At 36.8% G+C, this 115,343-nt stretch carries 116 protein-coding genes and 1 other annotated feature (2 of these 117 running past the window's edge); of the genes, 113 read left to right on the top strand and 3 right to left on the bottom strand.

Annotation, left to right across the window (positions count from 1 at the left end):
• From ftsZ to ACK4M9_RS08950, 28 genes are all read left to right on the top strand, one after another.
• Positions 1–547: the end of a cell division protein FtsZ gene (gene ftsZ, locus ACK4M9_RS09085; protein WP_409849583.1), read on the top strand. The gene continues 602 nt to the left of window position 1, outside the view; the window shows 547 of its 1,149 coding nt (coding positions 603–1,149); its start codon lies beyond the left edge, outside the window; it ends in the stop codon at positions 545–547.
• A 420-nt stretch (positions 548–967) separates the two neighbouring features.
• Entirely contained in the window at positions 968–1,894 is a 927-nt protein-coding gene (spoIIGA, locus tag ACK4M9_RS09080) for a sigma-E processing peptidase SpoIIGA (RefSeq protein ID WP_409849581.1), read from the top strand.
• Between the two features lie 42 nt (positions 1,895–1,936).
• On the top strand, positions 1,937–2,656 hold the full coding sequence (sigE, locus tag ACK4M9_RS09075) for an RNA polymerase sporulation sigma factor SigE (RefSeq protein WP_409849579.1): 720 nt from the start codon (positions 1,937–1,939) through the stop codon (positions 2,654–2,656).
• A gap of 172 nt (positions 2,657–2,828) precedes the next feature.
• Positions 2,829–3,614, top strand: coding sequence for an RNA polymerase sporulation sigma factor SigG (gene sigG / locus ACK4M9_RS09070; RefSeq protein WP_409849577.1), 786 nt, complete (start codon positions 2,829–2,831; stop codon positions 3,612–3,614).
• A gap of 155 nt (positions 3,615–3,769) precedes the next feature.
• The gene (locus tag ACK4M9_RS09065; protein WP_409849575.1) at positions 3,770–4,009 is read left to right on the top strand and encodes a YlmC/YmxH family sporulation protein; all 240 of its coding nucleotides are present in this window, start codon (positions 3,770–3,772) and stop codon (positions 4,007–4,009) included.
• Between the two features lie 206 nt (positions 4,010–4,215).
• A complete protein-coding gene (gene pgeF, locus ACK4M9_RS09060) occupies positions 4,216–5,034 on the top strand; it encodes a peptidoglycan editing factor PgeF (protein WP_409849573.1) in 819 nt (272 codons plus the stop codon).
• Between the two features lie 12 nt (positions 5,035–5,046).
• The gene (locus ACK4M9_RS09055) at positions 5,047–5,730 is read left to right on the top strand and encodes a YggS family pyridoxal phosphate-dependent enzyme (RefSeq protein ID WP_409849571.1); all 684 of its coding nucleotides are present in this window, start codon (positions 5,047–5,049) and stop codon (positions 5,728–5,730) included.
• 91 nt (positions 5,731–5,821) lie between these two features.
• Complete coding sequence (locus ACK4M9_RS09050; RefSeq protein WP_409849569.1) at positions 5,822–6,247, top strand: cell division protein SepF; 426 nt, start codon at positions 5,822–5,824, stop codon at positions 6,245–6,247.
• 25 nt (positions 6,248–6,272) lie between these two features.
• Positions 6,273–6,533 (top strand): YggT family protein, encoded by a 261-nt coding sequence (locus tag ACK4M9_RS09045; RefSeq protein WP_409849567.1) that lies wholly within the window; start codon positions 6,273–6,275, stop codon positions 6,531–6,533.
• Between the two features lie 14 nt (positions 6,534–6,547).
• A complete protein-coding gene (locus tag ACK4M9_RS09040) occupies positions 6,548–7,321 on the top strand; it encodes a YlmH family RNA-binding protein (RefSeq protein ID WP_409849565.1) in 774 nt (257 codons plus the stop codon).
• Positions 7,322–7,406: 85 nt separating this feature from the next.
• Positions 7,407–7,898, top strand: coding sequence for a DivIVA domain-containing protein (locus ACK4M9_RS09035; protein ID WP_409849563.1), 492 nt, complete (start codon positions 7,407–7,409; stop codon positions 7,896–7,898).
• A 58-nt stretch (positions 7,899–7,956) separates the two neighbouring features.
• Positions 7,957–8,171 (top strand) — a binding site (T-box leader).
• Positions 8,172–8,233: 62 nt separating this feature from the next.
• Positions 8,234–10,993 (top strand): isoleucine--tRNA ligase, encoded by a 2,760-nt coding sequence (gene ileS, locus ACK4M9_RS09030; protein ID WP_409849561.1) that lies wholly within the window; start codon positions 8,234–8,236, stop codon positions 10,991–10,993.
• 191 nt (positions 10,994–11,184) lie between these two features.
• Positions 11,185–11,862, top strand: coding sequence for a TraR/DksA C4-type zinc finger protein (locus ACK4M9_RS09025; RefSeq protein WP_409849559.1), 678 nt, complete (start codon positions 11,185–11,187; stop codon positions 11,860–11,862).
• Positions 11,863–12,032: 170 nt separating this feature from the next.
• Complete coding sequence (gene lspA / locus ACK4M9_RS09020; protein WP_409849557.1) at positions 12,033–12,497, top strand: signal peptidase II; 465 nt, start codon at positions 12,033–12,035, stop codon at positions 12,495–12,497.
• Entirely contained in the window at positions 12,497–13,420 is a 924-nt protein-coding gene (locus ACK4M9_RS09015) for an RluA family pseudouridine synthase (RefSeq protein WP_409849555.1), read from the top strand. The genes lspA and ACK4M9_RS09015 overlap by 1 nt, the downstream gene beginning before the upstream one ends.
• A gap of 238 nt (positions 13,421–13,658) precedes the next feature.
• Positions 13,659–14,210: a bifunctional pyr operon transcriptional regulator/uracil phosphoribosyltransferase PyrR gene (gene pyrR, locus ACK4M9_RS09010; protein WP_409849554.1), complete on the top strand. Its 552-nt coding sequence runs from the start codon at positions 13,659–13,661 to the stop codon at positions 14,208–14,210.
• Between the two features lie 143 nt (positions 14,211–14,353).
• On the top strand, positions 14,354–15,679 hold the full coding sequence (locus tag ACK4M9_RS09005; protein ID WP_409849860.1) for a solute carrier family 23 protein: 1,326 nt from the start codon (positions 14,354–14,356) through the stop codon (positions 15,677–15,679).
• 212 nt (positions 15,680–15,891) lie between these two features.
• Positions 15,892–16,797 (top strand): aspartate carbamoyltransferase catalytic subunit, encoded by a 906-nt coding sequence (locus ACK4M9_RS09000; RefSeq protein ID WP_409849552.1) that lies wholly within the window; start codon positions 15,892–15,894, stop codon positions 16,795–16,797.
• Complete coding sequence (locus tag ACK4M9_RS08995; RefSeq protein ID WP_409849550.1) at positions 16,790–18,070, top strand: dihydroorotase; 1,281 nt, start codon at positions 16,790–16,792, stop codon at positions 18,068–18,070. Before ACK4M9_RS09000 ends, ACK4M9_RS08995 begins: the two co-directional genes overlap by 8 nt.
• A 1-nt stretch (position 18,071) precedes the next feature.
• Positions 18,072–19,166, top strand: a complete 1,095-nt coding sequence (locus tag ACK4M9_RS08990; protein ID WP_409849548.1) for a carbamoyl phosphate synthase small subunit — start codon at positions 18,072–18,074, stop codon at positions 19,164–19,166.
• A gap of 4 nt (positions 19,167–19,170) precedes the next feature.
• Positions 19,171–22,386: a carbamoyl-phosphate synthase large subunit gene (gene carB / locus ACK4M9_RS08985; protein WP_409849546.1), complete on the top strand. Its 3,216-nt coding sequence runs from the start codon at positions 19,171–19,173 to the stop codon at positions 22,384–22,386.
• A complete protein-coding gene (locus ACK4M9_RS08980) occupies positions 22,383–23,159 on the top strand; it encodes a dihydroorotate dehydrogenase electron transfer subunit (RefSeq protein ID WP_409849544.1) in 777 nt (258 codons plus the stop codon). Before carB ends, ACK4M9_RS08980 begins: the two co-directional genes overlap by 4 nt.
• Positions 23,156–24,067 carry a dihydroorotate dehydrogenase gene (locus ACK4M9_RS08975; RefSeq protein WP_409849542.1) on the top strand — a complete coding sequence of 304 codons (912 nt, stop codon included), beginning with the start codon at positions 23,156–23,158 and terminating at the stop codon, positions 24,065–24,067. Before ACK4M9_RS08980 ends, ACK4M9_RS08975 begins: the two co-directional genes overlap by 4 nt.
• Positions 24,064–24,780, top strand: coding sequence for an orotidine-5'-phosphate decarboxylase (pyrF, locus tag ACK4M9_RS08970; RefSeq protein WP_409849540.1), 717 nt, complete (start codon positions 24,064–24,066; stop codon positions 24,778–24,780). Before ACK4M9_RS08975 ends, pyrF begins: the two co-directional genes overlap by 4 nt.
• Entirely contained in the window at positions 24,777–25,406 is a 630-nt protein-coding gene (gene pyrE / locus ACK4M9_RS08965; protein WP_409849538.1) for an orotate phosphoribosyltransferase, read from the top strand. Before pyrF ends, pyrE begins: the two co-directional genes overlap by 4 nt.
• A gap of 68 nt (positions 25,407–25,474) precedes the next feature.
• The gene (locus ACK4M9_RS08960) at positions 25,475–26,131 is read left to right on the top strand and encodes a class I SAM-dependent methyltransferase (RefSeq protein ID WP_409849536.1); all 657 of its coding nucleotides are present in this window, start codon (positions 25,475–25,477) and stop codon (positions 26,129–26,131) included.
• Positions 26,132–26,505: 374 nt separating this feature from the next.
• Positions 26,506–28,275 (top strand): ABC transporter ATP-binding protein, encoded by a 1,770-nt coding sequence (locus tag ACK4M9_RS08955; protein WP_409849534.1) that lies wholly within the window; start codon positions 26,506–26,508, stop codon positions 28,273–28,275.
• Positions 28,275–30,086, top strand: a complete 1,812-nt coding sequence (locus tag ACK4M9_RS08950; RefSeq protein ID WP_409849532.1) for an ABC transporter ATP-binding protein — start codon at positions 28,275–28,277, stop codon at positions 30,084–30,086. The genes ACK4M9_RS08955 and ACK4M9_RS08950 overlap by 1 nt, the downstream gene beginning before the upstream one ends.
• A gap of 124 nt (positions 30,087–30,210) precedes the next feature.
• Here the strand turns inward: ACK4M9_RS08950 and ACK4M9_RS08945 are convergent, their stop codons facing one another.
• Positions 30,211–31,920 (bottom strand): Rqc2 family fibronectin-binding protein, encoded by a 1,710-nt coding sequence (locus ACK4M9_RS08945; RefSeq protein WP_409849530.1) that lies wholly within the window; start codon positions 31,918–31,920, stop codon positions 30,211–30,213.
• Positions 31,921–32,129: 209 nt separating this feature from the next.
• Between ACK4M9_RS08945 and ACK4M9_RS08940 the strand changes: the two genes are divergently transcribed.
• The 15 genes from ACK4M9_RS08940 (at position 32,130) to spoVM (ending at position 49,430) form a co-directional block, all read left to right on the top strand.
• Positions 32,130–34,838 (top strand): calcium-translocating P-type ATPase, SERCA-type, encoded by a 2,709-nt coding sequence (locus ACK4M9_RS08940; protein WP_409849528.1) that lies wholly within the window; start codon positions 32,130–32,132, stop codon positions 34,836–34,838.
• A 146-nt stretch (positions 34,839–34,984) separates the two neighbouring features.
• Positions 34,985–35,872, top strand: coding sequence for a YicC/YloC family endoribonuclease (locus ACK4M9_RS08935; protein WP_409849527.1), 888 nt, complete (start codon positions 34,985–34,987; stop codon positions 35,870–35,872).
• Positions 35,873–35,971: 99 nt separating this feature from the next.
• The gene (remA, locus tag ACK4M9_RS08930; RefSeq protein WP_409849525.1) at positions 35,972–36,229 is read left to right on the top strand and encodes an extracellular matrix/biofilm regulator RemA; all 258 of its coding nucleotides are present in this window, start codon (positions 35,972–35,974) and stop codon (positions 36,227–36,229) included.
• Positions 36,230–36,536: 307 nt separating this feature from the next.
• The gene (gene gmk / locus ACK4M9_RS08925; protein WP_409849858.1) at positions 36,537–37,151 is read left to right on the top strand and encodes a guanylate kinase; all 615 of its coding nucleotides are present in this window, start codon (positions 36,537–36,539) and stop codon (positions 37,149–37,151) included.
• Positions 37,152–37,358, top strand: coding sequence for a DNA-directed RNA polymerase subunit omega (rpoZ, locus tag ACK4M9_RS08920; protein ID WP_409849523.1), 207 nt, complete (start codon positions 37,152–37,154; stop codon positions 37,356–37,358).
• A gap of 207 nt (positions 37,359–37,565) precedes the next feature.
• On the top strand, positions 37,566–38,771 hold the full coding sequence (gene coaBC, locus ACK4M9_RS08915) for a bifunctional phosphopantothenoylcysteine decarboxylase/phosphopantothenate--cysteine ligase CoaBC (protein ID WP_409849521.1): 1,206 nt from the start codon (positions 37,566–37,568) through the stop codon (positions 38,769–38,771).
• Entirely contained in the window at positions 38,768–41,182 is a 2,415-nt protein-coding gene (priA, locus tag ACK4M9_RS08910; protein ID WP_409849519.1) for a primosomal protein N', read from the top strand. The genes coaBC and priA overlap by 4 nt, the downstream gene beginning before the upstream one ends.
• Positions 41,183–41,258: 76 nt before the next feature.
• Positions 41,259–42,212 (top strand): methionyl-tRNA formyltransferase, encoded by a 954-nt coding sequence (fmt, locus tag ACK4M9_RS08905; RefSeq protein WP_409849856.1) that lies wholly within the window; start codon positions 41,259–41,261, stop codon positions 42,210–42,212.
• Positions 42,212–43,558, top strand: a complete 1,347-nt coding sequence (rsmB, locus tag ACK4M9_RS08900; protein WP_409849517.1) for a 16S rRNA (cytosine(967)-C(5))-methyltransferase RsmB — start codon at positions 42,212–42,214, stop codon at positions 43,556–43,558. Before fmt ends, rsmB begins: the two co-directional genes overlap by 1 nt.
• Positions 43,559–43,635: 77 nt before the next feature.
• Positions 43,636–44,703, top strand: a complete 1,068-nt coding sequence (gene rlmN, locus ACK4M9_RS08895) for a dual-specificity RNA methyltransferase RlmN (RefSeq protein WP_409849515.1) — start codon at positions 43,636–43,638, stop codon at positions 44,701–44,703.
• Positions 44,704–44,706: 3 nt separating this feature from the next.
• The gene (locus tag ACK4M9_RS08890) at positions 44,707–45,471 is read left to right on the top strand and encodes a Stp1/IreP family PP2C-type Ser/Thr phosphatase (RefSeq protein ID WP_409849513.1); all 765 of its coding nucleotides are present in this window, start codon (positions 44,707–44,709) and stop codon (positions 45,469–45,471) included.
• On the top strand, positions 45,461–47,446 hold the full coding sequence (gene pknB, locus ACK4M9_RS08885; protein WP_409849511.1) for a Stk1 family PASTA domain-containing Ser/Thr kinase: 1,986 nt from the start codon (positions 45,461–45,463) through the stop codon (positions 47,444–47,446). Before ACK4M9_RS08890 ends, pknB begins: the two co-directional genes overlap by 11 nt.
• A 59-nt stretch (positions 47,447–47,505) precedes the next feature.
• The gene (gene rsgA, locus ACK4M9_RS08880; RefSeq protein ID WP_409849509.1) at positions 47,506–48,387 is read left to right on the top strand and encodes a ribosome small subunit-dependent GTPase A; all 882 of its coding nucleotides are present in this window, start codon (positions 47,506–47,508) and stop codon (positions 48,385–48,387) included.
• Position 48,388: 1 nt separating this feature from the next.
• The gene (gene rpe, locus ACK4M9_RS08875; protein ID WP_409849507.1) at positions 48,389–49,036 is read left to right on the top strand and encodes a ribulose-phosphate 3-epimerase; all 648 of its coding nucleotides are present in this window, start codon (positions 48,389–48,391) and stop codon (positions 49,034–49,036) included.
• A gap of 313 nt (positions 49,037–49,349) precedes the next feature.
• The gene (spoVM, locus tag ACK4M9_RS08870; protein WP_071390873.1) at positions 49,350–49,430 is read left to right on the top strand and encodes a stage V sporulation protein SpoVM; all 81 of its coding nucleotides are present in this window, start codon (positions 49,350–49,352) and stop codon (positions 49,428–49,430) included.
• A 152-nt stretch (positions 49,431–49,582) separates the two neighbouring features.
• Here the strand turns inward: spoVM and rpmB are convergent, their stop codons facing one another.
• Positions 49,583–49,771, bottom strand: coding sequence for a 50S ribosomal protein L28 (gene rpmB / locus ACK4M9_RS08865; protein WP_071318688.1), 189 nt, complete (start codon positions 49,769–49,771; stop codon positions 49,583–49,585).
• Between the two features lie 327 nt (positions 49,772–50,098).
• Here rpmB and ACK4M9_RS08860 point away from each other — a divergent pair, with 327 nt between their 5' ends.
• The 12 genes from ACK4M9_RS08860 to rnc all read left to right on the top strand — a co-directional run bounded on the left by ACK4M9_RS08860 (position 50,099) and on the right by rnc (position 61,888).
• Positions 50,099–50,461 carry an Asp23/Gls24 family envelope stress response protein gene (locus ACK4M9_RS08860; protein ID WP_409849505.1) on the top strand — a complete coding sequence of 121 codons (363 nt, stop codon included), beginning with the start codon at positions 50,099–50,101 and terminating at the stop codon, positions 50,459–50,461.
• A gap of 124 nt (positions 50,462–50,585) precedes the next feature.
• On the top strand, positions 50,586–52,256 hold the full coding sequence (locus ACK4M9_RS08855; protein WP_409849503.1) for a DAK2 domain-containing protein: 1,671 nt from the start codon (positions 50,586–50,588) through the stop codon (positions 52,254–52,256).
• A 17-nt stretch (positions 52,257–52,273) separates the two neighbouring features.
• Complete coding sequence (locus ACK4M9_RS08850; protein ID WP_409849501.1) at positions 52,274–53,128, top strand: DegV family protein; 855 nt, start codon at positions 52,274–52,276, stop codon at positions 53,126–53,128.
• Positions 53,129–53,496: 368 nt separating this feature from the next.
• Positions 53,497–54,162: an L-serine ammonia-lyase, iron-sulfur-dependent subunit beta gene (gene sdaAB / locus ACK4M9_RS08845; protein WP_409849499.1), complete on the top strand. Its 666-nt coding sequence runs from the start codon at positions 53,497–53,499 to the stop codon at positions 54,160–54,162.
• Between the two features lie 83 nt (positions 54,163–54,245).
• Positions 54,246–55,130: an L-serine ammonia-lyase, iron-sulfur-dependent, subunit alpha gene (gene sdaAA / locus ACK4M9_RS08840; protein WP_409849497.1), complete on the top strand. Its 885-nt coding sequence runs from the start codon at positions 54,246–54,248 to the stop codon at positions 55,128–55,130.
• 1 nt (position 55,131) lies between these two features.
• Positions 55,132–57,168, top strand: coding sequence for an ATP-dependent DNA helicase RecG (recG, locus tag ACK4M9_RS08835; protein WP_409849495.1), 2,037 nt, complete (start codon positions 55,132–55,134; stop codon positions 57,166–57,168).
• An 85-nt stretch (positions 57,169–57,253) separates the two neighbouring features.
• Positions 57,254–57,847, top strand: coding sequence for a transcription factor FapR (gene fapR / locus ACK4M9_RS08830; RefSeq protein ID WP_409849493.1), 594 nt, complete (start codon positions 57,254–57,256; stop codon positions 57,845–57,847).
• Positions 57,831–58,820, top strand: a complete 990-nt coding sequence (plsX, locus tag ACK4M9_RS08825; protein WP_409849491.1) for a phosphate acyltransferase PlsX — start codon at positions 57,831–57,833, stop codon at positions 58,818–58,820. The genes fapR and plsX overlap by 17 nt, the downstream gene beginning before the upstream one ends.
• A gap of 18 nt (positions 58,821–58,838) precedes the next feature.
• Positions 58,839–59,786, top strand: a complete 948-nt coding sequence (gene fabD / locus ACK4M9_RS08820) for an ACP S-malonyltransferase (protein WP_409849489.1) — start codon at positions 58,839–58,841, stop codon at positions 59,784–59,786.
• The gene (gene fabG, locus ACK4M9_RS08815) at positions 59,786–60,526 is read left to right on the top strand and encodes a 3-oxoacyl-[acyl-carrier-protein] reductase (protein ID WP_409849487.1); all 741 of its coding nucleotides are present in this window, start codon (positions 59,786–59,788) and stop codon (positions 60,524–60,526) included. The genes fabD and fabG overlap by 1 nt, the downstream gene beginning before the upstream one ends.
• Positions 60,527–60,694: 168 nt before the next feature.
• The gene (gene acpP, locus ACK4M9_RS08810) at positions 60,695–60,928 is read left to right on the top strand and encodes an acyl carrier protein (RefSeq protein ID WP_409849485.1); all 234 of its coding nucleotides are present in this window, start codon (positions 60,695–60,697) and stop codon (positions 60,926–60,928) included.
• Between the two features lie 192 nt (positions 60,929–61,120).
• On the top strand, positions 61,121–61,888 hold the full coding sequence (gene rnc / locus ACK4M9_RS08805) for a ribonuclease III (RefSeq protein ID WP_409849483.1): 768 nt from the start codon (positions 61,121–61,123) through the stop codon (positions 61,886–61,888).
• Between the two features lie 125 nt (positions 61,889–62,013).
• Here the strand turns inward: rnc and ACK4M9_RS08800 are convergent, their stop codons facing one another.
• Positions 62,014–62,238, bottom strand: coding sequence for a DUF1128 domain-containing protein (locus ACK4M9_RS08800; protein ID WP_409849481.1), 225 nt, complete (start codon positions 62,236–62,238; stop codon positions 62,014–62,016).
• A 191-nt stretch (positions 62,239–62,429) separates the two neighbouring features.
• Here ACK4M9_RS08800 and smc point away from each other — a divergent pair, with 191 nt between their 5' ends.
• From smc to ACK4M9_RS08510, 58 genes are all read left to right on the top strand, one after another.
• Positions 62,430–65,996 (top strand): chromosome segregation protein SMC, encoded by a 3,567-nt coding sequence (gene smc / locus ACK4M9_RS08795; RefSeq protein WP_409849479.1) that lies wholly within the window; start codon positions 62,430–62,432, stop codon positions 65,994–65,996.
• Between the two features lie 65 nt (positions 65,997–66,061).
• The gene (gene ftsY, locus ACK4M9_RS08790; RefSeq protein ID WP_409849477.1) at positions 66,062–67,057 is read left to right on the top strand and encodes a signal recognition particle-docking protein FtsY; all 996 of its coding nucleotides are present in this window, start codon (positions 66,062–66,064) and stop codon (positions 67,055–67,057) included.
• 357 nt (positions 67,058–67,414) lie between these two features.
• Positions 67,415–67,723 (top strand): putative DNA-binding protein, encoded by a 309-nt coding sequence (locus ACK4M9_RS08785; protein WP_409849854.1) that lies wholly within the window; start codon positions 67,415–67,417, stop codon positions 67,721–67,723.
• 12 nt (positions 67,724–67,735) lie between these two features.
• A complete protein-coding gene (gene ffh, locus ACK4M9_RS08780; protein WP_409849475.1) occupies positions 67,736–69,082 on the top strand; it encodes a signal recognition particle protein in 1,347 nt (448 codons plus the stop codon).
• Between the two features lie 124 nt (positions 69,083–69,206).
• On the top strand, positions 69,207–69,479 hold the full coding sequence (gene rpsP / locus ACK4M9_RS08775) for a 30S ribosomal protein S16 (RefSeq protein ID WP_071318670.1): 273 nt from the start codon (positions 69,207–69,209) through the stop codon (positions 69,477–69,479).
• 88 nt (positions 69,480–69,567) lie between these two features.
• Complete coding sequence (locus ACK4M9_RS08770) at positions 69,568–69,795, top strand: KH domain-containing protein (protein WP_071318669.1); 228 nt, start codon at positions 69,568–69,570, stop codon at positions 69,793–69,795.
• 219 nt (positions 69,796–70,014) lie between these two features.
• Complete coding sequence (locus ACK4M9_RS08765) at positions 70,015–70,431, top strand: YlqD family protein (RefSeq protein ID WP_409849472.1); 417 nt, start codon at positions 70,015–70,017, stop codon at positions 70,429–70,431.
• A complete protein-coding gene (gene rimM / locus ACK4M9_RS08760) occupies positions 70,431–70,949 on the top strand; it encodes a ribosome maturation factor RimM (protein ID WP_409849470.1) in 519 nt (172 codons plus the stop codon). The genes ACK4M9_RS08765 and rimM overlap by 1 nt, the downstream gene beginning before the upstream one ends.
• Positions 70,950–70,951: 2 nt before the next feature.
• Positions 70,952–71,689, top strand: a complete 738-nt coding sequence (trmD, locus tag ACK4M9_RS08755; protein WP_409849468.1) for a tRNA (guanosine(37)-N1)-methyltransferase TrmD — start codon at positions 70,952–70,954, stop codon at positions 71,687–71,689.
• 151 nt (positions 71,690–71,840) lie between these two features.
• Complete coding sequence (gene rplS / locus ACK4M9_RS08750; protein ID WP_409849466.1) at positions 71,841–72,185, top strand: 50S ribosomal protein L19; 345 nt, start codon at positions 71,841–71,843, stop codon at positions 72,183–72,185.
• 224 nt (positions 72,186–72,409) lie between these two features.
• Complete coding sequence (lepB, locus tag ACK4M9_RS08745; RefSeq protein ID WP_409849464.1) at positions 72,410–72,961, top strand: signal peptidase I; 552 nt, start codon at positions 72,410–72,412, stop codon at positions 72,959–72,961.
• A gap of 8 nt (positions 72,962–72,969) precedes the next feature.
• Positions 72,970–73,818: a ribosome biogenesis GTPase YlqF gene (gene ylqF, locus ACK4M9_RS08740; RefSeq protein WP_409849462.1), complete on the top strand. Its 849-nt coding sequence runs from the start codon at positions 72,970–72,972 to the stop codon at positions 73,816–73,818.
• Between the two features lie 325 nt (positions 73,819–74,143).
• A complete protein-coding gene (locus ACK4M9_RS08735; RefSeq protein WP_409849460.1) occupies positions 74,144–74,923 on the top strand; it encodes a ribonuclease HII in 780 nt (259 codons plus the stop codon).
• 62 nt (positions 74,924–74,985) lie between these two features.
• Positions 74,986–76,659: a hypothetical protein gene (locus ACK4M9_RS08730; protein ID WP_409849458.1), complete on the top strand. Its 1,674-nt coding sequence runs from the start codon at positions 74,986–74,988 to the stop codon at positions 76,657–76,659.
• Entirely contained in the window at positions 76,656–76,925 is a 270-nt protein-coding gene (locus ACK4M9_RS08725; protein WP_409849456.1) for an EscU/YscU/HrcU family type III secretion system export apparatus switch protein, read from the top strand. Before ACK4M9_RS08730 ends, ACK4M9_RS08725 begins: the two co-directional genes overlap by 4 nt.
• 87 nt (positions 76,926–77,012) lie before the next feature.
• Complete coding sequence (locus ACK4M9_RS08720) at positions 77,013–77,213, top strand: hypothetical protein (RefSeq protein WP_409849455.1); 201 nt, start codon at positions 77,013–77,015, stop codon at positions 77,211–77,213.
• On the top strand, positions 77,164–77,421 hold the full coding sequence (locus tag ACK4M9_RS08715) for a DUF3905 domain-containing protein (RefSeq protein WP_409849453.1): 258 nt from the start codon (positions 77,164–77,166) through the stop codon (positions 77,419–77,421). The genes ACK4M9_RS08720 and ACK4M9_RS08715 overlap by 50 nt, the downstream gene beginning before the upstream one ends.
• Positions 77,422–77,778: 357 nt before the next feature.
• Positions 77,779–78,939, top strand: coding sequence for an ADP-forming succinate--CoA ligase subunit beta (gene sucC / locus ACK4M9_RS08710; RefSeq protein ID WP_409849451.1), 1,161 nt, complete (start codon positions 77,779–77,781; stop codon positions 78,937–78,939).
• Positions 78,940–78,956: 17 nt separating this feature from the next.
• Positions 78,957–79,862: a succinate--CoA ligase subunit alpha gene (sucD, locus tag ACK4M9_RS08705; protein WP_409849449.1), complete on the top strand. Its 906-nt coding sequence runs from the start codon at positions 78,957–78,959 to the stop codon at positions 79,860–79,862.
• A 56-nt stretch (positions 79,863–79,918) separates the two neighbouring features.
• A complete protein-coding gene (gene dprA, locus ACK4M9_RS08700) occupies positions 79,919–80,779 on the top strand; it encodes a DNA-processing protein DprA (protein ID WP_409849447.1) in 861 nt (286 codons plus the stop codon).
• Between the two features lie 204 nt (positions 80,780–80,983).
• Positions 80,984–83,053, top strand: a complete 2,070-nt coding sequence (gene topA, locus ACK4M9_RS08695; protein ID WP_409849445.1) for a type I DNA topoisomerase — start codon at positions 80,984–80,986, stop codon at positions 83,051–83,053.
• Between the two features lie 288 nt (positions 83,054–83,341).
• A complete protein-coding gene (gene trmFO / locus ACK4M9_RS08690) occupies positions 83,342–84,649 on the top strand; it encodes an FADH(2)-oxidizing methylenetetrahydrofolate--tRNA-(uracil(54)-C(5))-methyltransferase TrmFO (RefSeq protein WP_409849443.1) in 1,308 nt (435 codons plus the stop codon).
• Between the two features lie 65 nt (positions 84,650–84,714).
• Positions 84,715–85,611, top strand: a complete 897-nt coding sequence (xerC, locus tag ACK4M9_RS08685) for a tyrosine recombinase XerC (RefSeq protein WP_409849441.1) — start codon at positions 84,715–84,717, stop codon at positions 85,609–85,611.
• Positions 85,612–85,742: 131 nt separating this feature from the next.
• Positions 85,743–86,282 carry an ATP-dependent protease subunit HslV gene (gene hslV / locus ACK4M9_RS08680; protein ID WP_409849852.1) on the top strand — a complete coding sequence of 180 codons (540 nt, stop codon included), beginning with the start codon at positions 85,743–85,745 and terminating at the stop codon, positions 86,280–86,282.
• Between the two features lie 73 nt (positions 86,283–86,355).
• Positions 86,356–87,753 (top strand): ATP-dependent protease ATPase subunit HslU, encoded by a 1,398-nt coding sequence (gene hslU, locus ACK4M9_RS08675; RefSeq protein WP_409849439.1) that lies wholly within the window; start codon positions 86,356–86,358, stop codon positions 87,751–87,753.
• Between the two features lie 27 nt (positions 87,754–87,780).
• On the top strand, positions 87,781–88,560 hold the full coding sequence (codY, locus tag ACK4M9_RS08670; protein ID WP_409849437.1) for a GTP-sensing pleiotropic transcriptional regulator CodY: 780 nt from the start codon (positions 87,781–87,783) through the stop codon (positions 88,558–88,560).
• Positions 88,561–88,999: 439 nt separating this feature from the next.
• A complete protein-coding gene (flgB, locus tag ACK4M9_RS08665) occupies positions 89,000–89,401 on the top strand; it encodes a flagellar basal body rod protein FlgB (protein ID WP_409849435.1) in 402 nt (133 codons plus the stop codon).
• A gap of 2 nt (positions 89,402–89,403) precedes the next feature.
• Positions 89,404–89,859, top strand: a complete 456-nt coding sequence (gene flgC / locus ACK4M9_RS08660) for a flagellar basal body rod protein FlgC (protein WP_409849433.1) — start codon at positions 89,404–89,406, stop codon at positions 89,857–89,859.
• Between the two features lie 12 nt (positions 89,860–89,871).
• Positions 89,872–90,180, top strand: a complete 309-nt coding sequence (fliE, locus tag ACK4M9_RS08655; protein WP_409849431.1) for a flagellar hook-basal body complex protein FliE — start codon at positions 89,872–89,874, stop codon at positions 90,178–90,180.
• Between the two features lie 90 nt (positions 90,181–90,270).
• A complete protein-coding gene (gene fliF, locus ACK4M9_RS08650) occupies positions 90,271–91,842 on the top strand; it encodes a flagellar basal-body MS-ring/collar protein FliF (RefSeq protein WP_409849429.1) in 1,572 nt (523 codons plus the stop codon).
• Positions 91,843–91,854: 12 nt separating this feature from the next.
• The gene (fliG, locus tag ACK4M9_RS08645) at positions 91,855–92,868 is read left to right on the top strand and encodes a flagellar motor switch protein FliG (RefSeq protein ID WP_409849427.1); all 1,014 of its coding nucleotides are present in this window, start codon (positions 91,855–91,857) and stop codon (positions 92,866–92,868) included.
• The gene (gene fliH / locus ACK4M9_RS08640; protein WP_409849425.1) at positions 92,861–93,649 is read left to right on the top strand and encodes a flagellar assembly protein FliH; all 789 of its coding nucleotides are present in this window, start codon (positions 92,861–92,863) and stop codon (positions 93,647–93,649) included. Before fliG ends, fliH begins: the two co-directional genes overlap by 8 nt.
• Entirely contained in the window at positions 93,636–94,952 is a 1,317-nt protein-coding gene (fliI, locus tag ACK4M9_RS08635) for a flagellar protein export ATPase FliI (RefSeq protein WP_409849423.1), read from the top strand. Before fliH ends, fliI begins: the two co-directional genes overlap by 14 nt.
• Before the next feature lie 2 nt (positions 94,953–94,954).
• A complete protein-coding gene (fliJ, locus tag ACK4M9_RS08630; protein WP_409849421.1) occupies positions 94,955–95,392 on the top strand; it encodes a flagellar export protein FliJ in 438 nt (145 codons plus the stop codon).
• A gap of 14 nt (positions 95,393–95,406) precedes the next feature.
• Positions 95,407–95,979: a MotE family protein gene (locus ACK4M9_RS08625; RefSeq protein WP_409849419.1), complete on the top strand. Its 573-nt coding sequence runs from the start codon at positions 95,407–95,409 to the stop codon at positions 95,977–95,979.
• An 84-nt stretch (positions 95,980–96,063) separates the two neighbouring features.
• On the top strand, positions 96,064–97,188 hold the full coding sequence (locus ACK4M9_RS08620) for a flagellar hook-length control protein FliK (RefSeq protein ID WP_409849417.1): 1,125 nt from the start codon (positions 96,064–96,066) through the stop codon (positions 97,186–97,188).
• A gap of 9 nt (positions 97,189–97,197) precedes the next feature.
• The gene (gene flgD / locus ACK4M9_RS08615) at positions 97,198–97,650 is read left to right on the top strand and encodes a flagellar hook assembly protein FlgD (RefSeq protein WP_409849415.1); all 453 of its coding nucleotides are present in this window, start codon (positions 97,198–97,200) and stop codon (positions 97,648–97,650) included.
• A 27-nt stretch (positions 97,651–97,677) separates the two neighbouring features.
• The gene (locus ACK4M9_RS08610; protein WP_409849413.1) at positions 97,678–98,058 is read left to right on the top strand and encodes a TIGR02530 family flagellar biosynthesis protein; all 381 of its coding nucleotides are present in this window, start codon (positions 97,678–97,680) and stop codon (positions 98,056–98,058) included.
• Between the two features lie 66 nt (positions 98,059–98,124).
• Positions 98,125–99,414 (top strand): flagellar hook protein FlgE, encoded by a 1,290-nt coding sequence (locus tag ACK4M9_RS08605; protein WP_409849411.1) that lies wholly within the window; start codon positions 98,125–98,127, stop codon positions 99,412–99,414.
• A 114-nt stretch (positions 99,415–99,528) separates the two neighbouring features.
• A complete protein-coding gene (locus ACK4M9_RS08600; RefSeq protein WP_409849409.1) occupies positions 99,529–99,744 on the top strand; it encodes a flagellar FlbD family protein in 216 nt (71 codons plus the stop codon).
• A gap of 1 nt (position 99,745) precedes the next feature.
• Positions 99,746–100,177 (top strand): flagellar basal body-associated protein FliL, encoded by a 432-nt coding sequence (fliL, locus tag ACK4M9_RS08595; protein WP_409849407.1) that lies wholly within the window; start codon positions 99,746–99,748, stop codon positions 100,175–100,177.
• Positions 100,178–100,220: 43 nt separating this feature from the next.
• On the top strand, positions 100,221–101,213 hold the full coding sequence (gene fliM / locus ACK4M9_RS08590) for a flagellar motor switch protein FliM (protein ID WP_409849405.1): 993 nt from the start codon (positions 100,221–100,223) through the stop codon (positions 101,211–101,213).
• Positions 101,206–102,447: a flagellar motor switch phosphatase FliY gene (gene fliY, locus ACK4M9_RS08585; protein ID WP_409849403.1), complete on the top strand. Its 1,242-nt coding sequence runs from the start codon at positions 101,206–101,208 to the stop codon at positions 102,445–102,447. The genes fliM and fliY overlap by 8 nt, the downstream gene beginning before the upstream one ends.
• Positions 102,448–102,477: 30 nt before the next feature.
• Entirely contained in the window at positions 102,478–102,840 is a 363-nt protein-coding gene (locus ACK4M9_RS08580) for a response regulator (protein ID WP_409849401.1), read from the top strand.
• A gap of 26 nt (positions 102,841–102,866) precedes the next feature.
• Entirely contained in the window at positions 102,867–103,580 is a 714-nt protein-coding gene (locus ACK4M9_RS08575; protein WP_409849399.1) for a flagellar biosynthetic protein FliO, read from the top strand.
• Positions 103,577–104,254: a flagellar type III secretion system pore protein FliP gene (gene fliP, locus ACK4M9_RS08570; protein WP_409849397.1), complete on the top strand. Its 678-nt coding sequence runs from the start codon at positions 103,577–103,579 to the stop codon at positions 104,252–104,254. Before ACK4M9_RS08575 ends, fliP begins: the two co-directional genes overlap by 4 nt.
• Positions 104,255–104,267: 13 nt before the next feature.
• Positions 104,268–104,537, top strand: a complete 270-nt coding sequence (gene fliQ / locus ACK4M9_RS08565; RefSeq protein WP_409849396.1) for a flagellar biosynthesis protein FliQ — start codon at positions 104,268–104,270, stop codon at positions 104,535–104,537.
• Positions 104,537–105,313, top strand: a complete 777-nt coding sequence (gene fliR / locus ACK4M9_RS08560; RefSeq protein WP_409849394.1) for a flagellar biosynthetic protein FliR — start codon at positions 104,537–104,539, stop codon at positions 105,311–105,313. Before fliQ ends, fliR begins: the two co-directional genes overlap by 1 nt.
• 1 nt (position 105,314) lies before the next feature.
• Positions 105,315–106,397 carry a flagellar biosynthesis protein FlhB gene (flhB, locus tag ACK4M9_RS08555; RefSeq protein WP_409849392.1) on the top strand — a complete coding sequence of 361 codons (1,083 nt, stop codon included), beginning with the start codon at positions 105,315–105,317 and terminating at the stop codon, positions 106,395–106,397.
• Between the two features lie 26 nt (positions 106,398–106,423).
• On the top strand, positions 106,424–108,460 hold the full coding sequence (gene flhA / locus ACK4M9_RS08550) for a flagellar biosynthesis protein FlhA (protein ID WP_409849390.1): 2,037 nt from the start codon (positions 106,424–106,426) through the stop codon (positions 108,458–108,460).
• On the top strand, positions 108,460–109,626 hold the full coding sequence (gene flhF, locus ACK4M9_RS08545; RefSeq protein ID WP_409849388.1) for a flagellar biosynthesis GTPase FlhF: 1,167 nt from the start codon (positions 108,460–108,462) through the stop codon (positions 109,624–109,626). The genes flhA and flhF overlap by 1 nt, the downstream gene beginning before the upstream one ends.
• Positions 109,619–110,494, top strand: coding sequence for a MinD/ParA family protein (locus tag ACK4M9_RS08540; RefSeq protein ID WP_409849386.1), 876 nt, complete (start codon positions 109,619–109,621; stop codon positions 110,492–110,494). Before flhF ends, ACK4M9_RS08540 begins: the two co-directional genes overlap by 8 nt.
• Before the next feature lie 49 nt (positions 110,495–110,543).
• Positions 110,544–111,563, top strand: a complete 1,020-nt coding sequence (locus ACK4M9_RS08535; protein ID WP_409849850.1) for a protein-glutamate methylesterase/protein-glutamine glutaminase — start codon at positions 110,544–110,546, stop codon at positions 111,561–111,563.
• 16 nt (positions 111,564–111,579) lie between these two features.
• The gene (locus ACK4M9_RS08530; RefSeq protein ID WP_409849384.1) at positions 111,580–113,631 is read left to right on the top strand and encodes a chemotaxis protein CheW; all 2,052 of its coding nucleotides are present in this window, start codon (positions 111,580–111,582) and stop codon (positions 113,629–113,631) included.
• A 48-nt stretch (positions 113,632–113,679) separates the two neighbouring features.
• Positions 113,680–114,159: a chemotaxis protein CheW gene (locus ACK4M9_RS08525; protein WP_409849382.1), complete on the top strand. Its 480-nt coding sequence runs from the start codon at positions 113,680–113,682 to the stop codon at positions 114,157–114,159.
• A complete protein-coding gene (locus ACK4M9_RS08520; protein WP_409849380.1) occupies positions 114,159–114,800 on the top strand; it encodes a chemotaxis protein CheC in 642 nt (213 codons plus the stop codon). The genes ACK4M9_RS08525 and ACK4M9_RS08520 overlap by 1 nt, the downstream gene beginning before the upstream one ends.
• Complete coding sequence (locus ACK4M9_RS08515) at positions 114,793–115,281, top strand: chemotaxis protein CheD (protein ID WP_409849378.1); 489 nt, start codon at positions 114,793–114,795, stop codon at positions 115,279–115,281. The genes ACK4M9_RS08520 and ACK4M9_RS08515 overlap by 8 nt, the downstream gene beginning before the upstream one ends.
• Positions 115,281–115,343, top strand: partial view of a hypothetical protein gene (locus tag ACK4M9_RS08510; protein ID WP_409849376.1) — the beginning only. The gene runs 252 nt beyond the window's last position; the window shows 63 of its 315 coding nt (coding positions 1–63); its start codon is at positions 115,281–115,283; the stop codon falls past the right edge of the window. The genes ACK4M9_RS08515 and ACK4M9_RS08510 overlap by 1 nt, the downstream gene beginning before the upstream one ends.

Below are 115,343 nucleotides of genomic sequence, written 5' to 3'. Positions count from 1 at the left end.
CGCTGTTCCTGGTTTAATTAACCTCGACTTTGCTGATGTAAAAACAATTATGAGTGATAAAGGCTCCGCATTAATGGGAATTGGAGTTGCTACTGGTGAAAATCGTGCAACTGAAGCTGCTAAAAAGGCTATTTCTAGCCCATTATTAGAGACGTCCATTGATGGAGCTCAAGGTGTACTGATGAACATTACAGGTGGTACAAACTTAAGTCTATATGAAGTTCATGAGGCAGCAGAAATCGTATCTTCAGCATCTGACCAAGAAGTGAACATGATTTTTGGTTCAGTTATTAATGAGAACTTAAAAGATGAAATTATTGTTACTGTGATAGCAACTGGGTTTAACGATCAGGAAAATATGAGAGTTTCTAGACCACAAAGTCCTGTTAAAACAGTTGGAGGGAAAAAACCAATTGTTGGGCACCAACAGCAACAAGAGGAAAGTTCATATACTGTCGAAAGACAATCGCCACAAGGGCAACAACAACAAGAATCGATTGATACACTTGATATTCCAACGTTCTTAAGAAATCGTCGTAATCGTTAATATAAAGAGACTATACTTTAAGTTAAACCTTTCTTTGAGAGGAGACTTTCGGTTAGTCTCTTTTTTGCGTGAAAAAAGTTTTTAAGTATTAACGTCGCTTGATTTTCTTGAACGAGCCTCAAAAATTATTAGAATTTTACAGCGAAGAGAAAGGAAATCGAGGGGCTTTTTCATTAAAGAAGGTGGGCGGTAGCAGAACGCGGACGATATTTATATTCTGGTAGAATGAGATGCCCTAAATGTTTCAAGTCACTAATAAAAGACGACAATATAAGTGGAAATAATCTAAAATTTCTTCGATTCTATCGGCATAAACTGACAGACTTATAAATACAATGTGAGATATACTAGTTTCAAATTCTTTAAGAGGTTGTTCATAACAAAATAGAACTAACTTTTAAGAAATAGAAAGGAGCCGTTATGGCCATATACTTGGACATCATATGGTTTCTAAATTTTTGTATCGATTTATTATTGTTGTTATTAACAGCAATAGTATTAAAACGAAACTTAGTAAAATGGCGGCTCCTTCTAGGAGCACTACTTGCTTCAAGTGTACTTTTTTTAGTTGTTACACCGTTTAGCTCAATATATTACCATCCGATGTTTAAATTAGCTTTCTCGACTTGTATCGTTGTTACTACTTTCGGATTTAGAAGGTTTTCATACTTTATTCAAAATCTATTGACATTCTATTTCGTTAGCTTCATATGTGGAGGTGGACTGATTGCATTACATTTCTTTTTTAATAACGAAATGGTCATTTTGAATGGGGTAGTAACAACGAAATCGACAGGCTTAGGGACGCCTATTAGTTGGCTATTAGTACTTATTGGTTTTCCAGTCATCTGGTTCTTATCGAAAAAAAGATTTGAGCTAATTGAAGTTAGGAAAGTAAAGTACGAAGAAATCGTAGATGTAGATCTTTTTATCTTAGATAGGCATCTAAAGTTAAAAGGTTTGGTTGACAGTGGAAATCAGCTTCAAGACCCACTAACGAAAAAGCCAGTTATGATAATAGATATGAACAATCTTCAAAATAAATTCCCTAAATCTATTGTACAGCAAGCAAAACACCCTGAAATGATTGGAGATCAATCACTCGAAATGGAGTGTGGTTGGGAAGAAAAACTTTGTATTATTCCTTATCGAGGAATTGGTCAAGTTAATCAATTTATTATTGGCATTAGACCCGATAAAGTAGTTGTTACATTGGAAAACGGTGATGAGCTGGATAGCAGTAATGTTATTGTTGGATTAAATTTTACGAATTTATCATCTGAAGGAGATTTTAATTGTATTCTTCATCCACAGATGCTTATTCAAGGGAAGAAACGTTTAGCCTAGTCAATTAATTGTGTAATAACTGTAACTTTAGGGGGTACATACATGGTAAAACTAAAACTGAAATTGACATTAATGTGGTACAAATTATTAATGAAATTAGGTTTAAAAGCCGACGAGATTTATTATATTGGGGGTAGTGAAGCATTGCCACCACCTCTCTCAAAAGATGAAGAAGAGCACCTTTTGAGCAAGTTACCTAGTGGTGATAAAGCTGTTCGTTCGATGTTAATTGAACGAAACTTACGTTTAGTCGTTTACATCGCAAGAAAATTCGAAAACACAGGAATTAACATTGAAGATTTAATAAGCATCGGAACAATCGGTCTTATTAAAGCAGTAAATACTTTTAATCCTGAGAAAAAAATTAAATTAGCAACATATGCTTCTAGATGTATAGAGAATGAAATTTTAATGTATTTGCGTAGAAATAATAAAATTCGTTCAGAGGTATCATTTGATGAACCATTAAATATTGATTGGGACGGAAATGAACTACTTCTTTCGGATGTGTTAGGGACAGAAGAAGATATTATAACAAAAGGGATTGAAGAAAAGGTTGATCGTAAATTACTCGTTAACGCCCTTCATACGCTTAATGCGAGAGAAAAACAAATTATGGAGTTGCGTTTTGGACTAGCAGGTGGAGACGAAAAAACCCAAAAGGATGTAGCTGATTTATTAGGAATATCTCAGTCGTATATCTCTAGATTAGAAAAGCGGATTATTAAAAGATTAAGGAAAGAATTTAATAAAATGGTGTAAATAATATAAAGTATTATAAATTGGTTTGTAATTTTTTTTTTTTGTTAATAAGCCTTGATCTATCAATGGTTAGGACAAAAAGTCAATTTCCACGTTTCTGAAGTAGTGCATATTTTTCCCACCTGAGGAGATACTTACTCTTGTACAACAACTCCTGTAAGGAGGGAAAGAATTGACACGTAATAAAGTTGAAATATGTGGTGTTGATACCGCTAAATTGCCAGTACTAACAAACAAAGAGATGCGTCAATTGTTTGAAGAACTACAAAGTGGTGAAATCGTCGCCAGAGAAAAACTCATTAACGGAAATTTAAGGTTAGTTTTAAGTGTGATCCAACGTTTTAATAACAGAGGAGAATACGTCGATGATTTATTTCAAGTTGGATGTATAGGTTTGATGAAATCTATTGATAACTTCGATTTAAGTCAAAATGTCAAGTTTTCTACTTATGCAGTACCAATGATTATTGGAGAAATTAGACGCTATTTGCGTGATAACAATCCAATTAGAGTCTCTAGATCTTTAAGAGATATTGCTTACAAAGCCTTACAAGTAAGAGATTCGTTAATGAGTGAAAAAAGTCGGGACCGAGAACCAACAATTCAAGAAATTGCAAAAGTACTTAACGTCCCCAAAGAGGATATCGTTTTTGCACTCGATGCCATTCAGGATCCTGTGTCATTATTTGAACCAATTTACAATGATGGTGGCGACCCTATTTATGTAATGGATCAAATAAGTGATGATAAGCAAAGAGACATTCAATGGGTAGAAGAGATTGCTTTAAAAGAGGCAATGGTTCGTTTAAGTGAACGAGAAAAAATGATTTTAAATATGCGTTTCTTCCAAGGGAAGACGCAAATGGAAGTAGCAGATGAAATTGGCATCTCTCAAGCTCAAGTATCTCGTCTTGAGAAGGCTGCCATTCAACAAATGAATAAGCATGCAAAAGCTTGAGGTGACCCGTTTGGGTTACCTCTTTTTTAGCGTTTGCATTCGAAAGAGGCTAAAACAAGTTACAACCCCTTCTTTTTTATTGCTTTTATAAATATAATTCCCCCCTAGTACATATAAATGATACAAAGATTATTTTAGATGGGGGGGTAACTGTTATGCTGAAAATTTCTGAAATTCAATCAAAGGATATTGTCAATATTTCTGATGGGAAAGTGTTAGGTCATATTGGTGATTTGGATATTAATTTAGAGGAAGGAACGGTTAAATCGATTATCATCGGTGGTACAGGGAGGATGTTAACGTTTTTAGGTGGAAAAGAAACAGAAATCGTTATTCCTTGGGAGAACATCGTAAAAATTGGTTCGGATGTTATTTTAGTTCGGCTAGAGGATTAGTTTCATATGCCTGAGAGACGATGTAATCAAACAAAAAGCTTAGCTTTCGCACTAATTGCGGGAGCTAATTTTTTTATGAAAACTAAAAATGACTATATTTTGATACTTTTATCGACAGATTTTTAATATTCTTCGTTTTAAAACGTTCTTGTAAATTGAAAAATATGTTAGAATAAATAAAAGCTTCTTGAATAGGGGTGTTGTAATTGAATAATGAGCCTTTTGTTAGGAGTAACAGTTCATATTTAACAGTACAGCCATTTCAACAACTTAGTGGTAGGGTTATCGCCGGTTTTTCAACAAGAGAAAATGGTTATAGTATAGCCCCGTATAACTCATTAAATCTTGGTCTTCACGTTCAAGACAATGATGACATTGTTATTGCTAATCGAAAAAAGCTAGCAAGTGACTTAGGGATAGCCTTAAATAAATGGGTGTTTTCAGAACAAGTCCATGGCAATAATATAAAAAAAGTAACACAAAAAGACTGTAGTGCAGGTACTCTTATTTTCTCAAATTCGGTTTTAGCAACAGATGGTCTTTATACTAACGACAAAAATGTGCTGTTAGCTAGCCTTTATGCTGATTGTGTGCCTTTATATTTTTATGCCCCGACATATAACATGGTTGGTTTGGCGCATGCTGGGTGGAAGGGGTCAGTAGGTAGAATTGGTCCTAAAATGGTTCAATGTTGGACAGGGGAGGAACAAATCCCTGTTGAAGCGATACACGTTGCTATTGGCCCATCAATATCTGCACAAAACTATGAAGTTGATGAATTTGTAATAAATAAGGTGAAAAAGGTAATAACAAGTCATCCATACTTACCGTATAAAGAAACCAAGCCAAATAAATTTTCGTTAAATTTAAAAGAGTTAAATAAACAGCTGCTTATGGACGTTGGAATTAAGGAAGAAAAAATAGTAGTGTCAAATTACTGTACTTTTGAAAAAACGGATTTATTTTTCTCTTATCGCCGTAAACAGCGTACGGGAAGAATGATGAGTTTTATTGGCAGAGTTTAAGGAGGAATAGCGTTGACAGTAAAAGAGAATTTAGCCCGTATACAGCAGGAGATAGATATTGTCTGTCAGCGGGTAGGAAGAGAGAGTACCAGTGTAAAGATTATCGCTGTTACTAAATATGTCAGTGACGAGCGAGCTCAAGAAGTACTAGAATTAGGGATTAATCATATTGGTGAAAATCGAGCAGATGAAGGGGTTAGGAAATGGCAGGTACTAAATGGAAAAGGGACTTGGCATTTTATTGGTACGCTACAATCTAGGAAAGTGAAAGATATAGTTGATCGCTTTGAGTATATTCACTCATTAGATAGGCTTAGTTTAGCAAAGGAAATTCAAAAACGGGCAACGAAATCGGTAAAGTGTTTTATTCAAGTAAATGTTTCTGGGGAAACCTCTAAGCAAGGGATCTCTCCTTCTGATTTAATACAGTTTGTTAATGATTTGAAACAATTCCCGTTCATTGAGGTTGTAGGTTTAATGACCATGGCCCCTAACGAAGATGATCCAGAGGAAACAAGACCTAACTTTAAAAAGCTAAAGGAATTACAAATTGAAGTACAAAACTTAAAGCTTCCGTACGCACCATGTAATGAGCTTTCGATGGGAATGTCTAATGACTATCACATTGCAATTGAAGAAGGCGCAACATTTGTTAGATTAGGAACGTCTTTAGTCGGAAATATGAATAAAGTATGATTTATAATAACTTCGGTGTAGCTAAAAGTCTATTCTGAACACCATATTTATTGTTTTTGTTGATTTTAAATTAGTAAAAGGGGAGAGAATTATGAGCTTAAAAGCAAAATTCAAGAGTTTTTTTGAGTTAGAAGATGATCAAACTGATTCACAAACAGCTCAAAGTCAATATCAGGAAATTGATGAAGAGTATATAACTCGAAGTCATGATAAAAAAAATGATAAAAAAAATGTCGTAAGTATTCAAAGTGTACACAAGGCTGCAAAAGTTATGTTACTTGAACCACGAACATATGATGAAGTACAGGATATCGCAGATCACTTAAAGAACCGTAAATCAGTGGTCATTAATCTCCAACGAATTAGTCATGACCAAGCAAAACGAATTGTCGATTTTTTGAGTGGAACAGTGTATGCTATAGGTGGAGACATTCAAAAGCTAGGGGCAAACATATTCCTTTGTACGCCTGATAACGTTGATGTTACAGGATCAATTTCAGATTTCCTCTCTGAATAAATACTAAAAGTAGGTGAATTAAATTATGGGTACAATTGCAAACATTATTAATCAATTATTATATTTATATTCGTGGGTAGTTATTGCGTACATCTTAATGTCTTGGTTTCCAAACGCAAGAGAATCTTCAATTGGACAATTTATTGCTTCCATTGTCGAACCTTACTTGGCTCCGTTTCGAAAAATAATACCTCCTCTAGGGATGATTGATATTTCTCCTATTGTTGCAATCATAGCACTTCGCTTAGCTACTAATGGTGTTAATGCAATTTTCTCTATGTTTTAAGGTAGTGTAAAACAATGAGCATGTATGATCATTTTCGTAAAGAAGAACGGCCTTTAGTTGACCAAGTTGTAGAATGGAAAGAAAATGTTAAAAGTCGCTTTGTACATAAGTTAACGGATTTTTTAGATCCTCGGGAACAACAAGTCGTAACAGCGATTATTGGGCAAGATCCTGAGGTTCGTTTTTCTTTCTTTGGTGGGACAGAAGCTACAGAACGAAAACGAGCATTTTTATATCCCTCTTACATGGAACCGACGATTGAGGATTATCAACTTACAGCGTATAAAGTCCATTATCCTCATAAGTTTATCCAGTTATCACATCGCGATTTGTTAGGTTCACTAATGTCGTTAGGTATAAAACGAGAAAAATTTGGTGATATATACGTAAACGATCAAGATATTCAAATTGTTGTTGCCGGTGAGGTAAGTGGTTATGTTGAAGCAAACCTTCAAAACATTGGACGAGCGACGGTACATTTAGAAGCAATTCCTCTTAGTACTTTATTAATCGAAGAGGAAGAATGGCTTGAGAAGTCAATCACAGCAAGCTCACTTCGGCTTGATGTGATTGTTTCTGAAATTTATCAATTATCGAGATCAAAAATAGTGCCATATATAGAATCAAAACGAGTCAAAGTTAATTGGCGAATTATTGAACAACCTGCTTTTCAACTTCAAAGTGGCGATTTTTTATCAGTTCGCGGTTTAGGCAGAAGTAAACTTATAGCTATCTGTGGCAAAACAAAAAAAGATAAATGGCGAATAGAAATCGGAATGCGAAAATAGCCGTTGAATATTGCAGGAATTTTTCTAATCATGTCGAATTAACTATTATATTATTATTTTGTTGAATAATTTTGGAGGTGGCAAAATGCCCTTAACACCATTAGATATCCATAACAAGGAATTTAACAGAGGTTTTCGTGGTTATGATGAAGATGAGGTAAATGAGTTTTTAGATCAAGTAATTAAGGATTATGAAATCGTCCTACGTGAAAAAAAGGAACTTACCGATAAAGTTGAAGGTCTTGATGAGAAATTAGCTCATTTTGCTAATATAGAGATGACACTTAATAAGTCCATCTTAATCGCTCAAGAAACTGCTGAAGAAGTGAAAAGAAATGCTCAAAAAGAAGCGCAGTTAATCATTAAAGAAGCAGAAAAAAACGCTGATCGTATTATTAATGATGCCTTGTCAAAATCAAGAAAAATCGCCCTAGAAATTGAGGAATTAAAGAAACAGGCTTCGGTTTATAAAATTAGATTTAAAATGCTAATTGAAGCTCAGCTTGAAATGCTTGGTAGTGACGATTGGGAAGATTTCAGTAAAGCTAACAATAATGAATTTGTAAGAGAAGGATAAGGCACTCTTGACGTTGGTATTATTTTTTCATATAATACGTTTAATAATCTAATCGATAAAAAAGGCAGAGATTGGGACAGTATTTTTACGAGTCTATCTTAGCGAGCTAGGGACGGTGAAAGCCTAGCATAGCGCTGTAAAAGGAAAATCACCCATGAGCTTCACACCGAACAATAGTAGGCTGTGACGAATCATTCACGTTACGAATTTCAAGTGAACAGCATTCGTCTGTTTATAAGGGTGGTACCGCGGGTAAACCTTCTCGTCCCTACATAGGGCAGAGAAGGTTTTTTTTGTACTTTTTTATTAAAATTATTTACTTGGAGGAAAAAAGAATGGAATACAAAGATACGTTATTAATGCCTAAAACTGAATTTCCAATGCGTGGAAATTTACCCAATCGCGAGCCGCAAATTCAAGACAAATGGAATGAAATGAACATCTATCAAAAGGTTCAAGAACGAACAAATGGTTTACCTTTATATGTATTGCATGATGGGCCCCCGTACGCTAATGGCGATATTCATATCGGTCATGCGTTAAATAAAATTTTAAAGGATTTTATTGTTCGTTATAAGTCGATGGCAGGATTTCAAGCACCATATGTACCAGGATGGGATACTCACGGGTTACCTATTGAAACGGCTTTAACGAAAAACGGGAAAGTTAATCGTAAAGAATTGTCAGTAGCCGAGTTTCGTAAGTTGTGTGCTGAATATGCACTAGATCAAGTAGATCGTCAACGGGAGCAATTTAAACGTCTCGGCGTTCGTGGTGATTGGGAGAATCCTTACATCACCCTTAATAAAGAATATGAAGCCCAACAAATTAAAGTATTTGGTGATATGGCGAAAAAGGGCTATATTTACAAAGGGAAAAAACCTGTTTATTGGTCTCCTTCATCAGAATCAGCGCTTGCTGAAGCGGAAATCGAATATCAAGACAAACGCTCCCCTTCTATTTATGTTGCCTTTCAAGTAAAAGATGGGAAAAACGTATTAGATGGTGGTGAAAAAATCATCATTTGGACAACAACACCATGGACAATTCCAGCTAACTTAGCAATTTGTTTACATTCTGAATTGGATTATTCAGTCGTAGCAGTAGATCAAGAGAGATTTGTTGTTGCCTCTGGTCTTCTAGAAAACCTCGTTAAAGTATTTGAATGGGAAGGTTACCAAGTTGTTAAAACGGTGAAGGGTGCTGATCTTGAGCACGTTAAAGCACTTCATCCGTTTTATGATCGTGAATCGGTTGTGATCTTGGGTGACCATGTTACTTTAGACGCTGGAACAGGCTGTGTTCATACCGCTCCTGGTCACGGTGAAGATGACTTTATCGTCGGACAAAAGTACAACCTTGATGTTTTATGTCCAGTTGATGATAAGGGTTGCTTTACAAATGAAGCCCCAGGATTTGAAGGGTTATTCTACGATGAAGCTAATAAACCTATTACAGAAAAACTAACAGAAGCAGGAGCTTTATTAAAGCTTTCGTTTATGACTCATTCTTATCCACACGACTGGAGAACAAAAAAGCCGGTTATCTTCAGAGCTACTGCTCAATGGTTTGCATCAATTAAAGACTTCCGTGAAGAACTTTTAAGTTCTATTAAAGAAGTTGAATGGGTTCCAGCATGGGGTGAGACAAGATTATTTAATATGGTTCGTGATCGTGGCGACTGGTGTATTTCAAGACAACGCGCATGGGGCGTCCCAATTCCGGTTTTTTATGGTGAAGATCATGAACCAATCATAACGGATGAAACGATTGAGCATGTTTCTAACCTTTTTAGACAACATGGTTCAAATATTTGGTTTGAATGGGAAGCACGTGAATTACTTCCTGAAGGGTTTACGTCGCCACAAAGTCCAAACGGCATTTTTACAAAAGAAACAGATATTATGGATGTTTGGTTTGATTCAGGTTCTTCCCATCAAGCTGTCTTAGTTGAACGAGATGATTTACAGCGTCCAGCTGATCTTTATTTAGAGGGCTCAGATCAATATCGTGGGTGGTTTAACTCGTCATTATCGACATCAGTTGCAGTTTCTGGGCAAGCCCCTTATAAAGGGGTCCTAAGTCATGGCTTTGTCTTAGACGGTGAAGGTCGAAAAATGAGTAAGTCAATTGGAAATGTAATTGTTCCGAATAATGTAATGAAGCAACTTGGAGCAGATATTCTCCGTCTATGGGTTGCCTCTGTCGATTACCAAGCTGATGTGCGCGTTTCCGACGATATTTTAAAACAAGTAGCAGAAGTATATCGTAAAATTCGCAATACATTCCGTTTCTTGTTAGGCAATCTTCATGACTTTAATCCTGAAACTGATCAAGTTGCTTTGACTGAATTACCGCAATTAGATCGTTATATCTTAATCAAATTAAATAAGCTTGTAAAAGAAGTAAAAACAAATTACGACCTATATCAGTTTGCTGGTGTTTATAATAAAATTCATAACTTCTGCTCAATTGAATTAAGTTCTTTTTATATGGATATTGCCAAAGATACTCTGTACATCCAGCATAAAGAGGAAAGAGGCAGACGTGCGATTCAAACGGTTATGTACGAAGTTTTAGTATCTCTTACGAAGCTAGTAGCACCAATTCTACCTCATACAGCAGATGAGGTATGGCCATTTATTCCAGGTGTTACAACTGAAAGTGTTCAATTAACTGACATGCCTGAGGAAGACGTTTTGGTTTATGATGAGACAGTTGAGAAAAAGTGGGATCAAGTATTAGAATTACGTGATCATGTACTAAAAGCGCTAGAAAATGCCAGAAACGAAAAGATTATTGGAAAATCACTAACGGCTTCAATTGCTTTATATCCTAATGATGCTGTAAATGAAGTGCTGTCTTCAATTGATGACCTCGAAAAACTTTTTATCGTATCTAAAGCAATCGTTGCCGGTGACAAGCAAAGTGCACCAAAAGAAGCGCAGCATTTTGACTCGATCGCTATTGTTGTTGAAAAAGCAGCAGGTGAAACATGTGAACGTTGCTGGGTAGTCTCAGAAACAGTTGGTCAAGACGAAACCCATCCAACCCTTTGCACAAGCTGTGCTGACATTGTAAAAAAACATTATTAATTCAAAAAAGCAAAACATGACATGATCATGTTTTGCTTTTTTAGTGAGTTTTTGAACATTAACTGAAACTAATTGCCCGAGATAGTAGAACGTGCTTTTATGATTGAATTAGTAAATCTTGTTTCGGCTAATGTGATTTTATAAGGACAAACTATCTCTGAAACCATCTTATCCAAAAGGAGGTTAATGGGATGGGAAAATTTGATCATATAAAAAGGCAATTATTAGCTGAAAAAGATCGATTAGAAGAAAGAATAAAGGAACTGGATCGTTATGACTTAAATAAATCAATGTCATTTTCAACTGGGGAGTTATCCCAATATGATAATCATCCAGCAGATACTGCTACTGATACGTATGAAAGAGGAAAAGATATTGCCTTATTTGAACATATCAACCAAGAGTACGAAGACGTTGTTGTTGCTTTAGAGAAAATTGAAAATGGCACTTATGGGGTCTGTGAAGTATCTGGTCAAGAAATTCCACTAGAACGATTACAAGCATTACCAACCGCGAGAACGACGATTGAATACAGTAAGGAAAACGTTATTGCGAGGGAACGACCTGTTGAAGAAGATGTACTTGGGAACTTTGATAAGTATAATTTTGATGATAATGACAGGGAAACAGAATTTGATGCTGAAGATTCCTGGCAATCCGTCGCAAAATTTAATGATAATTCTATGGTGTTTGAGGATTCAAGCTTAAACAGTAGTGAAGAATTAATTGGCTATGTAGAAGAGATTGAGGCTTTTGTTTCAACTGATATTGAAGGGTATAAAGGAGATGAAAATATAGAAATACAAAGAAATGTTCACTATGATCATTACATGGATCAACTTGACCGTATAGAGGCTGGGGAAGATTAAAAGAGAGGGGGATATTCCCTTCTCTGACTAACAGAATGAAGGACTTTTTGGTTTATGAATTTTTTGAAACACTATTTTACACTTTAAACCGCGCTTTGAAGATTGTTCAAATGTCACAGCTATGCTAAAATGCTAAGAGGTGTGCACATACAAGGAGCGGAGGAGCAAAAGTGAAATATTACATATTAGCAATAATCGTGCTTATTTTTGACCAATTAACAAAATGGATGATTGTAACGAAAACAACCTTACATGAACAAATACCTATAATAGAAAACCTTCTTTACATTACTTCACACCGAAATAAAGGGGCAGCTTTTGGGATTTTGCAGGGGCAAATGTGGCTTTTCTTTATAGTCACAGTTTTAGTTGTTGCTTTTGTTGTCTATTATATAAATAAGCACGCCCATGAAAGTAAGTTGTTAGGAATTTCATTAGGACTTGTTTTAGGTGGAGCAATTGGTAATTTTATTGATCGACTTTTTCGTGGAGAAGTTGTTGACTTTATCGATGTTTATATCTTCACTTACGATTTTGCAATTTTTAATGTAGCCGATATGGCTTTAGTTATCGGAGTTGGCATCCTAATGTTACAAATCTTTTTAGAAGAAGGAAAGACAAGGGAGAAAAAATAATGGAATTATTTGAATGGATTTTAGATGAAACAGCACAAAATGAGCGACTTGACAAATGGCTAGCATCCGAAGAAAATGATTGGTCTAGGACCCAAGTACAACAATGGATGAAAGAAGGAAACCTCACGGTAAACGGCAGTGTTGTAAAATCAAATTACAAATGCCAAATCGGTGATAAAATTAATTTAGAAATTCCAGAGCCGCAATTACTCGATGTTGAACCTGAAGAAATGAATCTCGATATCGTTTATGAGGATGAGCATGTCCTTGTCGTCAATAAGCCTCGTGGGATGGTTGTTCACCCAGCGCCAGGGCATCTAACGGGAACGCTCGTTAATGGCTTAATGGCTCATTGTAAAGATTTGTCTGGAATAAATGGGGTGTTACGTCCGGGAATTGTTCATCGTATTGATAAGGACACTTCAGGTTTATTAATGGTCGCAAAAAATGATAAAGCACATGAATCATTAGTTAATCAGCTAAAGGATAAAACAACAACACGTATATACAAAGGAATTGCTCATGGTGTAATTGCTCATGATCACGGAACAATCGAGGCACCAATTGGTAGAGATAAACAAGACCGTCAGAGTATGACCGTTACCGATGTCAATAGTCGTGATGCAGTAACTCATTTTACAGTGATAGAACGATTGAAAGATTTTACACTAATTGAATGTCGTCTGGAAACAGGTCGAACCCACCAAATTCGTGTTCATTTAAAGTATATTGGACATCCTTTAGCTGGAGATCCAAAATACGGACCGCCACGTACTTTGAAACTGCCAATTGAAGGCCAAGCACTTCATGCTGCGGTCCTAGGGTTTACACACCCGGCAACTGGAGAAAGGTTAACATTTGAAAGAGACGTACCTGAAGACTTTACTCATTTACTAAATGAAATTCGTAAAACTTCTCATTGACAGATATGACGAACTTTGTCATAATACAATAGACAACAAGATAATCTTCCCTTTAACTACAGTCCCGTGAGGCTGAGAAGGCATTGAGAAACGCTACAGATAGGATAACTATGCCTATGTCTGGTTATTAACGTATACTCAAAAACCTCTCATCATAACGGTGAGAGGTTTTTTCTATGCAGGGAAAGCTTTAACTTGAAAACGTTAGTGCGAAATTATACGGAGGAGGGTTGCAACCATGTCTAAGGCGACTGTCATTTTAGATGAACAAGCTGTTAGAAGAGCATTGACTAGAATAGCCCATGAGATTATCGAACGTAATAAAGGAATTGAAGATTGTGTATTAGTTGGGATAAAAACAAGAGGGATTTACATAGCCAACCGTCTAGCTGAGCGAATTGAGGAAATTGAGGGCTCAAAGATTGCCGTTGGTGAAGTGGATATTACCTTGTATCGTGATGATCTATCACATAAAACAGAAAACATGGAGCCTTTATTGAAAGGGACATCAGTACCAGTAGATCTTAACGATAAAAAAGTCATTTTAATTGATGATGTTTTATATACAGGGAGAACCGTACGGGCTGCATTAGATGCAATTATGGATATCGGTAGACCAGCACAAATTCAGTTAGCGGTATTGATTGACCGTGGCCATCGTGAGCTACCAATTAGACCAGACTATATCGGGAAAAACGTACCAACTTCAAAAACGGAAATGATCGTTGCGAAGTTAACGGAAGTTGATAAAGTAGATGAAGTAACAATTGAACAAAAAACCTCCCTTTAATACAGTCCTGCGAGGCTGACAAGGGGTATACTCCTCTTACTTAAAGTCTGTCTATTGGACTGGATTTAAGTAGACGAACGTACCTCTTTGTTATACAAAGAGGTTTTTTGCATAAAGAAAAGACATTAGAGGAGGAAATTATGATGAACAACACACAAAAAGAAGTAGGCATCCGCGATATACCAAAAGCAGATAAATGGTTAATTTTAAGCTTACAGCATTTATTTGCAATGTTTGGTGCCACAGTTTTAGTACCTTTTCTTGTAGAATTAAGCCCTGCAGTAGCACTGGTATCCAGTGGTTTAGGAACGCTAGCATACTTGTTAATTACTAGAGGACGAGTACCTGCATACTTAGGTTCTTCATTTGCCTTTATTGCACCAATCATAGCTGCATCGACACTAGATGGACCAGAAGGGGCGATGGTTGGCTGTTTTGTAGCGGGTCTGGTTTACGGAGTTGTTGCTTTGTTTATTAAAACAAGTGGTATTAACTGGTTAATGAATATCTTACCGCCAATCGTTGTTGGACCAGTAATTATGGTTATCGGATTAGGGTTAGCAGGAGTAGCAGTAGATATGGCAATGTATATCCCAGGCAGTGACCCAAAAATTTATAGTCCAACCCTATTTACAATCGCTTTAGTTACATTAGGAATTACAATTTTAGCATCGATGTTCTTTAAAGGATTTTTTGGTCTTATCCCTATTTTAATCGGAATTGTTGGTGGATACACGTTCGCTTACTTCCGAGGTGTTATTGATCTGACTCCAGTAAAAGAAGCGGCATGGTTCCAAGCGCCAGATTTTATTGTTCCTTTTGTCACATACACGCCGTCATTTTCATGGCAAATAATCTTTATATTAGTTCCTGTTGCAGTTGTTACCATCGCTGAACATATTGGTGATCAGTTGGTCCTTAGTAGAGTAGTTGGGAAAAATTTCATTAAAAATCCTGGCTTACATCGCTCACTTTTAGGCGATGGTGTGGCAACGATGATCGCTTCTTTTCTTGGTGGACCACCAAACACGACGTACGGCGAGAATATCGGAGTTATTGCCTTAACACGAGTTTACAGTGTCTTTGTAATTGGTGGCGCAGCAGTTATGGCAATTACATTTGGTTTTGTCGGAAAGGTTTCAGCTTTCATTTCAACAATTCCAACAGCAGTAATGGGTGGTGTTTCAATCCTACTGTTTGGTATTATCGCTTCAAGTGGTCTAAGAATGTTAATTGATAATAAGATTGATTTAGGAAATAAACGTAACTTACTAATCTCATCCGTTATTCTTGTCATTGGTATCGGTGGTGCATTTATAAAAGTTTCAGATGATATTTTAGTACCTGGAATGGCGTTAGCAACAATTATTGGGATTTTATTAAACTTAGTTTTACCTGGTAGAGAAAAAGTCGATTTAAACTCATTGTTTGTTGAAGAAGCTTCAGAAAAAGAATCTTCAGCAGCGTAATATAGTGTTGTCCCTTTAACTAAGTACGAGAGACTTAAAAGGGTGTTAACGACCAAAGAGTCTGGGTAAAACAATTACCCCCTCTTTACCGCACCCTTATGAATATTTCATAAGGGTGTTTTTTTTAAAAAAACTGTTTTAGTTCTACCATAAGTAAGCAACCTAACATTGATATTTCTTAAAATACAAGAGCATCGAAAGGGGAACTGGGAATGAAACACTTGTTAACGATCACGGAACTTCATAACGAAGAAATTTTAGAAATCTTACATGAAGCACAACAATTTTCAGAGGGAAAAGCTTGGACTCCAGCTACAGATAAATTTGTAGCAAATCTCTTCTTTGAACCTAGTACAAGGACTAAATTCTCTTTTGAAGTGGCTGAAAAGAAACTTGGTCTTCATGTTTTAAATTTTGAGAGCCAATCATCTAGTGTTCAAAAGGGAGAGACTTTGTACGATACTGTAAAAACATTAGAAGCCATTGGAGCAAATGCAGTCGTCATTCGTCATCCTAGAGATCACTATTTTGATGAACTTGTCGAAGGAATTTCTATTCCGATTATTAACGGTGGAGATGGTTGTGGCCATCATCCAACTCAATGTTTACTAGACCTTTTAACGATGCAACAAGAATTTGTTCTTTTTCAAGGTTTAAATGTGGTGATCGTTGGGGATATCCGCCATAGTCGTGTTGCTAGGTCAAATGCTGATGTGCTTAAAAGATTAGGGGCAAATGTTTATTTTTCAGGACCAGAACAATGGATCGATAAGACAATGGTTAATGGTAACTACGTTGCAATGGACGAGGCAGCAAAGATTGCTGACGTTATGATGATGCTTCGAATTCAACATGAACGTCACGCGTTTAAAATGATTTCATCTAAGGAAGAGTATCACGAGCTTTATGGCTTAACGATTGCCCGAGAAGCGATGATGAAAAAAAATAGTATTATTATGCACCCTGCCCCAATTAATCGTGATGTAGAAATAGCAAGTTCATTAGTTGAATGTGATCGTTCTCGAATTTTTAAGCAAATGACAAACGGTGTAGCAGTTAGACAGGCGGTATTGAAAAGGGCTTTACAACATAAAGGGGAGGTTGTTTACATTGGCTAAGTTATTAAAAAACGGAAAAATTCTAGGTGAAGATGGTTCATTAATAGAGATAGATATTTTGATTGAAAAAGATTTGATTAAAGAAATGAACAACAATATTTCAGAAGTGGATCATGAAGTCATTGATTTAGAAGGTAAAGCAATCTTTCCAGGTTTTGTAGACCTTCACGTACATTTACGAGAACCTGGCGGCGAATACAAGGAAACAATTGCAACAGGTACACTTGCTGCGGCTCGTGGTGGTTTTACAACCATTGCTCCTATGCCAAATACTCGCCCAGTTCCGGACTGTAAAGAGCAAATGGAGTGGTTAAACAAACGGATTGAAGAAACGGCTGTTGTAAGAGTGTTACCATACGCTTCAATAACCGTTCGTGAGTTAGGAAAAGAGATGACTAATTTTGCGGAGCTAACAGAAGCAGGTGCTTTTGCATTTACAGATGATGGTGTTTGCGTTCAAGATGCAAGCATGATGCTTAATGCCATGAAAGAAGCGGCAAAGCTTAATAAAGCAATTGTTGCTCATTGTGAGGAAGAAACATTAATTAATAAAGGCTCAGTACATGAAGGACAATTTTCCAAGAAAATGGGATTGAACGGAATTCCTTCTGTTTGTGAAGCTGTACATATTGCTAGAGATGTACTGTTAGCAGAAGCGGCAGGTGCTCATTATCATGTATGTCATATTAGTACAAAAGAATCAGTGCGAGTCGTTAGAGATGCTAAGCGTGCAGGTATTCGAGTGACTGCTGAAGTAACACCGCATCACCTTTTGCTTTCTGAGGAGGACATTCCAGGCTTAGACACAAATTACAAAATGAACCCGCCTTTAAGAGGACTAGACGATAAACAGGCGTTAATTGATGGGTTATTAGATGGCACGATTGATTTTATCGCTACAGACCATGCGCCACATTCTGCCCAAGAAAAAAGTGAGTCAATGGCTTTAGCACCATTTGGTATTGTTGGCTTGGAAACAGCATTTCCCTTACTCTACACGCACTTTGTAGAAACGGGAATAATGACTTTAAAAGATTTAGTTGCTAACTTAACAATAAAACCATGCGAGGCTTTTAATTTACCATATGGCAAGGTACAAGTTGGAGAAAAAGCTGATTTAACGGTTGTCGATTTAGAACATAGTGAAAAAATAGACCCAAATAATTTTTTATCAAAAGGTAAAAATACACCTTTTACAAATTGGGAATGTAAGGGTTGGCCAGTACTAACGATCGTAGACGGTAACGTCGCTTGGAAAAGGGAGGAAGTATAAAATGAAACGCCAATTAATCCTAGAAAATGGAACTGTGTTCGTAGGAAAAGCATTTGGAAGCGAACGAGAAATGTCTGGAGAAGTAGTTTTTAATACAGGTATGACAGGGTACCAAGAAATCTTATCTGACCCTTCTTACTGTGCACAAATTGTAACATTAACATATCCTTTGATCGGTAACTACGGTATTAACCGTGATGACTTTGAATCAATTAAACCTTCTATTAATGGCTTAATTGTTAAAGAGGCAGCAAAATTTCCTAGTAATTGGCGCAATGAGGAGTCAATTGATGACTTGTTAAAGGCGTTAGATATTCCAGGACTAGAAGGAATTGATACGAGAAAACTTACAAGAATGATCCGTAATGTTGGAACTCTTCGTGGCAGACTTTGTGGAATGGACGCTGATGTTGAAACAGTTGTTAACGAGTTACAACAATTAACTTTACCTAAAGATCAAGTTTCAAAAGTTTCTACGAATGCTTCATATGCAAGTCCTGGAAGAGGCTTTCGAGTTGTTTTAGTTGATTATGGAATGAAAAAGGGAATTTTAAGAGAATTAAATAATCGAGATTGCGATGTTGTTGTTGTCCCTTACAATGCAACAAGTGAAGAAATTCTTCGTTTAAATCCAGACGGAATTATGTTAAGTAATGGGCCTGGAGATCCTGTCGATGTTCCAGAAGCAATCGTTACAATTAACGAACTTTTAGGGAAAGTGCCGATTTTCGGAATTTGTTTAGGGCACCAACTTTTAGCTTTAGCTTGCGGAGCGAAAACAACAAAGCTTAAATTTGGTCATCGGGGTTCTAATCATCCAGTAAAAGAATTGAGTACTGGAAAAATTGCGATTACTGCTCAAAATCACGGCTTCACAGTAGAACCTGAAACTGTTAAAAATACAAGATTAGCCATTACTCACGTAGCCGTTAATGACGGAACAGTTGAAGGTATGGAACATTTAGACTTTCCAGCTTTTAGTGTTCAATACCATCCTGAAGCATCACCAGGACCGGAAGATGCAAATGATTTATTTGAACGCTTTATGGACTTAATGAAAAATAAAATTGAATTAAAATCTGTAGCTAGGGGGTAACAACATGGCGAAGCGCGAGGATATCAAGAAAATTTTAGTTATTGGTTCAGGGCCAATTGTAATAGGGCAGGCTGCCGAGTTTGATTATGCAGGTACACAAGCATGTCAAGCTTTAAAAGAAGAAGGTTATGAGGTCATCTTAATAAATTCAAACCCAGCTACAATAATGACTGACACATCTATGGCTGATAAAGTATATATAGAACCAATTACGTATGAGTTCGTCAGCAGAATTATAAGACAAGAAAAACCAGATGGATTGTTACCTACATTAGGTGGACAAACAGGCTTAAATATGGCAGTGGAGCTAGAGAGATCAGGTATCTTAAAGGAATTCAATATTGAACTATTGGGAACAAAACTACATTCAATTGAACAAGCAGAAGATCGTGATTTATTTAGAACCTTAATGAATGATTTGAATGAACCAGTTCCTTCTAGTGCAATTATTCATAATCTAGAAGAAGCTTACCAGTTTGTAGAGGAAATTGGGTATCCAATTATCGTTCGTCCAGCCTATACGCTAGGAGGAACTGGTGGAGGTCTAGTTTATAACGAGGAAGATTTAATTGAAATCGTTACGAGTGGATTAAAATACAGCCCAGTGACACAGTGCTTAGTAGAGAAAAGTATTGCCGGCTTCAAAGAAGTAGAGTATGAAGTCATGCGTGATGGTAAAGATCAGGCGATTGTTGTTTGTAACATGGAAAATATTGATCCTGTAGGCATTCATACTGGTGACTCGATTGTTGTTGCACCGAGCCAAACGTTGTCAGACAGAGAATACCAAATGCTACGTAATTCTTCGTTGAAGATTATCCGTGCTTTAGGCATTGAAGGTGGTTGTAACGTTCAGTTCGCGTTAGATCCAGATAGTTATCAATACTATATTATCGAGGTAAATCCTCGAGTAAGTCGCTCTTCAGCCTTAGCTTCTAAAGCTACTGGCTATCCGATTGCCAAGATTGCAGCTAAAATTGCTGTTGGATATGCTTTAGATGAAATCATGAACCCAATAACAAAAACAACGTATGCAAGTTTTGAGCCTGCATTAGATTATGTCGTATCGAAAATTCCACGGTGGCCGTTCGATAAATTTGAAGCAGCAAACCGTACGTTAGGAACACAAATGAAGGCTACTGGTGAAGTAATGGCCATCGGTAGAAGTTTAGAGGAATCACTATTAAAGGCTGTTCGATCATTAGAAGCAAATGTCGTACACCTACAAATGGAGAAACTTCAAAATCTTACACAAGAAGAAATGGACCACCGCTTGCAAAAGGCGGATGATGAGCGCTTATTTATTTTAGCTGAGGCGTTTCGTCGTGGGTACACAATTGAGCAATTATGGGCATTAACAAAAATTGATCGCTTCTTCTTAAATAAAATTCAAGGGATTATTCAATTTGAAGAAACTCTAAGAAATTCCCCTTTTAATGAAGAAATTCTTAAAGAAGCAAAACAACTTGGGTTCTCTGATGATGCAATTGCAAGTTTTTGGGATAAAACTGAACGAGACGTGTTTGATTACCGTTATGAAAAAGGGATTGTCCCTGTTTATAAAATGGTTGATACATGCGCAGCAGAGTTTGAATCAGCTACACCTTATTTTTATGGAACGTATGAAGACGAGTGTGAGTCGATTATTACAGAAAAAGAAAGTATCATTGTCTTAGGGTCTGGTCCAATTCGAATTGGTCAAGGGATTGAGTTTGATTACGCAACCGTTCACACTGTACTTGCCATTAAAGAAGCAGGATATGAAGCGATCATTATTAACAATAACCCTGAAACAGTCTCAACTGATTTCAGTATTTCGGATAAATTATATTTTGAGCCATTAGCAGTGGAAGATGTCATGCATATCGTAAATCACGAACAGCCTCTTGGTGTTATTGTTCAATTTGGTGGTCAAACAGCGATAAACTTAGCTGACGAGTTAGAAGCAAGAGGAGTTAAGATTTTAGGTACATCACTAGAAGCAATGGATCAAGCGGAAAATCGAGATAAATTTGAACAGAAACTACAACAACTTCAAGTCCCACAGCCACTTGGAAGAACTGCAACAAGTGTTGCCGAAGCGGTAGAAATTGCTAGTAAAATTGGTTACCCAGTGTTAGTTCGACCATCATATGTGTTAGGTGGAAGAGCGATGGAGATTGTCTATTTCGAAGAAGAGTTACTAAGGTATATGGAAAATGCAGCAAGAGTTAATCCGAAGCATCCTGTCTTAATTGATCGCTATTTAATTGGTAAAGAAATTGAAGTAGATGCGATATGTGACGGAGAAACAGTAGTCATTCCAGGAATTATGGAGCATATTGAAAGAGCTGGAGTTCACTCTGGTGACTCGATTGCTGTCTATCCTCCGCAAAGCTTAACGGAAGCGACAAAAGAAAAAATTATCGAGCGCACGATTAAGTTAGCAAGAGGTTTAAATATAGTTGGCTTGTTAAATATTCAGTTTGTACTTCATGAGGATGAAGTGTATGTTCTTGAAGTAAATCCACGTTCAAGTCGAACAGTTCCGTTTTTAAGTAAGATAACGGGAGTACCAATGGCTAACCTAGCAACAAAAGCAATCCTTGGTATTAAATTAAATACGCTTGGTTACGAAACGGGATATGTGAAGGAAAGCAAAGAAGTTTCAGTTAAAGTACCAGTATTTTCTTTTGCGAAATTACGTGATGTAGATATTACGTTAGGACCAGAGATGAAATCAACGGGTGAAGTAATGGGTCGCGATTATTCATTAGCCAAAGCCCTCTATAAAGGTTTAGTAGCGTCAGGAATGAAAATTCCTACTCATGGTTCAGTATTATTTACAATCGCTGACAAGGATAAAGAAGAAGCTCTGGAATTAATTCGTCGCTTCCACCGCATTGGCTACCATATCTTAGCGACAGAAGGAACTGCAAAACAAATTCAAGAGGAAAATATTCCTGTAACCGTCGTAAATAAAATCGGTGACGAAAAACCTAATATGTTAGATGTCATTCGTCAAGGCCATGCTCAATTTGTCATAAACACATTCTCAAAAGGTAAACAGCCTGCAAGAGATGGCTTTAGAATTCGACGTGAGTCAGTTGAAAATGGAGTTGTATGCTTAACAAGTATGGATACTGCAGAAGCCTTGTTACGGGTTCTAGAGTTGATCACATTTGCTTCAGAACCAATGCCATCCTTCAAAGAGGAAAAAATGGTGGTGACAGCTAAATGATCTTAGAAAATATGGAGATTATCGATCAAAAACAGATTGCTAGCAACGTTTACGAGCTCGTCCTTAAAGGACAGGAGCTCGTAAATCTAGCAAGTCAAGGTCAATTCTTACATGTAAAAGTGAGTGAAGGGACGGATCCCCTTCTTCGCCGTCCGATTAGTATTGCGAAAATTGATCAGGACAAGGGAGAACTTACAGTTATCTATCGAGCAGGTGGTCGAGGTACAAACTTGCTAGCATTAAAGCAAAAAGGTGAAGTGGTATCTGTTTTAGGTCCCTTAGGAAATGGATTTTCTTTAGAGGAAACGAGTAAGGGAGCAGTTGCCTTATTAATTGGGGGCGGGATCGGTGTTCCCCCACTATATGAACTATCGCTTCAACTAGTTAAACGGGGTGTAAAGGTCGTTCATGTTCTTGGTTTTGCTGGAAGTAGCGATGTCTTTTACGAAGAAAAATTTATGGAACTTGGGAAGACGTATGTTGCGACTATCGATGGCTCCCATGGAGAAAAGGGAACAGTTATTGATGTTATTCATAACAAACAACTCCTATTTGAGACGATTTATTCATGTGGACCGACACCGATGTTAAAAGCAATTGAAACAGCATTTCCAGATAAAAAAGGTTTTCTTTCCTTAGAAGAGCGAATGGGTTGTGGAATTGGTGCTTGTTTTGCTTGTGTTTGTCATGTGAAAGATGATCCAACGAAAACAGCATATAAGAAAATATGCACAGATGGACCGGTATTTGCGATTGGAGAGGTGGAACTATGAGTAGATTAAACATGGAGTTACCAGGACTCTCAATGAGAAATCCGATCATGCCAGCATCAGGCTGCTTTGGCTTCGGGAAAGAATATGCAAAGTTTTACGATTTAGAAAAACTAGGTGCCATTGCGATAAAAGCAGCAACTGTTGAGACGAGATTTGGAAATCCAACACCGCGAGTTGCTGAGACTTCAAGTGGAATGCTTAATGCCATCGGGTTACAAAACCCTGGATTAGAAAGCATTCTTGCAAACGAACTTGTCTGGCTTGAGCAGTATGAAGTGCCAATTATCGCAAATATTGCTGGCACAAAAACAGAGGACTATATAGAGGTTGCCGAAAAAATTTCAAAGGCAAGAAATGTTCATGCGATTGAATTAAACATATCTTGTCCCAATGTCAAAGAAGGTGGAATTACGTTTGGGACAAATCCTAAAATTGCTAGTGATCTAACAAGATTAGTGAAAGAAGTTTCAAGTGTTCCTGTTTATGTAAAGCTCTCACCTAATGTAACGGATATTGTTGAAATGGCTGTTGCAGTTGAAGAAGCTGGAGCAGACGGCTTATCGATGATCAATACGCTACTTGGGATGCGAATCGACATAAAAAAGCGAAGACCAGTTTTAGCAAATGGTTTCGGAGGATTGTCAGGTCCAGCAATAAAGCCAGTTGCTATCAGAATGATCCATCAAGTAAGTCAAGTAGTTTCAATTCCAATTATTGGTATGGGTGGGGTTAGTACAGCTGAGGATGTGATTGAATTCTTCTTAGCCGGCGCCAGTTGTGTAGCCGTAGGAACAGCAAATTTTGTTGACCCATTTGTTTGTCCAACAATTATTGAAGATCTTCCACGTGTCCTTGATGAACTAGGAGTTGACCACATATCTGAGCTTATAGGGGGGAGCTGGAAATGAATATAAATCCGATTATTATAGCCTTAGACTATTCAGATGAAGATGCTGTCTGGAATTTATTAAATACATTTGAAGATGAAAAGTTATTTGTAAAAGTAGGAATGGAGCTTTACTATAGCTGTGGAAATGCACTATTAAGTAAATTGAAAGATAAAGGGCATCATATTTTTCTAGACTTAAAACTACACGATATCCCTAATACTGTCGGACGGGCAATGCAGTCACTAGCTCGTCTTGATGTCGACATTATTAATGTACATGCTGCAGGTGGAAAGCTGATGCTAGAGCGTGCTTTAGAGGGGTTAGACAAAGGAACAGCCGTTGGTAAGGTTAGACCTAAATGTATTGCTGTTACCCAATTAACGAGTACTAGCGAACAAGTCATGCATGATCAGCTAAAAATTACCGGTAACATCGAAGAGATTGTTGTTCATTATGCAAAGTTCGCCAAGGAAAGTGGTCTTGATGGTGTTGTATCTTCTCCTTTAGAAGTACCATTGGTAAAGGAAGCTTGTGGAGCGTCTTTTCTCACGGTGACACCAGGGATCAGATTACTAGGTGATGCACAAGATGATCAACAGCGAATTACAACACCAAAACAAGCACGTAACCTTGGTAGTGATTTTATCGTTGTTGGTAGAAGTATTACAGCGAGTTCAAATCCCAAACAAGCATTACAAACGATAAAAACTGAATGGAGTGAAGGAGTATGAAACAACAATTAGCCAATCATTTATTAGAAATTGGTGCAGTTCACTTGAAGCCTAATGATCCATTTACATGGACATCTGGAATTAAATCACCGATATACTGCGATAACCGCTTGACACTTTCATATCCTTTAGTTCGCCGAAAAATTGCCATCGGGCTAGAAGAATTAATCCTATCATACTATCCAGAAGTTGACGTAATTGCAGGAACGGCTACAGCTGGAATTCCCCATGCGGCATGGGTAAGTGATAACTTAAATTTACCGATGGTTTATGTCCGCGGCAAAGCAAAAGAACATGGCAAAGGAAATCAAATTGAAGGTTTAATTGAAGCAGGACAAAACGTTGTCATTGTCGAAGATTTAATCTCAACAGGTGGAAGTGTTATTACAACAGCTGAAGCATTAAAAGCAGTTGGCGCTAATGTTCTTGGAGTTGTTGCCATTTTTACATATGGCTTAGAAAAAGGAACAAAACAACTTAGTGATGCAGGATTAAGCTATTATACAATTACTGATTACTTAACGCTGATTGAAGTAGCAAAAGAAAAACAGCTAATCAATCAAGTAGATTTAGCTAAATTAAAAAAATGGCGTGATAACCCAGCTTCATTAGACTGGATTTCATAGTTTAACATGTCTTTGTAGGGAACAGGAACACGGCAAACTATTAGGGCTCCCTATAGGAGGTTATAAAGATGAAAAAGATGGAAGGTAAAGACTTTGATCAGCTTGTCCGGTTTTTCGATGGAATGGCTAAAACAAATTGGCTAAGTTCTATCCATAAACAGTTAAAAGAGGCGACAGGAAGCTGGAAAGAAAAGAGAGTTTTAGATGTTGGTTGTGGAACGGGTCGCTTTTTACTAAGAGGTGCTAAGGAAGCGCGGCATGTAACTGGGATTGACTTATCTTCAGAAATGATCAAGGCATGTAAACAAACGTTCAGCTCACATGAATTGGACAAAAAGGCTACCTTTATTGTAGGAGATGCTTATAAATTGCCATTTGAAGACAATGAGTTTGATATTGCGGTTTCTACATGTGTTCTCTTCTTACTTCCTGAGCCAACGATAGCTATGGAAGAAATGATCAGAGTGATAAAAAGGGATGGGATGATTGCCATGCTGAATCCATCCCTTAAAATGAATCGGGAGGAAGCCCTAGGCTACTGTAATGAAAACGGATTGACAGACTTTGAACAAAAAACACTGTTACAATGGTCAACGATTTCAACGAGTAGGCATACGTTCTCAACTGACCAGCTAATCAATTACTTTAAAAAGAGTGGGGCAGAGACAGTCACTAATATCAAAGTCTTAAACGACTTAGCGATTATTACAATCGCTAAATATTAACTATATAAAGTAACTAGTTCCTAAGTTCTGGAGCTAGTTTTTTGTATTTTTTAAGAGGGATTAACAATTCGAAAATAGTGTAAATCTAAAAAAGGGAGAATTCGTTACTATTAGAGAGATATACAGAGTCAATTTGAACTAATTCACTGAAAAAGGCAAAAATTCAGGGGATTTAAAGGTAGAAATTTATTTCGGAAACCGATATATTAAAGATTACCTATTATTTTTTTCATTTTAGAAAATTTTCTTACTACTTTAATGAGTTACCTATTTCAAAATAAGTAATTAAAATTAATCTACATGCTGGTACTGAAAATGATTATGAAATTCATAAGGTTAAGATGGGAATTCTAAATTATTCTTGGGGGTTTATTATGAAAACATTTTTACGGCTTAAACAGTTTTATTGGCCTTATCAAAAGTATTTTTTAGGTTCAATTTTATTCTTGTTTTTTGTTACGGCAATTACTGTTGTTTATCCAATTATTTTGAAGTTTACGATTGACGATGTAATTCTTAGTGGCGAGTTTCAGCTAGTTCCTTACGTTGCGTTAGGTTTTGTTGGTATTATGGTCATTAAAGGAATTGCCACATATTATCATCAGTTTTTCGGTGATTTATTTGGGATAAAAACCGTTTATGAACTGAGAAATGCTTTATATAAAAAGCTACAATACTTACCATTTCGTTATTATGATAACGCAAAAACGGGGGATCTCATGTCACGTTTAACTGCTGATGTGGAAGGTTTCCGTTTCTTTTTATCTTTTGGATTTGCGCAAGCTTTAAATCTCATATTACTCGTGGGATTAAGTCTAGGAATCATGCTATATTTTAGTGTTCCGTTAGCTTTACTTACATTGGCAGCAATGCCATTTTTAATTGTAGTCGTATACCGTTTTGATAAAGAAGTTCATCCTGCATTTAAAGGAATTAGAAAATCTTTTGCGAGACTTACGACAAAAGTTCAAGAAAACATTAGTGGGATGAACACAGTTAAGTCACTTTCACGGGAAGACTATGAAATTAATAAATTCGTAGACAATAACGGTGATTATAAAGATAACTATATTCAAACATCAAATATTTGGGCGAAATATTTTCCTTTAATGGAGTTAATTGGCCACTTCTGTGTCGTTATGCTTTTAGGCTTTGGTGGTTTCATGGTTATTAATAATACATTAGAACCTGGGGAGTTAGTTGCCTTTTTTAGCTTAGTTTGGTACATCATTGGACCGTTAATGAACTTAGGTTTTATCATTAATACATTTTCGCAATCAAAGGCTTCAGGTGAACGGCTTGTAGAAATTCTTGATGAAATTGAAGACATTAAAGATAGTGATGGAGCGATAGACGTTGAACGTCTAAAGGGCCATGTTCAATTCAAAGAAGTTTACCATAGTTATAATGGGGAAGAAGGTATGGTCTTAAAAAATGTTAGCTTTGATGCGCCGGTTGGCAAAGTGATTGGCTTAATTGGAGCAACAGGGGCAGGAAAAACAACGATTACGCAATTAATCTCGCGTTTTTATGAGGCTGACCAGGGAGAAATATTGATTGACGGGAAAAATATTAATGAGTACTCAATTCAAGCTTTACGTAAAAACATCGGATCAGTACTTCAAGAATCATTTTTATTCTCATGTTCAATTAGAGATAATATTTCCTATGGTTCTCCAGATGCAACGATCGAACAAATTGAGGATGCAGCTAGACGGGCGGATGCTCATGAATTTATTATGGAGCTTCCTGATGGCTATGACACAATTCTCGGTGAACGGGGGATGGGTCTTTCAGGTGGGCAAAAGCAACGAATTGCGATTGCGAGATCAATATTAATCAATCCTAGTATTTTAATTTTTGATGACGCAACAAGTGCGGTAGATATGGAAACAGAGGCAAAAATTCAGGCTGCTTTCCAAGAAGTTATGAAGGGTCGAACGACGTTTATTATCGCTCATCGTATATCTTCACTCATGCACGCAGATGAAATTCTTGTCTTAGAAGATGGAGAAGTTCGTGAACGAGGTAAACATGAGGAATTATTAGCAAATGAGTTAGGGATTTATCGACGTATTTACAATATTCAATTCAAAGACCACCAGACGATTACCGAAGCTGAAAGTAAGAAGGTGAGTATATAGTGAAGACCAAACAAGAAAAGAAAAATCGGTTTCATTATGCCGTAGATTCGGTCATTGAAAAGCCATTTAATTGGAAGCAAATGCTTAGATTATTTGGTTACATGAAACCATATTCAAAAAAATTACTTCCACTAGCTATTCTAGCGATGGTTGTATCAACAGCTATTCGACTTATTACGCCAATTTTGATTGGGGTAGTAGCGTTAAATAATGTTATTTATGATCGTGACGGTGAGGCATTAAAGAATATTGTTCTTTTAATAGCGATCCTATATATAGTCTCATGGTTGGCAAACACTTGGAGAATACGGTGGATGAATAGATTAGGGCAATATGTCATCTTTGATTTACGACAAGCTTTATTTAAACATATTCAACGCTTATCCCATAAATTTTTCGATAAAAGGTCGGCCGGTTCGATCCTAGTTCGTATTACGAACGATGTGAATTCATTACAAGATTTATTTACTAATGGGGTTATTAATCTTCTTATGGATTTAATGATGTTAGTAGGAATTATCGTAATTTTGTTTTTCTTAAGCCCGCAATTAACATTAGCAGTTATGATTATTTTACCGCTTATGTTCTTCATATCAACTGGCTTACGGAGAAAAATCAGACGTTCGTGGCAATTAGTTCGATTAAAGCAATCACAAATCAATTCTCATCTTAATGAGAGCATTCAAGGCATTCGTGTGACGCAATCATATACTCAAGAAAAAGAAAATATTAGCTTTTTTGAGAGAATGAACGAGGATAATTACCAAGCGTGGCGTGATGCTACGCAAAAAAATGCGATGTTTCGACCGTTTGTGGAAATGTCCAATGCTATTGGTACGGCGATTTTAATCTGGTATGGTGTCACGTTAATTCAAGGAAATGTTATGGATATAGGAACGTTTGTCTCCTTTGCATTTTACCTAGGCATGTTTTGGGAGCCAATCTCTCGTCTTGGGCAAGTGTATAATCAATTATTAGTAGGGATGGCCTCTTCAGAACGGATATTTGAATTTCTAGATGAGAAACCTGCAGTCAAAGAAAGTAAAAAAGCATTTTTCTTAGATGAGATGAAAGGTCATGTGCAATTTGAAGACGTAGAATTTTCTTATGACGATAAAAGAACTGCCTTAAATAAAATTAACTTAGAAATTGGTGCTGGGCAAACTGTGGCACTAGTAGGGCACACAGGGTCAGGGAAAACAACGATTGTAAACTTGATTGCCAGATTTTACGATCCTACTAGCGGTAAAGTGAAAGTAGATGGTCACGATTTAAGAGATATTAAACTTGATAGCTTAAGGGCTCGTGTTAGTACAGTGTTACAAGAAACATTTATTTTTTCAGGGACTATTATGGATAATGTTCGTTTTGGAAAGCCAGAGGCAACTGATGAGGAAGTAATGAAGGCTTGTGAAACCGTAGGAGCAAATAAGTTTATTGAACAATTAAATGATGGGTACGATACGGAAGTAGAAGAGCGAGGAAATATATTATCGGTTGGGGAACGACAGCTATTATCGTTTGCGAGAGCCTTACTTGCTGATCCTCAAATTTTAATTCTAGATGAGGCAACAGCTAGTATCGATACAGAAACAGAGCAAATGATCCAAGAGGCTTTGCGTACATTACTAAAAGATCGAACATCGATTATGATTGCTCATCGCCTCTCCACAATTCGAGAAGCTGACAACATCATCGTCTTAGAACATGGAAATATATTAGAAACCGGAAACCATGAGGAGCTAATGGCACAAAAAGGTGAGTATTACAAACTCGTCAAAGCACAATTCAAGGTTTTAGATGCAGGGTAAATGTAAAATGATGTTGAGGGTTCAGCTTTGAAGCTTCTAAAAAATAAAAAGGGTATGGAGAATTATACTTCCATGCCCTTTTTTGCTTGCTGCGAAGCACTAAGATAAAATTTTACATTCTACATTATACTTTAAGATTCCTCACAATCTCTTCATCTGGAGTTACATAAAGGGTTGTTTGGTTGTCGTAAATGACGTAGCCTGGTTTTGATCCACTAGGTTTTTTGACGTGTTTAATAATCGTGTAATCAACAGGGACAGAGCTGGATTGTCTAGCTTTACTGAAGTAAGCGGCAATCGTTGCTGCCTCTATTAATGTGGTTTCATCAACTTCTGTACTCTTGATGACGACATGTGAGCCAGGGATGTCTTTTGTATGAAGCCATGTCTCGTATTGTCTTGCTAAGCGATTAGTTAAATACTCATTTTGCTTATTATTTTTTCCAACTAAGATTTCTAGACCTGTAGAAGATTTATATTGTTCGAGAATTGGTTTTGTTTCTTTTTTCTTTTTCGCCTGCTTTTTATTACGACTTCGAATATACCCGCCTTCCATTAACTCTTCTCTAATTTCCGCAATGTCTTTTGGAGCAGCAGATTCCAATTGTCCTAAAATTTCTTCTAAATAGAAAATTTCTTGTTTCGTTTTTTCAATTTGATCTTTAACAATTTCTAACGAATTTTTTGCTTTGTTGTATTTCTTAAAATAATTTTGAGCATTTTCAGAAGGACTTTTTAAAGGATCAAGTGAAATGACAATAGAGTTTGCTTGCTCATCATAAAAATCGATGACCTCTATTTCTTTTTGTCCCTTATTTATTTGGTATAAATTAGCTGTGATTAGTTCCCCGAGCTTACGAAACTTAGAAGAAGCTTCTGCATCTGTAAGTGTTTGCTCAAGTTTTTTCATTTTGGATTTATTTTTTTGATATTCATTTTTTAAAAACTTCTCTAAATCACTTGCTTGTTGGTGAACGCGATCTCGCTCTGCTTTACCGAAATAGAAGCGAGTAAGCATCTCGCTAACAGAAGAAAAAGCATGAACTTCTCCTTTTAAATGGCTTAGTTTAATAATTGAAAAATATTCTTTATTAGCGGTAACCGTTATTTGCGGTGCATATTGCTTTGCCTTAATTTGCTCAACCACTTCAAAAAACGCTTTTGTAAGTGTGTCTTTATTTGCAAGCTTTGCGCGAAAAGCGATTTCTTTTGCGATTTGAGGTGAAATCCCTGAAAACTGATTTACAATTTGACCGTCAATCTTGCCAGAATTAAAGTCGATTTTTTTTAGAAAGCTGATCTCGTCAATTGTTAACGGGTTTAGTTTTTGTTGCTCCGGTGGAAGCTTATATGGCTGGCCAGGCAAGATCGTGCGGTAACTATTTACCCCAGGTGAAAGATGTTTAATACTGTCTAAAATTTTGTCGTCTTTTTCATCAAGTAGGATGATATTACTATGACGTCCCATAATTTCAATCATTAGTTTTTTATAACTTATATCACCTAGCTCGTTTCTTCCTTTAATTCGGATAATAACAATACGTTCTAGATCAATCTGTTCAATATCTTCAATGATTCCTCCCTCAAGATGCTTTCTTAGCAACATACAAAACATGGGTGGTTCAGAAGGGTTATCTATTTTTTCATTCGTAATATGTAATCTTGCAAAACTAGGATTGGCAGATAAAAGTAGCTGGTGGTTCCCCCCATTTGCGCGAACTGTAAAAATTAGTTCGGTTTTATAAGGTTGATATATTTTTGTAATTCTTCCCAAAGAAAGTGTTTGTTTAAGTTCAGTGACTACTGCATTTAACATCGTTCCATCAAAAGACATATTTCTTCACTCCATTATTTTTATTCACCTTGATCTGTAGTGTTACCAAGGGTGAAATTCTCATTTGAAAATTTGAACAAATAATTACTACTGCTCATCCCAACATTTACTATTCCACAAACAGTATAGCATTTTTTTGGACTTGCCTGAATAAAGATGTTTTAAAGGACAAGGGTTGACTCTAAATGATACAGATGTGGGGTGTAGAAATGAAGTGGTATGAACGAGAGATAAAAGAAGTAGAAGAAATGACCCGTTCGCATTTTACAGATGGTTTACCAGAGGAAGAAGCGGCAAAAAGGTTGAAACAGTTTGGTTACAACAAACTCGATGAAGGCGAAACTGTTCCGGCTTTTTTCTTGTTTTTAGCACAATTTAAAGACTTTATGGTGATTGTTTTATTAGTCGCAACGTTAATATCTGGTCTGTTAGGTGAATATATTGATGCGATCACAATCATTTTAATCGTGCTTTTAAATGGTGTTTTAGGATTTATTCAAGAACGTAAAGCGGAAAAGTCGTTGGCCGCTTTAAAGGAATTATCAGCACCGCAAATGATGATCCTCCGAGAAGGTGAATGGAAAAAGGTTCCGTCAGTTGAGGTTGTTGCTGGTGATATCGTTAAATTTACGAGTGGTGATCGGATTGGTGCAGATATTAGAATTATTGAAGCAAAGGGATTAAGAATTGAAGAAAGTGCTTTAACCGGAGAATCAGTTCCAGTTCAAAAAACAGAGGCAGTGTTATCAGGCGAGGACCTATCAATCGGTGATCAAGAGAACATGGCATTTATGGGGACAATGGTGACACAAGGAAGTGGTATTGGTGTTATTGTTGCTACTGGAATGAAAACCGAAATGGGGAAGATTGCCCATTTACTGCAGTCTGCAGAAACAATGATTACACCGTTACAACATAAGCTTGAACAGCTAGGCAAAATCTTAATTTTAGTAGCACTTTTGTTAACAGCTTTAGTAGTTGTCATTGGTGTATACCAAGGTCATGATGCATATATTATGTTCTTAGCTGGGGTTTCGTTGGCGGTTGCTGCAATTCCAGAAGGCTTACCAGCGATTGTTACAGTAGCGTTAGCGCTTGGCGTTCAACGTATGATTAAAAGAAAGGCGATTGTGAGAAAGTTGCCTGCTGTAGAAACGTTAGGCTGTGCTTCTGTCATATGTTCAGATAAAACAGGTACATTAACTCAAAATAAAATGACAGTAACAAACCTTTGGTCAGGTGGTAAAACATGGGGTGTTTCTGGCACTGGTTATGAACCTAAAGGTGATTTTTTTGTAAATGCTAAAAAAGTAGATTTGAAAACCGAAAAAACAGTGCAACAACTTTTAACATTTGGTGCACTTTGTAACAATGCGAAAATAATTACAAGTGAAGTAAAAGAAGGACTACTCGGGAAGACAAAATTGAGATATGCAATTGACGGTGATCCTACTGAAGGAGCTTTAGTCGTTTGTGCCGAAAAAGCGGGAATTACAAGGCGAGTTTTAGAAAATGACTATAAAATCGTTGAAGAGTTTCCATTTGAATCAACAAGAAAAATGATGAGTGTCATTGTTGAGCGGAAAAAGGACGGTAAACGTTTTGTTGTTACCAAAGGCGCACCTGATATTTTATTAAGAAAAAGTAAGCAAATTTTATGGGAGGAGAGATATCAGTCCTTAACTCCACAAAAAGAAAAGGCTGTTACTCAATCAATCGATAGTTTAGCTTCGCAAGCACTTCGTACAATCGCGATTGCTTATAAAGAGATTGAGCCCAACGCTAACCTATCTTCAGCGGAGGCTGTTGAAAATAATTTAACATTTATTGGTCTTCAAGGGATGATCGACCCACCAAGACCTGAAGTAAAAGCTTCAATATTAGAGTGTCGTGATGCTGGCATTAAAACAATCATGATTACTGGAGATCATATTATTACTGCCAAAGCAATCGCAACACAATTAATGATCTTACCTACCCACGGAAAAATAATGGATGGTAAGACCTTAGCGAAAATGAGTGTCGCTGAATTAGAAGAAGTTGTTGATGACATCTACGTTTATGCCCGCGTTTCCCCAGAACATAAACTGAAAATTGTAAAAGCACTACAAGCAAAAGGTCATATTGTGGCAATGACTGGAGATGGTGTGAACGACGCACCAGCGATAAAGGCGGCAAATATCGGTGTTGCCATGGGGATTACTGGAACAGATGTAGCCAAGGAAGCATCTTCGTTAGTTTTAAGCGACGATAACTTTGCAACAATAAAAGCAGCGATTAAAGAAGGAAGAAATATATACGACAACATTCGGAAGTTTATTCGTTACATGCTTGCCTCAAATGTCGGTGAAATACTAGTTATGCTATTTGCTATGATGCTAGGGATGCCGTTACCATTAGTGGCCATTCAAATCCTTTGGATTAATCTCGTGACTGATGGATTACCGGCAATGGCTCTTGGACTAGATCAAGCTGAGAGTGATGTAATGAGGCGAAAGCCACGCCATCCGATGGAAAATGTATTTGCTCGAGGGTTAGCCTGGAAGATCGTAAGCCGAGGTTTTATGATTGGTGTTGTAACATTAATCGCTTTCTGGTTAACGCTAACACAAGATCCTGATAATTTAATGAGAGCACAATCAGTTGCTTTTGCAACTCTAGTAATGGCCCAGTTAATTCACGTTTTCGATTGCCGTAGTGAACACTCTGTTTTCCATAGAAATCCATTTCAAAATATTTATTTAGTATTGGCGGTCATCTCTTCAACAGCGTTAATGCTAATTGTTATGTACTTTCCGCCATTACAGCCTGTATTCCATACAGTTGGCTTAAATGTTCGTGAATGGTTGTTAGTTCTCTCAATGGCTTCAATCCCTACGATTGCCTTGGCTGGCTTTCATCTTTTCAAAAGAAAATAATTTACTATAGACTGACTTGTTATGTTCTTTCATTTAACTTTGAACATAACAAGTTAGTCTTTTTTATACGCTGTTTTATTGTTTCTATTTCCTAAACTTGTTGATAATGGTAAAATTGGTTAGAATAGAATTGTGGATGTGATATTATGTTAGTTAGCATGACTGGATATGGTCAAGCGTTTATTGAAAAGGAAAATTATAAAATTAGTATTGAAATGAAATCAATTAATCATCGCTTTTCGGAGATTACGATCCGGATGCCACGGCAATTTTTATTTCTAGAAGAGAAACTAAAAAAAACAGTAAGTAAATATGTACAGCGCGGTAAAGTTGATGTATTTTTAACAGTTGAAGGAGAAGGGTTAGTACAAAGGACGCTACAAATCGACTGGGATTTAATAGATGAATTTAAGGGAATGCATGAAGAAGCAGAAAGAAGGTTGGGGATTTTTCAACAACTTTCATTAGAAAAGCTGATGCTACACCCGGATGTAGTTTCTATTTTAGAAAAGGAAAATCACTCTGAAACACTTGCATTTGAAATTATTGCTACAACCGAAAAGGCAGCTAAAGAACTTTTAGAGATGCGTCTAAAAGAAGGGAGTTCTCTTTACCAAGATTTAAAACAAAGACTAGCTAGGCTGACTTGTTTATCTAAAGATATAAGAGCCCATGCCCCTAGCGTTGTGGAAGCGTATCATCATCGTTTACTAAAGCGGGTCGATGAATTCCTAGCAGGGAAAATAGAACTTGATGAAGGACGACTGCTTACAGAAATTGCAGTATTTGCCGATAAAGCAAATATAGACGAGGAATTAACGAGGTTAAACAGTCATATTGAGCAGTTTTTAACGGTAATTGAAGCTGATAATAATATTCCCGTTGGTAGAAAGCTTGATTTTCTTGTCCAAGAAATGAATCGGGAAGTAAATACGATCGGCTCAAAATCTAATGATATACATATAAACAAACAAGTAGTTGAGTTAAAGGCAGAACTTGAAAAAATTAAAGAACAAGTTCAAAATATTGAATAACACCTATGTAGCTAAGCATAAGTATAGCTCAGTAAATAAAAAAAGGTGTTAAAATGATCAATAATCTGGTTATAATATAAAGATGGGCAGGGGAAAACAATGAATATTAAACTTATTAATATTGGCTTTGGCAATATTGTTTCGGCAAATCGCATAATCTCAATTGTCAGTCCAGAATCAGCACCGATTAAACGAATTATTCAAGAAGCAAGGGAACGCAACATGCTAATTGATGCTACATATGGAAGAAGAACGAGAGCTGTTATTATTGCCGATAGTGATCATGTCATTTTATCTGCTGTTCAACCTGAAACGGTAGCACAACGTTTATCGAATAAAGATGATTCTGAAGATTAATGATCAATTTTATTTCCGGCTTTTATAAGGTGAGCAGGAGTTTTTACTACTATTAATGATTGGTTACTTAATGATAGTATAACTAAGGCTATTGCCATAGATAGTTAGAAAATAAATTGTTTTTTAGTGAAAAGAAAAATATTTAAAACTTGGAAAGATGTCTAGCTACAGCGCCGAGACCGTCCGTATTGAAAAAGTTTACTTTCAAACGAGAAAGTAAAAGGCACACTTTTTTACTAACAGAGCATAATACTTGTTCGGACTAGGCACTTGCGCTTTTCTTGTGGAGATTGAGTTGGAGGTAATGATGAAAAAAGAAAGAGGTTTATTAATAGTTCTTTCTGGCCCTTCTGGTGTAGGTAAAGGTACAGTTTGTGGAGCGCTTCGAAAGCAAGAAACAGATATTTTATACTCTGTTTCCGCAACAACCCGGACTCCAAGAGAAGGGGAAATTGATGGGGTTAACTATTTCTTTAAAACGAGAAAACAGTTTGAGGAAATGATTAAACATGACCAACTACTAGAGTGGGCTGAATATGTTGGGAATTTTTATGGTACCCCTACTGATTACGTTGAAAAAACATTAAGTGAAGGCAATGATATTATACTTGAAATAGAGGTTCAAGGAGCATTAAAGGTACGAGAGAAGTTCCCAGAAGGCGTTTTTATCTTTCTTATGCCTCCAAGTCTTGCCGAACTCAGAAATCGTATTGTAAATCGTGGAACTGAAACAGAAGATTTAATTAACAATCGTATGACAGTAGCAAAAGATGAGATAGAAATGATGAGCAAATATGATTATGTCGTTGAAAACGATGAAGTTCATCTTGCGGTAGAAAGAATTAAAGCAATCGTCATTGCTGAACATTGCCGAAAAGATCGGTTAATTGAAAAATATCAACAATTAGTGGAGGCTGAGTAAATGTTATACCCATCAATCGACAATTTATTAACGAAACTAGACTCAAAGTATACATTAGTGACTGTTTCATCAAGAAGAGCTCGCTATCTAAAAGAGTCAAACGAAAGAGATTTAATGGTCTTAAAGCCTAAGTCTTTCAAACAAGTTGGTAAGGCGCTTGAAGAAATATCATCCGGACAACTTTCATTTAAACGTAGAGAAGAATAACTGCAAATGGGGATGACTCAAATCGGTAACTGCCCCCTATGAATTATTATTTAGAGAATGTAACCTTTTGATTAAAGGTTTTTCACTAGTTAATATATAATAGGGAGTAGTTGAAAACCGTTCGAGTCACCTTTTTTTTATTACATAGACATCTAAAAAAATTTACAACTTATATTTATAACTAAAAATCCTTATGGAGGAGATCAAATGTTAACGGGGAAAAAAGTCTTATTGTGTGTTTCTGGAGGCATTGCTGTTTATAAAGCTTGCGCACTTACTAGTAAGTTAACTCAAGCAGGTGCTATCGTAAAAGTTGTTATGACTGAAGGGGCAACAAAGTTTGTAACTCCCCTAACTTTTCAGTCACTATCTCGCGAGCCTGTTTATGTAGATACGTTTGAAGAAAAAGACGCTACGAAAATTACCCATATAGATGTAGCTGATTGGGCAGATGTGGTTGTGATTGCACCTGCCACTGCAAATATTATTGGTAAAATTGCGAACGGCATTGCTGATGATCTCGTTTCGACGATGATACTTGCTACTACTGCACCTGTATTAATTGCACCAGCGATGAATGTTCATATGTATGAACATTCTGCAGTAAAGGCAAATATTAATAAGTTACACTCTTATGGTTATCAATTTTTAGAGCCAAGCGAAGGGTACTTGGCTTGTGGATATGTTGGAAAGGGCAGACTTATGGAACCAGAGGATATGATCGATTATCTTGAGAAGTTCTTTCGGTCTGCTACATCATTAGACGGAAAAACCATTTTAGTTACAGCTGGCCCCACACAAGAAAAGCTCGATCCAGTCCGATACTTTACGAATGGCTCTTCAGGAAAGATGGGCTATGCGATTGCCGAAGAAGCCTCAAATCGCGGGGCCAATGTTATTTTAGTGTCTGGTCCGACAAATTTACAACCACCTGCTAATGTTCAGGTTGTACAAGCTACGAGTGCTGCCGAGATGTTTGAAAAAGTAATGATGTTTTACGAAGAGGTCGATGTTGTCGTAAAAACTGCTGCAGTTGCTGACTATCGACCAAAACAAATTTCTAGTCAAAAAGTTAAGAAACAGCCTGGCGATTTGGCTATCGAGATGGAAAGAACAATAGACATATTAAAAACGTTAGGCGAACAGAAATCGCACCAGCTACTTATTGGATTCGCAGCTGAAAGTGAACAGCTAGAGTTTTATGCTAAAGAAAAATTAAAACGTAAAAATTTAGATCTGATCGTTGCTAATAATATTGTCCAGTCAGGTGCTGGTTTTCAAGGAGATACGAATGTTGTCACTATCTTTAATAAGAATGGAACAACTCTTCCCTTACCGTTGATGAGTAAAAAGGAAGTAGCTAGTAACCTATTAAACGAAATAGAACAATTGTTAAAGGAAAATGAAAAATGATTGTAAAAGTTGTCGTTGATGTTCCAACAGGTGGAACGGATCGTTTGTTTGACTATAAGGTGCCCTTACATTTACAAGGCATTATTGAAAGAGGTATGAGGGTCATTGTTCCTTTTGGTCCAAGGAAGGTTCAAGGTTTTGTCATATCAGTTGGGGGAGGAACCGACTTTGATAAGCTAAAGGAAATAGAGGAAGTACTAGATGTCACCCCTGTTTTGACAGCTGAGCTTATTGATTTAGGTGATTGGTTAACGACAAGTGCACTTTGTTTTAAAATCACTGCTTATCAAGCAATGTTACCAGCAGCACTAAAGGCAAGGTATAAAAAAGAAGTAAAGCTTAAAGGGAATTCCTTGCTAGAACTTCCACCAGAGTTAAGAGAGTGGTTTAGGCATCGAGAGACTGTAGTTTGGGATGAGTTTATGACTTCAAATACCAAAACACTTGTCGCCTCAATAAAAAAAGCTGTTACAGCGGGTTACTTGGAAGTTATTTACAAAGTTAATGATAAAATCACTAAAAAGATAATTAAAGCTGTTGAACCAACTTGCTATGAAGATTTAGGCCAACATCTTAAAGAGTTAGGTAATCGTAGCCAAAAACAAAAACAAGTAATCGAGTTTTTTATGAAGTATCCTCATCCCATTTCAATTACTGAGCTTATTGAACAAGCAAGTGCTTCTAGAAGTACGATAAAATCATTAGTAGAAAAAGCGATCTTAACCGAACAAGATATTGAAGTTTCTCGTGATCCATACGCTAACCGAGTCTTTAGAAAAACAGCTCCTCTAGAGTTGACAAGAAATCAGCTGACAGTTATAAAGTCTATTTTTCATTCGATTACTAATGAACAACATAAAACTTTTCTAATCCATGGCGTAACCGGGAGTGGTAAAACAGAAGTTTATTTACAATCAATAGCTAAAGTGTTAGAGCAAGGCAAGGAAGCCATTGTTCTTGTCCCGGAAATATCACTAACACCGCAAATGGTGCAACGATTTAAAGAACGTTTTGGGTCACTTGTTGCAGTTCTTCATAGTGGTCTTTCAACTGGAGAGAAATATGATGAATGGAGAAAAATCCATAACGGACAGGTACAAGTCGTTGTTGGAGCTAGGTCAGCGATATTTGCGCCATTTAAAAACATCGGTATTATTATTATCGATGAAGAACATGAAGCAACCTATAAACAAGAAGAAAACCCTCGGTATCATGCTAGAGATGTGGCGATACAACGTGCAAAATTCTATCACTGCCCCTTGATATTAGGAAGTGCCACTCCGTCATTGGAAACATATGCTAGAGCAAAAAAAGACGTGTACCAATTATTAGAAATGCTTGAGCGTGTCAATGATGTCAAATTACCTACAGTTGATGTTGTTGATATGCGAGAAGAGTTAAAAGCGGGCAATCGTTCGATGTTTTCTACCGCCCTATATGATAAGCTTTCTGACAGACTTAATCGTGGCGAGCAGAGTGTGCTATTTTTAAATAGGCGTGGGTATTCAACGTTTGTAATGTGTCGAGACTGTGGATATGTAGCGCAATGCCCACACTGTGATATTTCTTTGACATACCACCAAACGAGTAGGTCATTAAAATGTCATTACTGTGGTCATCAAGAGAATATGCCCCAAAAGTGTAGTAGCTGCGAGAGTGAACATATTCGATTTTTTGGATCTGGAACACAAAAAGTCGAAGAAGAAATAGCAAAAGTGTTTCCGGGTGCTAGAGTTATAAGAATGGATGTAGACACGACAAGGAAAAAAGGTGCTCATGAAAGGCTCCTCACTCAGTTTGGAGAGGGGAAGGCGGATATTCTTCTTGGGACACAGATGATTGCAAAGGGATTAGATTTCCCTAACATTACGCTAGTGGGGGTATTAGCAGCTGACTCTATGCTTCATCTCCCTGATTTTAGATCAAGTGAGAGAACATTTCAGTTGCTAACTCAAGTAAGTGGCCGCGCAGGACGTCACAAGCTTCCTGGTGAGGTAGTCATTCAAACGTATACCCCTGAGCATTATAGTATTGACCTTGTTAGAAATCATGACTTTATCTCGTTTTTTGAGAAAGAGATGGGTATTAGAAAGCTTCAAAGCTATCCCCCATATTATTTTATTACGGTAATTCAAGTTTCCCATCCTGAAATTACCAAAGTAATTGAAATTACCGAAAAAATTACAGCATATGTGAAAAGATCTTTATCTGAAAAGGCAATTGTATTAGGCCCTGTAGCTTGCTCAATCCCTAGGATAAAAGATAGATATCGCTATCAATGCATGATAAAATACAAAAATGAACCGATGCTAGTCAATGTTTTAAAAGAAGTTGTTGAAAATTATAAAAGAGAAATGAGCCAAGGTAATTTCCAAGTATCAATTGATATGAATCCATTTGTTCTAATGTAGTGTAGAGTTTAGAGTGGGGCAACAGTCTCAACAAACTCTCAATTTTACACTGTGTAAAACTAATAAAGAGGTGCTTATTATGAGAGTAGTGTTTATGGGGACTCCTGATTTTTCGGTCCCTGTTCTTAAGCGTTTAATAGATGAAGGCTATGAAGTTGTTGGGGTTGTTACACAACCTGATAGACCAAAAGGGAGAAAAAAGGAGTTAACGCCACCACCTGTAAAAGTAGAAGCGTTAAAACATGGGTTGACGATTATCCAACCTGAAAAAATAAAACGTGAAGAAGATTTGCAGCAAGTTTTAGAATTAAAGCCAGATTTAGTTGTAACCGCTGCGTTTGGTCAAATCTTACCAAAGCAGCTTCTCGATAGTCCTAAATATGGCTGTATAAATGTTCATGCGTCGCTCTTACCTGAGTATCGTGGTGGTGCGCCAATTCACCAAGCGATTATTGATGGTAAGATAGAAACAGGGATTACAATTATGTATATGGTAGAAAAATTAGATGCAGGAGATATCTTAACCCAAGCAAAGGTAGATATAGAAGAGGACGACCATGTAGGAACATTACATAATAAGTTAAGTGTGATTGGTGCAGAATTACTAGCACATACTATTCCTAACTTAATTGCCGGAAAGTTAACACCAATTAAACAAGATGAAGAGAAAGTGACGTTTGCGCCAAATATTATCCGTGAAAAAGAGAAGATTAATTGGGAAGCTAGCGGCAAAGTGATCTATGATCAAATTCGTGGTCTCCACCCATGGCCAGTTGCCTATACAGTTCTAAATGGTCAAACTTTAAAAATTTGGTGGGCAAATAAAGTTACTACAAATCACGACAGTCAATCACGCCCAGGCACGATCGTTTCGATCGAGAGTGATGGTTTTATTGTTAGCACTGGCGATGAAACCTACATTAAAGTGACTGATTTACAGCCATCAGGGAAAAAAAGATTAAGTGCTGAACAGTTTTTACGAGGTGCAGGGGCCGAATTATCAGTAGGAAATAAGTTAGGAGAATCTTAATGCTTAAAAAAAATGTACGAGAGGTAGCCTTAGATATATTACTTCAAATTGAAAAAAGCCAAGCGTACTCTAACCTTCTATTAAATCAAACGATAAAACGAGAGAAATTGAATGAAAAAGATGTAGGTTTGCTCACTGAAATTGTCTATGGAACCCTACAACGAAAAAACACTTTAGATTACTATCTAATTTCATTTGTTAAAGGTGGCCTGAAAAAGTTAGATCAGTGGGTTCTTGTCCTGTTAAGGCTCTCACTATATCAAATGATTTATTTAGATAGAGTACCGGAGCGAGCAATCGTTCATGAAGCCGTTGAAATTGCCAAGAAAAAAGGGCATAAGGGAATTTCGGCAATGGTAAATGGGACGTTAAGATCGATTATAAGAGAAGGCGTTCCTAGTCTTGATTCAATAGAAGATCCTCATGAAAAATTGTCATTACAGTTTAGTCACCCTACTTGGCTTATTGAACGTTGGCTAGAACAGTTTGGGTTAGAAAGAACAAAAGCTATTTGTGAAATAAATCTCGTCCCTCCAATAGTCACAGCTAGAGTCAACCAAGTAGTTATGAAGGATAAAAATGAATTGACAAAATTGCTCGCAAGTGAAGGGATAAAAGCTGAAGAAGGCGACTTATCACCGGATGCACTGAAGATCGTACAAGGAACGTTACCAACTACGAAGCTATTTAAGGATGGCTATTTGTCGATTCAAGATGAGAGTTCGATGCTAGTTGCAAGGGCCTTAAATCCACAACCAGGAATGAAAGTATTAGATAGCTGTGCTGCTCCTGGCGGGAAGACAACTCATTTGGCAGAAGTAATGAATAATCAAGGCGAAATCTACGCCTTAGACCTTCATGATCATAAGGTGAAGCTGATTGATGAACAAGCGAATCGATTAAAGCTTTCAATTATTTCAACGAAAGCTACAGATAGCCGAAAAGCAGGCGACATTTTTCAAAAAGAAAGTTTTGACTGTATTTTAGTAGATGCGCCGTGTACGGGGCTAGGTGTTATTCGTAGGAAGCCAGATATTAAATGGCAGAAACAAATAGAAGATGTCGAGAAGATAACAGAGATTCAAAAAGCAATATTAGAGGCGGTTGCGCCCTTATTGAAGCCAGGCGGTAGGCTTGTCTATAGTACTTGTACGATAGACAAGCTTGAGAATGAACTCGTTGTGAAAAATTTCTTAGAGAGTAATCGAGATTTTCAGAGCGATATTTCACTTAAAGAACGTTTACCAAAGAAAGCTCAAAGTTTCTGCACGGATGGGATGGTTCAATTATTGCCATCTGATTTTGGCACAGACGGCTTTTTTATCGCTAGTATGATCAAAAATTAATGATAGAGAATGTTTCAAAAGAGATTTAGTGCTACGAGTTTTTTTTGAACCTCTCTTAAAAAGGTGTGTAAAGGAATATGATTGAAAACCAACAAGAAAAACCATCGATCTTCAGTTTAGAATTCGAAACGTTGGAAGCATGGTTAAAAGGCAACAATGAGCCAAAATTTCGTGCTGGTCAAATATTTGACTGGCTATATAAAAAAAGAGTCATATCTTTTGAAGAAATGACTAATTTATCAAAGGATTTACGGGACAAGTTGGCGAATCATTTTAACTTAACGACATTAAAAACGTTGACTAAACAAGAATCTAAAGATGGTACAATTAAATTTTTATTTGAGTTACAAGATGGCTACTCGATTGAAACTGTCGTGATGCGCCATGAATATGGTAATAGTGTTTGTGTTACAACACAAGTGGGTTGTCGCATCGGTTGTACTTTTTGCGCTTCAACATTAGGTGGCTTAAAACGAAATTTAGAAGCAGGTGAAATAGTAGCTCAAGTATTACAGTCGCAGCGTGCTCTAGATGAAGTTAATGAACGAGTGAGTTCTGTCGTTGTAATGGGGATTGGTGAACCGTTTGATAATTATGATCCACTAGTTAGTTTCTTAAGAACAATTAATAGTGAGAAAGGATTAAATATTGGCGCAAGGCATATTACAGTCTCCACAAGTGGTATTATTCCGAAGATTTATGATTTTGCCAATGAAAAGCTTCAAATCAATTTTGCAATCTCATTACACGCTCCAACTACGGAAATTAGATCAAGTTTAATGCCAATAAACAAAGCCTATACTTTAGATAAGTTAATGGATGCTGTTCGCTATTATATAGATAAGACTGGGCGCAGAGTTACTTTCGAATATGGCTTATTTGGCGGTGTGAACGATCAAGACCAACACGCCCAGATGTTAGCGGAATTAATTAAAGGAATAAAGTGTCACGTGAATTTAATTCCTGTAAACGATGTTGTTGAACGTAATTTTATCCGCACACCAAGAGAGCAGATTTTCAAGTTTGAAAAAATCTTGAAGTCTCAGGGAGTTAATGTTACCATACGTCGCGAACAGGGCCATGATATTGATGCAGCTTGTGGTCAATTAAGAGCTAAGGAACGTAAAGAAGAAACGAGGGGATAAAAAATGGAAGTGGCATTTAAATCAGATGTAGGACAAGTTAGGTCACATAACGAAGATAGCGGAGGCTTTGTCTATAATAAAGAAAACACGTTATTAACTATTGTTGCTGATGGTATGGGGGGGCACCAAGCAGGTGACGTAGCGAGTAAATTGACGGTAGAATTATTGTCAGAAAAATGGCAGAATACTGAGGGCATAACGACACCAACTAGCATCGAGTCTTGGTTGGAAGAAGCTATTACTGATGTAAATGCCCAGATATTTGAGCATTCCCTAAATAATCCGCAATGTCAAGGTATGGGAACGACTCTAGTAGCTGTTGTTTGTACGAGGCAGTTTGTTTCGTATGCTCATATTGGAGATAGTAGAGCATATTTAATGAATGGGGAAGCCTTTCTACAAAAAACTGAAGATCATTCGTTAGTAAATGAGCTTGTCCGTTCAGGCCAAATTACTCCTTTAGAAGCAGAAAATCACCCACGTCGTAATGTACTATTGCGGGCATTGGGTACAGAAAGAACGATTAAAGTTGATATTAAAACAATTGAGTGGGATGAAGGTAGTTTTATACTACTTTGTTCGGATGGACTTTCAAATAAGGTAAAAGCAGAAGAAATGTTCGAGGTTCTTCAAAAGAATACGCTTCTTGAGGAAAAGGTAACAGAGTTAATTGTAATAGCTAATGAACGAGGTGGCGAGGACAATATTTCGGTTGCGCTAGTCTACAATAGTAACGATGAAACAAGTGGTGATGGCGATGATAGGTAAAAGAATAAGCGGCCGATATCAGATTTTAGAAACAATTGGTGGCGGTGGAATGGCAAATGTGTACAGAGCACATGATGCTATATTGAACCGAATTGTAGCAGTAAAAGTGTTACGTCCCCAATTTTCAGATGACGATGAATTTATTCGTCGTTTTAGAAGAGAAGCTCAAGCTGCAACGAGTTTATCTCATCCTAATGTCGTAAGTATTTATGATGTTGGTGAAGAAAATGATTTGTATTATATTGTTATGGAATATGTAGATGGTTTAACGCTTAAGCAATTAATTCAGCAACGAGGGTCATTACCAATAGCCGAAACTGTTAATATTATGAGCCAAATTTCCTCAGCGATTGCCCATGCCCATGCCAATCATATTGTTCATCGGGACATTAAACCTCATAATATATTAATAAGTGAAAGTGGTGTGGCGAAAGTAACAGATTTTGGAATTGCTAGAGCAATGACTTCAGCAACAATTACTCATACAAATTCGGTTATGGGGTCTGTTCATTATTTATCACCAGAACAAGCTAGAGGTGGGCTGGTAAATGAGAAGTCTGATATTTATTCATTAGGAATTGTTTTGTATGAAATGGTTACTGGGAGGGTGCCTTTTTCAGGGGATACAGCAGTTTCTATTGCGATCAAACACTTACAAACAGTTGTACCTTCACCAAGAAAATATAATCCGACATTGCCACAAAGTATTGAAAATATGATACTAAAAGCAACTGCCAAAGACCCGTTTCATCGCTATTCAAATGTTAGGGAAATGGAGACAGACTTACATACGGCTTTAAATCCTGAAAGAATTAGTGAAGAAAAATTCATAATTCCCGACGATAATGATGACGTCACAAAAGCCATTCCGATAATAAAAGAAAATCAGTTTATAGACCAGGACATCGAGCAAACGAAAATCGTTAAAGCAAATGATAATAATTTCGAGCAAGTGAAAAAAGAAAAAACGAAAAAGAAGAAAAAGTGGTTTGCTATTATTTTGATTACTATCTTAATTCTCTTAGGAGCTGTTATTGCAGCATTTGCACTTGTTCCAAAACTGCTTCATGTTGATGAAGTTCTAATTCCTGAAGATTTAGTAGGAATGGAATATGAGGAGGCATTTGAAACGTTAACTCTTTTAGGATTAACCGTTGAAAAAGAAACGATGAACCATCAAGAAATTCCTGAAGACCATGTTATTAGTACGAACCCAGAAGGTGGCCGAACAGTTAAAGTAAATACAGTGATTAAGGTATTTGTTAGTGAGGGAAAAGAAAAGATTGCAATGATTGATCTTTTTGAAATGGAAAAAGAAAGGGCGCGCCGAGAGTTGCTAAGGCTTGGTTTTAAAGAAGAAAATATTGAATTAGTAGCTAAAGAGGCCGATCTAGAGGAAGACTTAATAATTGAACAATTTCCTTTAGTAGGTGAAATGGTTGTTCCAGAAGACACTGCTATCGTTCTTAGGTATAGTAGCCCTATTAAATTCAGTTTAGGGAATTTAAATGGTCTATCACGTCAAGAAGTGGAAGATTACCTAGAACAATATGGATTGAATATGGACTTCGATGAGCGTTATTCAGATCGCATTGAAGCAGGTCATGTGATCGAACAGAATCCAATTTGGGGCACTACGGTTGAAAAGGGAACTTTAGTGAAAGTCGTATTTTCTCGTGGCCCTGAGCCAGAACCAGAACCAGAACCCATCAATACATTTATTGAATATGAGGTCCCAGTATCCCAAGAAGCTCAACTGGCTGGTCAGATTTTCCCTGTAACGATTACTTATAAAGATTCAATTTCTAGGGAGCATAAGCCTTATGTTATAGAGCAACCTATTACTGAGCCGACAACTTTTAAGGTACCTGTTACTATAAATCCTAAAGAAATTGCAGAGCTAAAAATATATATTGGAGAAGACCTTTTCGATACAAAAACGGTAACGTATGAAGAGGCGGTGTTAAATCAGTAATATAGTTGGATACGAACAATGTTGTGAATCCAGCAATGATTAGTATTAAGGAGGATTCAATGCCTGAAGGAAAGATAATTAAAGCGTTGAGTGGTTTTTACTATGTAGAGAGTCAAGGCGAAGTATATCAATGTCGTGCTAGAGGTAACTTTCGAAAAAGAAAGCTGACGCCACTTGTTGGTGACCTTGTGAAGTTTGAAGCAGAAAATAAAACTGACGGCTATATTTTAGGATTGAAAGATCGCTTTAATGAATTAGTACGGCCGCCAATAGTAAATGTTGAACGAGCTGTTTTAGTGTTTTCAGCAATGGAACCTAAATTTAGTACACTTCTATTAAATCGATTTTTAGTTCAAATCGAGTCGAACCATATTGAACCAATCATATGCGTAAGTAAAATTGATTTATTAAAAGCGGAGCAACGGGATGAAATTAATCAGTTTATTAAAGATTACCAAAAGCTCGGTTATACTGTCCTGCAAACATCTATTTATATGGAAGAATTAATCGAAGAGGTTAGACCTTGGTTAGACGGTAAAACTAGCGTTTTTGCTGGGCAATCAGGAGTTGGAAAGTCTTCGTTATTAAATTCATTAAAACCTGAGTTAAATATTGAGACAAACGAGATATCATCGCATTTAGGTAGGGGAAAGCATACGACTAGACATGTTGAATTAATTCCAATTGGGACAGGATTGGTTGCTGATACACCTGGTTTTAGCTCATTAGATTTTATTGGGATCACAGCAGAAGATCTATCTAACTGTTTTCCAGAGATGAGAGATCGGCGGCACGAATGTAAGTTTAGAGAGTGTACCCATTCTTCTGAGCCAAAATGTGCTGTGAAAAATGCGGTAGAAGCTGGGGAAATTGCAAAGTATCGTTATGATGACTATTTAAGCTTTTTAGATGAGATAAAACAACAAAAACGGAGGTACTAACATGATTAAGATTGCACCGTCGATCCTATCTGCAGATTTTGCAAGACTGGGAGAGGAAATTAAAGATGTTGAACGGGGAGGGGCAGACTATATTCATGTTGATGTTATGGATGGACACTTTGTACCGAACATAACAATCGGTCCATTAATTGTAGAAGCAATTCGTCCGATAACGAAATTGCCATTAGATGTACACTTAATGATTGAAAACCCTGATTTATATATACCACAATTCGCGAAAGTAGGGGCGGATATTATTACGGTTCATGTAGAGGCATGTCCACATTTGCATCGGACAGTTCAATTGATCAAAGAACAGGGAGTGAAAGCTGGTGTTGTTCTAAATCCTGCGACCCCAGTTGATACGCTTCAGCATATTATCAATGATCTTGACATGGTATTATTAATGACAGTTAACCCGGGATTTGGCGGACAAAAGTTTATTAAGCAAGTCTTACCAAAGATTTATGCTGTAAGCGAGATGGCCAAATCAAAAGGCTTATCGATTGATATTGAGGTTGATGGTGGCGTAAATAGTGAGACAGCTAAACTTTGTATTGAAGCAGGAGCAAATGTACTTGTGGCAGGTTCGGCGATCTATAACGAAGAAGATCGGGCAGAAGCAATCAGAGCAATTAGAGGATCTTAAAATAGACGATAAAGATTGTTCTTCAAATGGGTCAAGCTTAAGCGTTAGCAAGGAACTTAGATCAAATAGCGGTACTTATTCATTTTCCTTAGGCATATTAATAGTGGTAGAAAGTTTCGATTAGACAAACTATCGACTTTGAAGGTTGGTGATAGTTTGTTAGAAGCAAACTGAATTAGAAATCCTAGCAGTTTCACAAAAAAATAGGTACTATTTCAGAAATGCTGAATATACTTATTAATAGCTGAGGACTTTTAATCACTTATTCTTTTGATGTGCCGAAGACGACAATCCATGTCGAGGAGGGAAATTCATGAAGTTTTATACGATTAAGCTACCCAAGTTTTTAGGTGGATTTGTAAGGGTAATTTTAAATTCATTTAAAAAAGGTTAACAAAAAAGCACCACGAGGGTGCTTTTTTGTTTGCATATGGAAATATAAATTGTAACCATGAAAAAAGATCTTTAGATGTTTACAATTTAAGTTCTAAGTATAAGAAAAACAAGGGCTTTCGCCTAGTTATTAAATAATAACCATTTTTCTAATTATACGCGTTCAACTTTGCCAGATTTTAAAGCTCTAGCAGAAACGTATACACGCTTTGGCTTTCCATCTACCATAATACGTACTTTTTGTACGTTTACGCCCCACTTACGCTTTGTTTTGTTCAATGCGTGTGAGCGTTTGTTTCCTGTGCGAGCCTGTTTTCCAGTAATTACACATTTACGTGCCATGATTGCACCTCCTTGTAAACCATGAGATGACACTCAAATTCATCTTATAAATACTTGATAATATTAGCATAGGAAAAATCAGATTGCAAGAGATTTTAAAATAAATATCAAGGAAAGATACTTGACAGCTACCCCGAAAAAGATATACTCATAAAAGTAAATGTTTTATTTGTAATAGGAAAGCTTTAAAATAAGACCTATTCTGAACAATAACAATTAGGATGTGACAAATACAAATTTGAAATAACAGTTTTCTTTTAAAATGTAGGTAATTATAGTAAAATGTTATTAGCCATGAAGGTACACTCTAAAAGGGGGATTTCGATCATGTCAATTAAGATGAAAACACAATTAGGTTTAATTGATGTTTCAAAAGAAGTTGTAGCGGTTATTGCTGGTGGTGCTGCGATTGACTGTTATGGAATTGTAGGTATGGCCTCACAAAAGCAACTGAAGGATGGGCTTAATGAGCTTTTAGGAAAGGAAAACTTTACTAGAGGCGTTGTTATACGTGAAGAAGAGGACGAAATTCATATTGATATGTATATTATCGTTAGCTACGGTACTAAAATCTCTGAAGTAGCGCATAACGTTCAAACAAAAGTGAAATACCAGCTCGAGCAAATGTTAGGGTTAACAGTTGATTCGGTTAATATTTTTGTTCAAGGAGTTAAGGTAACAAACCTATAGAGTTGTTCAAAAAGGATGGATATGAGACAAAAAGGGTCGTCATGCAGTATAGGCAATCTCTTTACATATCGTTCCAATTTTTTTGAACGTCCTCTATATAGATATCTGTTAAGGAGGAACATTAGTGACACTGAAGAGTTTAGAGGCTGATAAATTAGCCCAAATGTTTATAGAAGGAGCAAATAATTTAACCCAAAATGTTAAATTGGTGGACTCATTAAATGTATTCCCTGTTCCGGATGGAGATACAGGAACAAATATGAATTTATCCATTACATCTGGAGTAAAGGAAGTACAAAAACAAATGCCAGAGCATGTTGGAAAAGTTGCTGGTTCCTTTGCTAAAGGCTTATTAATGGGAGCGAGAGGTAATTCAGGAGTTATTTTATCTCAGCTTTTCAGAGGCTTTTCTAAGTCTGTTGAAGGTAAGGCTACTCTAAATGGCAAGCAATTCGCGGAAGCTTTTGGCGCAGGTGTTGACATGGCTTATAAGGCAGTTATGAAACCAGTTGAAGGAACAATTCTAACGGTTGCGAAAGATGCTGCTAAAAAGGCGCAAGATGCAGCAAAACGGTCTGACGACATTATTGCAATTATGGAAGCAACTCTCCGTGAAGCGAAGGCATCACTAGAGCGGACACCCGATCTTTTACCAGTTTTAAAAGAAGTTGGTGTCGTTGACTCAGGAGGAAAAGGGCTTGTTATCATTTATGAAGGGTTTTTGGCTGTTTTAAAGGGTGAGAAGGTTGTTGATCTAGAACAAACTGTTTCTATGGCTGACCTTGTTAAAGTCGAACATCATAATGCACAAAGTCATATGTCAACAGAGGATATTGAATTTGGCTATTGTACGGAAGTCATGGTTAAATTCGAACAAGATAAACTTGAACTAAATCCTTTTGATGAGCAAGAATTCCGTAATTTATTAGATAATCATGGAGATTCACTACTAGTGGTTTCTGATGAGGATTTATTAAAGATACATATTCATGCAGAACAACCGGGTGATGTCATAACTCATGCACAAAAATATGGGAGCTTGCTCAATGTTAAGATCGAGAACATGCGTGAGCAACATACTCATTTGTTAGAGGAGACAAAAGCCGTTTATGAAAAAATGCCAGAAGAGAAACCTCTTGCAGAGTTTGGAGTTATTACCGTTGCAATGGGTGACGGAATAGCAAAAATGTTTAAAAGTTTAGGTGCCGGGGTTGTGATCGAAGGTGGACAAACAATGAACCCAAGTACAGAAGACTTTGTGAAGGCTATTTCAGATGTTCGCGCAAAAAAGATCATTATCTTACCAAATAATAGCAATATTATTATGGCAGCTGAGCAAGCAGCATCAGTAGTTGAAGAAGAAGTTATTGTTATACCATCGAAGACAGTACCACAAGGGCTGACCGCTTTATTAGCTTTTAATCCGAGTTCTACACTTGAGGAGAATCAAGATGACATGAAAGAAGCTATTTTAGCGGTGAAAACTGGACAAGTAACTTTTGCGGTTCGCGATACTAGCTTAGATGGTGTAGAAATTAAAAAAAATGATTTCATGGGCATTGCTGAAAAGAAAATTGTTTCATCAGGGCCTGATCTTCAATCTGTTACAGAAAAATTGTTAGAAATAATGATTGACGAGGACTCAGAAATCTTAACAATTATTCGTGGTGAAGATACGACTGAAGCTGAGACAGAAAAACTTGTAGCTTTTGTTGAAACACACTTTACTGACGTTGAAATTGAAGTTTATGAAGGAAATCAACCGTTATATTCTTACATTTTTGCTGTTGAATAATAGTAAGGGGGATGCTTATGGCGAAGGTTAAGATTATCACTGACAGTACTGCTGATATACCGAAATTGATTGTCGAGGAATTAAATATTACTGTCGTACCATTAAAAGTATTGTTCGGTGAAGAGACATTTGAGGATGGCGTCGACATAACGGCCAATGAATTCTACGAAAAATTAGCGACAAACGAAAATATGCCGACAACTTCTCAACCTACTCCTTATCAATTTGAAGAGGTATATCAAGAGGTTGCCAGAGAAGAAGAAACTCATATCATCTCCATTCACCTCTCAGCAAAGCTTAGTGGTACAATTCAGTCAGCAAATATTGCTAGAGATATGGTTAAAGATCAAATTGATGTTACAGTTGTTGACTCTAAGAGAGCATCCTATGCAATCGGAATTATTGTCGTTGAAGTTGCCAAACTAGCAAAAGCGGGGGCAACAAAAGCACAATGTTTAGCGAGGTTAGATGAATTACTAAGTACAACGACGGTTTACTTTATCGTAGATACATTAGAGTTTTTACAGAAAAATGGTCGTATCGGCAAAGCATCCGCTTTATTCGGATCTTTATTAAAAATTAAACCAATCCTATCATTAAATAATGAAGGAGAAGTTTTTCCTTTCGATAAAGTTCGAGGACAGAAAAAAGCTATAGCAAAAATTTATGAGTATTTTGAGAAGGATTTTGGTTCACAGTCAATTCACGTAGGGATTTCTCATGCGAGCGCAAAGGAAAATGCTGTCAACATTATGAGTGAAATGAAAAGTAATTTCAACATTAGCTCAGATGTTATAACTGATATAGGTCCTGTAATTGGTGCTCATGTTGGTCCTGGTACGATAGCTATTTCAGTTACATTAGCAAAGTAATCGATAAAATAAATGGTGTTGTTCTTCCATAGGTGTAGCGAGTATATCGCCCATTTACAGGAAGAATAACACCTTTTTTCATAGACTAACAATCGTACATAAAAAATTTCTACTAACACCAATTTATTATGACTTATAAAAACTTTCTTGAGATGTCGCTGGATTCTAGAACCCTCTAAAATTCGATAAAGTTTTACAGCGAACAGAAAGGGAATCCAACGGCTCATAATTGGAGAAGCTGCCAGCATGGTTTATAGTAATATTATTTCAATATAGAATTGTGTTTTTTGACAACAAAACACTGATTATCGATTATAATAGAATTACCTATTGAAATGTTAGAAATAAATTGTTGTTGGGGGTCTACAATGAAGTATAGAACAGTCTTTGATATTATTGGTCCAATTATGATCGGACCATCTAGTTCACACACAGCAGGTGCAGCAAGGATCGGCAGAGTAGCAAGAACATTATTAGGAAAACAACCTACATGGGTAGAAATATCTTTCTATGGTTCTTTTGCAAAAACTTACAAAGGACACGGTACAGATGTAGCTATCGTTGGTGGATTATTAGATTTTGATACGTTTGACCAACGAATTAAGGATTCGCTACAAATTGCAGACGATTTAGGAATTGAAATTAAATTCGAAATTGAAGATGCAGTGACAGATCACCCTAATACAGCCAAGGTAAGACTAGGGACAAATGAAACAGATTTTTTAGAGCTAGTTGGTATATCGATTGGTGGCGGGAAAATAGAAATTATTGAACTTAACAGCTTTCAATTGAAGTTATCTGGAAATCATCCGGCCCTTTTAGTTGTTCACGATGATCGTTTTGGAGTAATTGCAGCAGTTTCTAATGTTTTAGCTAAACATGAAATTAACATTGGACATATGGAAGTTTCTAGAAAAGAAAAAGGAAAGCAAGCACTAATGGTTATTGAGGTTGATCAGAATGTTGCGAGCCATCTCATAGAAGAAGTTGCTTCCTTACCGAATATTACGAAAGTAACGAAAATCCATGATTAATATATATGAATGAGTTTTATTTTGTTTAGGTCAAGAGGGAAGATAGAGAAACAATAAAGAGAGTAAATACGGAGGTAATGTAAATGTTTCGTAACGTTGCAGAGCTTGTTCAATTAGCGGAGAAAGAAAACATCACAATCTCTGAGATAATGATAAGACAGGAAATGGAAATTACAGAAAGGAGCTTTGAAGAAATTTTTGCACAAATGGATCGCAATTTAGTCGTGATGGAAGAAGCAATTGAACGAGGGATTAAAGAAGATGTAAGGTCAGTATCAGGTTTAACAGGTGGCGATGCAGTACTTTTGCAAAACTATATGAAAACTGGAAAATCTTTGGCAGGAGAATTTCTTCTTGATGCCGTTAGCAAAGCTGTTGCCACAAATGAAGTAAATGCAGCGATGGGAACGATCTGTGCAACACCTACTGCAGGGTCAGCGGGGGTTGTACCGGGGACATTATTTGCATTAAAATATAAAGTTAATCCAACGAGAGAACAAATGGTACGTTACTTGTTTACTAGTGGTGCGTTTGGTCTTGTTGTTGCTAATAATGCGTCTATTTCAGGCGCTGCTGGTGGTTGCCAAGCAGAAGTAGGGTCAGCTACTGGAATGGCTGCTGCTGCCATCGTTGAGCTAATGGGAGGAACACCAAATCAATCGGCACATGCAATGGCAATTGCCTTAAAAAATGTTTTGGGTCTTGTTTGTGATCCTGTTGCCGGTCTTGTTGAAGTGCCATGCGTGAAGCGAAATGCAATGGGTGCTTCCAACGCAATCGTTGCTGCCGATATGGCGTTAGCAGGAATCGAAAGTCGTATTCCATGTGATGAAGTTATCGACGCAATGTACAAGATTGGACAGTCGATGTCCATGGATTTAAAAGAAACTGCAGGGGGAGGTTTAGCGGCTACTCCAACAGGTAGAGCGCTCCAAGCGAAAATCTTTGGATTTAGTCAAGAAGAATAACATGTTAAACAATCCTACTACATTTGTAAAAGGTATCGGAGAAGAAAAAGCAAAGGATTTGCAAGAACTTGGTATTTACACGATCAGAAATTTACTTGAATATTTTCCATTCCGTTATGAAGATTATCGTCCGAAAGAAATTCATGAATTAAAACATGAGGAGAGAGCGACGGTTGTTGGTTCTGTGCAAAGTGAATCTGTTGTTCGTTTCTTTGGGAAAAATAAATCAAAGACAACTGTACGAGTTTTGGCTGGGAATGTTTTGCTAACAGCCGTTTTTTTTAATCAGCACTACTTAAAAACAAGGTTGCAAGTTGGAGCGGAAGTTACTCTTACAGGTAAATGGGACCAACATCGACTAATGCTAACTGTAAGTGAATGTAAATTCGGTACTTCTGAAACCGAAGCTAGCTATGAACCGGTATATTCTGTTGGCGGAAAAATCACGGTGAAAGCACTCAAAAAAATGATTGCAAGTGCTATGGAGCAATATGGGCAGCTAATTCCTGAGGTACTTCCGAATGCGTTTTTACAAAAGTATAAGCTACTTGAAAGGAAATATGCGATTCGGAAACTTCACTACCCAAAAAGTTTTGAAGATGCTAGACACGCTAGAAGGAGAATGGTTTATGAAGAATTTCTACTGTTTCAGTTAAAAATGCAGTCGTTGCGAAAGTTTCATCGTGAGAATAACGGTGGAACTGAAATTGATTTTAAGCAGGATAAAGTAGATGAGTTTATTAAAAAGTTGCCATTCCCTTTAACAACGGCACAACAAAGGGTAGTAAAGGAAATTTCAACAGATATGCGCTCTTGTTATCGGATGAACCGCTTACTACAAGGGGATGTAGGTTCAGGGAAAACAATTGTTGCGGCTATTTGCCTTTATGCAGCTGTAACCGCTTCGTTTCAAGGGGCTTTGATGGTCCCTACTGAAATTCTCGCGGAACAACATGTTCAATCCCTGAAAGAACTTTTAGAACCGCTTGGTGTTACAGTTGAGTTATTAACAGGATCAATTAAAGGAAAAAAACGGAAAGAATTGCTTGGTCGTTTAGAAACAGGTGAGCTACAAGTAATTGTCGGAACACATGCTTTAATTCAAGAAGAAGTCATTTTTAATCGCTTAGGTTTAGTGATTACGGATGAACAACATCGCTTTGGTGTTGAGCAAAGACGAACGTTACGAAACAAAGGTCAAAACCCGGATGTTTTGTTTATGACGGCAACACCGATCCCTAGAACTTTAGCTATTTCTATTTTTGGTGATATGGATGTATCGACAATTGATGAAATGCCCGCAGGTCGTAAACCAATTGAAACGTATTGGGCTATGCACCATATGCTCCAGAGAGTTCTTGGATTTGTTGAGAAAGAGCTGAAGCAAGGAAGGCAAGCTTATGTGATTTGCCCTCTTATCGAAGAATCCGAAAAGTTAGATGTTCAAAATGCTATTGACGTTCACGCGCAACTTCAACAGTTTTTTAAAGATTATCAAGTTGGTCTTATGCATGGTAGATTAACACCTTCTGAAAAAGAATCGGTTATGCAACAGTTTAGCAAAAACGAGGTACAAATTCTCGTTTCAACGACAGTTGTTGAAGTAGGGGTAAACGTACCGAACGCCTCTATTATGGTCATTTATGATGCTGAGCGTTTTGGACTTTCACAATTACATCAATTGAGAGGTCGAGTTGGTCGGGGGGAGGCGCAATCATTCTGTGTCCTTCTGGCTGATCCTAAGTCTGATGTTGGAAAAGAAAGAATGAAAATTATGACTGAAACAAATGATGGCTTCGAATTATCACAGCGAGACTTAGAGTTAAGGGGGCCTGGAGATTTTTTTGGATCAAAACAAAGCGGGTTACCACAGTTTAAAATAGCGGATATGATCCATGATTACCGCGCTCTAGAAGTGGCGAGAAATGATGCGGCGCAATTAGTAGCTTCGCCAACTTTTTGGACAAGCCCAGATTACCAACCTCTTGTCAGATTTTTGGAAGAAGAAGGGGTACTTGAAGGTGAGAAAATGGATTAGCTCCGATTTTTCTATTGTAATCTAGCAGTATTTTTTATATACTACTTTTAGTACCTAGTCATAGAAGCTTGGAAGGTGTAGAAATATGAGGCGCTCTAAAAAAGAAAGGCAGCAATTACTTAAACAGAAAATCAATGAAAATCCTTTTATAACTGATGAGGCATTAGCTGATTATTTTCATGTTAGTGTTCAAACGATACGTTTAGATCGATTAGAGCTTTCGATACCAGAATTAAGGGAAAGAATTAAACATGTAGCTGAAAAACAATTTGACACTGTTAAGGCATTACCAATTGAGGAAGTCATCGGTGAAATTATTGATTTACAGCTAGATCAAAGAGCGATATCGATCTTAGATATTGGGCCAGAGCATGTTTTTTCAAGAACGAAAATAGCTAGAGGACATCACCTGTTTGCTCAGGCCAATTCATTAGCTGTGGCAATTATTGACGATGAACTAGCTTTAACGGCAAAGGCAAATGTGCGTTTCACTAGGAGAGTAACTCAAGGTGAGCGAGTTGTGGCCAAAGCGAAAGTAGTGAAGCACGAAAAGGAACGGACAAAAGTTGAAGTGAATAGTTATGTTGAGCAAGAACTAGTTTTCTCTGGTGAATTCCACATGTACCGATCAGATAAAGTTTCGGAAGGAGAGAAGGGCGAACATGAGGATAGCAATTGATGCAATGGGTGGCGATCATGCTCCTAAAGAAATCGTAAAAGGTGCAATGGCCGCTATTAAGGAATATAAAGACATAGACATTATTCTTGTAGGAAATGAGAGTGCCATTAAAGAATTTCTTACTGATGATCATAGGATTACAATCATACATACTGATGAAAAGATTGAGGCAACCGATTCACCTGTTACAGCGATACGTCGCAAAAAGAATTCCTCTATGGTTTTAGCAATCAAAGAAGTTAAAGAAGGACGTGCTGATGCTTGCATATCGGCAGGTAATACAGGAGCTTTAATGACTGGTGGTGTATTAATTGTTGGCCGTATTAAAGGAATTGAACGTCCAGCCTTAGCACCAATGCTTCCTACTTTTACAGGAAATGGATTTTTATTGATCGATGCAGGTGCTAATATGGATGCAAAACCAGAACACCTCCTACATTATGGTTTAATGGGAAGTATCTACATGCAAAAAGTTCGTCATCTCAAAAGTCCGCGCATTGGTCTTTTAAATGTTGGGACTGAGGACGACAAAGGAACAGAACTAACGAAACAAGCATTCGCGCTGCTAAAAGATGCACCAATAAACTTTATTGGTAATGTTGAAGCAAGGGATTTATTAGAAGGTGTTGCCGATGTTGTTGTCTGTGACGGTTTCTCTGGTAACGTTGTACTGAAAACAGTGGAAGGAACCGCACTTTCTTTATTTTCTTTATTAAAAAAAGAGTTAACTAGTACATTTTTTAATAAATTAGCAGCTGGAGCTTTAAAACCTAGCTTCAAAAAAATTAAGGAGAAAATGGATTACACGGAATATGGAGGAGCAGGACTTTTTGGTTTACAAGCTCCGATTATTAAGGCCCATGGTTCTTCAAATGAAACCGCGATTTTGAATGCAATTAGGCAAGCTAGGCTAATGTTAGAAGAACAGGTTGTTGAGACTATAAAGACAGAAGTGGCAAAAAGAGATCTTTAATAAAGGAGGGAATAAAGAATGGGTAAAATAGCATTTTTATTTCCAGGACAGGGCTCTCAAACGGTAGGTATGGGGAAAGAGTTGGCAGATACCAATGAAGTAGTAGCTGAAATTTTCAAAAGAGCTGATAAGCGTCTTGAAATGAACCTTTCAAAGATTGTCTTTGAAGGTCCAGAAGAAGAGTTAATCTTGACAACTAATACGCAACCAGCGTTGCTTACAACAAGTGTAGCGATTTTAGAAGCTTTTAAAGAAGCTAAAATTGAAGCAGACTTTGTTGCTGGACATAGTTTAGGTGAATATAGTGCTTTAGTAGCTGCCAAAGCAATTAGTTTTGAAGATGCTGTCTTCGCAGTGCGTATGCGTGGTGCATTTATGGAAGAAGCAGTGCCAGCAGGTCTTGGGGCAATGGCTGCAATCCTTGGTATCGATCGTGACGTACTTAAAGAAATTACTGAAGAGGTCTCATTAACAGGTAATCCGGTCGAATTAGCTAATTTAAACTGTCCTGGCCAAATTGTTATTTCCGGCTCTAAAGAAGGAGTTGATAAAGCTTCTTTAATGGCGAAGGAAAAAGGGGCACGACGAATTATCCCTCTACAAGTGAGTGGGCCATTCCATTCATCATTAATGAAACCTGCAGCAACTAAGCTTGCTGAGGTTTTAAACAAAGTTGATATTAACAATGCCCAAATTCCGGTTATTGTAAATGTTTCAGCGACGGCAGTAACTAATGGTGAAGTGATTAAGGAAATGCTAATTCAGCAAGTTTTTTCACCCGTGCTATGGGAAGATACAATAAATTACTTGTTACAACAAGGTGTAGATACGTTTATCGAAATCGGCTCTGGTAACGTATTATCAGGACTTGTAAAAAAAATCGAGAGAAAAGTAAATGTTTATGCAGTTAATGACTCTGTAACAATGGCAAAAACCATTGAGAGCATAAAGGGAGGCGTAAGTTAATGCTAAAAGGGAAGACCGCACTTGTAACAGGAGCATCAAGGGGCATTGGGAAAGCCATTGCTCTAGAATTAGCTAGACAGGGAGCTAATGTAGCTGTAAACTTTGCAGGAAATGCCCAGAAGGCTGAAGAAGTAGTTTCTGAAATAAAAGCCTTTGGAGTAGATGCATTTGCAATTAAAGCAGACGTAGCAAACTCAGACGAGGTTGCTGCAATGGTTAAGGCAACGATCGAGTCTTTTGGCTCTTTAGACATTCTTATCAATAATGCTGGAATTACTCGTGATGGATTAATTATGAGAATGAAAGAAGAAGATTGGGATGCCGTCATTAACACAAATTTAAAAGGCGTATTTAATTGCGCGAAAGCTGTGACAAGACAAATGATGAAACAACGTTTTGGAAGAATTGTTAATATATCTTCAGTAGTAGGTGTTTTAGGTAATGCAGGTCAAGCAAATTATGTTGCTGCAAAAGCAGGTGTAATTGGTTTGACGAAAACATTAGCAAGAGAGCTTGCAAATCGCAATATTACTGTTAATGCTGTTGCGCCTGGTTTTATTGAAACAGATATGACTGATGAATTGTCAGCTGAAATTAAACAAGAATTATTGAAACAAATTCCTCTTACTAAATTAGGCAAGCCAGAGGATATCGCTATGGTTGTTCGCTTTTTAGTTAGTGACGATGCCAATTATATGACTGGACAAACTCTCCATGTTGATGGCGGAATGGTTATGTAACTAAGGACTAAATAATGGAATTCTTGTTATAAAACTACTTAACAGTATGAATCCATGTTAAAGAAAAAATTGTTAATTAAATTATTTTATCCTATAATGTGTACATAGGTCTTCTAATCATTGTACAGTTATGGTTAAAAACTTTATTACTTGAGAGGAGGTGACCCCATGGCAGACGTATTATCACGTATTACTAAAATCATCGTAGATCGTCTTGGAGTTGAAGAAGCTGAAGTGAAACTCGAAGCGACTTTTAAAGAAGATTTAGGAGCTGACTCACTAGATGTAGTAGAATTAGTGATGGAGCTTGAAGATGAGTTTGATTTAGAAATTTCTGATGAAGATGCAGAAAAAATCTCTACTGTTAAAGATGTTGTTGACTACATAAACAGCCAGCAGTAGGTTATTAGAAGATGGTTTAAAGTTGGTTGCTTGCTAATTTAACTTTAAATCATCTTCCTATTATTTTAAATGATCGAAAGAACTCATTACACAAGAGTCTTTTATTTTTTTCTAGGAAAAGTGTAAACGCTCACTTGGGGCTAGGCTCTCAAGTTTGTATAATCTACGCATTGAAAGGTTTTGGAGGTTAATATGCAACAATCTTCAAGAAAAATTCGCAGACGTACGTCGAAACGAACTGAAAAACGTATCCAGTTAACACCTGTGCAAAGACTGAAGTTTGAAAAACTTCTGGAAAAATTAGAACTTCATTTTAATAATGAAAAACTTATTATTCAAGCATTTACACATTCATCCTATGTGAATGAGCATCGCATTCGCCCGTTTGATGATAATGAACGGTTAGAATTTTTAGGAGATGCGGTATTAGAATTAGCGGTTTCCCAATACTTATATAAAAAGTATGAAACAATGAGTGAAGGCGAGATGACGAAGTTAAGAGCTGCGATCGTCTGTGAACCATCACTTGCCAAATTTGCCATCGACTTAGCTTTTGGTGATATTGTTCTCCTTGGGAAAGGTGAGGAAATGACTGGTGGAAGAGAACGTCCGGCATTATTAGCGGACATTTTTGAATCGTTTGTTGGGGCCTTATATTTAGATCAAGGATTAGAAACTGTTTATTATTTCTTAAGTCATACCGTTTATCCAAAAATTGATGAAGGTGCTTTTTCTCATATGATGGATTTTAAAAGCCAGCTACAAGAATTTATTCAAAGAGATGGTCTAGGAAATATTCAATATCAGATTGTTCAAGAGAGAGGTCCTGCTCATGCTCGTGAGTTTGTCTCTGAAGTCATTTTGAATGAGAATAAGCTTGGACTTGGTATTGGAAGATCAAAAAAAGAAGCAGAGCAACAGGCTGCTCAAAAGGCACTACAACAACTAATGGAGAAATAAGCAAGTGGCTGTCCCAAAAGCAAAGTATCAGTCACCTCGCCTACTATAAACAGATTTTGTATACATACACTTCTATTTATAGTATTTCGAGGTGCTCTGACACTTATGGGACAGCCGCTTTTTATTTATTTCTTTCGTAACTTACCAAGTTCTGAGACGATTGCATCGATTTCGCTCACACTAAAAGATTTTTTATTCATAATCATTTCGTAAATATCAACAAGATCTTCATAATTATCAGTATCAAAACTTTCTGGCCTCATAGCACCACCATTTACGACTTGGAGCTTTTCTTTAATATTTGTAATCATCATTTCAATATTTTCTCGATTATTTTCTTTTAAATTCATTAAGCTCATCCCTCTCACTTAGCTTCTAATATTATTATAATACCACTGACTTGATGAATTTCATAAAAAATACGTTTTGTACTGGAAAACAACATAACAACGAAAAAAAAAGTATGGTAAAATAGATAAGTTAACTATAGCATATTTCCAATGAAAAATAGATATTATACGATTAATGGGGTGGAGAAATAATGTTCCTCAAAAGATTAGATGTAGTGGGCTTTAAATCCTTTGCCGAGCGAACATCAATCGATTTTGTTCAAGGTGTAACTGCTGTTGTTGGTCCCAACGGTAGTGGAAAAAGTAATATATCCGATGGAATTCGTTGGGTATTAGGTGAACAATCTGCAAAGTCACTTCGAGGGGCAAAAATGGAAGATATCATTTTTGCAGGAAGTGATACAAGAAAGCCGTTAAATTTCGCAGAACTTACGTTAACGTTAAATAATGAAGACCATCATTTAGCGATTGATTATAGTGAGGTAAGCGTAACCCGGAGAGTGTATCGTTCTGGAGAAAGTGAATATTACATAAATAAGCAAAGTTGTAGGCTTAAAGATATTCATGAACTCTTTATGGATTCAGGATTAGGGCGAGAAGCTTATTCGATTATTGGTCAAGGTAAAATTGAAGAGATTTTAAGTAGCAAATCAGAAGAACGTCGGGTTATTTTCGAAGAAGCTGCGGGTGTTTTAAAATATAAGACTAGAAAGCAAAAAGCAGAAAGAAAACTGTTGGAAACACAGGAAAATATGTACCGTGTTGAAGATATTTTACATGAGCTAGAAAGTCAAGTTGAACCTTTAAAAATACAAGCTTCTATTGCAACTGATTATCTCGAAAAGAAGGAAGAGTTAGAAAAAGTTGAAGTCGGTTTATTAGTATACGAAATTGAAGATTTGCATGTTAATTGGGATGAGCAAAAGAAAAAAGTCCAACAACTAGCAGAAGACCAGCTCCAAATTTCTTCGCAAATAAAAGTCGAAGAAGTAAAAATTGAAGATTTCCGCTCAAAAATGCAAGAAATTGATGAGTCAATAAACGATCTTCAAGATATCCTTCTTTCAACGAGTGAACAACTTGAAAAGAAAGAAGGCCAAAAAGAAGTTTTAAAAGAAAGAAAGAAAAATTATCATCAAACAAAAGATAGTTTAAAAAAGAAACTAGAAGTGTTAAAAGATAAACGACAACATCTTGAGGATACTCTCAAAAATGAAGTTGAAAAGCAGCAAACCTATAAGGAGAAACTAAATACTTCGAAAAAGCAATTAGAAGAAGAAACTAGAGTTTTAGTTTCTTTGGAAGAAGATATTGAAACTGAATTAGAGAAAATGAAGTCCGACTACATCGAAGTATTAAATGAACAAGCTTCTATTCGTAATGAAACTCGTTACTTAGAGGAGCAATTACGACAACGGAAACTTAAAAGCGGACAATTAGATAATAGTAATATAACACTTCTAGAGCAGAGAGAAGCCCTTATTAGTAAAGAAAAAAGTCTACGGGAAGATCTTTTTATCAAACAAAAGAATTTAGAAGAACATATTCATTTATTTCGAAATGAGAGCCAACAACTAGAGAAGTTAGTTGTTGATTATCAAAAGAAGGAAACACAGCTTTATCAAGCCTTTGGCCACGTTCAACAAATCAGGTCTCGTAAAGAAGTTTTAGAGGAAATGCAAGCAGATTTTGCAGGTTTTTTTCAAGGTGTTAAAGAAATCTTAAAGGCAAGAGAAACGCTCCTTAAAGGAATAGAAGGAGCCGTTGCCGAGCTCATTGCAGTACCTGGTAATTATGAGCTTGCTGTAGAAACCGCTTTAGGTGGTGCTATGCAACATATCGTCGTAACGAAAGAGGAGGACGGTAGGCAGGCGATTCAATTCTTAAAAAACCGTAAGCTTGGAAGAGCAACATTTTTACCTTTATCAGTCATCAAAGGCAGGGATTTACCTCATTTTGAAAAAGAGAAACTGCTAAAACACCCATCCTTTGTAGGTGTTGCTATCGATTTAATTCAATTTGAAGAAAGATATCGCTCTGTCATTTCAAATTTGCTAGGTCATGTTGTGATTGCAAAGGACCTTGAAGGTGCTAACGCATTGGCTAAAATTCTTAACTACAAAAATAGAGTTGTTACGCTCGAAGGGGATGTAGTAAATCCTGGTGGATCAATGAGTGGTGGAAGTATTAAACAAAAAGGTACTCCATTACTCGGTCGGCAGCGGGAATTAGAGGAGTTAATCGCTAAGCTAGCAACCATGGAAGAGCAAACGCAGAAAATGGAAGCGAAAGTGAAGGGCATAAAAGACTACCGCAGTCAGAAGGAAATTCTTTTAAATGAGCTTCGTAAAGAAGGGGAGAAACTGAGAAACGAAGAGCAGCAGTTGAAAGGTAAACTTCGCGAGTTTGAAATTGAATCAAAAAATTTAAATGAAAGATTATCATTGTATGATAAAGAAACAGCTTCGTTTCATACAGAAATCTCTGAAATCGAAGAAAAGTTAAGCAAATTAAACGGTAAAATCATTGAAGCTACTAAATTAAAAGAGCATCTTGATCATCAAGTTCAAAGTTTGACCGAAAAGAAAAAGCTGCAACAAACTTCTAAGGCCTCTTTGTCAGAATCCATTACAGAATTAAAAGTTCAAGTTGCCAAAGAAGAAGAACAGTATCGAAACCAAGCCCAACGTATTCAAACGTTAGTAGTTGAGAGGAATAGTCTTGAAAAAGAGCTAACGGAAAGCGATGAGGAATATTGGTTGCTAGAGCGAGAAATGAGTGATAATACAACCGGAGAAGATTCATTAGATGAAATAATCGAAAAAAAGCGATCTGAAAAAGAACGAACTTTAAGCTTAATTCAAGAACGCCGTAAAGAAAGAATGTCAATGCAAACATTGCATGATGATCTAGAAAAAGAGCTAAAAGAACATAAACGCTCACAAAGGCAACTTTCTGATTACCACCATACTGAAGAGGTAAAGATGAACCGTTTGGATGTTGAATTAGAAAATCGTCTTGAAAAGCTTTCTACTGATTATGAAATGAGCTTTGAAATGGCGAAAAAGAACTATCCGCTTCTGATCGATGCTAAAGTAGCAAAGTCAAAAGTGAAGCTAATAAAATTATCCATTGATGAGTTAGGAACAGTTAATATTGGGGCAATTGAGGAATATAGCCGTGTTTCTGAGCGGTTTAACTTTTTAACGGAACAGAAAGTAGACTTGCAAGAAGCTAAAGAAACACTATACCGTGTAATTGGGGAAATGGATGAGGAAATGTCTACACGCTTTCATTCAACGTTTCTTCAGATCAAGTCTCATTTTCAGGGTGTATTTCAAAGATTATTTGGTGGTGGGAAAGCAGATCTTATTTTAAGTGATCCAGAAAATATTTTAACAACAGGAGTTGAAATAGTTGCCCAGCCACCAGGGAAAAATCTTCAACACCTTGCATTGTTATCCGGTGGCGAACGGGCTCTAACGGCAATCGCCTTACTTTTTGCAATTTTAAAGGTAAGACCAGTTCCGTTCTGTGTCTTAGATGAAGTAGAAGCAGCTCTTGATGAGGCGAATGTAAGTAGGTTTGCACATTTCTTGAAGGATTTTAGTAAGGAAACACAATTCATTGTCGTTACTCATCGCAAGGGAACGATGGAGGAAGCTGATGTCCTCTATGGAGTCACAATGCAAGAATCAGGCGTATCAAAACTAGTATCAGTTCGTTTAGAGGAAACTAATGAATTAATTGCTACGTAAAACGTTATAATTTATAAATTTAGATAGCAGGTCTAAACTACGAAATTTTTTAGGAGGACATGGGAATGAGTTTTTTTAAGAAACTTAAAGAAAGAATTACTCAACAAACAGAAACAGTAACTGAAAAATTCAAAGAAGGTTTAACTAAAACGAGAGATTCTTTCGTAGGTAAAATGAATGATCTCGTTAAAAACTACCGCAGTGTTGACGAAGAATTTTTTGAAGAATTAGAAGAGCTTTTAATAAGTGCCGATGTCGGTGTAACTACAGTTATGGATTTAATTGATGAACTTAAAGACGTGGCAAGAACTCGTAATATTAAAGATTCTACGGAACTGCAACCAGTTATCTCAGAGAAGCTTGCTGAGCTTTTACAAAAAAATGAGCAAGATGCAAAACTCAATATACAAGAAACGGGTATGACAGTTATCTTATTTGTTGGAGTCAATGGTGTTGGTAAAACAACAACGATTGGTAAACTAGCAAATAAGTTTAAACATGAGGGGAAATCTGTTCTATTAGCGGCTGGTGATACGTTCCGAGCTGGCGCAATTGAACAGCTCGAAGTTTGGGGACAACGTGTTGGCGTTGATGTTATTAAACAGCATTCAGGTTCTGACCCGGCTGCAGTTATGTTTGATGCTGTACAGGCAGCGAAGTCACGTGGTGTCGATGTTTTACTATGTGACACAGCTGGACGTTTACAAAATAAAGTCAATTTAATGAATGAGCTAGAAAAGGTTAAACGGGTCATTGAACGTGAAGTTCCTGGAGCGCCACATGAAGTATTGTTAGTACTAGATGCTACAACTGGTCAGAATGCGATGTCCCAAGCAAAAACATTTGGAAAAACGACAGATGTTACAGGGATCGTTCTAACCAAGCTTGATGGTACAGCAAAAGGGGGAATTGTGCTTGCCATTCGACATGAACTAGACATTCCAGTAAAGTTTGTTGGATTAGGTGAAAAAGTAGATGACCTCCAAGAATTTGATGCCCAACAATTTGTCTATGGCTTATTTTCTGAAGTGTTGGAAAAGGCAGAAGCGGAGCAATCATAGATTATATGAGCTGTCGAGGTCAAATAACCTGTCAATATAAAAAGTGGGAAAAGCGCCACTTTTTAATTGCCAGAACATTTGCTTGTCGGCGCTAACCAGGGCGCTTCCGCTTTTGATTAGTCTAGCTCCAGCGCCCAGCGGCTCGAGGTCAAATAACCTGACAATATAAAAAGTGGGAAAAGCACCACTTTTTAATTGTCAGAACATTTGCTTGTCGGCGCTAATCAGGGCGCTTCCGCTTTTTTTGTGATGTTAAGAAAAAAACTTGACACTAATTTTTTGTTCGTGTATTATAAATATTCGTAAAGGGATTTTACTTAACAAGGGGGGCTTTTCGTGTTAGAAAAAACGCTTCGAATGAATTATCTTTATGATTTTTATCAAAGCTTACTAACAACGAAGCAGCGCCAGTACATGCAATTGTATTACCTTGATGATTGGTCGTTAGGTGAAATTGCTGAAGAATTTGAAGTTAGTCGTCAAGCCGTTTATGATAATATTAAAAGAACTGAAAATATGCTCGAAGAATACGAAGAGAAGCTTAGTCTTTTCTCTAGGTTTGAAGAGCGGTCGAAACTTATTAAAAACTTAAAAACGGCGATAGAGAAAGATGCAACGACAGAATCTGTTTTATTAATCGTCGATTCTCTTGAGAGGTTAGATTAGGAGGCGACAGAGATGGCATTTGAAGGCTTAGCAGAACGCTTGCAAAATACTTTAAATAAAATTAAAGGAAAAGGTAAGGTATCTGAAGCAGATGTAACAACTATGATGCGCGAGGTTCGTCTAGCTTTACTAGAAGCAGATGTTAACTTTAAAGTTGTTAAGGAATTTATAGCTAGTGTAAAAGAACGAGCAATCGGGCAGGAAGTACTAAATAGTCTTACGCCTGGTCAGCAAGTAATTAAAGTAGTTAATGAAGAACTTACGAAATTAATGGGTGGAGAACAAAGCAAAATAGCAGTAGCTAAAAAACCACCAACAGTTGTCATGATGGTAGGCTTGCAAGGTGCAGGTAAAACAACCACAACTGGAAAGCTTGCAAATCATTTAAGAAAAAGCCATAACCGCAAGCCTTTGCTTGTTGCAGGCGATATTTATCGTCCAGCAGCAATCAAGCAGCTTGAAACGTTAGGCGAACAGTTAAATATGCCTGTTTTCTCACTTGGGGACAAAGTAAGCCCTGTTGAAATTGCTAAACAAGCTGTTGCAAAAGCAAAGGAAGAGCATCTTGACTATGTTCTGATTGATACAGCAGGTCGTTTACATGTAGATGAAGCATTAATGGGTGAGCTACAACAAATAAAAGAAGCGGTAAATCCCGATGAAATTTTACTTGTTGTTGATGCAATGACAGGACAAGATGCAGTCAATGTAGCCGAAAGTTTTAATGAGCAGCTTGATTTAACAGGAGTTGTTCTTACAAAATTAGATGGTGATACTCGTGGGGGAGCTGCCCTATCAGTTAAAGCAGTGACCAACACGCCGATTAAATTTGCAGGTATGGGTGAAAAGTTAGATGCTCTTGAGCCATTTCATCCTGATCGAATGGCATCAAGAATTCTTGGGATGGGTGATGTTCTTACCCTTATTGAAAAAGCTCAATCTAATTTTGATGAAGAAAAAGCTCGTGAACTTGAGAAAAAAATGCGTACTGCGGACATTACGTTTGACGATTTTTTAGACCAACTAGCACAAGTTCGCAACATGGGACCCCTTGATGAGTTATTAGGGATGATGCCTGGTGCGAATAAGATGAAGGGTTTAAAAAATGTCCAAGTTGACGAAAAACAAATTGGTCATATTGAAGCGATTGTTCGTTCAATGACGAAAAAAGAAAAAGAAGATCCAACAATCTTAAACGCTAGTCGTAAAAAAAGAATTGCTAAAGGTAGCGGAACAACCATTCAGGAAGTAAACCGCCTAATAAAGCAATTTGAAGAAATGAAGAAAATGATGAAACAAATGTCTAATATGGCAGGAAAAGGAAAGAAAAAGGGCAAATTCAAGTTTCCTTTTATGTAATAGACATGACTATAGGTTGTTTAGTTTTTCTTTTGTAAAGTTTTTTTACTTTACTAGTTTCCAACTAGTGAGTTTTATGATAATATACCTTATTGTGTGAATTAATTTTGGAGGTGAAATATACATGGCAGTAAAAATTCGTTTAAAACGTATGGGTTCAAACAAAGCCCCATTTTACAGAGTAGTAGTTGCTAACTCTCGCGCACCACGTGATGGTCGCTTTATCGAGGAAATCGGCACATACAATCCGTTAGTTAATCCTATTGACTTTAAGGTTAACGAGGAAAAAGCTTTAAAATGGATGCTTGATGGCGCTAAGCCTTCTGACACAGTTCGTAACCTTTTCTCAAAAGCTGGTCTAATGGAAAAGTTACACAACGCTAAAAACGTAAAGTAATCCAACAAGAAACTACGGCTTTATTCATGTAAATGGCTAGAGCCCAGTTTTTTTAACTACTTACTATTTCGTAAGGGGTATGATAATAATGAAAGAGTTAGTTGAAACAATTGCAAAAGCTCTTGTTGATCATCCCGATGACGTTCGTGTTACAGAAGTTGAACATGAGCAGTCCTTGACTTTACAACTATCAGTCCATGCATCAGATATGGGGAAAGTTATTGGGAAGCAAGGACGAATTGCGAAAGCGATTCGCTCGGTTGTATACGCAGCTGGGGCAAATCATAAAAAGCGAATAAATTTAGAAATTCTATAAGGAAGCTCCGAGGAGATAGTGTTCGCCTTGAAGCTAAGTAAGGGCAAGGGTCTAACCTCTGCCTTTTTTTATACTTTGCGATAATTTAATTTCAATTTGTTTAACAAGTAGTTTTATAATAACTAGTCAAATACTAAGTACAATTACGATAATTTTTCAGTGATGAAATTGTATGGTAAAATTGAACAGTGTGTTATTTCATCAATATGAACGGGGTGCATGATGAAAGTCATAAAAAAAGTTGTTGTAAAGCAAATGCTTACCGAAAATCGTAAACAATCGATGATGGAGGACTATAAAAAAACAAGAAAACAAGTTGAAAAAGAGGTTAAGCAATTAGAGTTTCAATTACATAAAAAGCTTAAAGCTAGTAAAAACAACTATGAATATCAGAATGCCCTTAAGTCTTCTTTTAATAAAGAAATAAAAGAGCGGAATGATAAAGTTAAGATCATTGATTTTCAAATAGGTCAGCTTAGTGAGTTAGAAATCGGAACTGAGATTAAAGAACAAACGATCGATACTTTACATGAGATAAATGTAGGAGACGACTGGAATTTATTTTTAGAAGGTACCGAAATTGTAATTAAAGATGGAATTGTCTTTGAAATAAGAGAAGGAGGGAATAAGGAATAATGAATAAATGGTTTAATGTTGGAAAAGTTGTCAATACTCATGGAGTTAGAGGCGAAGTGCGAGTAATTTCCACTACTGACTTTGCGGATGAACGATTTAGAGTAGGGGCAACGCTTTATCTTGAACATAAAGATTTTAAGGATAAAATCGAGTTAACGGTTGCTAGTCATCGTCAACACAAAAATTTTGATTTATTAACCTTCGAAAAATATCCTAATATAAATGATGTAATTGTATTTAAGGGTGGTATTTTACAGGTGCCAGAAGAACAACTTTCAGAATTAGCAGATGAAGAGTATTATTACCATGAAATTATTGGTTGTAATGTAGTCACTGAAGAAGGTGAGGAGTTAGGGAAGATTAAAGAAATTCTCGCTACGGGTGCAAAAGATGTATGGGTTGTACAAAGAAAAAATGGTGGGAAAGATCTCTTACTGCCTTACATTGAGCAAGTTATCAAAGGGGTCGATATAGACGAGAAAAAGGTTGTTATTCACTTAATGGAGGGACTTGAGTAAAGATGCGTTATGACGTGCTAACGTTATTCCCGGAAATGTTTACAGGAGTACTCGGGTCTTCTATATTGAAAAAGGCAGAAGAGAAACAACTTGTGTCATTCAATATTGTGGACTTCCGTACTTACTCCGAGGATAAACATAATCGAGTCGATGATTATCCATATGGGGGAGGCGGTGGTATGGTGTTAACACCGCAGCCAATCTTTGATGCTATAGGAGATTTAACAAAAGTTCATTCGTCTCTTAAAAAGCGAATTATTTTGTTATGCCCTCAAGGCGAGCGCTATACTCAAAAAAAAGCAGAAGAACTTGCCGAATTTGATCAACTAATCTTTATCTGTGGTCATTATGAGGGGTATGATGAACGAATTCGTGAGCACTTAGTCACCGATGAGATTTCTATAGGTGATTATGTTTTGACGGGTGGAGAACTAGGGGCAATGGTTATTATTGATAGTGTTACAAGACTATTAACAGGAGTTCTTGGAAATGAAACGTCTGCAGTCACCGACTCTTTTAGTACAGGCCTATTAGAATATCCCCATTATACAAGACCCGTTGATTTTCGAGGTTTTAAAGTTCCTGAGGTTCTTTTATCAGGCCATCATAAAAATATTAACGAGTGGCGGCATCGAGAAGCTATTAAAAGGACATTCCAACGTAGACCTGATTTGTTGGAAAAGCGTCAGCTTTCTCAGCTCGAAAAGGAATGGCTAGAAAATTTTAAAGATAAATGTTAAAGTATTAAATGTTAAATGTTAAATGTTAAATCAAGCCTTGTAACTACAACAAGCTTATGATATTATATTCTTTGTGGCTTATGCCATAATCAAGATGTTCCGCTGCAAAAAATTGGAATGAGCATCTGTTAGGGAAGGAGGGAACGATACGATGAACAACATTATTCAAGAAGTAACTAAAGAGCAATTAAGATCTGATCTTCCAGCTTTCCGTCCTGGAGACACTATTCGTGTTCACGTTAAGGTAGTTGAGGGAACTCGCGAGCGTATTCAGGTTTATGAAGGTGTCGTAATTAAGCGTCGTGGATCAGGTATTAGTGAAACTTTCACTGCACGTAAGGTATCTTATGGTGTAGGTGTTGAACGTACATTCCCATTACACTCGCCGAAGATCGACAAGATCGAAGTTATGCGTCGTGGTAAAGTACGTCGTGCTAAATTGTACTACTTACGCGCTCTTCGTGGAAAAGCGGCTCGTATTAAAGAAATCCGATAATCAATTAGTAAAAAAGGAGCTTGAGTTTCAAGCTCCTTTTTTCACCTGAAATTTCAACATAAACATAAAGAAACTAAGTGATTACTTCTTATACAATAAATATTGTTTAGTAAGATATAATAACGATATAAGTTCGTGAATTTGTAAATCTTACTATTTCGATGTAAGATCTTGCTCACATAAAATTAGTAATTAAAAGTAAGAAGGTAATGGGGGATAGATATATGTCTAGCATTAAAAGTGAATCTTGGGAATGGCTAAAAGCTGTCTTTATTGCTTTGTTTCTAGCATTTGTTATTCGATATTTTTTATTTGCTCCCATCGTTGTTGACGGTGAATCAATGATGCCAACTCTACAAGATAGCGATCGTTTAATAGTGAATAAAATAGGATATACAATAGGTAAACCAGATCGTTTTGATATCGTTGTTTTCCATGCTACAGCTGAAAAGGATTATATTAAACGGGTAATTGGCTTACCGGGGGACACGATTTATTATGAAAATGATATTTTACATATTAATGGCGAACCAGTTGAGGAACCATATTTAGAAGAATTTAAAAAGAGTACTTACAGCTTACCGTTTACTGGTGACTTTTCACTGAAGGACTATACTGGACATGATGTCGTACCAGAAGGGCATGTATTTGTTTTAGGGGATAATAGACAACATAGTAAAGATAGTCGGCATATTGGTTTTATTGCATATGATCGTGTTGTAGGAAGCGCTAATGTTGTTTTTTGGCCTTTTACAGAAATTAGAATAGCAAAGTAGGTGTTGAGATGGCGACGATACAATGGTTTCCTGGCCATATGGCTAAAGCCCGTCGTGAAGTAACTGAGAAATTAAAACAAATCGATGTCGTTTTTGAATTGGTTGATGCAAGAGTACCACTTTCATCAAGAAACCCAATGATTGACGAATTAGTTAGTCATAAACCACGTCTAATTCTTTTAAATAAAGCGGATTTAGCCGACCCGATGGTTACTGAGCAATGGAGTAGGTATTTTCAAGGGAAAGGATTTAAAGTCATTTCTATCGATTCCCAAACAGGGAAAGGTACTGAGAAAATCCCCTCTGTAGCAAAAGAGCTTGCTGTTGATTTATTAGAGAAGCTGAAAGCAAAGGGGATGAAGCCAAGGGCAATTCGTGCCTTAATTTTAGGTATTCCTAATGTTGGTAAATCAACTTTAATTAATCGCTTAGCAAAAAAGAAAATTGCCAAAACGGGAGATCGCCCTGGAATTACTAAGCAGCAACAATGGATTAAGGTAGGTAGTGAATTAGAGTTATTAGATACGCCAGGTATTCTTTGGCCAAAGTTCGAAGACCAAGTGGTTGGTTTTCGTTTAGCGGCAACTGGAGCGATTAAAGATGAAATCCTCGATTTTCAAGATGTTGCGGTGTTCTTGCTTAAATACTTGAAAGAACAATACCCTAAACCGTTAATGGAAAGGTTTAAGCTAACTGAGATAAATGAAGATGTCATTGAGTTATTTGATGCTATTGGCAGAAATCGTGGTTTGTTAATGAGTGGTGGTTATATTGATTATGATAAAGCGGCAGAACTTATACTTCGCGAGTTTCGGTCTTGTAAAATTGGTAAAATTTCTTTAGAAAGACCAGAATAGGATGAAGGTGCGCATTAATAGGCGTGCCTTTTTGCATGAAAACAGTATTTGAATATTTAATAAATGTCGCTGAATTTCCTTGAATAAGCTTCTAAAATTCGTCAGAGTTTTACAGCGTAGAGAAAGGGTATCCAGCGACTTTTCATAGAAGATGGTGGCGGCGGTTTTCGCCACCATGTAGGTTTTCTGTTAAGGTTTTTCCTGTGAAAGTAAACAGTGATTAACTTAAAGTAAGTATCAAGATTAAAAGTGTACTTAACTTTTGGTTAGAAAATGTCGATATTACATACAACAATTATTAAACGTAGATAGGTAGTGTAAATTAGTGAAGTTATCGATTAAAGAAATTGAAAAAATCCTTCAATGTGAAAATGTAGAAGAGCAACTTTTGCTAGAAGTAAAAAATGATGATCGAAAAGGCGTCCAGAAGGCATATATGAAATGGAAATCTTCGAAAGAGAAGCATGCTCAATTGGTTACTCAATTTGAAGAAATGTCACATTATGAACGTGAGATCAGGAGTGCAGGTCATCATTATATAGCAGGGATTGATGAAGTAGGTAGAGGGCCGTTAGCTGGACCGGTTATAGCGGCGGCGGTTATCTTACCTGAGGATTTTTATTTGTTAGGTTTAACAGATTCAAAAAAAGTATCAAAAAAAAATCGTGAAGAGTTTTACGAAGCTATTTTTTCAAAAGCAGTTTCAATCGGTATCGGGATCGTACATGCAGAAGAGATTGATCGTATTAATATTTATGAGGCTACTAAGCTAGCAATGCTTAAAGCTCTTGATGAATTGACCGTTGTTCCCGAACATTTGTTAATTGATGCCATGAAGTTACCAAGAAAGACCCCGCAAACATCGATTATTAAAGGTGACTCTAAAAGTATTTCTATAGCGGCTAGTTCAATCATTGCGAAGGTGACTAGAGACCGGTATATGGAAACACTCAGTAAGCAATTTCCTGAATATGGCTTTGAAAATCATATGGGATATGGAACTGTAGAACATTTAACGGCAATTGATAGTCATGGTGTTTGCCTAGAACACCGCAAATCATTTGCTCCGGTTCGCGACCGATACGTATCTGCTAAGTTATTTTAGAATACTACACTATAAAATACAAAATCTCGTATTTGTTTGAGAAAAAATGGGTGGTGAAAGCTTTGTTTCAAGCCAATGTTGTTCAGTCCCTACTAAAAGGATTGGATCCGATACATCGAAAATCGGTTAAGCTAACTCCTGGGCAAATTTTTAACGGAAAAATAATTAAATTATATCCTGGTCAATTAGCATCACTGCGTTTAGGAGGCCTAGCATTAACAGCGAAGCTTGAAGCAGCCTTAACTGTTGGAGATCGCTATTGGTTTCAAGTGCAACGAGGAGAAGGTCTCCCTGTATTAAAGGTGTTCGATGCATTACCCCAAACTGGAAAGTACAGTGGAAATGATAGTGAAAACATATTACGACAACTAGGGCTAAGTAATCTAAAACATAGTGATTTACTTGTTAATTACTTAGCAAGAGAAGGTCTTCCTTTTACAAGAGGACATGTGCAGGCAGGAGTTCAAACATTACAAAATGTTGGAATGACAAATGAGCAAGGGTTAGAAATTTTAAAGCTACTTATCGAGAGGAATCTACCGATTACACCTTTGACATTTGCTGCGATTCATAGCGTCGTTAGCGGGCAAGGCCTTGCAAATCAACTTCAGGATTTATCATTGCTACTTCAACAACACGAAGGGAAACCCCCCTATCTCCAGCAAGTTCAGCAAATTCTTCAAGGTTTGCTTCAGATGGGGGATGTTAAGGTTGATAGCCACCAATTACTAGAAATGATTAAGCAGTTTTTATCTGCTAAAAGTGGAACTACACAGTTTAGCGTATCAGAAACAGAATTGCGAAATTTAGGTGTGATTCATAAACAAAGCCCACAGCAGCTGCTTGCCCATTTTAATGCCCAAGTCGCAAAAGCACCTGTTGACCAATTAAAGCAAATATGGCCAACGTTAATAAAGGAACAAGTTTCTTCGGAACTTTCAAAGGGACAAATAAGTGAACTTTTATCAAAAGTAGTCTTAGAAAAAGGTGAAAGGGGTGAAAGGACTTTACAGCAACTTATGTCGTTTTTTACCGGGAAAGACGAAAAGAACAGTGAAGGTTTTCCTTTACCACAACAAGAGGGATCGTTAGCCAAACAACTTACCTCAATTATTAATCGAATTGGCTACCAACATGAGCGTGACGTTCAACAATTATTTCTACATCGACATGAAAGCAATGAAACGCTTTTACTTCAATTAAAAGCGAGTTTGCTAAAGTCGCAACAATTCCAATTACCATTGATTATCCAAGAAAAAATCGAATCTATTTTAAATTTGGTTACAGGTCAACAAATACTCTCAGTTAATCAAGAAAGTCCCTTTGTAAACCAGGTAGTCATGTTGCCGTTGAAACTAATGGGGGAAAACACGGATCTAACTATTCAATGGGAAGGAAAAAAAGATAAAGATGGGAAGTTAAATCCTGATCATTGTCGAGTGCTGTTTTATTTAAATCTTAATAGACTAAAAGAAACGATTATTGATGTTCAAATTCAAAGGAGAATTGTTTCTCTCCATATTTATAATGAACAGGAAAAGCCAATACAATTAATAGATGCCCTACAACCATACTTAAGGCAAGCGTTAAAGGAACTTAATTACCAACTGACATCGGTTAAATGGACACAAGCTAGTCAACCTACAAAAAGCATACAGAAACAAACTGGCGTTCACTCTCTAAATACACATTATCAAACACAAAGACACTATCAAGGGGTTGACATTCGAATATGAAAGATGTGCCAGAGAAAAAGCAGGCTGTCGCACTCTCCTATCATACTGAGAGTGATCAGGCCCCTAAAATTATTGCCAAAGGCAAGGGCTTTGTTGCTGAGGAGCTTATAAAAGAAGCTATGAAGCATAATGTTCCAATTCAAGAGGATCCAAGTTTAGTGGGATTGCTAAGTCAACTAGAAATAAATGAAGCGATCCCAGAACAATTATATGAAGTGGTCGCAGAGATTTTCGCATTTATTTACCGGATCGATAAAAATAGTTAACTAAATCCAAACACCGATCGTAAAATTAACTGATTTTGGGAAGGCTAAACCAAGATACATTTGATTAACGAAAGAGGTGTTTTTTCTATGGATATTTTTAACCTACAACAGTATTTATTGCACAACTTCTCTAGAGAAGAAACTGCAGAAGAGTTTGGTATTAACCGTCCGATGATGGAAAAAGACATTATTGCATCAATTGGTAGTGAAAAACAAGAAAAAAGAGAGGGTGAAGGAAGTGAAAAAACAAAGAAGTTTGGACCCAAACCCAAAAACTCCTCTAGATAATTGGAGTGTCGAGATAGACCCAGCAGTGATGTCAGGTGATCATTGGGCACAAGAAGAAAATTCCCCCTTGGAACAATTGGACTTTTTTAATACGGATAACTGTGAAGAAACAAGTGCAAAAAAAGAACATCCTTATCATATGTTCATGCACCCAACACTGAATGTCAGCTATGGTAATATAAAGAAAACAACATCTAAAGAGAATTAATGTTGGAATTTAATTAAACGAGTAAAAAAAGCAGAGATCACTCTCTGCTTTTTTTACTGTGAAAAAACCGTTTGAGCATTATTTTAGGTATCAAATTTTCTTAAAAACGCTCACAGCAAAAATAGTGCAAGTAGAATAATTCTGATGTATAATGAAATTGCAATACTATTTTCTTAATATTTTCGTAACTTTTTGTTGAAAAATAGAGGATTTAAAATAGTGTTGGCGAATAGGATAAGTTATGAATAATCTAATTTCTGTTAGATTATTAGTTTGCTTTTTTAAACTTGCTTAAACTGAGCGGTTAGTCGATAAGGCAAACATTATTATGAATTGCATTTGATAGGAGGATGGACGATGAATATCCACGAGTATCAAGGTAAAGAAATCCTGCGTAAGTATGGTGTTAGCGTACCGAACGGGAGTGTTGCATTTACAGTTGATGAAGCAGTTGAAGCGGCTAAACAGTTAGGTTCAAGTGTAACAGTTGTAAAAGCGCAAATCCATGCAGGGGGTAGAGGAAAAGCAGGTGGCGTTAAGGTAGCGAAAAATCTTGATGAGGTTCGTACATATGCTAGCGAAATATTAGGTAAAACGTTAGTTACTCACCAAACAGGTCCAGAAGGTAAAGAAGTTAAGCGTTTACTAATTGAAGAGGGTTGTGACATTAAAAAGGAGTATTATATCGGTTTAGTATTAGATCGTGCTACTTCTCGAGTTGTTATGATGGCTTCAGAAGAAGGTGGAACTGAAATAGAGGAAGTAGCCGAAAAAACACCTGAGAAGATCTTTAAGGAAGTAGTAGACCCAGTCGTTGGACTACAAGGGTTTCAAGCACGTAGATTAGCATTTAATATAAACATCCCAAAAGAATTAGTCGGTCAGGCTGTAAAATTTATGATGGGACTTTATAATGTCTTCGTTGATAAGGATTGTTCAATTGCTGAAATTAATCCGTTAGTGACTACAGGTGATGGTCGTGTTATGGCTTTAGACGCAAAGTTTAATTTTGATTCGAATGCTCTGTATCGTCATAAAGATATCATCGAATATCGTGACTTAGATGAAGAAGATGCGAAGGAAATTGAAGCTTCTAAGTTTGATTTAAGTTATATTTCATTAGATGGAAATATCGGTTGTATGGTTAATGGCGCCGGTCTAGCGATGGCAACGATGGATATTATTAAGCATTATAGTGGTGACCCTGCTAACTTCCTTGATGTAGGTGGCGGTGCTACTGCTGAGAAAGTAACTGAAGCATTCAAAATCATTCTGTCCGACAAAAATGTTAAAGGGATTTTTGTTAATATTTTCGGAGGTATTATGAAATGTGATGTTATTGCTGAGGGTGTAGTTGAAGCAACAAAGCAAGTAGGGTTAAGCTTGCCTCTAGTTGTTCGGCTTGAAGGAACAAATGTTGATTTAGGAAAGAAAATTCTAGATGAGTCTGGATTAAATATTACTTCTGCTGATTCAATGGCTGATGGAGCAGAAAAAATCGTATCTCTAGTTAAATAGAAGGGCGGGAGAATAATATGAGTATCCTAATAAATAAAGATACAAAAGTAATTGTTCAAGGTATAACAGGAGCAACAGGCCTTTTCCACACAAAGCAAGCTGTTGAGTATGGAACGAATATTGTTGGTGGAGTTACACCTGGTAAAGGTGGAACTGAAATCGAAGGAATTCCTGTATTTAACACAGTAGCAGATGCGGTAACAGCAACTGGAGCTAATGCATCTGTTGTTTATGTACCGCCAGCATTTGCGGCTGATGCAATTATGGAAGCTGTTGACTCTAATTTAGATTTAGTTATTTGTATAACGGAAGGAATTCCAGTTTTAGACATGGTGAAGGTTAAGCGTTATATGGAAGGGAAAACAACACGTCTAATCGGACCTAACTGCCCAGGAGTGATTACCCCTGATGAATGTAAAATTGGGATCATGCCCGGTTACATACACAAAAAAGGCCATGTTGGTGTAGTTTCTCGTTCTGGAACTCTAACATACGAAGCTGTTCATCAGTTATCAACAAGAGGAATTGGCCAATCGACTGCAGTAGGAATTGGTGGCGATCCTGTTAATGGTTCAAACTTTATCGATATTTTAAATTTATTTAATGAAGATGAAGATACTTATGCCGTTATTATGATTGGTGAAATTGGTGGAACAGCAGAAGAAGAGGCGGCAGAGTGGATTAAAGCTAATATGAAGAAGCCTGTTGTCGGCTTTATTGGTGGGCAAACAGCACCACCTGGTAAAAGAATGGGGCACGCTGGTGCAATTATTTCAGGAGGCAAAGGTACTGCAGCTGAAAAGATTAAAACTCTTGAAAGTTGTGGAGTGAAAGTTGCACAAACTCCTGCGGTTATGGGTGAAACATTAGTAGCAGCTTTGGTTGAGAACAACATGTTAGAAAAATGTATCACTCATAAGTAATGTAAAGCGGCTCCTTCTGGGGCCGTTTTTTATATCAAAAAGGCGGTGAACACCTTATGAGTACAAGAAATAGGCTAATTCAAATACATGGCTGTAGAGGTGTGAATTGGATCTTGTTAAAGAAATTTTTTGAATATGATCCTTCACTAAAGAGTGTATTATTGTTAAGTAAAGAAGAATTGCGCCAAAAATTTGGAATGATACCTGAGCAAGCAGTTTATTTCAGACAAGACCTCCAAAAAATGAATAATATTGTAAATTTTTATCGAGAAATTGACATACAAGTAATTACAATTTTCGACTCGATTTACCCGCAATTATTAAAAGAGATATACGATCCTCCTTGGGTTCTTTATTGTAAAGGGAATTTACCACTTCTTACTCAAGAAAGAAAAATTAGTGTCATTGGAACTAGGGATCCATCGCGAAATGGGCTTTTTAGCCTAGAGAAGATTGTCTTACCTTTAATACAAGCAAATTGGGTTGTTGTTAGTGGTTTGGCCGTTGGGATAGATGGCAGAGCACATACGCTTGCATTAGAGAATGACGGTAAAACAATTGCAGTCCTAGGTTCAGGATTTAACTATATTTACCCCTATTGTCACCAGAAATTAGCCTCTATTATTTCAAAAAATCATTTACTAATCTCTGAATTTCCTCCCAATAGTAAACCACATAAATGGAATTTTCCAATGAGAAACCGAATTATAAGTGGACTTTCAAAAGGTACATTGATCGTTGAAGCAAGAGCAAGAAGTGGCTCGTTAATAACAGCTGACCTCGCCTTACAACAAGGGCGGGAGATTTTTGCTGTTCCTGGTTCGATTTTAGATGATCGAAGTGAAGGAACTCATTGGTTAATTCAACAAGGTGCTAAGTTGACAAAATGTAGTAATGATGTTTTAAATGAAATATAACAGAGTATAATATAGCTAAAGCGTAAAAAATTGTAATGATTAAAATATTTTAACAATTTGATAAAGCTAGTCCAATATATGACTTTACTGAAGAAAAAGCAAAAAAAATAAAACTTGTTTCAGGAAATTGTTTGACAAATAGCAAAATAGTGGTTAATAATAGGGAAGATTTTAAAATACCTCTAAAGGGGGAGGAAACAGAAAATGGCAGATTACTTAGTGATCGTTGAATCTCCCGCTAAAGCAAAAACAATTGGTAAGTATCTAGGGAAAAAATATATTGTTAAAGCTTCTATGGGACATGTCATTGATTTGCCTAAAAGTCAAATGGGTGTAGACGTAGAAGATAATTATCACCCGAAATACATTACAATCCGCGGTAAAGGACCGATATTAAAAGATTTAAAAACCGCAGCTAAAAAAGTAAAGAAAATTTACTTAGCGGCCGACCCTGACCGAGAAGGAGAAGCAATTGCTTGGCACTTAGCACACAGTTTAAAGATTGATGAACAATCGGACTGTCGAGTAGTATTCAACGAAATAACAAAGCAGGCTATTAAAGATGCTTTTAAAACGCCACGACCAATAAATATGGATCTTGTAGATGCACAACAAGCAAGACGGGTGCTTGACCGTCTAGTTGGTTATAATATAAGCCCGTTATTATGGAAGAAAGTGAAAAAAGGCTTGAGTGCTGGAAGGGTTCAATCTGTTGCGGTAAAAATGATTATTGATCGTGAAAAGGAAGTACAATCATTCATTCCAGAAGAGTATTGGTCAATTGTAGGTACATTTAAAACTAATAGTGATCATTTCGAAGCGAAATTTTATGGTGTAGACAACAAAAAAAACGAACTAAAGTCAGAAGCAGAAGTAAATGAAGTACTAAGGAAGCTAAATGACATATTTGTTGTTGAGAGTGTTAAAAAGAAGGAAAGAAAACGAAATCCAGTATTGCCGTTTACTACATCTTCGCTTCAACAAGAGGCTGCTAGAAAGCTGAATTTCCGAGCAAAGAAAACAATGATGATCGCTCAACAACTTTATGAAGGTGTTGATATTGGGAAAGAAGGTACTGTCGGTTTAATTACATATATGAGAACAGACTCTACTAGGGTTTCTGAAGTGGCTGAAAGTGAGGCTAGCGAATATATTAAAACTCATTATGGAGTTGAGTATCTTCCTACCGATAAACGACAAGTGAAAAAAGATAAAAAGTCTCAAGATGCCCATGAAGCGATCAGACCTACAGCAATATTCAATGACCCCAAAACACTTAAGAACTATTTAAGTAGAGATCAGCTTCGTCTATACAAGCTCATATGGGAACGCTTACTAGCTAGTCAAATGGCGCCAGCTATTCTTGATACGATGAGTGTTGATATTAATAATAATGGTGTTATTTTTAGAGCTACAGGTTCAAAGATAAAGTTCCCAGGCTTTATGAAGGTTTATATTGAAGGAAATGATGATGGTAAAAAGGAAGAGGACCGTCTTTTACCACATTTAGAAGAAGGTATGACTGTTTCAAAAGAAACTATTGAACCTAATCAGCATTTTACACAGCCACCTCCTCGGTATACAGAAGCTAGATTAGTAAAGACGATGGAAGAACTAGGATTGGGTAGGCCATCAACATATGCGCCAACTTTGGATACGATTCAACGGCGAGGTTATGTTGCTCTAGAAGATAAACGTTTCATTCCGACTGAATTAGGGGAAATTGTGTTGCAATTAATTAATGAATTTTTCCCTGAAATTATTGATGTTGAATTTACCGCAAAAATGGAAAGTGACCTTGATGCAATTGAAGAAGGGGAAACGAATTGGGTCAAGATCATTGATCAGTTCTATAAAGGCTTTGAAAATAACCTGAAAATTGCCGAAGAAGAAATGAAAGAAGTTGAGATAAAAGACGAACCTGCTGGCGAAGATTGTGAGCATTGTGGACATGAAATGGTTTACAAGATGGGCAGGTACGGAAAGTTTATGGCATGTTCGAATTTTCCTGATTGTCGGAACACGAAAGCAATTGTAAAGGATATCGGTGTAAAATGTCCTACGTGTGATACTGGCAATATTGTTGAGCGAAAAAGTAAGAAACGCCGAACGTTTTTTGGATGTGATCAGTACCCTAGTTGCGAATTTATTTCTTGGGATAAACCGATAGCTAGACCGTGTCCGAAGTGTAACGAAATGTTAGTGGAAAAGAAGACGAAAAAGGGTATTAATGTACAATGTACAAAATGTGATTACGAGGAAGAAGTAAACTAGCTCGTAAGTTGCTAAATATCGAATTCTTGCTTTTTCCTAAAAGAAATTAAAAGATTTAAGGTAATGTCTAGCTCCGAGCGCCAGCTGCTCCTGCGGTTACTCGTCGCAAAATTGCAAAGAAGTAGCTCAAAGTAGTATTTGGCTCGAGGTCAAATAACCTGCCGAGGAAAAAGGATTTCATTTTTTCTTAGATAAAAAAGTGAAAAAGCACACTTTTTTCCTGTCAGAACATTTGCTTGTCGCCGCTTAGCGGGCGCTCTGCGCTTTTCTTAATTGGAGGAATTAATTTTGATTGAAACAAAAGTAAATGTAATTGGTGCGGGCTTAGCAGGTAGTGAAGCTGCATGGCAAATAGCAAGTCAAGGTATACCAGTAAAATTATATGAGATGAGACCTGTGAAGCAAACTCCTGCACATCATACAGATAAATTTGCAGAACTTGTCTGTAGTAACTCATTGAGATCTAATGCTTTATCTAACGCAGTTGGTGTTTTGAAAGAAGAAATGAGGCAGTTGCAATCTGTGATCATCAGGTCAGCAGATGATTGTGCAGTCCCAGCTGGAGGAGCTTTAGCTGTAGATCGTCATGTATTTGCAGGTTTAGTTACAGAGAGAGTAAAAAATCACCCATTAGTAGAAGTCATTACTGAAGAGGTGACTGAAATTCCTGAAGGCCCTACGGTTATCGCATCAGGTCCACTAACTTCGGAGAAACTTTCTCAACAGTTAAAAGAGTTAACTGGGCAAGAGTATTTATATTTTTATGATGCTGCCGCTCCGATTTTAGAGGTCGACAGTATTAACCGTGAAAAAGTATACCTTAAGTCAAGGTATGATAAGGGTGAAGCGGCTTATCTAAATTGTCCAATGAGTGAAGAGGAATTTGATCGATTTTATGAAGCATTGGTTAGCGCTGAAACAGTTCCTTTAAAAGAATTTGAAAAAGAAATATTCTTTGAAGGTTGTATGCCAATTGAAGTTTTAGCTAAAAGAGGCAAAAAAACACTACTATTTGGTCCTATGAAGCCAGTTGGGTTAGAAGATCCGAAAACAGGAAAGCGCCCATTTGCTGTTGTTCAGCTAAGACAGGATAACCAAACAGGAACTCTTTATAACATTGTAGGCTTTCAAACACATTTAAAGTGGGGCCCTCAAAAAGATGTGCTGCAGCTTATCCCAGGTCTAGAAAACGTAGAAATCGTCCGTTATGGTGTAATGCACCGCAATACGTTCATCAATTCTCCTAAATTACTTTTACCTACTTACCAATATAAAGAGAGACCTAATCTGTTTTTTGCTGGTCAAATTACTGGTGTCGAAGGTTATGTTGAGTCAGCAGCTGCTGGCCTTTTAGCAGGTTTAAATGCTGCAAGATATGTACAAGGAAAAGAATTGGTTGTATTTCCAGAGGAAACCGTTCTCGGAAGTATGGCTAACTATATAACAACTGCAAATGAAAAGAACTTTCAACCGATGAACGCTAACTTTGGTTTATTACCTCCTATGGAGCCGCGTGTAAGAAATAAAAAAGAACGCTATGAACAACTAGCTACAAGAGCACTTGATACAATTCAGAATTTTTTGAAAAAAATGTAAATTCACTTGCACCTAATTTGATTTTGTGGTAATATTTAGAGGCTCTAGTGAGGTGAGAACCACAAATGTCAAATTTGGTAAAAGAAATAGAAACGTTTATTCGTTTTTTGCAGGTGGAGAAAAATTTTTCAAACCACACTGTATACAATTACAAAAAGGATATTGAACATTTCTCATCTTTCATGAAGCAGCATAGCATATTTAGTTACGCTGCTGTTTCTTATGTATTTGTAAGACTTTATTTAACAGAGCTTTATGCATTGAACTTAAAAAGAAAAACGGTTGCACGGAAAATCTCCAGTTTAAGAAGCTTTTTTAAATTTTTGCTGGTAGAAGAAGGTGTGAAGGAAAATCCGTTTGCTCTTGCTACTATTCCTAAGCAAGAATCAAGACTCCCGACTTTTTTGTACGAGGATGAGCTTAGTGGGCTATTTACTGTTTCTGAGTTAACGACCCCTTTAGGTCAACGTAATCAAGCTTTGTTGGAGCTGTTGTATGGCACAGGAATTCGTGTTAGTGAATGTTGTAATATACAAATTCAAGATATAGATTTCCAAATTGGAACAGTTAAGGTCCTTGGAAAAGGGCGTAAAGAGCGCTATATTCCGTTGGGAAGCTATGCTGTCGAAGCAATACATACGTATATAAATGATGGTAGAAAGAAATTGTTGAAAAGTGAAAAGGGCAGTACACTTTTTCTAAACTATCGTGGCGAAAAGTTATCACGAAGTGGTGTTAGAAAGATTTTAGAGGACCTAGTAAATAAGGCGGCAATTTCGGTCCATATTAGCCCCCATGTTCTCCGACATACTTTTGCAACGCATATGCTTAATGAAGGAGCGGATATGCGAAGTGTTCAAGAGTTGTTGGGGCACTCTCATTTATCTTCAACACAAATGTATACACATGTCACAAAAGAACATTTGAAAAATGTGTATACTAGCTTTCACCCTAGAGCGTAATTAAACGGAATGATGCCTTTTGTAGTTAGCAGAATGTATGTACATTTGCGACGTACTTCTTAGGTGGTACTTTCCATACTTAGGCGCAATTCGGATACTTAGATTTTCTTAATAAAGGAGGATTTACGTTGGTGCAGTCATTTCATGCTACTACGATTTTTGCTATTCACCATGATGGTAAATGTGCCATGTCAGGGGATGGGCAAGTGACATTTGGAAATGCAGTTGTGATGAAACATACCGCAAGGAAGGTACGTAAATTATACAATGGAAAAGTATTGGCTGGTTTTGCAGGTTCTGTAGCTGATGCGTTCACTCTGTTTGAGAAATTCGAATCAAAACTAGAGGAGTATAACGGGAATTTACAACGAGCTGCTGTTGAGTTAGCGAAAGAATGGCGAAGTGATAAAGTGCTCAGACGACTTGAAGCGATGTTAATTGTGGCAAATTCAGAGAACATTTATCTTGTTTCTGGGACAGGTGAAGTAATTGAACCTGATGACGGAGTGTTGGCCATAGGTTCTGGTGGGAATTATGCACTTTCTGCAGGTCGTGCCTTAAAGAAGCATGCTTCGCATTTAGAAGCAAAGGAAATCGCGATGGCAGCCCTTCAAACAGCTGCAGAAATTTGTGTCTATACAAATAATAATATTGTACTAGAAGAACTTTAATAGTCTCTTGTACAGTGATGTGAAAGTAGTTATCACAAAGCTGTAGTTAAATTAGACAATGAGGAGCGATGGTATGGAAAATCATTTAACACCTCGGCAAATTGTTGAGAAACTAGATCAATACATTGTAGGTCAAGATAAAGCGAAACGCTCTGTTGCAATTGCCCTTCGTAATCGATATCGACGGGGGCAACTAGATGAAAAACTTCGTGACGAAGTTACACCAAAGAACATTTTGATGATTGGTCCAACTGGAGTAGGTAAAACAGAAATAGCTAGGAGATTAGCTAAACTTGTAGGTGCCCCTTTTATTAAAGTTGAGGCAACAAAATTTACTGAGGTTGGTTATGTTGGTCGAGATGTAGAATCGATGGTTCGTGATTTAGTAGAAACATCAATCCGTCTAGTCAAAGAGGATCGTATGAAAAAGGTAAGAGGTAAAGCTGAAGAAAATGCTAATAAACGTATCGTTCAGCTTTTAGTTCCGTCAAAAAAGAAGGAAACGCCTTATAAAAATCCATTTGAGATGCTTTTCGGTGGTCAAAATCAAACCTCTACAGAACAAACCGATGCTACCGATGAGGAAAAGCTCCACAATCTTCGCCGAAGAATGGAACATCAGCTTGCATTAGGTGAATTAGAAGGTCATTATGTTACAGTTGAAGTTGAAGAGCAAACAGGTGGATTTCTAGATATGTTCCAAGGCTCTGGTATGGAACAAATGGGAATGAACATGCAGGATATGCTAGGAAACATGATGCCAAAGAAGAAAAAAAAGCGCAAACTAACTGTTAGAGAAGCCCGTAAAGTATTAACTGACGACGAGGCCCAAAAACTGATTGATATGGATGAAGTATCCCAAGAAGCGGTTTTACGTGCTGAGCAATTGGGTATTATCTTTATTGATGAAATCGATAAAGTGGCAGGGAAAGGTCATCAGTCTTCAGCGGATGTTTCTCGTGAAGGTGTTCAGCGTGATATATTACCAATCGTTGAAGGATCTACAGTTGTTACGAAATATGGTTCTGTGAAAACAGATCATGTCTTATTTATTGCAGCAGGTGCCTTTCATGTTGCGAAGCCTTCTGATTTAATTCCTGAACTACAAGGGCGCTTCCCAATTCGAGTCGAGTTAGCTAGTTTAACTGAAGCTGATTTTGTAAAAATTTTAATTGAACCTAACAATGCATTAATTAAACAGTATCAAGCATTATTAGCTACTGAAGGTATACAAGTTGTATTTTCTGACGATGCTATTGAGAGAATTGCAAAAATTGCAACAGAGGTTAACCAAGATACTGAAAATATTGGAGCAAGAAGGCTCCATACAATACTCGAGAAGCTCTTAGAAGACTTATCTTTTGAAGCACCAGATATTACATTAGAAGAGATCACTATTACGGCTACATACGTAGACGAGAAACTAGCAACGATAGCTAAAAATCGTGATTTAAGTCAATATATTTTATAGAGATATGACAATTTAGGAGGATTTTAAATGGAACTATTAACTAAAACTAGAAGAATTAACGAAATGCTACAAAAAACTGCAGGACAGCCTGTGAACTTTAAGGATATGGCAGAAACACTTCGCGATGTTATTGCAGCTAATATATTTATTGTTAGCCGTAGAGGTAAATTATTAGGTTTTGCTATTAAACAGGAAATTGAAAATGAAAGAATGAAGAAAATGTTAGAAGATCGTCAATTTCCAGAAGAGTACACTACAAATTTATTTAAGATCACTGAAACTTCTTCCAACTTGGATATTAATAGCGAATTTACTGCTTTTCCAATCGAAAATAAAGATTTATTCAATTCAGGGTTAACAACGATTGTTCCAATCAATGGTGGAGGGAATCGAATTGGTACACTAATTTTAGCAAGGTTGACTGATTCATTTGATAATGATGATTTAATTCTTGCTGAATACGGAGCTACTGTAGTAGGGATGGAAATCCTCCATGAAAAAACTATTGAAATTGAGCAAGAGGCGAGAAGTAAAGCGGTTGTACAAATGGCGATTGGTTCGCTTTCTTACAGTGAATTAGAAGCTGTAGAGCATATCTTTGATGAGTTGGATGGGAATGAAGGATTACTAGTAGCCTCTAAAATTGCAGATCGTGTCGGGATTACCCGTTCGGTAATTGTTAATGCCCTTCGTAAACTTGAGAGTGCTGGTGTTATTGAATCACGTTCGTTAGGAATGAAAGGAACATTTATTAAAGTATTTAATGACAAGTTCCTTTTAGAGCTAGAAAAGCTTAAATCGAAGTAATTTAGACCTAAATTTAAAGATGGAGAGACCGAACAATGCAAACTTTTTATGTTTTCATTGTCTGGTCTTTTTTTTGTATGTATATTTCCTTTTGTGACAGCTTTTAGTCAATATTTTAAAACTATGAAATTGGCAAATAGTACCCCTTAAGAAATTGGTACTTTAACCGTATAATAAACTAGAAAACAAACTTGATATATGTTACAAAATAACTAGAAAAATATACAATTTCCGCCAAATCTCACCAAAAAGCTAGGACTATATAATTGAAGTTTAGACAAAATAAAACACTATTAGACAATTGGATAATTATTATATACAATAATCATTAGTGTTAAATTTATTCATACTATAAAAGTACCGCTGTTAACAATTAATTTACATGTAAAGACTAAGATATCCAAGGCGTTAGGCTCAGTTTTTTATTCGGAGGTTTAAAATGAAGATATTCTCTAATTCCAGTCAACAATTACTAGAGCAATCAATAAATGCGGCGTCTTTGCGCCAAAAAACAATATCTCAAAATATAGCAAATGTAGATACACCAAATTATAAAGCAAAGAAAACTATCTTTAAGCATCAGCTCGAAAAAGCAATGAATGGGCAACTTAGAGCTTATCAAACTGACGAACGACACATTCAGTTTGGTGGAAAGACAAGTCATTCTCCTGCCATAGTTGTTTCACGTAATAACACAATGTTTAATCATAACGGAAATAATGTAGATATTGAGCATGAAATGTCTGAAATGGCCAAAAATCAAATTTACTATAATGCGATGATTGAACGATTAAATGGTAGATTTAATAGCTTAAAGACAGTTATTGGAGGTGGAAAATAATTATGACGATTTTTCACGGCTTTAATACAACCGCTTCTGCTCTTACTGCTCAGCGCTTACGTATGGATGTTGTAGCCTCAAATATGGCAAATGTCGACACAACAAGAGGTAAATATGTAAATGGGGAATGGCAGCCATACCAGAGAAAAATGGTAGTTATGCAACCGAATGAAAATCGCTTCTCATCCCACTTGTCAAAAGCTATGGGACGTACAGAACATGCGGGGAACGGTGTAAAGGTCAGTCGAATTGTTGCCGACGAAACTCCCTTTAAGCTTGTTTATCAGCCTGATCATCCAGATGCAAATGAACTAGGGTATGTACGTTTACCAAATGTTGACCCTTTAAAAGAGATGATTGATATGATGAGCGCTACAAGGTCATATGAAGCGAATGTAACGACACTAAATGCAACGAAAAACATGTTAATGAAGGCATTAGAAATTGGTAAAGGGTAAGGAGGGGTATAATTGGAACCTATTTCATTTAAACCGTATTCAATAATGAATGTTAATGCTGGTAGCCAACCTGTAAAAAGACTAACACCAGCAGAAGCACAAAATAGCTTTAAAGTGGCTTTAAGTGATGCGTTACACAAAGTTAACGAAGCACAGCATGCGTCAACACTAGCTACTGAAAAATTAGCTAGAGGAGAAAACATTGACCTTCATCAAGTAATGATCACTGCACAAAAAGCAAGTATTTCATTACAAGCTACAATCGAAGTTCGAAATAAGGTTGTAGAGGCTTATCAAGAAGTTATGAGAATGCAAGTGTAATAGATAGCGATTACTAGTGTGTCTCGTGGACAGCAAGTCAAGAGATTAAACTAACTAAGGTAGACGCCGTTAGTAAAAGTAGGGGGATACATGAACGAGAAATTATTGTTTTATAAAGAGAAAATAACAACATATTGGAGAGAACGAACTAATCTCCAAAAGGGAATTATTGTCGGTTCTTTCCTACTGCTCTTCACCCTTCTCATCCTTGTCTCAATGTTGGGGTCGCGGACGAACATGGTTCCATTGTATACAAATCTTTCGTTTCACGAGACAGGAGAAATTAAAGCCCAGTTAGATGCAAGAGCAATTCCTTCAGAAGTAACTAATAGTGGAACTGCGATCAACGTTCCTGAAGCATTAGTGGACATCTTGAAAGTAGAATTAGCTGCTGAAGGGATTCCTAAGAGTGGAAGTATTGATTATACGACGTTTAAAGATCGTATGGGCTTTGGGATGACTGATAACGAATTTACAATTATGGAACGAGCGGCAATACAGACGGAGTTAGCAAACTTGATTCGTACCATCGACGGTGTACAGCATGCCCAAGTCATGATTACATTGCCAGAACCAAGTGTATGGGTCTCAAGTGAAGCTGAAACAGCATCTGCTTCAGTAACATTGAATATTCGACCGGGATATCAATTAGAGCAACCGCAAATTAGGGCCTTATATCATCTTATTTCAAAAAGTGTTCCGAAACTTCCAGTTGAGAACATTGTTATTATGAATCAAATTGGTGAATATTTAGAGTTGAGAAATGACAATGTTGTTGATTCTACGCTTTCAATTTTTGAACAGCAGAGATCTATCCAAAGAGAAATAGAGCGAGATTTGCAACGTCAGGTACAACAAATGTTAGGTACACTTGTTGGCAGGGATAATGTGCTAGTTTCGGTTTCAACAGATATTGATTTCACAAAAGAAAATCGTGCTGAAGACATTGTTGCTCCAGTAGATGTCGAAAATATGTCTGGCCTGGCAATAAGTATTGAACGAATTACAGAAACATTTAGTGGTGAGGATTTTCAAGATGGTGGTATTCCAGGCACTGGTGAGACCGATATACCTGGTTATCCAGGTGGGGCAGGCTCTGGCGCTGGTGACTATGAGCGTATGGAAGAGCGAATTAACAATGATGTAAATCGAATTCGTCGTGATATCGTTATGAGTCCTTATCAGGTTAGAGATATTGGCATTCAAGTGATGATTGATCCTACAGAAACAGATGCTGATCTGAATCAATTAGTTAATGATGTCCAACAAATACTGAGTACGATTGTTAAAACAAGTATCTCTAAAGAAGTCATTGATCAATTAACATTAGATGAGATTAATGATAAAGTTTTTGTTTCTACACAACAGTTTAAAGGCAAAGTAGTATTAGAAGAACCAAAACAAGGTATTCCAGTCTGGTACTACATTGTAGGTGGATTAATTTTATTTATTATATTATTAATTTTCTTATTATTACGTAAGGGTAAGAAGGTAGAAATGATTGAAGAGTCCACTGCTCAAGCTCTTCGTTTTGATATTCCTGACCCTAATGACGAGCACGATACTGAAGAAAAAGCACGTCGTAGACAATTAGAGAAAATGGCGAAAGAAAAACCAGAAGAATTTTCGAAGCTTGTTCGCACATGGTTATCTGAAGATTAAGGAGGGGAAAGTATGGTAGTAAAAAAGAAGGAATTAACTGGTAAAGAAAAGGCAGCGATTCTTCTTATCTCCTTAGGACCAGACGTTTCAGCACAAGTTTATAAACATTTAAGTGAAGAAGAAATAGATAAGCTCACACTTGAAATTGCAAGTGTCCGAAAAGTTGATACAAGCACGAAAGAAGAAATCATTGATCAGTTCCACCAGTTAGCGATTGCTCAAGAATATATCACTCAAGGCGGAATTGGCTACGCCAAAAATGTCCTTGAAAAGGCGCTTGGAGAACACCAAGCAATGGAAATTATTAATCGTCTAACATCGACGCTTCAAGTAAAGCCATTTGATTTTGCTCGGAAAGCGGATGCAGCTCAAATTTTAAATTTTATCCAAAATGAACACCCACAAACAATTGCACTAATACTTTCATATTTAGAATCAGTTCAAGCAGCTCAAATTCTTTCAGAACTTCCGCAAGAGGTTCAGGCTGATATCGCAAAAAGGATTGCATTGATGGATAGTACATCTCCAGAAATCATTAATGAGGTTGAAAACATTTTAGAACGGAAGCTCTCTGCAACAGTTACCCAAGACTATACGAGAACTGGTGGTATTGAAACCGTTGTTGAAGTGTTAAATAGTGTAGACCGTAGTACGGAGAGGACAATCTTAGATGCTCTTGAAATACAAGATCCTGAACTTGCCGAAGAAATTAAGAAACGAATGTTTGTCTTTGAAGATATTGTTACGCTTGATAATCGATCGATCCAACGTGTTATTCGCGATGTTGAAAACGAAGATTTACAACTTGCGCTTAAAGTTGCCAACGATGAAGTCAAAGATGTTGTCTTTAAAAATATGTCTCAACGTATGGTAGAAACATTCAAAGACGAGATGGAATATATGGGGCCTGTACGTCTGCGTGACGTTGAAGAGGCACAGTCTCGAATTGTTGCTATCATCCGTCGTCTAGAAGATTCTGGTGAAATCGTCATTGCTCGTGGCGGAGGAGATGATATTATTGTCTAACGTCATAAAATCAATTTTTACTACCAACTTAGAAAATGAAAAAAAGACGATTGGATTAAAAAAAGTCACTCCAAAGCTACAACTAAACGATTTAAATGTGGAAGACCGATCTTATCAAGAAACGAAATTAATAGATGAAGAAATTCAAAAAGCTCTAGAACAAGCCGATTGTATAAGAAATGAAGCACAAATGGAGTATCAACGATTTCAGGAAAAGGTCAATGAAGAAATGATCTTTAACCAACAGAAGGCTGAGGAGCTGTTTAAACAAGCCGAAGAAAATGGTTATAATGACGGCTTTCAGAATGGCCTTAAAGAAGGCCAAAGGCAATATGAGGCATTTATTCAAGAAGCAAGAGCTGTCGTTACTTCTTCTAAAAATGACTACCTCAAAAAAATTGAGGAAGCAGAACCGGTTATCGTTGAATTAGCTGTAAAAATTGCTGAAAAAGTTATCTCAAATGAACTAAAATCAGAACATGAAAATTGGCTTTCAATAGTTACGGCGGTAATTAACGAAGTTAGAGAACAAGAGTATGTAAAAATTTATGTACACCCTACTTGGTTTGAGTTCACAATTGCACGTAAAGAAGAGCTTGGACTGTTATTGCCAAATTGTAATAATTTATATATATATCCAGATGCCCATCTTCAAGAGAATGGCTGCCAAATTGAAACGCCGTATGGAAAAATAGATGCTTCTGTTGATAGTCAACTTGTAGAGATTAAGTACGCACTTCTAGAGAAATTAAAGGAGTTGGGCGAGGATGAGAGTCGCTAACTTAATAGATCGAGTAAGTACAATTGACTCCTTTAAGAATTATGGGAAAGTGACAAGAGTCGTTGGTCTTACGATTGAGTCGAAAGGTCCTCAAGTTTCAATTGGTGAGCTTTGCTACATTATCATTGGTAAAGCAACAAAACGAAAAGTGATGGCTGAAGTTGTTGGCTTTCGTGATGAAATGGTATTATTGATGCCATTTACGACAGTTCATGATATTAGCCCTGGAAGTCTTGTTGAAGCTACTAAAAAACCATTACAGGTGAAAGTTGGTTCTGGTCTTATTGGGCATATTGTTGATGGATTAGGGCAACCGTTAAATGGACTTGAATTACCAAATGGTTTGAGACCATATCCAACTGAAAATCCACCTCCAAACCCATTATCTAGACCGCGGATTTATGAACCGCTTAGTTTAGGGGTTCGAGCAATTGATAGTCTATTTACAGTTGGTAAAGGACAGAGAATGGGGATATTTGCTGGGAGTGGCGTAGGTAAAAGTACATTAATGTCGATGATTGCTAAAAACTCGGAAGCAGATGTAAATGTCATTGCATTAATAGGAGAACGAGGTCGAGAAGTTAGAGACTTTATTGAAAGGGATTTAGGTGAAGATGGTTTAAGAAAAACAGTCGTTGTCGTTGCTACTTCAGACCAACCAGCCCTAATGAGAATTAAAGGGGCAATGACTGCTACAGCCATTGCTGAATATTACCGAGATCAAGGTCTAAATGTTACATTAATGATGGATTCCGTTACACGTTTTGCGATGGCTCAACGTGAAATCGGTTTAGCGATCGGTGAACCGCCTACAACAAAAGGCTATACACCAAGTGTTTTTGCCTACCTACCGAAGTTATTGGAACGCTCTGGCACTAATGAATTTGGAACAATAACTGCGTTTTATACGGTGTTAGTTGATGGTGATGATATGAATGAACCGATTGCTGATGCAGTACGCGGTATCTTAGATGGACATTTAGTTTTAGACCGTAAGTTGGCAAATAAAGGACAATTCCCTGCAATTAACCCATTAAGAAGTATTAGCCGTGTGATGAATGATATTGTTGAGCCTAGTCATCGTTACGCTGCAGATCGATTAAGACAATTATTGGCTATTTATACTGATTCTGAGGACTTAATCAATATTGGTGCATATAAACGAGGAGCTTCAAAAGAAGTTGATGAAGCTATTCAAGCGTACCCAGACATTATTAACTTTATTAAGCAATCTACTGAGGAGATAGTTACCTTCAATCAGGCTGTCCATTTGCTACTACAAGACTATAGTAAAGGGGAATAGTTATGTCATTTCGGTTTACGTTGCAAAAAATTCTTGATGTTCGAGAAAGTGAAAAGCTAAACGCTGAAAAGGAATATTCCCAAGCTACTAGACAGTTTGAGGATGTAGCTACGAAATTATATGAGCTCCTAAAACAAAAGGAAGGCTTCGAAAGTGATTACTATCAGCGGATTGAAAGTGGAATACACATTTTCCAAATTCAGCAGTCACAATCTTTGTTATCACAGTTACAAAAACGTATCGATCAGTTTCAGGTGTATACACAAAAAGCTCGTGAAAACATGAATCGAAAACAAGAGCAACTTGTAGAAAAATCGATTGAACAAAAAAAATACGAAAAGATGAAACAAATAAAATATGATATATACGTAGAAGAAACAAGGCGACAAGAAAATATTTTGATGGACGAAATTTCCGTTCAACAGTTCGTCAAGCGATGAAATTAGGTGAGCGAATGAAACAAGAAGAGCAGAAACACAGTGCGATGCAGTGGTTTTTTATGGTTATCTTAATCCCTGTGCTGTTTGGAATGATACTATTTGGCATTATTCTAAACTTCATAGGCGTAAATGTTGTCGATCAGGCAAAGTCAGTCGCTTCAAATATTCCGTTCCTTTCAGAGTATGTTAAAACTGAAGAGCAACAATTAAAAGAAGAGGAAAGAGCCGATTTGGAAAAGTTAACGGCTTTGGTTAGTGATCGTGAAAAAGATATAGAGCAATTAAAAAATAACCTCACATCTAAAGAGCTAGAAATCGAGTCACTTTCTGAAAGAATCAAGGTGTTAATGAGCGAGCTAGAGGAAATGGAAGTAAATCAGTCTTCAGTGACGAAAGTTTATGAGGATTTTGCGAAAATGTATGTTGCCATGTCAGCTAAAAATGCAGCAGGTATTTTAAGTGAGTTACCAGAGGAAGAGGCAGCCTTGCAACTAACGCACTTAAAAGCAGATCAAAGGGCGCAAATTTTAGCGAAAATGACGCCAGAAAAGGCAGCCAAGTTAATTACCCTTATTGGTAACAATTAACCGGGTAATTAAATACCTAATGAAAATAGACATGCCTAGCTAGAGTAGCCAAATTTCTCTATTCTTGAAGGGAGGTGAAAAAAGATGACTCAAATGAATGTTATCCATGTAGCGCAAGTAACACAGCAAAGTAAATCCTCTAAAGAGACGAATAAAAGTGAAAACTCTGGATTTTTACACTTGTTTAAACATGCATTAACTGATACTGAAGTACATCAAACATTTGAAGCTCCAAAGGATGAAATTGAAATCTCAGATTTGCATACGCTTATTTTACAACTTATTAACAAAGATCAAGTAAATGACGAAAATTTACTCTCAAACCCAAATGCTGAGGAATTGCTAAAGCAACTCCCATTTGTACTGCAAATGGAGATTGAAGAAATTTTTAACGCGGATAGTAACAACTTTAATTTTGTTGAGGATGGACAGGATTACTTGCAAAATCCTGCTATGTTATTGGCATTAGTGATTAGGTTTTCTAATACTACGAATGAGGATCTCGGCACTTCAAAACAGACAAGCCTTGAAAGTAGTGTTATCCAAAGACTTCTTTCACAATTAGAGAAAACACTATCTGAAAATGGGAAAGAAATAAATCTTAATGGCCAAAAGGGAAGTCTAAATAAAGAAGAGTTCATTTTATCGGCATTTATCCGTTCGTCAACGGGAAATGACAAAGCAGTTTCTCAGGTTGCAGCTCCGATAGTGCAAGGATTGCCAATGAATCAAGTTCATCAGTTTGCACTTCATGTTGGTAGAGATCTTACAGAACAACAAAACGCTGAAAAATTCTTAAGACAATTTCATAACATCCTTGGAAAAAGCTCTTTAGTCCAATTCCCTAACGGGTTAAACAAACTAACGATTAAGTTATTTCCACAGCATTTAGGGAGATTAGATATTACTTTAACACAACAAAATGGTGTCATCATTGCGCAATTAATGACGACAACGAAAGCTGCAAAAAGTGCCCTAGACACACAACTTCATCAATTAAGACAAGCGTTTATCGGTTTGAATATTCAAGTCGAAAAATTAGAAGTTGTTACTCAACAACAGCACCAATCGTTGCAACAATCAGATAAAGAAAACCAGCAAGGTAAAAACAGTAGTCAGCAAAATAAAGATCAAAATGAGGAAGACAATGTAGACGATAAAATCAAGTTCGAAGATTTCTTAAATGAAACTTTCGATGAAGAGGTGTAATAAGATCTGATGATTAATTCAGTAAATAGTTTATATTTGTCAGAACGACAATCAGAACGAAAAACGGGGCAACGAACTTTAGACCAAGATGCGTTCTTAAAAATCTTAATGACACAATTAGCAAATCAAGATCCATCAAAGCCAATGGAAGATAAAGAATTTATCTCGCAAATGGCTAATTTTTCAAGTTTAGAACAAATGACACAAATGAATAAAGCTCTGACTGGCTTTATTGATATGCAAAAGGACAGCCATTTTCTATCTCATAGCCAATTGATCGGTAAGGAAATCAAGTGGGAACAAGTGGTTGCCAATACTCAAGGTGAGACTGAAATGAGAGTTCAAGATAGCGTTGTCAAAGCAATAAAATTTCAACATGGGACAACTAGACTAGTATTAGAAGGTGGAGAAGTAATCGATACAATCCAAGTGATCCATATTAGTAGACCTACTGATAAGTAACTAATATGGGAGACGGAGGTGATCAGAATGGATAAACGGATTCAAGCCCACCATCTGCACCAACTACCAAGACCAACGGTATTACCAAAAAAGCAAACAGTTCCAACTACTTCCTTTAAAGAATTGCTCAATGCTGAATTCAGAGACACGTTTGAGCTAAAAGTTAGCAAACATGCTCAAAAACGACTTGAGGACAGGGGTATTACTATCGATGATAACCAATGGTCAGAAATTTCAGTGAAAATTAAGGAAGCAAAGGCAAAAGGTGTCCATGATTCTTTAGTAGTTTTAAGAGATGCAGCTTTGGTTGTTAGTGCAAAGAATAATACGGTAATTACAGCGTTAGATCGAAATGAAGCAAAAACGCAAATTTTCACAAATATTAACGGAACAATCATAATTGATTAGCTGGACCGAAAGGAAGCTATAAGCTGCTGACTGATAGAAGCAGTTCAAATTGAAGGAGGAAAAAATATGTTACGTTCAATGTATTCTGGGATTGGTGGAATGAAAAATTTCCAAACTAAACTTGATGTAATTGGTAATAATATTTCTAACGTAAATACATTTGGTTTCAAAAAAGGCCGTACTACATTTAAAGATTTAGTTAGCCAACAACTTTCAGGAGCTAGTAACCCAACCGATAACAGAGGAGGAACAAACCCTCGCCAAATCGGTTTAGGTGGGACAATCGCTTCAATAGATACGATTCACACACAAGGCAGCTTACAAACAACTGGTCGTGCTCTCGATCTTGGAATTTCTGGAGATGGGTTCTTTATTGTCAATAATGGCAATCTCTCTTATTATACACGTGCTGGAAATTTTTATTTAGATCGTCAAGGAACGCTTGTAACGTCAGATGGACTCAAGGTTCAAGGGTTTCAACCGAATGCTACTGGAACAGGAATAAATCCTAATGCGTTTGGAGACTTAAGGATTGAGGCAGGAACTGTAATTCCACCACAGGCAACAACTCAGGTGACTTTTAAAGGGAATTTAGATGCAACGCAGGCAATTGGTGCAACGCCACCTGAACGTGTCTTTATTCAACATAAAGTTACTGACTCTCTTGGTGGAGTGCATGATGTGAGAATGCAATTTGAAAGAACTGGCGCTGGAACTTGGAATTATACTGCGCAAAGATTTGATAGCACAGTTACACCACCAACTAGTCCATGGGTAGCGTTAAACACACCAGTAACAGGAACACTAAGTTTTGATGCAAATGGTGCTCCTATAACAACAGGGTTCCCGGTTCCACCAGCGAACCTAGTATTGTCTCCAGCAGAGTTAGGGAACAATGTAAACCCAATAACGATTCCATTGAGTGTTGATATGTTCAAAGGGCTAACTCAATTTGAAGGTTCAAATACTGCAGATGTTGATATCGTTAATGGTAATTCCGAAGGGTTCCTTGAAAGTTTTAATATATCCCAAACTGGAGAAATAAATGGCGTATATACAAATGGTGAAGTAAGGATTTTAGGGCAGATTGCGATGGCAACATTCAATAACACGGGTGGTTTAACTAAAGCCGGTGAAAATCTTTTTCAAGTTTCTAACAACTCAGGGTTACCAAATGTTGGTTTTGCTGGTCAAGGTCGAGGTGTTATGGCTGGAAGTACACTTGAAATGTCAAATGTTGACCTTTCAGAAGAATTTACTGAAATGATCGTTGCACAACGTGGGTTTCAAGCGAATACGCGAATTATCACAACATCTGATGAGATCCTCCAAGAATTAGTAAATCTAAAACGTTAATTTAGTAATTATCTAGATTAGAAGAATAGCTACCGAAATAAGTTATTCTTCTCTCTCTTTCACAATTCATAGTTAGGAGGATAAGAGGCAAGTACATGCCTCTTACATTACAAGATGATTAAACTTAACCGTTTAAACGGTCATTCGTTTATGTTAAATGCAATTTTCATAGAACAAGTACAATCATTTCCAGACACGACAATAACTTTATCAAATGGAAAGAAAATTGTTGTGCTTGATTCAGAAGAAGATGTTATGCTGAAAACAATCGAATTTTATCAAAAGGTTGGAATAGTAAAACTGATGAAGACGGAAATGGAGGGAAGTTGATTTGTTTAAAAATAAATTAGTTAACATTATGTTAATTATACTAGTTACCCTAACGCTAATTGGGGGAATTACACTAGTTCTATATTTTCAATTTACTAAGTCAACTGACCAGAACAATGAGTCGACGATTGATGAAATCCTCGCCTTATCTGTTGATACAAATGAAATCACTACTAATCTACTAACAAATGATTTCATTCGAGTTACATTTAAAATTCAAGTAGATAATGCGAAAGCAAAAAAAGAGCTTGAAAAACGTGACTTTCAAGTTCGCAACATTATCATTCGTGAACTCTCGGGAATGCGTGCAAGTGACTTTTCGGGGTCTTTAGGGATTGAGAACTTAGAAAATATAATACAGATAAAAATTAACGAGTATATGCAAGAGGGTGTTGTTATGAAAGTTTATACGACAGGTTTTGTCTTGCAATAGCAATTATAGAAAAGAATAGTTTTCTTAAAGAGAGGTGAGGCTCTTGGCTGAGGTTTTATCACAAAGTGAGATAGATGCCCTGCTATCTGCAATATCAACTGGGGAAATGGACGCTAATGAACTAAAAAAAGAGGAAAGTCAGAAAAAAATTAAAGTTTATGATTTTAAGCGAGCACTTCGCTTCTCCAAAGATCAAATTCGTAGTTTGACAAGAATCCATGAAAACTTTGCGAGATTATTAACAACTTACTTTTCTGCACAACTTCGAACGTTTGTTCAAATAACAGTTGCTTCTGTTGACCAGCTACCATATGATGAGTTTATTCGTTCTGTACCTAAAATGACAATATTAAACGTTTTTGAACCATATCCTTTAGATGGACGTTTCTTAATAGAAGTGAACCCAAATATTGCCTATGCAATGCTTGATCGTCTTTTAGGTGGTAGAGGTGTGGCAGTTAATAAAGTGGACAATTTAACTGAAATAGAAACGAAAATAATGGCACAACTTTTTCAAAGAACGTTAGAGAGTTTTCAAGAAGCTTGGAGCACAATTATTGAGCTAGATCCACAGATGGATGAATTAGAGGTAAACCCACAGTTTCTACAAATGGTTTCACCAAATGAAACAGTGGTCGTTATCTCTCTTTCAACTGCGGTTGGCGAAACGACTGGAATGATCAATATTTGTCTTCCGCATGTCGTTCTTGAAGATATTTTACCCAAGTTATCAGTGCATTATTGGATGCAGACGAAAAAGAAAAGTCGTCTACCTGAAGAAGTAGAAGCATTAGAAAAAAACGTCCATACCGTACCATTAGTTTTGAAAGCAGAGTTAGGGAAGTCGGATATTACAATTCAAGAGTTTTTACAGCTTGACATCGGCGATACTATAGAGCTTAATCGCTTAATTGAAGATCCTCTATTAATTAAAGTAGGGGAAGAACCAAAATTCTGGGCCCAACCTGGAAAAGTCAAAAATAAGCTTGCTATTCAAGTTACAGAAGTAATTGGGGAGGGTGAAAATAATGAGTGACATGCTTTCTCAAGAAGAGATTAATGCATTATTAAGCGGTCTTAATAATGATGACAATGAAGATAGTACCGACTCAGCTAAGATTAATATCGAGAATTACCTTTCTAGCATTGAGCAAGATGCATTAGGGGAGATCGGCAATATTACCTTTGGAAGTGCGGCAACAGCATTATCGACATTATTAAATCAAAAAGTAGATATTACTACACCTAAAGTATCAGTTATTGATAAAAAAGATCTTGAAGAACAGTTTCCTCAACCACATGTTGCAGTCCATGTGAAATACACAGAAGGCTTTGAGGGAATGAATTTATTAGTCATTAAAACGATTGATGCAGCCATTATAGCTAACCTAATGTTGGGTGGCGATGGTACAGACGTAAATGAAACTGAGCTAGGGGAAATGGAAATTAGTGCGGTTCAAGAAGCTATGAATCAAATGATGGGCTCTGCTTCTACGTCAATGTCAACGATATTTAATAAGAAAGTCGACATTTCGCCTCCTGGAATAGACTTATTGGACGTTAAGGGTGGCGAAGGCACTACAAATATTCCTGATGAGGATATTTTGGCGAGAATATCATTTAGTTTGAAAATTGGTAACTTGATAGACTCACAAATTATGCAACTAGTTACAGTGTCATTTGCCAAAGACTTGGTAAACCAATTAATGAATCCATCTAGTAATGAAGAGGAAGAAGTTGTCCCTGAGCTAAACCAAGCTAATCCGACAAACAACCATCAACAAAGCCATTATCAACAACCTGAAGAAGTGCAATCGTATTATGAAACACCAACACAGCCAATGCAAACGACTCCAGCTGCTGCACAATATTATGAGCAACCAGCTGTACAAAGACAAGCACAAAGCTTTGGTGGAATGGGATATGGGCAGCAGCCGAATCAACGAGCGGCTAATGTTCAACCGGCTGCGTTTTCTAGTTTTGAAACACCTAGCTTAAATCAAGCAGAAGCAAATAATTTAGGGATGCTGTTAGATATTCAACTTCAAGTGACAGTTGAATTAGGTAGAACTAAACGATCGATCAAGGAAATTTTAGAACTTTCACAAGGTTCGATTGTTGAACTTGATAAATTAGCAGGTGAGCCAGTAGATATTCTAGTAAACAGTAAGTTAATTGCTAAAGGGGAAGTAGTCGTTATTGATGAAAACTTTGGAGTAAGGGTGACGGATATTGTTAGTCAAACGGATCGCTTAAAAAACTTACAATAACAAACTGTACATTTAAAAGGAGGGCCAAAAATGGCTAATAGAATTTTAATCGTAGATGATGCTGCGTTCATGAGAATGATGATTAAAGACATCTTGTCTAAAAATGGTTTTGAAATAGCTGGTGAAGCGAATGATGGTGCACAAGCAGTAGAAAAATTCAAAGAACTGTCTCCGGACCTTGTGACAATGGATATTACGATGCCTGAGATGGATGGAATTACTGCACTTAAGGAGATCAAAAAATTTGATCCAAATGCTAAAGTGATTATGTGCTCAGCGATGGGCCAACAAGCAATGGTCATTGATGCTATTCAAGCAGGAGCGAAAGATTTTATCGTTAAACCGTTCCAAGCAGACCGTGTAATTGAAGCAATAAAGAAAACGATTGGATAAAACAGATGATTGGTCGTGGACAACCTATGAACTACTATAAAGTTTTTGTATGCTTCATCTTTTTCATGGGTGTTTTTCATCCGCTTGAAACAATTCAAGTACAAGCGGATGATAACAAGTCTGTTCTAAAAACTTATCAAGAGGAAGATGGACAAGTCCCTGGTGAAGATGAGAAAAGTCAAATTAATCAACAAATCTCTACTGAAAATGAGAAAAGTCAAGAAGATGAACCAGTCCTTGGCTCAGCTGAAGACATACAAGTTGGTACTGGTTTAACCGATCAAAGCCTATTTGGAATGTTTTTTAAATTGTTTATTGCGCTAGCTGCGGTTATATTTATGATTTATGCACTTATCCGATTTATAGGAAGACGTTCGCAATCTTATCAAACTCATCGCACCTTACAAAATATAGGTGGAGTCCATATTGGTAGTAACCGTTCTATTCAGTTAGTTAGAGTTGGAGAGCGGGTTTTAGTCGTAGGAGTTGGAGAAACCATTCAGTTACTAAAAGAAATAGACAATCATTCCGAAGTAAAAAAAATAATTGAGGACTACGAAGTTCAAGAAGTACAGCAACAACTCTCATCTGCTGTTTCTTGGGTTAAATCAAAACTAAATGGACATGAGGAAAGTCATGACTCCAAGCAGTATTTTAAAGGATTGTTAGAGCGTCAATTAACTGATGTGAAAAATTCGCAAAAACAGGCCCATGCAGCGATTAAGGAGAGGGAGCAATGATATCATTAAGTTTTATTCCTGCCTTAGATATTTTTAGCGATGAGCCACAAAACCTAGCTTCTACGATTCAACTGTTATTGTTAATGACAGTTTTAACATTAGCTCCAAGTATATTAATTTTAATGACTTGTTTTACTAGAATTATCATCGTGTTATCATTTGTTCGGACTGGTCTTGCAACGCAACAAATGCCACCTAATCAAGTGCTGATTGCTTTGGCTTTATTTATTACATTTTTCATTATGTCACCAATCTTGTCAGAAGTAAACGAAACAGCTCTTCAGCCATTATTTAATGATGAATTATCTCAAGAAGAAGCGTTTGAAAAGGCTACTACACCTTTTAAATATTTTATGGCTGAGCATACAAGAGAAAAAGATTTAGCGTTGTTTATGGGCTACGCAGGCATGGAACGACCTAATTCTATAGATGAAATACCGCTTACGGCGTTAGTACCTGCATTTGCTATTAGTGAAATAAAAACCGCTTTCCAGATCGGTTTTATGATTTTCGTGCCATTTTTGGTGATCGATATGGTCGTTGCTAGTATCCTGATGTCAATGGGGATGATGATGCTTCCACCAGTAATGATTGCATTGCCGTTTAAGATTTTGCTCTTTGTCATGATTGATGGCTGGCATTTAGTTGTTAGATCATTACTATTAAGCTTCTAAAAGGGTGGTTTCAATGAGTGCAGAATTTGTCATTTCAATGGCAGAAAAAGGTGTATTTACAGTATTAGTGATTGCTGGACCATTACTACTAATTGCTTTAGGAATTGGTCTAGCAGTAAGTATCTTTCAGGCAACAACTCAAATTCAGGAGCAAACATTAGCATTTATCCCGAAAATTGTCGGAGTATTAGTGGCACTAATCGTTTTTGGACCATGGATGCTCTCACATATGCTTACTTTTGCGTCTGAAATCTATAGTAACTTGCATCGGTTTGTTGGATAATGCTTGATTTATTACAATACGCTCCTGCATTTTTACTGATTTTAACTAGGGTTTCGAGTTTTTTTATAACATTACCATTATTTTCTCACCGAACAATTCCAGCTTTCTTTAAAGTTGGGCTTGCTTTTTTCCTAACTTGGTTAATGTTTTTTACAATTGATCCTGCAATTATTGAAATTGATGGGCTTTATTTTTTGTTAATTATGAAGGAGGCAATTGTTGGACTGACAGTTGGATTAATTGCGATGGTTATGATGTACGCGATCCAAGTAGCTGGAGGTTTTATTGATATAAAAATGGGGTTTATGATTGCAAATGTTATCGACCCTCAAACTGGGGCACAAAGTCCTTTAACGGGTGGATACTTATATACATTCGCCCTTTTATTTTTATTAGCAATTGACGCACATCATCTATTATTAGATGGGATATTTTATAGCTATCAATTTATCCCGCTTGAACAAATTTATCTTCCTTTTAGTAATGAAGCAATTTTGACGCACTTTATTAAGACATTTACGACAATGTTCTTTATCGCCTTTCAAATGGCGATGCCAATAGTTGGTTGTTTATTTTTAGTCGATGTTGCTCTAGGAATGATCGCTAGAGCTGTTCCGCAAGTGAATGTTTTCGTTATTGGATTTCCAATTAAAATTTTTGTAGGTTTTGTTATTCTTATACTCGCTATGCCTGCTTTTTTTATGGTAACTAAACAATTGGTGCAACAAATGATACTAGCAATGCGAACATTAATGCAGCTCTATGGAGGGATGTAGGATGTTTATTTTACCTGTAGATCTCCAGTTTTTTTCTCAAGAAAAAACGGAAAAGGCGACTCCGAAAAAAAAGCAAGAAACTAGAAACAAAGGTCAAGTTGCGAAAAGTACTGATATTAATACAGCCATAATTTTGCTATTGATTTTTATTTTTTTATGGCTAATAGGTGGCTATGTAGGAAAGCAAGTCACAAAATTTCTACAATATATGTTCCAAGAGTTCTTGCTATTTCAATTTACGGCTGAGACTGTTCATAGTTTATTTTTAGAAATTACAATGCAAGCTGTCATCATTGCTGCGCCAATCATGGTGATGGCAATGCTAGCTGCTATTTTTAGTAATTACCTACAAGTTGGTTTTTTGTTTGCTCCTGAAGCAATTAAAATGAAACTGAGTAAACTTAATCCAATCCAAGGTTTTAAAAAGATTTACTCCATCAAGGCTATAGTAGAGCTTTTAAAGTCTTTGCTAAAGATAGGACTAGTTGGCCTAGTTACGTTTACGATCCTTTGGTTAAGTCTTGATCAAATGCTTATTTTATCGCTTATTCCAGTTGCCGATTCTCTAAGTTTTGTAGGGAATTTAACAGTTACAATGGGGGTAGCAGTTTCAATTTTACTCGTTTTCTTGGCTGTTTTAGATTACATGTATCAAAGATATGATCATGAAAAAAATATTAAAATGTCAAAGCAAGATGTAAAAGATGAATATAAAAAAACAGAGGGAGACCCTCTGATTAAATCTAAAATTAAAGAAAAACAAAGGCAAATGGCAATGCAAAGAATGATGCAAGAAGTGCCTAAAGCAGATGTTGTTATTACAAATCCGACTCATTATGCAGTAGCCTTGAAGTACGATGGCGATAAAATGGATGCCCCAGTTGTCGTTGCAAAAGGTGTTGATTTTATTGCACAAAAAATTAAGGGCATTGCAAAGCATCATGAAATTATTACAGTTGAAAATAGACCATTGGCCAGAGCTTTATACGACCAAGCAGACATTGGTGATGAAGTGCCTGAGGAATTATTTAAAGTTGTGGCAGAGGTTTTAGCATATGTTTACCGTATAAAAAATAAAGTATAACTTCGTATTCTGAAGGAGAGAAACAAATGTCAGTTAAAGATTTAAGTGTACTATTAGCGGTAATCCTAATAGTCGTCATGCTCATCATTCCACTTCCGCCAGGAATGTTAGATTTTCTGATTATTATTAATATCTCTCTTGCTCTCCTAATTATATTAGTTGCAATGAACACAAAAGAGCCACTTCAGTTTTCTATTTTTCCAACGCTACTACTTTTAGTAACGTTGTTTCGTTTAGGGTTGAACGTTTCCACAACTAGATCAATCCTTGGTAGTGGAGAAGCTGGAAATGTGATTGACACATTTGGTTCATTTGTAGTAGGTGGAAACGCACTTGTTGGGTTTGTTGTATTCTTAATTTTAATTATTATCCAGTTTGTTGTAATTACCAAAGGGGCTGAACGGGTATCAGAAGTAGGTGCACGTTTTACTCTTGATGCAATGCCAGGGAAGCAAATGAGTATTGATGCAGATTTAAATGCAGGGATGATCTCTGATATTGAAGCAAAAGAACGTCGTTTGAAAATTGAACGAGAAGCCGATTTTTATGGTGCAATGGACGGAGCTAGTAAATTCGTTAAAGGTGACGCAATTGCTGGGATAGTCATTGTAATCATTAATATAATTTTTGGCTTAATCATAGGTATGATGCAGCAAGGAATGGATATTGCCTCTGCAGCTTCAAAGTACACACTTTTAACAGTTGGAGACGGATTAGTCAGTCAAATACCAGCCTTATTAATTTCAACAGCTACTGGTATTGTTGTTACGAGAGCTGCTTCTGAAGGAAATTTAGGTGATGATATTACAGCCCAGTTACTGGCCTATCCTAAAATGCTTTATATTGCTGGTGGAACAATTCTGTTGCTAGGTATATTTACACCAATTAATTGGGGTTTAACAACCTCAATGGGAGCGTTTTTAATCATTGGTGGTTTCTTATTGCTAAAAAAAGAAGATGAGAAAATAACTCAAGAAGCCGAAACGGCAAGTGCCGAAGAAAGTCCAGATGACATGAAATCACCAGAAAGCGTAGTGAATTTACTACAAGTTGATCCAATCGAATTTGAATTTGGTTATGGGCTTATCCCATTAGCTGATGCAAACCAGGGTGGTGACTTATTGGATCGAGTTGTAATGATTAGACGTCAGTTAGCCATTGAATTAGGCTTAATCGTTCCTGTTATTCGGATTAGAGACAATATTCAATTGCAACCAAATGAATATTCGATCAAAATTAGAGGTAATGAAGTAACAAAAGGTGAGTTATTACTAGATCACTTTATGGCAATGAGTCCCGGTGTTGATGATGAAAGTATTATCGGCATTGAGACGATTGAACCAGCGTTTGGAATGCCTGCACTTTGGATTAGCGAGGATATGAAAGAGCAAGCAGAACTTTCAGGATACACGGTTGTTGATCCGCCGTCTGTTGTTTCGACTCATTTAACGGAAGTAATCAAGCGACATGCTCATGAATTATTGGGACGGCAAGAGACAAAACAATTAATAGATCACCTAAAAGAAGCGTACTCTACGTTAGTAGACGATGTTACTCCAAATCCACTTTCGATTGGAGAAGTTCAAAAGGTATTGGCAAACTTACTAAAAGAAAAGGTTTCAATTAGGAACCTGCCAACGATCTTCGAAACGTTAGCAGATTATGGTCAAATGACAAAGGATACGGATCTCATTACTGAATATGTTAGACAAGCACTTTCAAGGCAAATTACGAAACAATATGCAAACTCAGCTGAACCTCTCTATGTTGTAACAATGAGTGGCTCGGTCGAAAAGATCGTCGCTGATGGTGTTCAACAAACAGAACATGGTAATTTTCTTGCATTGGATCCAGCTGACTCTCAAGGAATTATTGATGCAGTTCTATTTGAAGTAGAACGAATGAGTGAAATGGGACAAATGCCAGTTTTACTTTGTTCGCCAGCAGTTCGCATGTATATTAGACATCTTCTAGAAAGATATATACCTCATGTCCCAGTTCTATCATATAATGAGCTTGAGCCTTCGATTGAGGTGCAAAGTGTAGGGGTGGTGAATATCTAATGAAAGTTAAAAAATTTGTAGCAAAGTCAATGTCAGAAGCAATGAAGAAGATACGGGCTGAACTTGGAAGTGAAGCTGTAATCTTAAACTCAAAAGAAATCGAGACAGGTGGTTTTTTAGGTTTTTTTACAACTAAAAATATTGAAGTAATTGCGGCTATTGACACAGCCCCAACTGTTAGGAGATCTACTGCTAAAACTACTAAACAACCTAATAATAGTACAGCAGCGAAAACCACTCCAATTGACAAAGAAGTAAAAGAGCTCGATATATCACAAAACGATCGAATGTTAGAAAAAGAGGTCAAAGAACTTAAAAACATTGTCAACGGTATATCGAATTCACTTGTTTCTCAATTCGATGATTACCCAGAAGTTCTAAAGAAAATTAATCAACATTTTATAGACCAAGACATTTCACCTAACATTCGAATAGAAGTGATGAAAAAGTTATTAAAAAAGTGGTATATTATAGATGAGGGAACAAAAAACGACACCGAAGTATTAAAATGGACAAAAGACATCTTAAAAGAGCTGATTCAGTCGAATGAGATGGGTGGTTTTACGTACAACAAGAAGTTTTTAAATCTTGTTGGACCTACGGGAGTAGGTAAAACAACTACGATTGCCAAAATAGCAGCTAATTGTATGATAAAACATCATAAAAAGGTCGCTTTTATTACCACTGATACTTTTCGAATTGCAGCAATTGAACAGCTAAAGACGTATGCAAAGATTTTAAATGTTCCTGTTGAGGTTGCATATTCAGTCGATGATTTTAAAAAAGCGAAAGAAAAATTAGCAAGTTTTGATTTAATATTAATTGATTCTGCAGGTAGAAATTTTTTAAATGAATTATATATTGATGAACTAAAGAAAGTAATTGACTTTGATGATGAAATGGAAACTTACTTAGTCCTTTCTCTAACCTCAAAGTACCGAGATATGACTACAATTTTTGAACAATTTTCTAAAATTAACATTAACAAGGTTATCTTTACTAAAAATGATGAAACATCTTCCAAAGGTGCATTACTCAATTTAATTCATGAATATAAAATAGGTGTATCTTACATTACTAATGGACAAAGTGTACCAGATGATATCATTGAAGGCTCTGCTGAAGAAATCGTCAATATTATAACTGAGGTCGAAACCAATGGATGATCAAGCAAAAAACTTACGTAAGATGTTACAAATGGCAAGCGATCCGAAAATGTCAACAAAAGTTATCGCAGTTGTAAGCGGTAAAGGTGGCGTTGGAAAATCCAATTTTTCAATAAATTTTGCTATTGAGCTTTCAAAATCGGGTAAGAAAGTTCTCTTGTTTGATTTAGATATAGGGATGGCCAATGTTGATATTTTAATGGGGATATCTTCTAAATATACTATCTTGGATATGATCGAAAGAGAGTTGTCGATTTGGGATATTGTTGAGGAAGGACCTGAAGGACTTTCTTTTGTTGCGGGAGGTACTGGTTTTTCGTCTTTATTTCAGCTTAATCCACGTAAGTTAGCCCGATTTCTTCAGCAGTTAGAGTTAATAAATGGTCAATATGATTATATTATTTTTGATATGGGCGCAGGCGCCACTAAAGATAGTTTACACTTCATTTTATCTGCCAACGAAATAATTGTTGTAACAACACCAGAACCAACATCGGTAACTGATGCTTATTCAATGGTGAAATATATACAGTTAAAAGACCAAGAAATTCCAATGAAAGTTCTAGTTAATCGTGCAGAAACTCTTATCGAGGGGAAAAAAACATTTTCTAATTTAAAGCTCGTTACCGAGCAGTTTCTGAAAAAAGAAATTACGCTTTTGGGGATTATCCCTAATGACCAAATCGTCTTCAAGGCAGGTAAAGTCCAAAAGCCTTTTATCCTTTATGCGCCTTCATGTAAACCGAGTCAGGCGATTAAAGAAATTGTTAGTGGTTTTATTGGGAATGGAAAAGAAAGAAATGATGAAACAACCCCACCTTTTTCAATGTTTATGAGAAAGATCAAACAGTATTTTACAGAAAAATAAAGGGGGCTAAAATGTGATTCGTGTGCTCGTCGTAGATGACTCCGCATTCATGAGAAAGATGATTACGGATCTTTTAGAAGTGGACAAGCGGATCAAAGTCGTTGGTACAGCTAGAAATGGTCAAGATGCTCTTACAAAGATTGGTCAGCTAAATCCTGATGTAGTGACACTCGATGTTGAAATGCCAATAATGAATGGTCTTGAGGCATTAAAAAAAATTATGGAAGCAATGCCTAAGCCTGTGATTATGCTGAGTAGTACGACAAAGGAAGGCGCAGAGAATACCGTTTTAGCGATGGCTTATGGTGCAATTGATTTTATTACTAAACCTTCAGGTGCTATCTCTCTAGATTTGGATAAAGTTCAAGATGAACTTATTGAAAAGGTAGTGTTAGCTGCTACTGTAAAACTAGACAATGTGTTACCTGCTATACCATTAGAAGAATTTAAACATTCACAACCTAAGCTTTTACAAAAAAATAATCATAAAAAGTTATCTAATAAGAGGATTGTTGCTATTGGTACGTCTACTGGTGGACCTAAGGCGCTACAACAAGTACTTACAAAACTTCCTGGAAATTTAAACGCGCCAATATTTATTGTACAACATATGCCTGCTGGATTTACAAAATCGCTTGCAGCACGACTTGATAGTTTATCAAAGATTACTGTAAAAGAGGCTGAGGATGGTGAAGTCGTAAAAAAAGGTGTGGCCTACATTGCACCTGGGGGATACCACTTAAAAGTAAAAGTTGTAGGAACCGCATTAGCAATTAAACTAGATCAATCTCCACCAGAAAATGGTCATAGGCCTTCAGTGGATACGATGCTTACATCGCTAGCCGATATTAGCAACTATTCGATTATTTCTGTTATTATGACGGGCATGGGTTCAGATGGATCAAAGGGTTTACTTAAACTAAAAAGCACTGGAGATGTTATTGCAATAGCAGAAGCAGAAGAGTCAGCTGTAGTCTTTGGGATGCCTCGTTCAGCAATTAGGACTAATAAAATTGACGAGGTTGTCCATCTGAATGATATTGCGGCTAGCATTGAAAGATATTGTTGATAGGGAGGTATAGATAATGGATAAAAATCAATATTTAGATATGTTTATAGATGAAAGTAAAGAGCACTTACAAGCGATGAATGATAATTTATTAAAGTTAGAAAATGAGCCAAGCAATGTTGCCATTGTTAATGAAATTTTCCGCTCTGCTCATACGCTAAAAGGTATGTCAGCGACAATGGGGTATGAAGATTTAGCAAGTTTAACTCATATAATGGAAAATGTTCTTGACGGTATTCGAAATCATAAAATTTTAGTTACTAGTGGTGTTTTAGACGTCGTTTTTGATTCTGTTGATGATCTAGAAGCGATGGTTTTATCGATCGCAAGTGGTGGCGATGGGAAACGAGACGTTACGAAGGTTGTTGCCCTTTTGGAGAAAATTGAGAAAGGGGAACAGTTAACTGACCAATTAGCTGAAAAAGAAGTCGCTGCTACGCAAGAGGTTTTAGACGTTACTTCTGTAGAAATGATAGAAACCTACGACGATTTTGAAGTAACAGTTTTAGCCCAAGCGGTAGAACAAGGGTTTTATGCAAGCCAGGTGAAGGTATCATTAAGACAGGATTGTATATTAAAAGCTGCAAGAGTCTATATGGTCTTTGAAGTATTAGAACGTATCGGTGAAATTATTAAATCATCACCATCAGTAGACGCTCTTGAAGAAGAGAACTTTGATTATGAGTTTACAGTTACGCTCATTACAAAAGAATCTATCGTTGATGTAAAAAACCATATTTTAAAAGTTTCTGAGGTTGAGAATGTTGAGGTCACACACATTGATTTAAATTCTTATAAACATACTGTGGTTAATAAAACGGAGCAAATTGAAGTAATTGTAGAAGAAAATGAAGAATTGAGCGAAAATACAAAAAATGAAACGATACAAGCTAAACAAGAAGAAAAGGTAAATAATACGGCTAGCAAAACGATTCGTGTAAATATTGAAAGACTTGACATTTTAATGAATTTATTCGAGGAGTTAGTTATAGACCGTGGAAGACTTGAGCAAATATCCCGAGATCTAAAGAGTTCTGAATTAACAGAAACGGTTGAACATATGTCTAGAATTTCTGGAGATCTGCAAAATATTATTCTAAATATGAGGATGGTCCCAGTTGAGCAAGTCTTTAATCGCTTCCCTAGGATGGTTCGAGGTTTAGCCAAAGACTTAAAGAAAAAGGTCAATCTGGACATTATTGGAGCAGAAACAGAATTAGACCGTACCGTTATTGACGAAATTGGCGATCCACTCGTCCATTTGCTTAGAAATTCAATCGACCATGGAGTGGAAACACCAGAAAAACGCTTAAGTTCAGGGAAAAGTGAAGAAGGAAATATTACTCTTAAGGCATATCATAGTGGAAATCATGTCTTTATCGAAGTTTCTGATGATGGAGCGGGGATTAATCGAGATAAAGTACTAAAGAAGGCGATTACCTCGGGTGTTGTCTCAAAAGAGAATGCTAAAAATTTAACAAATAAGCAGGTTTACGAATTACTGTTTGCGTCAGGACTTAGTACTGCGGACCAAATTACTGATGTTTCAGGAAGAGGCGTTGGATTAGACGTAGTAAAAAATAAAATTGAATCACTTGGTGGCAATGTAACAGTTGATTCTGTGTTAGGAGAAGGTACTACGTTCTCAATTCAACTACCATTAACATTATCAATAATTTCAGTTATGTTGGTTGAAGTCCAAAGTGAGAAGTATGCCATCCCACTTTCTTCAATAATAGAAACGGCAATTGTAAAAGACGAAGATATTCTTGCCGCTCATAATCAAAAAGTAATCGATTTCAGAGGCAGTGTTGTTCCACTTATCAATCTAACAGACTTTTTTGAAGTACCTAAAACTAGACAAGAAGATGCTTATCATTCGATCGTTATTGTTCGTAAAGGTGCCAAGCTAGCTGGTTTAGTAGTCGATTCCTTTATTGGACAACAAGAAATTGTCCTAAAGTCATTAGGTAACTATTTAACTAATGTGTTTGCTATTTCAGGAGCTACTATTTTAGGTGATGGCCAAGTGGCGTTAATCGTTGATTGTAATGCTCTAATTAAATAAAGTTGTGTTGGACAAGTGTTCGTCAAGACATATGCTAGGAGGTACAAAATGAGTGAAGCAACTATAGTAAATGAAGTGAAAGTGATTGTCTTCCAACTTAAAGATGAGGAATATGGGGTAGAGGTAGATCAAGTTCGTTCGATTGAGCGAATGCAGCATATTACTAGAGTACCAAGAACAACCGATTTTGTTAAAGGTGTTATTAATTTGCGAGGAGTTGTAACTCCGATCATTGAGTTAAGAAAGCGGTTTGGAATCGAATCTGTCAGGGCAACAGACAGTACTAGAATTATTATCGTTGCTGTTGGCAGCATGGAGGTAGGTCTCATTGTTGATGCTGCAAATGATGTTGTTGACATCCCAAGTGGTATTATTGAACCGCCACCACAAATTGTCGGCGGAATTGAAGCCGATTATTTAAGAGGTGTAGCCAAAATGGATAAACGCCTACTCATTTTACTAAATCTGGATAAAGTATTAAATCCTGATGAATTAAATGAATTAAAAGGCTTTGAGGCAAATGCGTAATGTATTTTGTGGACCGAATACAACCATACCATTTAGATATCCTAAAGGAAGTTGGTAACATTGGGGCTGGTCACGCAGCTACTTCCTTATCAAAATTATTAAATAAAACAATTGATATGAAAGTTCCAGCGGTTCGAGTGGTGTCTTTTAATGAAATAACTGAATTAGTAGGTGGTTCAGATAATATCGTAGCGGCAATTTTCCTTAGAATTGAGGGCGATGCCCCTGGGAATATGTTTTTTATGCTGCCGGTAAATGAGGCAACACTTCTTATTCAATATTTAACAGGTGATCAAAGTTTTGATTTGAATTTCCCACCCTTTCCAGATTTAGGTTTATCTGCTCTTCAAGAGGTTGGAAACATCCTAGCAGGTTCTTATTTATCAGCATTGTCAGATTTAACTAAGCTGAATTTACAACCGTCAGTTCCAGCATTGAGTGTGGATATGGCTATTGCCATTTTAAGTTATGGGTTATTAGAATTATCTCAGGTAGGCGATTATGCTATCGTTATCGATACAGAAATTATTGAAAAAGTAGATGCGGAATCTCAAAACACAAAGGGGCATTTCTTTTTACTACCTGATCCTGGCTCATACGAAATTATTTTTAAAGCACTTGGGGTAACTATTGATGAATGAGATTGTTAAAGTTGGCATGGCTGATTTAAATGTAGCTAAACCGCCTCAAAAAATTCGTACATCAGGTTTAGGCTCTTGTGTAGGAGTTATCATTTATGATGATACAACTAAAACTTGTGGAATGGCCCATGTTATGTTGCCAAATTCATCATTAGGGAAATCAGAGTCAATGAACAAAGCAAAATACGCAGATACTGCCTTAGATGTTTTAATCCAAAAACTTAGTGATATTGGTGCTAATAAAAATCAATTAAAAGCAAAGTTAGCAGGCGGAGCACAAATGTTTAAATTTTCCTCCTCAAGTGAAATGATGAGAATTGGACCTAGAAATGTTGAAGCTGTAAAAGAAAAGCTTCAACAACTAAAAATCAGAATTGTAGCAGAAGATGTTGGAGGATCAAGTGGGAGAACGATTGAATTTGATCCAATAACTTGTAAGCTTGCAATTCGTACAGTGAGTCAAGGAGTTTCGGAAATCTAATGTTTATTGGTTCTTGGAAAATTAACGTTATTATTAGTTTTACTGGATTTTCACTTGTATTT

Source organism: Anaerobacillus sp., assembly GCF_046314235.1.
Taxonomy (GTDB): Bacteria; Bacillota; Bacilli; order Bacillales; family Anaerobacillaceae; genus Anaerobacillus.
Note: the sequence above shows the minus strand (reverse complement) of the source record. Positions and strands in the feature narration are given on the sequence as shown.

Excerpts from the sequence above, each read along its gene's own strand:
- ACK4M9_RS08600 (WP_409849409.1), top strand. The coding sequence starts at position 99,529 with ATGATTAAACTTAACCGTTTAAACGGTCATTCGTTTATGTTAAATGCA.
- flgB (WP_409849435.1), top strand. The coding sequence starts at position 89,000 with ATGAAGATATTCTCTAATTCCAGTCAACAATTACTAGAGCAATCAATA.
- sdaAB (WP_409849499.1), top strand. The coding sequence starts at position 53,497 with ATGAAGTATAGAACAGTCTTTGATATTATTGGTCCAATTATGATCGGA.
- sdaAA (WP_409849497.1), top strand. The coding sequence starts at position 54,246 with ATGTTTCGTAACGTTGCAGAGCTTGTTCAATTAGCGGAGAAAGAAAAC.
- ACK4M9_RS08935 (WP_409849527.1), top strand. The coding sequence starts at position 34,985 with ATGTTAGTTAGCATGACTGGATATGGTCAAGCGTTTATTGAAAAGGAA.
- dprA (WP_409849447.1), top strand. The coding sequence starts at position 79,919 with ATGAGTACAAGAAATAGGCTAATTCAAATACATGGCTGTAGAGGTGTG.
- fliY (WP_409849403.1), top strand. The coding sequence starts at position 101,206 with ATGAGTGACATGCTTTCTCAAGAAGAGATTAATGCATTATTAAGCGGT.
- fliQ (WP_409849396.1), top strand. The coding sequence starts at position 104,268 with ATGAGTGCAGAATTTGTCATTTCAATGGCAGAAAAAGGTGTATTTACA.
- rsgA (WP_409849509.1), top strand. The coding sequence starts at position 47,506 with ATGCCTGAAGGAAAGATAATTAAAGCGTTGAGTGGTTTTTACTATGTA.
- ACK4M9_RS08535 (WP_409849850.1), top strand. The coding sequence starts at position 110,544 with ATGAGAAAGATGATTACGGATCTTTTAGAAGTGGACAAGCGGATCAAA.
- ftsY (WP_409849477.1), top strand. The coding sequence starts at position 66,062 with ATGAGTTTTTTTAAGAAACTTAAAGAAAGAATTACTCAACAAACAGAA.
- ACK4M9_RS08785 (WP_409849854.1), top strand. The coding sequence starts at position 67,415 with ATGAATTATCTTTATGATTTTTATCAAAGCTTACTAACAACGAAGCAG.
- trmD (WP_409849468.1), top strand. The coding sequence starts at position 70,952 with ATGCGTTATGACGTGCTAACGTTATTCCCGGAAATGTTTACAGGAGTA.
- hslU (WP_409849439.1), top strand. The coding sequence starts at position 86,356 with ATGGAAAATCATTTAACACCTCGGCAAATTGTTGAGAAACTAGATCAA.
- ACK4M9_RS09005 (WP_409849860.1), top strand. The coding sequence starts at position 14,354 with ATGAACAACACACAAAAAGAAGTAGGCATCCGCGATATACCAAAAGCA.
- ACK4M9_RS09050 (WP_409849569.1), top strand. The coding sequence starts at position 5,822 with ATGAGCTTAAAAGCAAAATTCAAGAGTTTTTTTGAGTTAGAAGATGAT.
- rlmN (WP_409849515.1), top strand. The coding sequence starts at position 43,636 with ATGATTGAAAACCAACAAGAAAAACCATCGATCTTCAGTTTAGAATTC.
- ACK4M9_RS08975 (WP_409849542.1), top strand. The coding sequence starts at position 23,156 with ATGAGTAGATTAAACATGGAGTTACCAGGACTCTCAATGAGAAATCCG.
- ACK4M9_RS08540 (WP_409849386.1), top strand. The coding sequence starts at position 109,619 with ATGGATGATCAAGCAAAAAACTTACGTAAGATGTTACAAATGGCAAGC.
- ACK4M9_RS08625 (WP_409849419.1), top strand. The coding sequence starts at position 95,407 with ATGAAACAAGAAGAGCAGAAACACAGTGCGATGCAGTGGTTTTTTATG.
- ACK4M9_RS08580 (WP_409849401.1), top strand. The coding sequence starts at position 102,478 with ATGGCTAATAGAATTTTAATCGTAGATGATGCTGCGTTCATGAGAATG.
- plsX (WP_409849491.1), top strand. The coding sequence starts at position 57,831 with ATGAGGATAGCAATTGATGCAATGGGTGGCGATCATGCTCCTAAAGAA.
- ACK4M9_RS08800 (WP_409849481.1), bottom strand. The coding sequence starts at position 62,238 with ATGAATTTAAAAGAAAATAATCGAGAAAATATTGAAATGATGATTACA.
- ACK4M9_RS09065 (WP_409849575.1), top strand. The coding sequence starts at position 3,770 with ATGCTGAAAATTTCTGAAATTCAATCAAAGGATATTGTCAATATTTCT.
- priA (WP_409849519.1), top strand. The coding sequence starts at position 38,768 with ATGATTGTAAAAGTTGTCGTTGATGTTCCAACAGGTGGAACGGATCGT.
- codY (WP_409849437.1), top strand. The coding sequence starts at position 87,781 with ATGGAACTATTAACTAAAACTAGAAGAATTAACGAAATGCTACAAAAA.
- ACK4M9_RS08610 (WP_409849413.1), top strand. The coding sequence starts at position 97,678 with ATGGATAAACGGATTCAAGCCCACCATCTGCACCAACTACCAAGACCA.
- ACK4M9_RS09000 (WP_409849552.1), top strand. The coding sequence starts at position 15,892 with ATGAAACACTTGTTAACGATCACGGAACTTCATAACGAAGAAATTTTA.
- ACK4M9_RS08620 (WP_409849417.1), top strand. The coding sequence starts at position 96,064 with ATGACTCAAATGAATGTTATCCATGTAGCGCAAGTAACACAGCAAAGT.
- ACK4M9_RS09035 (WP_409849563.1), top strand. The coding sequence starts at position 7,407 with ATGCCCTTAACACCATTAGATATCCATAACAAGGAATTTAACAGAGGT.
- pyrR (WP_409849554.1), top strand. The coding sequence starts at position 13,659 with ATGTCTAAGGCGACTGTCATTTTAGATGAACAAGCTGTTAGAAGAGCA.
- ACK4M9_RS08765 (WP_409849472.1), top strand. The coding sequence starts at position 70,015 with ATGATGAAAGTCATAAAAAAAGTTGTTGTAAAGCAAATGCTTACCGAA.
- topA (WP_409849445.1), top strand. The coding sequence starts at position 80,984 with ATGGCAGATTACTTAGTGATCGTTGAATCTCCCGCTAAAGCAAAAACA.
- rpe (WP_409849507.1), top strand. The coding sequence starts at position 48,389 with ATGATTAAGATTGCACCGTCGATCCTATCTGCAGATTTTGCAAGACTG.
- flhB (WP_409849392.1), top strand. The coding sequence starts at position 105,315 with ATGTTTATTTTACCTGTAGATCTCCAGTTTTTTTCTCAAGAAAAAACG.
- ACK4M9_RS08990 (WP_409849548.1), top strand. The coding sequence starts at position 18,072 with ATGAAACGCCAATTAATCCTAGAAAATGGAACTGTGTTCGTAGGAAAA.
- fliJ (WP_409849421.1), top strand. The coding sequence starts at position 94,955 with ATGTCATTTCGGTTTACGTTGCAAAAAATTCTTGATGTTCGAGAAAGT.
- ACK4M9_RS08890 (WP_409849513.1), top strand. The coding sequence starts at position 44,707 with ATGGAAGTGGCATTTAAATCAGATGTAGGACAAGTTAGGTCACATAAC.
- ACK4M9_RS08515 (WP_409849378.1), top strand. The coding sequence starts at position 114,793 with ATGAATGAGATTGTTAAAGTTGGCATGGCTGATTTAAATGTAGCTAAA.
- fabG (WP_409849487.1), top strand. The coding sequence starts at position 59,786 with ATGCTAAAAGGGAAGACCGCACTTGTAACAGGAGCATCAAGGGGCATT.
- ACK4M9_RS08525 (WP_409849382.1), top strand. The coding sequence starts at position 113,680 with ATGAGTGAAGCAACTATAGTAAATGAAGTGAAAGTGATTGTCTTCCAA.
- ylqF (WP_409849462.1), top strand. The coding sequence starts at position 72,970 with ATGGCGACGATACAATGGTTTCCTGGCCATATGGCTAAAGCCCGTCGT.
- remA (WP_409849525.1), top strand. The coding sequence starts at position 35,972 with ATGAATATTAAACTTATTAATATTGGCTTTGGCAATATTGTTTCGGCA.
- fliP (WP_409849397.1), top strand. The coding sequence starts at position 103,577 with ATGATATCATTAAGTTTTATTCCTGCCTTAGATATTTTTAGCGATGAG.
- ACK4M9_RS08960 (WP_409849536.1), top strand. The coding sequence starts at position 25,475 with ATGAAAAAGATGGAAGGTAAAGACTTTGATCAGCTTGTCCGGTTTTTC.
- ACK4M9_RS08720 (WP_409849455.1), top strand. The coding sequence starts at position 77,013 with ATGGATATTTTTAACCTACAACAGTATTTATTGCACAACTTCTCTAGA.
- flgD (WP_409849415.1), top strand. The coding sequence starts at position 97,198 with ATGATTAATTCAGTAAATAGTTTATATTTGTCAGAACGACAATCAGAA.
- fliR (WP_409849394.1), top strand. The coding sequence starts at position 104,537 with ATGCTTGATTTATTACAATACGCTCCTGCATTTTTACTGATTTTAACT.
- rplS (WP_409849466.1), top strand. The coding sequence starts at position 71,841 with ATGAACAACATTATTCAAGAAGTAACTAAAGAGCAATTAAGATCTGAT.
- pyrE (WP_409849538.1), top strand. The coding sequence starts at position 24,777 with ATGAAACAACAATTAGCCAATCATTTATTAGAAATTGGTGCAGTTCAC.
- fliF (WP_409849429.1), top strand. The coding sequence starts at position 90,271 with ATGAACGAGAAATTATTGTTTTATAAAGAGAAAATAACAACATATTGG.
- ACK4M9_RS08575 (WP_409849399.1), top strand. The coding sequence starts at position 102,867 with ATGAACTACTATAAAGTTTTTGTATGCTTCATCTTTTTCATGGGTGTT.
- carB (WP_409849546.1), top strand. The coding sequence starts at position 19,171 with ATGGCGAAGCGCGAGGATATCAAGAAAATTTTAGTTATTGGTTCAGGG.
- fabD (WP_409849489.1), top strand. The coding sequence starts at position 58,839 with ATGGGTAAAATAGCATTTTTATTTCCAGGACAGGGCTCTCAAACGGTA.
- sucC (WP_409849451.1), top strand. The coding sequence starts at position 77,779 with ATGAATATCCACGAGTATCAAGGTAAAGAAATCCTGCGTAAGTATGGT.
- flgC (WP_409849433.1), top strand. The coding sequence starts at position 89,404 with ATGACGATTTTTCACGGCTTTAATACAACCGCTTCTGCTCTTACTGCT.
- rpmB (WP_071318688.1), bottom strand. The coding sequence starts at position 49,771 with ATGGCACGTAAATGTGTAATTACTGGAAAACAGGCTCGCACAGGAAAC.
- rnc (WP_409849483.1), top strand. The coding sequence starts at position 61,121 with ATGCAACAATCTTCAAGAAAAATTCGCAGACGTACGTCGAAACGAACT.
- rpoZ (WP_409849523.1), top strand. The coding sequence starts at position 37,152 with ATGTTATACCCATCAATCGACAATTTATTAACGAAACTAGACTCAAAG.
- fapR (WP_409849493.1), top strand. The coding sequence starts at position 57,254 with ATGAGGCGCTCTAAAAAAGAAAGGCAGCAATTACTTAAACAGAAAATC.
- fliG (WP_409849427.1), top strand. The coding sequence starts at position 91,855 with ATGGTAGTAAAAAAGAAGGAATTAACTGGTAAAGAAAAGGCAGCGATT.
- gmk (WP_409849858.1), top strand. The coding sequence starts at position 36,537 with ATGAAAAAAGAAAGAGGTTTATTAATAGTTCTTTCTGGCCCTTCTGGT.
- smc (WP_409849479.1), top strand. The coding sequence starts at position 62,430 with ATGTTCCTCAAAAGATTAGATGTAGTGGGCTTTAAATCCTTTGCCGAG.
- rimM (WP_409849470.1), top strand. The coding sequence starts at position 70,431 with ATGAATAAATGGTTTAATGTTGGAAAAGTTGTCAATACTCATGGAGTT.
- xerC (WP_409849441.1), top strand. The coding sequence starts at position 84,715 with ATGTCAAATTTGGTAAAAGAAATAGAAACGTTTATTCGTTTTTTGCAG.
- ACK4M9_RS08770 (WP_071318669.1), top strand. The coding sequence starts at position 69,568 with ATGAAAGAGTTAGTTGAAACAATTGCAAAAGCTCTTGTTGATCATCCC.
- ACK4M9_RS08940 (WP_409849528.1), top strand. The coding sequence starts at position 32,130 with ATGAAGTGGTATGAACGAGAGATAAAAGAAGTAGAAGAAATGACCCGT.
- ffh (WP_409849475.1), top strand. The coding sequence starts at position 67,736 with ATGGCATTTGAAGGCTTAGCAGAACGCTTGCAAAATACTTTAAATAAA.
- acpP (WP_409849485.1), top strand. The coding sequence starts at position 60,695 with ATGGCAGACGTATTATCACGTATTACTAAAATCATCGTAGATCGTCTT.
- flhA (WP_409849390.1), top strand. The coding sequence starts at position 106,424 with ATGTCAGTTAAAGATTTAAGTGTACTATTAGCGGTAATCCTAATAGTC.
- ACK4M9_RS09040 (WP_409849565.1), top strand. The coding sequence starts at position 6,548 with ATGAGCATGTATGATCATTTTCGTAAAGAAGAACGGCCTTTAGTTGAC.
- coaBC (WP_409849521.1), top strand. The coding sequence starts at position 37,566 with ATGTTAACGGGGAAAAAAGTCTTATTGTGTGTTTCTGGAGGCATTGCT.
- ACK4M9_RS08530 (WP_409849384.1), top strand. The coding sequence starts at position 111,580 with ATGGATAAAAATCAATATTTAGATATGTTTATAGATGAAAGTAAAGAG.
- spoIIGA (WP_409849581.1), top strand. The coding sequence starts at position 968 with ATGGCCATATACTTGGACATCATATGGTTTCTAAATTTTTGTATCGAT.
- ACK4M9_RS08860 (WP_409849505.1), top strand. The coding sequence starts at position 50,099 with ATGTCAATTAAGATGAAAACACAATTAGGTTTAATTGATGTTTCAAAA.
- ACK4M9_RS08980 (WP_409849544.1), top strand. The coding sequence starts at position 22,383 with ATGATCTTAGAAAATATGGAGATTATCGATCAAAAACAGATTGCTAGC.
- spoVM (WP_071390873.1), top strand. The coding sequence starts at position 49,350 with ATGAAGTTTTATACGATTAAGCTACCCAAGTTTTTAGGTGGATTTGTA.
- ACK4M9_RS09045 (WP_409849567.1), top strand. The coding sequence starts at position 6,273 with ATGGGTACAATTGCAAACATTATTAATCAATTATTATATTTATATTCG.
- pyrF (WP_409849540.1), top strand. The coding sequence starts at position 24,064 with ATGAATATAAATCCGATTATTATAGCCTTAGACTATTCAGATGAAGAT.
- flhF (WP_409849388.1), top strand. The coding sequence starts at position 108,460 with ATGAAAGTTAAAAAATTTGTAGCAAAGTCAATGTCAGAAGCAATGAAG.
- ACK4M9_RS08945 (WP_409849530.1), bottom strand. The coding sequence starts at position 31,920 with ATGTCTTTTGATGGAACGATGTTAAATGCAGTAGTCACTGAACTTAAA.
- fliI (WP_409849423.1), top strand. The coding sequence starts at position 93,636 with ATGAGAGTCGCTAACTTAATAGATCGAGTAAGTACAATTGACTCCTTT.
- ACK4M9_RS08850 (WP_409849501.1), top strand. The coding sequence starts at position 52,274 with ATGGCGAAGGTTAAGATTATCACTGACAGTACTGCTGATATACCGAAA.
- ACK4M9_RS08520 (WP_409849380.1), top strand. The coding sequence starts at position 114,159 with ATGTATTTTGTGGACCGAATACAACCATACCATTTAGATATCCTAAAG.
- pknB (WP_409849511.1), top strand. The coding sequence starts at position 45,461 with ATGATAGGTAAAAGAATAAGCGGCCGATATCAGATTTTAGAAACAATT.
- ACK4M9_RS09025 (WP_409849559.1), top strand. The coding sequence starts at position 11,185 with ATGGGAAAATTTGATCATATAAAAAGGCAATTATTAGCTGAAAAAGAT.
- recG (WP_409849495.1), top strand. The coding sequence starts at position 55,132 with ATGTTAAACAATCCTACTACATTTGTAAAAGGTATCGGAGAAGAAAAA.
- ileS (WP_409849561.1), top strand. The coding sequence starts at position 8,234 with ATGGAATACAAAGATACGTTATTAATGCCTAAAACTGAATTTCCAATG.
- sucD (WP_409849449.1), top strand. The coding sequence starts at position 78,957 with ATGAGTATCCTAATAAATAAAGATACAAAAGTAATTGTTCAAGGTATA.
- rpsP (WP_071318670.1), top strand. The coding sequence starts at position 69,207 with ATGGCAGTAAAAATTCGTTTAAAACGTATGGGTTCAAACAAAGCCCCA.
- sigE (WP_409849579.1), top strand. The coding sequence starts at position 1,937 with ATGGTAAAACTAAAACTGAAATTGACATTAATGTGGTACAAATTATTA.
- ACK4M9_RS09015 (WP_409849555.1), top strand. The coding sequence starts at position 12,497 with ATGGAATTATTTGAATGGATTTTAGATGAAACAGCACAAAATGAGCGA.
- ACK4M9_RS08605 (WP_409849411.1), top strand. The coding sequence starts at position 98,125 with ATGTTACGTTCAATGTATTCTGGGATTGGTGGAATGAAAAATTTCCAA.
- rsmB (WP_409849517.1), top strand. The coding sequence starts at position 42,212 with ATGCTTAAAAAAAATGTACGAGAGGTAGCCTTAGATATATTACTTCAA.
- ACK4M9_RS08955 (WP_409849534.1), top strand. The coding sequence starts at position 26,506 with ATGAAAACATTTTTACGGCTTAAACAGTTTTATTGGCCTTATCAAAAG.
- lepB (WP_409849464.1), top strand. The coding sequence starts at position 72,410 with ATGTCTAGCATTAAAAGTGAATCTTGGGAATGGCTAAAAGCTGTCTTT.
- ACK4M9_RS08725 (WP_409849456.1), top strand. The coding sequence starts at position 76,656 with ATGAAAGATGTGCCAGAGAAAAAGCAGGCTGTCGCACTCTCCTATCAT.